The 115,343-nt window shown below is 70.8% G+C and carries 101 protein-coding genes and 2 tRNA genes (2 of these 103 cut by a window edge); 74 read left to right on the top strand and 29 right to left on the bottom strand.

Annotated features, from left to right (window positions below):
• The 25 genes from carB to ACFVS8_RS02565 all read left to right on the top strand — a co-directional run.
• On the top strand, positions 1-2,490 hold the 3' portion of the coding sequence (gene carB, locus ACFVS8_RS02685) for a carbamoyl-phosphate synthase large subunit (protein ID WP_387057308.1). It extends 798 nt beyond the left edge of the window; only the last 2,490 of its 3,288 coding nucleotides appear in the window; the start codon falls outside the window, past its left edge; it ends in the stop codon at positions 2,488-2,490.
• A complete protein-coding gene (gene pyrF / locus ACFVS8_RS02680) occupies positions 2,487-3,365 on the top strand; it encodes an orotidine-5'-phosphate decarboxylase (RefSeq protein ID WP_387057306.1) in 879 nt (292 codons plus the stop codon). Before carB ends, pyrF begins: the two co-directional genes overlap by 4 nt.
• Complete coding sequence (gmk, locus tag ACFVS8_RS02675) at positions 3,358-4,275, top strand: guanylate kinase (RefSeq protein WP_387057304.1); 918 nt, start codon at positions 3,358-3,360, stop codon at positions 4,273-4,275. Before pyrF ends, gmk begins: the two co-directional genes overlap by 8 nt.
• Positions 4,276-4,341: 66 nt before the next feature.
• A complete protein-coding gene (gene rpoZ, locus ACFVS8_RS02670) occupies positions 4,342-4,599 on the top strand; it encodes a DNA-directed RNA polymerase subunit omega (RefSeq protein ID WP_092965504.1) in 258 nt (85 codons plus the stop codon).
• Between the two features lie 11 nt (positions 4,600-4,610).
• On the top strand, positions 4,611-5,873 hold the full coding sequence (coaBC, locus tag ACFVS8_RS02665; RefSeq protein ID WP_387057302.1) for a bifunctional phosphopantothenoylcysteine decarboxylase/phosphopantothenate--cysteine ligase CoaBC: 1,263 nt from the start codon (positions 4,611-4,613) through the stop codon (positions 5,871-5,873).
• A gap of 62 nt (positions 5,874-5,935) precedes the next feature.
• Entirely contained in the window at positions 5,936-7,129 is a 1,194-nt protein-coding gene (metK, locus tag ACFVS8_RS02660; protein ID WP_387057300.1) for a methionine adenosyltransferase, read from the top strand.
• A gap of 1 nt (position 7,130) precedes the next feature.
• A complete protein-coding gene (locus tag ACFVS8_RS02655; RefSeq protein ID WP_387057298.1) occupies positions 7,131-9,086 on the top strand; it encodes a primosomal protein N' in 1,956 nt (651 codons plus the stop codon).
• A 285-nt stretch (positions 9,087-9,371) separates the two neighbouring features.
• On the top strand, positions 9,372-10,313 hold the full coding sequence (gene fmt, locus ACFVS8_RS02650) for a methionyl-tRNA formyltransferase (RefSeq protein ID WP_387057296.1): 942 nt from the start codon (positions 9,372-9,374) through the stop codon (positions 10,311-10,313).
• Between the two features lie 59 nt (positions 10,314-10,372).
• Positions 10,373-11,776 carry an RsmB/NOP family class I SAM-dependent RNA methyltransferase gene (locus ACFVS8_RS02645; RefSeq protein WP_387057294.1) on the top strand — a complete coding sequence of 468 codons (1,404 nt, stop codon included), beginning with the start codon at positions 10,373-10,375 and terminating at the stop codon, positions 11,774-11,776.
• A 34-nt stretch (positions 11,777-11,810) separates the two neighbouring features.
• Positions 11,811-12,506 (top strand): ribulose-phosphate 3-epimerase, encoded by a 696-nt coding sequence (gene rpe / locus ACFVS8_RS02640; protein WP_387057292.1) that lies wholly within the window; start codon positions 11,811-11,813, stop codon positions 12,504-12,506.
• Positions 12,503-12,766 carry a phosphoribosyl-ATP diphosphatase gene (locus ACFVS8_RS02635; RefSeq protein ID WP_387057290.1) on the top strand — a complete coding sequence of 88 codons (264 nt, stop codon included), beginning with the start codon at positions 12,503-12,505 and terminating at the stop codon, positions 12,764-12,766. The genes rpe and ACFVS8_RS02635 overlap by 4 nt, the downstream gene beginning before the upstream one ends.
• Positions 12,767-12,810: 44 nt before the next feature.
• Positions 12,811-13,653: an ATP phosphoribosyltransferase gene (gene hisG, locus ACFVS8_RS02630; protein WP_387057288.1), complete on the top strand. Its 843-nt coding sequence runs from the start codon at positions 12,811-12,813 to the stop codon at positions 13,651-13,653.
• 7 nt (positions 13,654-13,660) lie between these two features.
• Positions 13,661-14,422 carry an imidazole glycerol phosphate synthase subunit HisF gene (gene hisF, locus ACFVS8_RS02625; RefSeq protein ID WP_387057286.1) on the top strand — a complete coding sequence of 254 codons (762 nt, stop codon included), beginning with the start codon at positions 13,661-13,663 and terminating at the stop codon, positions 14,420-14,422.
• On the top strand, positions 14,419-14,796 hold the full coding sequence (gene hisI / locus ACFVS8_RS02620) for a phosphoribosyl-AMP cyclohydrolase (protein ID WP_387057284.1): 378 nt from the start codon (positions 14,419-14,421) through the stop codon (positions 14,794-14,796). The genes hisF and hisI overlap by 4 nt, the downstream gene beginning before the upstream one ends.
• A gap of 12 nt (positions 14,797-14,808) precedes the next feature.
• Complete coding sequence (locus tag ACFVS8_RS02615; protein WP_387057282.1) at positions 14,809-16,335, top strand: anthranilate synthase component I; 1,527 nt, start codon at positions 14,809-14,811, stop codon at positions 16,333-16,335.
• Positions 16,332-17,120 (top strand): Trp biosynthesis-associated membrane protein, encoded by a 789-nt coding sequence (locus ACFVS8_RS02610; RefSeq protein ID WP_387057280.1) that lies wholly within the window; start codon positions 16,332-16,334, stop codon positions 17,118-17,120. Before ACFVS8_RS02615 ends, ACFVS8_RS02610 begins: the two co-directional genes overlap by 4 nt.
• A 33-nt stretch (positions 17,121-17,153) precedes the next feature.
• The gene (locus tag ACFVS8_RS02605; protein ID WP_387057278.1) at positions 17,154-17,384 is read left to right on the top strand and encodes a DUF6704 family protein; all 231 of its coding nucleotides are present in this window, start codon (positions 17,154-17,156) and stop codon (positions 17,382-17,384) included.
• 3 nt (positions 17,385-17,387) lie between these two features.
• Entirely contained in the window at positions 17,388-18,158 is a 771-nt protein-coding gene (gene trpC / locus ACFVS8_RS02600; RefSeq protein ID WP_387057276.1) for an indole-3-glycerol phosphate synthase TrpC, read from the top strand.
• A gap of 1 nt (position 18,159) precedes the next feature.
• Complete coding sequence (gene trpB, locus ACFVS8_RS02595; protein ID WP_387057274.1) at positions 18,160-19,368, top strand: tryptophan synthase subunit beta; 1,209 nt, start codon at positions 18,160-18,162, stop codon at positions 19,366-19,368.
• Positions 19,365-20,150, top strand: coding sequence for a tryptophan synthase subunit alpha (gene trpA / locus ACFVS8_RS02590; protein ID WP_387057272.1), 786 nt, complete (start codon positions 19,365-19,367; stop codon positions 20,148-20,150). The genes trpB and trpA overlap by 4 nt, the downstream gene beginning before the upstream one ends.
• Positions 20,151-20,206: 56 nt before the next feature.
• Positions 20,207-21,202 (top strand): prolipoprotein diacylglyceryl transferase, encoded by a 996-nt coding sequence (gene lgt, locus ACFVS8_RS02585; protein ID WP_387057270.1) that lies wholly within the window; start codon positions 20,207-20,209, stop codon positions 21,200-21,202.
• A 160-nt stretch (positions 21,203-21,362) separates the two neighbouring features.
• The gene (gene gltB, locus ACFVS8_RS02580; RefSeq protein ID WP_387058155.1) at positions 21,363-25,889 is read left to right on the top strand and encodes a glutamate synthase large subunit; all 4,527 of its coding nucleotides are present in this window, start codon (positions 21,363-21,365) and stop codon (positions 25,887-25,889) included.
• Between the two features lie 53 nt (positions 25,890-25,942).
• Positions 25,943-27,400: a glutamate synthase subunit beta gene (locus ACFVS8_RS02575; protein ID WP_387057268.1), complete on the top strand. Its 1,458-nt coding sequence runs from the start codon at positions 25,943-25,945 to the stop codon at positions 27,398-27,400.
• 75 nt (positions 27,401-27,475) lie between these two features.
• On the top strand, positions 27,476-28,891 hold the full coding sequence (pyk, locus tag ACFVS8_RS02570) for a pyruvate kinase (RefSeq protein WP_387057266.1): 1,416 nt from the start codon (positions 27,476-27,478) through the stop codon (positions 28,889-28,891).
• 164 nt (positions 28,892-29,055) lie between these two features.
• On the top strand, positions 29,056-29,958 hold the full coding sequence (locus ACFVS8_RS02565) for an alpha/beta fold hydrolase (protein ID WP_387058152.1): 903 nt from the start codon (positions 29,056-29,058) through the stop codon (positions 29,956-29,958).
• A 19-nt stretch (positions 29,959-29,977) separates the two neighbouring features.
• Here ACFVS8_RS02565 and ACFVS8_RS02560 read toward each other — a convergent pair.
• Positions 29,978-30,063 (bottom strand) — tRNA-Leu (locus ACFVS8_RS02560).
• 36 nt (positions 30,064-30,099) lie between these two features.
• Here ACFVS8_RS02560 and ACFVS8_RS02555 point away from each other — a divergent pair.
• The 16 genes from ACFVS8_RS02555 to ACFVS8_RS02480 all read left to right on the top strand — a co-directional run bounded on the left by ACFVS8_RS02555 (position 30,100) and on the right by ACFVS8_RS02480 (position 51,221).
• Complete coding sequence (locus ACFVS8_RS02555) at positions 30,100-30,705, top strand: ANTAR domain-containing response regulator (protein WP_387057264.1); 606 nt, start codon at positions 30,100-30,102, stop codon at positions 30,703-30,705.
• A 143-nt stretch (positions 30,706-30,848) separates the two neighbouring features.
• Positions 30,849-33,536: a DNA polymerase I gene (polA, locus tag ACFVS8_RS02550; protein WP_387057262.1), complete on the top strand. Its 2,688-nt coding sequence runs from the start codon at positions 30,849-30,851 to the stop codon at positions 33,534-33,536.
• Positions 33,537-33,550: 14 nt separating this feature from the next.
• Positions 33,551-35,215: a DUF885 domain-containing protein gene (locus ACFVS8_RS02545; RefSeq protein WP_387057260.1), complete on the top strand. Its 1,665-nt coding sequence runs from the start codon at positions 33,551-33,553 to the stop codon at positions 35,213-35,215.
• 172 nt (positions 35,216-35,387) lie between these two features.
• On the top strand, positions 35,388-36,836 hold the full coding sequence (gene rpsA, locus ACFVS8_RS02540) for a 30S ribosomal protein S1 (RefSeq protein WP_092965554.1): 1,449 nt from the start codon (positions 35,388-35,390) through the stop codon (positions 36,834-36,836).
• Positions 36,837-36,935: 99 nt separating this feature from the next.
• Positions 36,936-37,550, top strand: a complete 615-nt coding sequence (coaE, locus tag ACFVS8_RS02535) for a dephospho-CoA kinase (RefSeq protein ID WP_387057258.1) — start codon at positions 36,936-36,938, stop codon at positions 37,548-37,550.
• A 57-nt stretch (positions 37,551-37,607) separates the two neighbouring features.
• Positions 37,608-39,674 (top strand): excinuclease ABC subunit UvrB, encoded by a 2,067-nt coding sequence (gene uvrB / locus ACFVS8_RS02530; protein ID WP_387057256.1) that lies wholly within the window; start codon positions 37,608-37,610, stop codon positions 39,672-39,674.
• 85 nt (positions 39,675-39,759) lie between these two features.
• Positions 39,760-42,657, top strand: coding sequence for an excinuclease ABC subunit UvrA (gene uvrA, locus ACFVS8_RS02525; RefSeq protein WP_387057254.1), 2,898 nt, complete (start codon positions 39,760-39,762; stop codon positions 42,655-42,657).
• Between the two features lie 2 nt (positions 42,658-42,659).
• The gene (gene uvrC, locus ACFVS8_RS02520; RefSeq protein ID WP_387057252.1) at positions 42,660-44,612 is read left to right on the top strand and encodes an excinuclease ABC subunit UvrC; all 1,953 of its coding nucleotides are present in this window, start codon (positions 42,660-42,662) and stop codon (positions 44,610-44,612) included.
• A gap of 38 nt (positions 44,613-44,650) precedes the next feature.
• A complete protein-coding gene (rapZ, locus tag ACFVS8_RS02515) occupies positions 44,651-45,523 on the top strand; it encodes an RNase adapter RapZ (RefSeq protein ID WP_387057251.1) in 873 nt (290 codons plus the stop codon).
• A gap of 64 nt (positions 45,524-45,587) precedes the next feature.
• On the top strand, positions 45,588-46,568 hold the full coding sequence (gene whiA / locus ACFVS8_RS02510; RefSeq protein WP_387057249.1) for a DNA-binding protein WhiA: 981 nt from the start codon (positions 45,588-45,590) through the stop codon (positions 46,566-46,568).
• 189 nt (positions 46,569-46,757) lie between these two features.
• The gene (locus ACFVS8_RS02505) at positions 46,758-47,384 is read left to right on the top strand and encodes a superoxide dismutase (protein WP_387057247.1); all 627 of its coding nucleotides are present in this window, start codon (positions 46,758-46,760) and stop codon (positions 47,382-47,384) included.
• 94 nt (positions 47,385-47,478) lie between these two features.
• On the top strand, positions 47,479-48,483 hold the full coding sequence (gene gap / locus ACFVS8_RS02500) for a type I glyceraldehyde-3-phosphate dehydrogenase (protein ID WP_387057245.1): 1,005 nt from the start codon (positions 47,479-47,481) through the stop codon (positions 48,481-48,483).
• 11 nt (positions 48,484-48,494) lie between these two features.
• Positions 48,495-49,709, top strand: a complete 1,215-nt coding sequence (locus tag ACFVS8_RS02495; RefSeq protein WP_387057243.1) for a phosphoglycerate kinase — start codon at positions 48,495-48,497, stop codon at positions 49,707-49,709.
• Positions 49,700-50,488 (top strand): triose-phosphate isomerase, encoded by a 789-nt coding sequence (gene tpiA / locus ACFVS8_RS02490; RefSeq protein WP_387057241.1) that lies wholly within the window; start codon positions 49,700-49,702, stop codon positions 50,486-50,488. Before ACFVS8_RS02495 ends, tpiA begins: the two co-directional genes overlap by 10 nt.
• Positions 50,489-50,602: 114 nt before the next feature.
• Positions 50,603-50,854, top strand: a complete 252-nt coding sequence (gene secG, locus ACFVS8_RS02485) for a preprotein translocase subunit SecG (RefSeq protein ID WP_387057239.1) — start codon at positions 50,603-50,605, stop codon at positions 50,852-50,854.
• A 1-nt stretch (position 50,855) separates the two neighbouring features.
• On the top strand, positions 50,856-51,221 hold the full coding sequence (locus ACFVS8_RS02480) for an RNA polymerase-binding protein RbpA (protein ID WP_387057237.1): 366 nt from the start codon (positions 50,856-50,858) through the stop codon (positions 51,219-51,221).
• An 84-nt stretch (positions 51,222-51,305) separates the two neighbouring features.
• Here ACFVS8_RS02480 and pgl read toward each other — a convergent pair whose 3' ends face one another.
• From pgl to tkt, 6 genes are read right to left on the bottom strand one after another with little or no spacing between them, the layout of a single operon-like run.
• Positions 51,306-52,076: a 6-phosphogluconolactonase gene (gene pgl / locus ACFVS8_RS02475; RefSeq protein WP_387057235.1), complete on the bottom strand. Its 771-nt coding sequence runs from the start codon at positions 52,074-52,076 to the stop codon at positions 51,306-51,308.
• The gene (locus tag ACFVS8_RS02470; RefSeq protein ID WP_387057233.1) at positions 52,073-53,032 is read right to left on the bottom strand and encodes a glucose-6-phosphate dehydrogenase assembly protein OpcA; all 960 of its coding nucleotides are present in this window, start codon (positions 53,030-53,032) and stop codon (positions 52,073-52,075) included. Before ACFVS8_RS02470 ends, pgl begins: the two co-directional genes overlap by 4 nt.
• Entirely contained in the window at positions 53,029-54,570 is a 1,542-nt protein-coding gene (gene zwf / locus ACFVS8_RS02465) for a glucose-6-phosphate dehydrogenase (RefSeq protein WP_387057231.1), read from the bottom strand. The genes ACFVS8_RS02470 and zwf overlap by 4 nt, the downstream gene beginning before the upstream one ends.
• Before the next feature lie 16 nt (positions 54,571-54,586).
• The gene (locus ACFVS8_RS02460; RefSeq protein WP_387057229.1) at positions 54,587-56,191 is read right to left on the bottom strand and encodes a glucose-6-phosphate isomerase; all 1,605 of its coding nucleotides are present in this window, start codon (positions 56,189-56,191) and stop codon (positions 54,587-54,589) included.
• On the bottom strand, positions 56,188-57,297 hold the full coding sequence (tal, locus tag ACFVS8_RS02455) for a transaldolase (protein WP_387057227.1): 1,110 nt from the start codon (positions 57,295-57,297) through the stop codon (positions 56,188-56,190). Before tal ends, ACFVS8_RS02460 begins: the two co-directional genes overlap by 4 nt.
• A 27-nt stretch (positions 57,298-57,324) precedes the next feature.
• Positions 57,325-59,418: a transketolase gene (tkt, locus tag ACFVS8_RS02450; protein WP_387057225.1), complete on the bottom strand. Its 2,094-nt coding sequence runs from the start codon at positions 59,416-59,418 to the stop codon at positions 57,325-57,327.
• A gap of 333 nt (positions 59,419-59,751) precedes the next feature.
• Between tkt and ACFVS8_RS02445 the strand changes: the two genes are divergently transcribed.
• Positions 59,752-60,672, top strand: coding sequence for a heme o synthase (locus ACFVS8_RS02445; RefSeq protein ID WP_387057223.1), 921 nt, complete (start codon positions 59,752-59,754; stop codon positions 60,670-60,672).
• A gap of 52 nt (positions 60,673-60,724) precedes the next feature.
• Here the strand turns inward: ACFVS8_RS02445 and ACFVS8_RS02440 are convergent, their stop codons facing one another.
• Positions 60,725-61,327 (bottom strand): gamma carbonic anhydrase family protein, encoded by a 603-nt coding sequence (locus ACFVS8_RS02440; protein WP_387057221.1) that lies wholly within the window; start codon positions 61,325-61,327, stop codon positions 60,725-60,727.
• Positions 61,327-62,265: a heme A synthase gene (locus ACFVS8_RS02435; RefSeq protein ID WP_387057219.1), complete on the bottom strand. Its 939-nt coding sequence runs from the start codon at positions 62,263-62,265 to the stop codon at positions 61,327-61,329. Before ACFVS8_RS02435 ends, ACFVS8_RS02440 begins: the two co-directional genes overlap by 1 nt.
• Positions 62,266-62,515: 250 nt before the next feature.
• Here ACFVS8_RS02435 and sufB point away from each other — a divergent pair, with 250 nt between their 5' ends.
• The 5 genes from sufB to ACFVS8_RS02410 are packed head-to-tail and all read left to right on the top strand — an operon-like array spanning position 62,516 to position 66,615.
• Positions 62,516-63,934 carry a Fe-S cluster assembly protein SufB gene (gene sufB / locus ACFVS8_RS02430; RefSeq protein ID WP_387057217.1) on the top strand — a complete coding sequence of 473 codons (1,419 nt, stop codon included), beginning with the start codon at positions 62,516-62,518 and terminating at the stop codon, positions 63,932-63,934.
• Between the two features lie 14 nt (positions 63,935-63,948).
• Positions 63,949-65,118 (top strand): Fe-S cluster assembly protein SufD, encoded by a 1,170-nt coding sequence (gene sufD / locus ACFVS8_RS02425; RefSeq protein WP_387057215.1) that lies wholly within the window; start codon positions 63,949-63,951, stop codon positions 65,116-65,118.
• A 1-nt stretch (position 65,119) separates the two neighbouring features.
• On the top strand, positions 65,120-65,446 hold the full coding sequence (locus tag ACFVS8_RS02420) for a non-heme iron oxygenase ferredoxin subunit (protein ID WP_092965595.1): 327 nt from the start codon (positions 65,120-65,122) through the stop codon (positions 65,444-65,446).
• Between the two features lie 51 nt (positions 65,447-65,497).
• Positions 65,498-66,265 (top strand): Fe-S cluster assembly ATPase SufC, encoded by a 768-nt coding sequence (gene sufC / locus ACFVS8_RS02415; protein ID WP_387057213.1) that lies wholly within the window; start codon positions 65,498-65,500, stop codon positions 66,263-66,265.
• A gap of 20 nt (positions 66,266-66,285) precedes the next feature.
• Positions 66,286-66,615 (top strand): metal-sulfur cluster assembly factor, encoded by a 330-nt coding sequence (locus tag ACFVS8_RS02410; RefSeq protein WP_387057211.1) that lies wholly within the window; start codon positions 66,286-66,288, stop codon positions 66,613-66,615.
• Between the two features lie 81 nt (positions 66,616-66,696).
• Here ACFVS8_RS02410 and ACFVS8_RS02405 read toward each other — a convergent pair whose 3' ends face one another.
• Entirely contained in the window at positions 66,697-68,757 is a 2,061-nt protein-coding gene (locus ACFVS8_RS02405) for a M3 family metallopeptidase (protein WP_387057209.1), read from the bottom strand.
• A 30-nt stretch (positions 68,758-68,787) separates the two neighbouring features.
• Here ACFVS8_RS02405 and ACFVS8_RS02400 point away from each other — a divergent pair, with 30 nt between their 5' ends.
• Complete coding sequence (locus ACFVS8_RS02400; protein ID WP_387057207.1) at positions 68,788-69,621, top strand: methyltransferase domain-containing protein; 834 nt, start codon at positions 68,788-68,790, stop codon at positions 69,619-69,621.
• A gap of 89 nt (positions 69,622-69,710) precedes the next feature.
• Here ACFVS8_RS02400 and ACFVS8_RS02395 read toward each other — a convergent pair whose 3' ends face one another.
• The 7 genes from ACFVS8_RS02395 to ACFVS8_RS02365 all read right to left on the bottom strand — a co-directional run bounded on the left by ACFVS8_RS02395 (position 69,711) and on the right by ACFVS8_RS02365 (position 78,213).
• Positions 69,711-69,947 carry a hypothetical protein gene (locus ACFVS8_RS02395; RefSeq protein ID WP_387057205.1) on the bottom strand — a complete coding sequence of 79 codons (237 nt, stop codon included), beginning with the start codon at positions 69,945-69,947 and terminating at the stop codon, positions 69,711-69,713.
• Positions 69,947-70,393, bottom strand: coding sequence for a GNAT family N-acetyltransferase (locus ACFVS8_RS02390; protein ID WP_387057203.1), 447 nt, complete (start codon positions 70,391-70,393; stop codon positions 69,947-69,949). Before ACFVS8_RS02390 ends, ACFVS8_RS02395 begins: the two co-directional genes overlap by 1 nt.
• Positions 70,394-70,401: 8 nt before the next feature.
• Positions 70,402-72,984, bottom strand: coding sequence for a valine--tRNA ligase (valS, locus tag ACFVS8_RS02385; RefSeq protein WP_387057201.1), 2,583 nt, complete (start codon positions 72,982-72,984; stop codon positions 70,402-70,404).
• A 67-nt stretch (positions 72,985-73,051) separates the two neighbouring features.
• A complete protein-coding gene (locus ACFVS8_RS02380; RefSeq protein ID WP_387057199.1) occupies positions 73,052-74,758 on the bottom strand; it encodes a dipeptide ABC transporter ATP-binding protein in 1,707 nt (568 codons plus the stop codon).
• Positions 74,755-75,609 (bottom strand): ABC transporter permease, encoded by an 855-nt coding sequence (locus ACFVS8_RS02375; protein ID WP_387057197.1) that lies wholly within the window; start codon positions 75,607-75,609, stop codon positions 74,755-74,757. Before ACFVS8_RS02375 ends, ACFVS8_RS02380 begins: the two co-directional genes overlap by 4 nt.
• A complete protein-coding gene (locus ACFVS8_RS02370; protein ID WP_387057195.1) occupies positions 75,606-76,556 on the bottom strand; it encodes an ABC transporter permease in 951 nt (316 codons plus the stop codon). Before ACFVS8_RS02370 ends, ACFVS8_RS02375 begins: the two co-directional genes overlap by 4 nt.
• 4 nt (positions 76,557-76,560) lie before the next feature.
• Positions 76,561-78,213, bottom strand: coding sequence for an ABC transporter substrate-binding protein (locus tag ACFVS8_RS02365; protein ID WP_387057193.1), 1,653 nt, complete (start codon positions 78,211-78,213; stop codon positions 76,561-76,563).
• A gap of 76 nt (positions 78,214-78,289) precedes the next feature.
• Between ACFVS8_RS02365 and ACFVS8_RS02360 the strand changes: the two genes are divergently transcribed.
• Positions 78,290-79,003 (top strand): TetR/AcrR family transcriptional regulator, encoded by a 714-nt coding sequence (locus tag ACFVS8_RS02360; protein WP_387057191.1) that lies wholly within the window; start codon positions 78,290-78,292, stop codon positions 79,001-79,003.
• 19 nt (positions 79,004-79,022) lie between these two features.
• Here the strand turns inward: ACFVS8_RS02360 and ACFVS8_RS02355 are convergent, their stop codons facing one another.
• Positions 79,023-80,513 (bottom strand): GH1 family beta-glucosidase, encoded by a 1,491-nt coding sequence (locus tag ACFVS8_RS02355; RefSeq protein WP_387057189.1) that lies wholly within the window; start codon positions 80,511-80,513, stop codon positions 79,023-79,025.
• A gap of 336 nt (positions 80,514-80,849) precedes the next feature.
• Between ACFVS8_RS02355 and ileS the strand changes: the two genes are divergently transcribed.
• From ileS to ndk, 4 genes are read left to right on the top strand one after another with little or no spacing between them, the layout of a single operon-like run.
• Positions 80,850-84,152 (top strand): isoleucine--tRNA ligase, encoded by a 3,303-nt coding sequence (gene ileS / locus ACFVS8_RS02350; RefSeq protein ID WP_387057187.1) that lies wholly within the window; start codon positions 80,850-80,852, stop codon positions 84,150-84,152.
• The gene (locus ACFVS8_RS02345) at positions 84,149-85,657 is read left to right on the top strand and encodes a bifunctional folylpolyglutamate synthase/dihydrofolate synthase (RefSeq protein ID WP_387057185.1); all 1,509 of its coding nucleotides are present in this window, start codon (positions 84,149-84,151) and stop codon (positions 85,655-85,657) included. The genes ileS and ACFVS8_RS02345 overlap by 4 nt, the downstream gene beginning before the upstream one ends.
• Entirely contained in the window at positions 85,654-86,118 is a 465-nt protein-coding gene (locus tag ACFVS8_RS02340; protein ID WP_387057183.1) for a DUF4233 domain-containing protein, read from the top strand. Before ACFVS8_RS02345 ends, ACFVS8_RS02340 begins: the two co-directional genes overlap by 4 nt.
• A complete protein-coding gene (ndk, locus tag ACFVS8_RS02335) occupies positions 86,115-86,537 on the top strand; it encodes a nucleoside-diphosphate kinase (RefSeq protein ID WP_387057181.1) in 423 nt (140 codons plus the stop codon). Before ACFVS8_RS02340 ends, ndk begins: the two co-directional genes overlap by 4 nt.
• A gap of 106 nt (positions 86,538-86,643) precedes the next feature.
• Here ndk and ACFVS8_RS02330 read toward each other — a convergent pair whose 3' ends face one another.
• Positions 86,644-87,270, bottom strand: coding sequence for a vitamin K epoxide reductase family protein (locus tag ACFVS8_RS02330; protein ID WP_387057179.1), 627 nt, complete (start codon positions 87,268-87,270; stop codon positions 86,644-86,646).
• Positions 87,271-87,544: 274 nt separating this feature from the next.
• On the opposite strand from ACFVS8_RS02330, the gene ACFVS8_RS02325 reads away from it, so the two are divergent.
• Entirely contained in the window at positions 87,545-90,307 is a 2,763-nt protein-coding gene (locus tag ACFVS8_RS02325) for an Rne/Rng family ribonuclease (protein ID WP_387057177.1), read from the top strand.
• Between the two features lie 30 nt (positions 90,308-90,337).
• Here ACFVS8_RS02325 and ACFVS8_RS02320 read toward each other — a convergent pair whose 3' ends face one another.
• Positions 90,338-90,637 carry a DUF4031 domain-containing protein gene (locus ACFVS8_RS02320; RefSeq protein ID WP_387057175.1) on the bottom strand — a complete coding sequence of 100 codons (300 nt, stop codon included), beginning with the start codon at positions 90,635-90,637 and terminating at the stop codon, positions 90,338-90,340.
• A 219-nt stretch (positions 90,638-90,856) separates the two neighbouring features.
• Between ACFVS8_RS02320 and rplU the strand changes: the two genes are divergently transcribed.
• From rplU to ACFVS8_RS02255, 13 genes are all read left to right on the top strand, one after another.
• Positions 90,857-91,165 (top strand): 50S ribosomal protein L21, encoded by a 309-nt coding sequence (rplU, locus tag ACFVS8_RS02315; RefSeq protein WP_074401007.1) that lies wholly within the window; start codon positions 90,857-90,859, stop codon positions 91,163-91,165.
• Positions 91,166-91,193: 28 nt separating this feature from the next.
• Positions 91,194-91,451 (top strand): 50S ribosomal protein L27, encoded by a 258-nt coding sequence (gene rpmA, locus ACFVS8_RS02310; RefSeq protein WP_055857715.1) that lies wholly within the window; start codon positions 91,194-91,196, stop codon positions 91,449-91,451.
• Between the two features lie 74 nt (positions 91,452-91,525).
• Entirely contained in the window at positions 91,526-93,082 is a 1,557-nt protein-coding gene (gene obgE, locus ACFVS8_RS02305) for a GTPase ObgE (RefSeq protein ID WP_387057172.1), read from the top strand.
• Positions 93,079-93,897: a glutamate 5-kinase gene (proB, locus tag ACFVS8_RS02300; protein WP_387057170.1), complete on the top strand. Its 819-nt coding sequence runs from the start codon at positions 93,079-93,081 to the stop codon at positions 93,895-93,897. Before obgE ends, proB begins: the two co-directional genes overlap by 4 nt.
• Before the next feature lie 9 nt (positions 93,898-93,906).
• Positions 93,907-95,175 (top strand): glutamate-5-semialdehyde dehydrogenase, encoded by a 1,269-nt coding sequence (locus tag ACFVS8_RS02295; protein ID WP_387057168.1) that lies wholly within the window; start codon positions 93,907-93,909, stop codon positions 95,173-95,175.
• 49 nt (positions 95,176-95,224) lie between these two features.
• Positions 95,225-95,446 carry a hypothetical protein gene (locus ACFVS8_RS02290; protein WP_387057166.1) on the top strand — a complete coding sequence of 74 codons (222 nt, stop codon included), beginning with the start codon at positions 95,225-95,227 and terminating at the stop codon, positions 95,444-95,446.
• A gap of 16 nt (positions 95,447-95,462) precedes the next feature.
• Entirely contained in the window at positions 95,463-96,065 is a 603-nt protein-coding gene (nadD, locus tag ACFVS8_RS02285; protein ID WP_387057164.1) for a nicotinate-nucleotide adenylyltransferase, read from the top strand.
• 353 nt (positions 96,066-96,418) lie between these two features.
• Positions 96,419-97,258 (top strand): hypothetical protein, encoded by an 840-nt coding sequence (locus ACFVS8_RS02280; protein ID WP_387057162.1) that lies wholly within the window; start codon positions 96,419-96,421, stop codon positions 97,256-97,258.
• 34 nt (positions 97,259-97,292) lie between these two features.
• A complete protein-coding gene (rsfS, locus tag ACFVS8_RS02275) occupies positions 97,293-97,661 on the top strand; it encodes a ribosome silencing factor (RefSeq protein ID WP_387057160.1) in 369 nt (122 codons plus the stop codon).
• Between the two features lie 111 nt (positions 97,662-97,772).
• Positions 97,773-97,848: transfer RNA gene (locus tag ACFVS8_RS02270), tRNA-Ala, on the top strand.
• A gap of 308 nt (positions 97,849-98,156) precedes the next feature.
• Entirely contained in the window at positions 98,157-99,791 is a 1,635-nt protein-coding gene (locus ACFVS8_RS02265) for an MFS transporter (RefSeq protein WP_387057158.1), read from the top strand.
• Positions 99,792-99,838: 47 nt separating this feature from the next.
• Entirely contained in the window at positions 99,839-100,480 is a 642-nt protein-coding gene (locus ACFVS8_RS02260; RefSeq protein WP_387057156.1) for a TMEM175 family protein, read from the top strand.
• Between the two features lie 117 nt (positions 100,481-100,597).
• Entirely contained in the window at positions 100,598-101,113 is a 516-nt protein-coding gene (locus ACFVS8_RS02255; protein WP_387057154.1) for a hypothetical protein, read from the top strand.
• Positions 101,114-101,155: 42 nt separating this feature from the next.
• Here the strand turns inward: ACFVS8_RS02255 and ACFVS8_RS02250 are convergent, their stop codons facing one another.
• From ACFVS8_RS02250 to ACFVS8_RS02240, 3 genes are read right to left on the bottom strand one after another with little or no spacing between them, the layout of a single operon-like run.
• Complete coding sequence (locus ACFVS8_RS02250) at positions 101,156-101,653, bottom strand: Lrp/AsnC family transcriptional regulator (RefSeq protein ID WP_387057152.1); 498 nt, start codon at positions 101,651-101,653, stop codon at positions 101,156-101,158.
• Positions 101,653-102,540, bottom strand: a complete 888-nt coding sequence (locus ACFVS8_RS02245) for an oxygenase MpaB family protein (protein WP_387057150.1) — start codon at positions 102,538-102,540, stop codon at positions 101,653-101,655. The genes ACFVS8_RS02250 and ACFVS8_RS02245 overlap by 1 nt, the downstream gene beginning before the upstream one ends.
• A 29-nt stretch (positions 102,541-102,569) precedes the next feature.
• Positions 102,570-103,712: a hypothetical protein gene (locus ACFVS8_RS02240; RefSeq protein WP_387057148.1), complete on the bottom strand. Its 1,143-nt coding sequence runs from the start codon at positions 103,710-103,712 to the stop codon at positions 102,570-102,572.
• A 79-nt stretch (positions 103,713-103,791) separates the two neighbouring features.
• On the opposite strand from ACFVS8_RS02240, the gene ACFVS8_RS02235 reads away from it, so the two are divergent.
• Together ACFVS8_RS02235 and ACFVS8_RS02230 are read left to right on the top strand one after the other, a co-directional pair.
• Entirely contained in the window at positions 103,792-104,973 is a 1,182-nt protein-coding gene (locus tag ACFVS8_RS02235; RefSeq protein WP_387057146.1) for a glycoside hydrolase family 3 N-terminal domain-containing protein, read from the top strand.
• Between the two features lie 85 nt (positions 104,974-105,058).
• On the top strand, positions 105,059-105,622 hold the full coding sequence (locus tag ACFVS8_RS02230) for a YceI family protein (protein ID WP_092965658.1): 564 nt from the start codon (positions 105,059-105,061) through the stop codon (positions 105,620-105,622).
• Positions 105,623-105,704: 82 nt separating this feature from the next.
• Here ACFVS8_RS02230 and ACFVS8_RS02225 read toward each other — a convergent pair whose 3' ends face one another.
• Positions 105,705-106,835, bottom strand: coding sequence for a winged helix DNA-binding domain-containing protein (locus ACFVS8_RS02225; RefSeq protein WP_387057144.1), 1,131 nt, complete (start codon positions 106,833-106,835; stop codon positions 105,705-105,707).
• Positions 106,836-106,962: 127 nt separating this feature from the next.
• On the opposite strand from ACFVS8_RS02225, the gene ACFVS8_RS02220 reads away from it, so the two are divergent.
• Complete coding sequence (locus ACFVS8_RS02220) at positions 106,963-108,561, top strand: ABC-F family ATP-binding cassette domain-containing protein (RefSeq protein WP_387057142.1); 1,599 nt, start codon at positions 106,963-106,965, stop codon at positions 108,559-108,561.
• Here ACFVS8_RS02220 and ACFVS8_RS02215 read toward each other — a convergent pair.
• Genes ACFVS8_RS02215 through ACFVS8_RS02205 form a run of 3 tightly spaced genes read right to left on the bottom strand, consistent with a single transcriptional unit; the run spans position 108,558 to position 110,061 of the window.
• On the bottom strand, positions 108,558-109,400 hold the full coding sequence (locus ACFVS8_RS02215) for an SURF1 family protein (RefSeq protein ID WP_387057140.1): 843 nt from the start codon (positions 109,398-109,400) through the stop codon (positions 108,558-108,560). The two genes, ACFVS8_RS02220 and ACFVS8_RS02215, sit on opposite strands and share 4 nt — an antisense overlap.
• Positions 109,397-109,636 carry a hypothetical protein gene (locus ACFVS8_RS02210; RefSeq protein ID WP_387057138.1) on the bottom strand — a complete coding sequence of 80 codons (240 nt, stop codon included), beginning with the start codon at positions 109,634-109,636 and terminating at the stop codon, positions 109,397-109,399. Before ACFVS8_RS02210 ends, ACFVS8_RS02215 begins: the two co-directional genes overlap by 4 nt.
• Complete coding sequence (locus ACFVS8_RS02205; RefSeq protein WP_387057136.1) at positions 109,633-110,061, bottom strand: DUF3099 domain-containing protein; 429 nt, start codon at positions 110,059-110,061, stop codon at positions 109,633-109,635. The genes ACFVS8_RS02210 and ACFVS8_RS02205 overlap by 4 nt, the downstream gene beginning before the upstream one ends.
• 215 nt (positions 110,062-110,276) lie before the next feature.
• Here ACFVS8_RS02205 and ACFVS8_RS02200 point away from each other — a divergent pair, with 215 nt between their 5' ends.
• Entirely contained in the window at positions 110,277-110,987 is a 711-nt protein-coding gene (locus ACFVS8_RS02200; RefSeq protein ID WP_387057134.1) for a beta-ketoacyl-ACP reductase, read from the top strand.
• A 115-nt stretch (positions 110,988-111,102) separates the two neighbouring features.
• Here the strand turns inward: ACFVS8_RS02200 and serB are convergent, their stop codons facing one another.
• Together serB and glgC are read right to left on the bottom strand one after the other, a co-directional pair.
• Complete coding sequence (gene serB / locus ACFVS8_RS02195; protein ID WP_387057132.1) at positions 111,103-111,771, bottom strand: phosphoserine phosphatase SerB; 669 nt, start codon at positions 111,769-111,771, stop codon at positions 111,103-111,105.
• Entirely contained in the window at positions 111,768-113,018 is a 1,251-nt protein-coding gene (gene glgC, locus ACFVS8_RS02190; protein WP_387057130.1) for a glucose-1-phosphate adenylyltransferase, read from the bottom strand. Before glgC ends, serB begins: the two co-directional genes overlap by 4 nt.
• Positions 113,019-113,100: 82 nt before the next feature.
• Between glgC and glgA the strand changes: the two genes are divergently transcribed.
• The 3 genes from glgA to ACFVS8_RS02175 all read left to right on the top strand — a co-directional run.
• Positions 113,101-114,288 carry a glycogen synthase gene (gene glgA, locus ACFVS8_RS02185; RefSeq protein ID WP_387057128.1) on the top strand — a complete coding sequence of 396 codons (1,188 nt, stop codon included), beginning with the start codon at positions 113,101-113,103 and terminating at the stop codon, positions 114,286-114,288.
• A 102-nt stretch (positions 114,289-114,390) separates the two neighbouring features.
• Positions 114,391-115,179 (top strand): ABC transporter ATP-binding protein, encoded by a 789-nt coding sequence (locus tag ACFVS8_RS02180; RefSeq protein ID WP_387057126.1) that lies wholly within the window; start codon positions 114,391-114,393, stop codon positions 115,177-115,179.
• Positions 115,180-115,306: 127 nt separating this feature from the next.
• Positions 115,307-115,343 carry the beginning of a type B 50S ribosomal protein L31 gene (locus ACFVS8_RS02175; RefSeq protein WP_387057124.1) on the top strand. 212 nt of this gene lie beyond the right edge of the window, so 37 of the gene's 249 nt are visible here — the first part of the coding sequence; the start codon lies at positions 115,307-115,309; the stop codon falls past the right edge of the window.

Raw genomic sequence — 115,343 nt, 5'->3', positions numbered from 1 at the left:
ATCGGCATCGAGATCATCCGCCGCGTCGGCGTCGACACCGGCGGCTGCAACATCCAGTTCGCGATCGACCCGACCGACGGCCGCGTGATCGTCATCGAGATGAACCCGCGCGTCTCGCGCTCGTCGGCGCTCGCCTCGAAGGCCACCGGCTTCCCGATCGCGAAGATCGCGGCGAAGCTCGCCATCGGCTACCGACTCGACGAGATCCCCAACGACATCACCAAGGTGACGCCCGCGAGCTTCGAGCCGACGCTCGACTACGTCGTCGTCAAGGTGCCCCGGTTCGCGTTCGAGAAGTTCCCGGCCGCCGACCCGACCCTCACGACCACCATGAAGTCGGTCGGCGAGGCCATGGCCATCGGGCGCAACTACGCGACCGCGCTCCAGAAGGCGCTCCGCTCGCTCGAGAAGCGCGGGTCGTCGTTCCACTGGGGCGACGAGGAGCGATCGGTCGAGGAGCTCCTCGAGATCGCGAAGGTGCCCACCGACGGCCGCATCGTCGTGGTGCAGCAGGCGCTCCGCAAGGGCGCGACCATCGAGCAGGCGTTCGAGGCCACGAAGATCGACCCGTGGTTCCTCGACCAGATCGCGCTCATCAACGAGGTCGCGGCCGAGGTCGCCGCGGCCGAGAACCTCGACACCGACCTGCTGCTGCTCGCGAAGGACCACGGGTTCTCCGACGCGCAGATCGGCCAGCTCCGCGGCTTCGGCGAGGCCGATGCGCGCGAGGTGCGCCACATCCTCGGCATCCGCCCGGTCTTCAAGACCGTCGACACGTGCGCCGGGGAGTTCCCCGCCCTCACGCCGTACCACTACTCGAGCTACGACTTCGAGACCGAGGTCGAGCCGAGCGACCGCCGCAAGGTGGTCATCCTCGGCTCGGGTCCGAACCGCATCGGCCAGGGCGTCGAGTTCGACTACTCGTGCGTGCACGCGTCGTTCGCGCTGTCGGATGCCGGCTTCGAGACCATCATGATCAACTGCAACCCCGAGACGGTCTCGACCGACTACGACACGAGCGACCGGCTCTACTTCGAGCCGCTGACCCTCGAGGACGTGCTCGAGGTCATCCACGCCGAGTCGCAGTCGGGCGAGCTCGTGGGCGTCGTCGTGCAGCTCGGCGGCCAGACCGCGCTCGGCCTCGCGAAGGGCCTCGAGGCGGCCGGCGTGCCGATCCTCGGCACGACGCCCGATGCGATCGACCTGGCCGAGGAGCGAGGCCTGTTCGCCGGCATCCTCGAGTCGGCGGGCCTGCTCGCGCCGCGCAACGGCACGGCGACCGAGCTCGCAGGCGCCGTGCAGGTCGCCGAGGAGATCGGCTACCCGGTGCTCGTGCGCCCGAGCTACGTGCTCGGCGGCCGCGGCATGGAGATCGTCTACGACACCCCGTCGCTCGCCGACTACTTCGCGCGCATCGAGGGCCAGGGCATCGTCGGGCCGACGCACCCCCTGCTCGTCGACCGCTTCCTCGACGACGCCATCGAGATCGACGTCGACGCGCTCTACGACGGCACCGACCTCTACATCGGCGGCGTCATGGAGCACCTCGAGGAGGCCGGCATCCACTCGGGCGACTCGAGCTGCACGCTCCCGCCCGTCACGCTCGGCCGCGCCGAGATCGACCGTGTTCGCGAGGCCACCCGCTCGATCGCCGAGGGCATCGGCGTGAAGGGCCTGCTCAACGTGCAGTTCGCGATCGGCGCGGGCGTGCTCTACGTGCTCGAGGCGAACCCGCGTGCGAGCCGCACGGTGCCGTTCGTGTCGAAGGCGCTCGGCATCCCGCTCGCCAAGGCCGCCTCGCGCATCATGGTGGGCGCCACCGTCGCCGAGCTCGTCGCCGAGGGCATGCTGCCCCCGGTCGACGGATCGCGCGTGCCGCTGGACGCCCCGGTCGCCGTCAAGGAGGCCGTGCTGCCGTTCCACCGGTTCCGCACCACCGAGGGCCTCATCGTCGACTCGGTGCTCGGCCCCGAGATGCGCTCGACGGGCGAGGTCATGGGCATCGACCGCGACTTCCCGCGGGCGTTCGCGAAGAGCCAGCTGGCCGCGTACGGCGGCATGCCGACCGGCGGAACGGTGTTCGTCTCGGTGTCCGACCGCGACAAGCGCTCGATCATCCTGCCGATCCTGCGTCTGCAGCAGCTCGGCTTCGCGATCGCCGCGACCGAGGGCACGGCCGAGGTGCTGCGCCGCAACGGCATCGCCGCGACCGAGGTGCTGAAGTACAGCGAGAAGGCCGACGCCGACGCCACCTCCGTCGTCGAGCTGATCCACCGCGGCGAGGTCGACGTGGTCGTGAACACCCCGAGCGGACGTTCGGCGCGTGCCGATGGCTACGAGATCCGCGCCGCGGCCGTCTCGGCCGACGTGCCGCTGTTCACGACGATCGCCGAGCTCTCGGCTGCGGTGGCGTCGATCGACGAGGGCGGCCAGGCCTTCGAGGTGACCAGCCTGCAGGAGTACGCTACCCGACGCGGGGCATCGGCATGAGCGAGCAGATCCCGTTCGGTGAGCGGCTCGCGGCCGTCTTCGCCGCCTACGGTCGCCTGTGCGTCGGCCTCGACCCGCACGCGGCGCTCCTCGACCGTTGGGGTCAGCCCGACTCCGCGGAGGGACTGCGCGAGTTCGGACTCCGGGTCATCGAGGCCGCGGCCGATCGCGTCGGCATCCTGAAGCCGCAGATCGCGTTCTTCGAGCGCCACGGGGCGGCGGGCTACGCCGTGCTCGAGCGGCTGCTGGCCGAGGCGCGCGAGGCCGGACTGCTCGTGATCGCCGACGTGAAGCGCGGCGACATCGGCACGACCGTCGACGCGTACGGCGAGGCGTGGCTGCGGCCCGGTTCGAGCCTCGAGGCCGATGCCATGACCATCAGCGCCTACCAGGGGCTCGGCTCGATCGAGCAGGTCATGGTCGCCGCAGAGGCTGCGGGCAAGGGCCTCTTCGTGCTCGCGGCGACGTCGAACCCCGAGGCCGCGGCCATCCAGCGCGCCGTGCTCCAGCAGTCGACGCGTGCGGGCCACACGGTCGCCGGCGCGATCACGCAGGGCGTCGTCGGCTGGAACGCCGGGCGAGCGGATGCCGGTGAGAACGCGTTCGGGTCGATCGGCGTCGTGTTCGGCGCGACCACCGACCTGCCCGCCGCGGGCATCCCGACCGACGTCGAACCGCCGCGTCCCGGCCTGCCCGTGCTCGCGCCCGGGTTCGGACACCAGGGCGCCGAGCCCGGCGACCTCCGCGTGCGATTCGGCGGCTACGCCGGGGGCGTCATCGCCAACGAGTCCCGTTCGCTGCTGTCGGCCGGCCCAGAAGGGCTCGCCGATGCGATCGCGCGCCGTGCCGACGAGTACGGAGCCGCCGGTGCCTGAGACGAACACCAGGTCGACGCCGCCCGAGGTCGATCGCGTCGCGGCGTCCCGTGCGGCGGTCGCGGCGCGGCGTGCGCGCGCGAGCGTGAAGGCCGACATCGCCGCGGGCTCGCGCAGCCCGCTCGACGTGCTCAGGGTCGCGTTCGCCGAGCCCGAGTCCGCCGAGGGACGGCTCCGCGTCACCGAGTACCTGACCTCGATCCCGGCGATCGGGGTGACGAAGTGCGCCAGGATCCTCGAGGAACTCGAGATCTCGACGGCCAAGCGCCTCGGCGGACTCGGCCGCCTGCAGCGGCGCCGACTGCGCGAGTTCGTGGCCGCGTGGATCGCCTCGCACGGCGGGACCGGTGACCGCCTCGTGGTGCTCGCCGGGCCGACGGCCGTCGGCAAGGGCACCGTCGCGTCGTACATCCGACGGCACCACCCCGACGTGAAGCTGTCGGTGTCGGCGACCACGCGTGCGCCGCGCCCCGGCGAGGTCGAGGGCGAGCACTACTTCTTCGTCGACGACGCCGAGTTCGACCGCATGGTCGAGGCGGGCGAGCTGCTCGAGTGGGCGACCGTGCACAACGCGTCCCGCTACGGCACGCCGCGCGGTCCGGTCGAGGCGGCCATCGCCGCCGGTGACAGCGTGCTGCTCGAGATCGACATCCAGGGCGCGCGTTCGGTGCGCCGGGCGATGCCGGAGGCCACGCTCGTGTTCCTCCTGCCGCCCACGTGGGACGAACTCGTGCGCAGGCTCGTCGGCCGCGGCACCGAGTCGCCCGCCGAGCAGCAGCGCCGTCTCGAGACCGCGAAGGTCGAGCTCGCGGCCGTCGACGAGTTCGACCACCAGGTGGTCAACCACGACGTGCCCGAGGCCGCGCAAAAGGTCGTAGACTTGATGAGGCCCCGTTCAGGGCGACGTTGAGTCGCCCGGGTCACGATCTTCCGGCGCACGCGAGGTGCGCATGTTCGTTTCGTAAGGAGTATCTCCATGGCTGAGAAGCTTTCCGGCATCATCGACCCGCCCATCGACGACCTGCTGTCGAAGGTCGACTCGAAGTACCAGCTCGTGATCTTCGCGTCCAAGCGCGCGCGTCAGATCAACGACTACTACGCCGACCTCCACGAGGGCAGCCTGTTCGACAACGTCGGCCCGCTGGTCGACTCCTCGATCGACGACAAGCCCCTGTCGGTGGCGATGCACGAGATCAACGAAGACAAGCTGGTGCTCCGCCCGATCGGCGAGTAAGCACGGCACGGATGTCGCGGCTCAACATCGTCGTCGGCATCACCGGCGGCATCGCGGCGTACAAGGCCGTCGGCGTCGTGCGGGCACTCGTGCTCGCCGGCCATGACGTGCACGTGGTGCCGACCGAGGGGGCGCTCCGCTTCGTGGGGCGCCCGACGCTCGAGGCGATCTCGCGCAACCCCGTGCACACAGACCTCTACGAAGGGGTCGCCGAGGTGCGCCACGTGGCGATCGGTCAGGCAGCCGACCTCATCGTCATCGCCCCGGCCACCGCGAACTCGATCGCGAAGCTGGCGGCGGGCCTGGCCGACGACCTGCTCGGCAACACGGTGCTCGCCAGCGAGGCGCCGATCGTGATCGCCCCCGCGATGCACACCGAGATGTGGCTGAACCCGGCGACGGTCGCCAACGTCGCGACGCTCCGCGAACGCGGCGTCACGGTCGTCGGCCCCGCGGTGGGCCAGCTGACGGGCACCGACAGCGGGCCCGGCCGCATGGAGGAACCCGACGTCATCGTCGAGGCCGCGCTCGCGCGCGCCGCGCACCGGGCACCGGCGGGCGACCTCGCCGGACGGCGTGTCGTCGTGACCGCCGGCGGCACTCGCGAGCCGCTCGACCCCGTGCGCTTCCTCGGCAACCGCTCGAGCGGCAAGCAGGGCGTCGCGATCGCCGAGGCGGCGCGCGCCAGGGGCGCGAACGTGACCCTGATCGCCGCGAACCTCGAGGTCGCCGCCCCCGGCGGATGCGACATCCGGCCCGTGTCGACCGCCCGCGAGCTGCAGGCGGCCGTGACCGAGGCGGCCGCCGGGGCCGACGTGGTCATCATGGCCGCGGCGGTCGCCGACTACCGGCCCGCCGAGGTCAGCGAGTCGAAGATCAAGAAGCAGCCGGGCGACGACGGGCTCACGCTCGAGCTCGTGCGCAATCCCGACATCCTCGCGGGGCTCGGACACGCTCCGCACGAGGGCACGCTGCTCGTCGGCTTCGCCGCCGAGACCGAACCCGACGACGAACGCCTCATCGCGCTCGGGGCTGCGAAGCTCGAGGCGAAGGGCGCCGACCTGCTCGTCGTGAACCGCGTCGGGTGGGCCGAGGGATTCGCGCGAGACGACAACCGCGTCGTCATACTCGGACGCGATGGGGTGCTCGCACGCGCCGACGGGAGCAAGATGTCGGTGGCGCACGAGATCCTCGAGCTCGCGGCGCAGCACCTCGGCGCGCCGGCCGCACCCGTGCACGACGGCCCGCGCGAGCGCACGGCCTCCTCCGGCTGAGCACCCGGCCAGAGCCGACGCCCGAGCCGCATTCGCACCACGACGAAAGTAGAACCGCGACCATGAGCCAGCTTCGACTGTTCACCTCCGAGTCGGTCACCGAGGGGCACCCCGACAAGATCTGCGACCAGGTCTCGGACTCCATCCTCGACGCGCTCCTCACCGTCGACCCGCACAGCAGGGTGGCGGTCGAGACGCTGGTGACGACCGGGCTCGTGCACGTCGCGGGCGAGGTCACGACCTCGGGCTACGTCGAGATCCCGGCCATCGTGCGCGAGCGCGTGACCTCGATCGGGTACAACTCCTCCGACGTGTGGTTCGACGGTCGTTCCTGCGGCGTGTCCGTCTCGATCGGCGGGCAGTCGCCCGACATCGCCCAGGGCGTCGACGACGCCTTCGAGTCCCGCGAGCGTTCGAGCGAAGACCTCCTCGACAAGCAGGGCGCGGGCGACCAGGGCATCATGTTCGGCTACGCCACCCGCGAGACCGCGCAGCTCATGCCCGTGCCGATCTGGATCGCGCATCGACTCGCCGAGCGGCTCACCGAGGTGCGCAAGGCCGGCGAGCTCGACTACCTGCGTCCCGACGGCAAGACGCAGGTGACGGTCGGCTACGACGGGCAGGTCCCGCGCACGATCGAGACCGTCGTGCTCTCGACCCAGCACTCGCCGCGGGTGTCGACCGACCAACTGCGCGCCGAGGTCGAGGAGCTGGTCATCAAGCCCGTGCTCGACACGGTCGAACTCGCGCGCCCCGAGCTCTCGGTGCTGATCAACCCGACCGGCCGCTTCGAGATCGGCGGCCCGCAGGGCGACGCCGGCCTCACCGGGCGCAAGATCATCATCGACACGTACGGCGGCGCGAGCCGGCACGGCGGCGGCGCATTCAGCGGCAAGGACCCCTCGAAGGTCGACCGGTCCGCGGCGTACGCGATGCGCTGGGTCGCGAAGAACGCCGTCGCGGCCGGCCTCGCCGACCGCCTCGAGGTGCAGGTCGCCTATGCGATCGGCAAGGCCGCTCCGGTGGGTCTCTACGTCGAGACGTTCGGCACCGCCCACGTTCCTGAGGAGCGCATCATCGCCGCGATCCGCGAGGTCTTCGACCTGCGCCCCGCCGCGATCATCCGCGACCTCGACCTGCTGCGCCCCATCTACGCGCAGACCGCCGCCTACGGGCACTTCGGCCGCGAGCTGCCCGATTTCACCTGGGAGCGGCTCGACCGCGTCGACGACCTGCGCGCCACTGCCGGGCTCTGAGATGCCGGGCGGCTCCGTCGCCAGGGTGCTGCTCGACTCCCCGCTGCCGCAGCTCGACCAGCTCTTCGACTACCGGGTGCCCGAGCGTCTGCGCGAGCAGGCCAGCCCGGGCGTCCGCGTGCGGGCGCCACTGCGCTCGGGTGGCCGCATCGCCAACGGCTGGCTCGTCGAGCTCGTCGAGACGAGCGAGTTCGACGGGCGGCTGAGCGACCTCGACGACGTCGTGTCCGAGGTGCCGCTGCTGACGCCCGAGGTCTGGTCGCTCGCCCGTGCGGCCGCCGATCGCGCCGCGGGCAATGCGAGCGACGTGCTGCGCCTCGCGGTGCCGTCGCGGTACGTCCGCGTCGAGCGCGCCTGGAAGGCCGCAGAGCCCGATCCGGGTGACCTGCCCGTCGCCCCCGACGCCGTGCACGGCGCGACCTCCGGCCGTGTCGAGGCGGGCATCGCGGCGGGGGAGCGGATGTCGCTGGCCGCCGACCCGCGCCCGGTGCGCCTGTCGACCGGAGTCTGGGTGGGCGGCTGGGCGCTCACGATGGCCCAGGCGGCCGCGCATGCGCTTGCCGCCGACCGCTCGAGCCTGCTCGTCGTGCCCGACTACCGCGACCAGGAGCAGCTCGAGGCGGCCCTGGCCGCGACGGTCGACCCGCGACGGGTGCTGCGCACCGACGCACGGCAGGCGGGCGGTGCCCGGTTCCGCGCCTTCCTCGAAGCGACCGGCGATGCGTCGCGGATCGTGATCGGCAATCGGTCGACGGTCTACGCCCCGGCGAGCCGGTTGGGGCTCATCGCGCTGTGGGACGACGGCGACGCGCTCATGAACGAACCGCTCTCGCCCGGGGTGCATCCGCGCGATGCCGCGCTCATCCGGCAGGAGCAGACCGGGGCGGCCCTGCTCGCGCTCTCGTACTCCCGAAGCCTCGAGATCGCGCGGCTGGTCGAGATCGGCTGGATGCACGAGGTCGGCGTCGCCGGGCAGGCGCGCCCGCGCGTCATCCCGACCGAGCACCAGCAGACGCCCGAGGCCGGGTCGGCCCGCATCCCGACCGCGGCGTGGCGGCAGGCGCAGGAGGCCGTGCGCACAGGACCGGTGCTCGTGCAGGTCGCCCGACCCGGGAACGCCCCGCTCCTCGCGTGCGATCGGTGCCGCGAGCCGGCTCGGTGCGCGTCGTGCGGCGGGTCGCTCGCGATCCCGCGCTCCGGGGGAGCCGCGCGGTGCACGCTCTGCGGCACGGTGGCGTCGGGCTGGTCGTGCCCGACGTGCGAGGGCACGCGCCTCCGGGCCGTCACGATCGGCGCGAGCCGCACCGCCGACGAACTGGGGCGGGCATTCCCGAACACGAGGGTCGTGCTCTCCGACGGTGAGAAGCCGGTGCTCCGCGTCGGCGCCGAGCCGGCCCTCGTGGTCGCGACTCGGGGCGCCGAGCCGATCGCCGACGGAGGGTACCGGGCCGTACTGCTGCTCGACGGGGAGCGCATGCTGCTGCGCGAATCGTTGCGGGTTGCCGAGGACTGCCTCCGCTGGTGGTCGAACGCCGCGGCACTCGTCGCGCCCGGCGCGCCGGTGTTCCTGGTCGGCGTCGGGGGTGCGCTCGCGACGGCGCTCACGACGTGGCGCCAGGCCGACTGGGCGTCGGCGGAGCTCGCCTCCCGGCGGGCCCTCAGGTTCCCGCCGGCCGTGCGGGTCGCGAGCGTGAGCGCCCTGCCGCCGCTCGTCGCGGCCGCGATCGCCGCCGCCGAACGCGCCGACGGCGTCGACGTGCTCGGTCCGGTGCCGGTCGACGACGGCCTCGAACGCGCACTCGTGCGATTCGAGTACGGTTCGGGTGCGCGGGTCGCCAAGGAGCTCCGGTCGGAGATGATCCGGGTCGCGACCGAGCGTCGCCGGCCCGTCGCCGGGCGACCCGTGCGCCGGCCGCCCGTGCTGAGGGTGCGGTTCGACGACCCCGAGGTGCCCTAGGGCGGCCGAACCCGACAGCGCCTGCGACGACCGGCTCCGACCTCGTGGTCGCGCACGGCAGCGCCTGCTTCGGTGCACCCGGATGCGTGTCCGGTCCCGATGAACGCCGCCCCGCCCATGCCTGGGCCGTTCGATCCATGCGCACGACGGTGCGCGCCGAGCCCACGGTCGTGTCCGTGCATCGCTTCGCCCTGGTTCGATGAGCGCATCGCATGCGTCGGCGCTGATCGATTCCACCGCTGCATCAATGCGGTGCCCGGGACGGCGGTTCGGCGACAATGGAGTGTGCAGAAGTTCCGTCTCGTCTTCGCCGGTACCCCGGCGGCCGCCGTCCCGTCGCTCGAACGTCTCGCCGCGAGCGGCCACGAGATCGTCGCAGTGGTCACGCGTCCCGCGGCCCCGCTCGGCCGCAAGCGGGTGCTCACGCCGTCGCCGGTCGCGCAGGCCGCCCAGCGGCTGGGGCTCGAGGTGATCGAGGCGGCGCGACTCGACGCGGAGGTCACGGCGCGCATCGCGGCATCCGCACCGGACCTGGGCGTCATCGTCGCCTACGGCGGGCTCGTGCGGGAGCCGTTGCTGTCGGCCCCGGCGCACGGCTGGATCAACCTGCACTTCTCGCTCCTGCCAGCCTGGCGCGGGGCGGCCCCGGTGCAGCACGCGCTCATCGCGGGCGAGGCGGAGACCGGTGCGGCCGTGTTCAAGCTCGTGCCCGAGCTCGACGCGGGCGACGTGTTCGCCGAGCTCCGGCGGCCGGTCGTCGAGACCGACACCGCCGGCACACTGCTCGACGAGCTCGCCGTGTCGGGTGCCGAGCTGCTCGCCGGCGTCGTCGACGACATCGCACGCGGCGAGGCGCGGGCCGTGCCGCAGTCCGGCGCACCCTCCTTCGCCCCGAAGCTCGGCATCGACGACGCCCGTCTCGAGTGGGCGCGACCCGCGGCCGAGGTCCTCGCGCGTTACCGCGGCGTCACGCCCGAACCCGGCGCGTGGACCACGGTCGACGGGCAGCGCCTGAAGGTGCTCGAGCTCGCCGCGATCGACGCGGCGCTCGGCGAGGGCAACCCGCGCCCCGGCCCCGGCGAGTTCGCCGTGCACGCCAAGCGGCTCCTCGTCGGCACGGCGGACGCGCCGATCGAGGTGCGTCGCGTGCAGCCGGCGGGGCGCACGGGCATGGCGGCCGCCGACTGGTGGCGCGGCCTCGGCCGCGACGGGGCGGTGGCAGAATGAGCGGGCGGCGCGATCGGGGGCCCGGTGCCGGCCGCCGGCCCGATGCGCGTTCTCCGCAGGTGTCGCCGGCGCGCCGGGTCGCCTTCGAGGTCCTCGAGGCCGTTCGCATCGACGAGGCGTACGCGAACCTGCTGCTCCCGGCGCGCATCCGCCGGGCCGGGCTCGCGCAGGCCGACGCCGCTCTCGCGACCGAGCTGACGTACGGCACCCTGCGTCGGCAGGGCTACTACGACCGCGTGATCGAGTTGGCCGCGGACCGGCCGGCCGGGGCGATCGACCCGGCCGTGCTCGACGTGCTGCGGCTCGGGGTGCACCAGCTGCTCGCGACCCGCGTGCCCACGCACGCCGCGGTCAACGAACAGGTCGACCTCGTGCGCACGGTCGTGCCGAAGGCCGCCGGGTTCGTGAACGCGGTGCTCCGAACGGTCTCGCGGACCGACGCCGAGGCGTGGCGCGAGCTCGTGGCCGAGGGTGCGCCGAACGACGACGAGCGGCTCGCGCGGCTCGAGAGCCACCCGGTGTGGGTCGTTCGCGCCCTGCGAGCGGCGCTCGAGCACGAGGGGCGCGGCGACGAGCTCGAGGCCCTCCTGCAGTCCGACAACTCGTCGCCGCGCGTGAACCTCGCGGTGCTCCCCGGTCTCGTCGACGGCTCGACCCCGATCGGCGACCTCGGCGAGCTGTCCGCCATCGACGGCTTCACGGCCGACCGGTACTCGCCGATCGGCGCCACGGCGACCGATCCGATCGCGGTCATCGAGGCGGCGGGCGGACGGATCCGGGTGCAGGACGAGGGCTCCCAGCTCGCGGCTCTCGCGCTCAGCCGGGTCGCTCCCGTGCGGGCGGGGGAGCGCTGGCTCGACCTCTGCTCCGGCCCGGGCGGCAAGACGGCCGTGCTCGCGGCCGAGGCGCTCGCGGGCGGTGCGGTGCTCGCGGCGAACGAGGTCGTGCCCGCCAGGGCCGAGCTGGTCCGTGCGGCCATCGCGGGGGTTCCCCTCGACGTCGACGTGCGCGTCGGCGACGGGCGCGAGCTCGATCCGGGCGCGTTCGGCGCTCCGGGCGGGTTCGACCGCATCCTGCTCGACGCGCCGTGCACCGGACTCGGCGCCCTCCGCCGGCGACCGGAGGCCCGGTGGCGCAAGCGGCCGGAGGACGTCGCGGAGCTCACGCGCCTCCAGGCCGAGCTGCTCGACGCGGCCTTCGCGGCACTCGCGCCCGGGGGAGTGCTCGCCTACGTCACGTGCTCCCCGCACTCGGCCGAAACCCACGGTTCGCTGCGCGCGGCGCTCGCACGCTGGGGCGCCGACGCCGAGCCGCTCGACACGCGCGCGGTCGTGCAGGGCGTGTCGAGGCATCCGCTCGACCTGGCCTCGGATGCCTCGACGGTGCAGCTCTGGCCGCACCGCCACGGCACGGATGCGATGTTCATCGCGCTCGTGCGCCGCACGTCCGCCGAGCAGGCCTGAACTGCAGGTCCGCTCGCTCGGTAGGGTTGAGCGCATGACGACGCGGATCAACCCGAGCATCCTCGCTGCCGACTTCGTGAACCTCGAGTCCGAGCTGGCGCGCATCGCGAGCGCCGACCTCGTGCACGTCGACGTCATGGACAACCACTTCGTGCCGAACCTCACGTTCGGCCCGCAGATGGTCGGTCGGCTGCAGGACGTCAGCCCGATCCCGCTCGACGTGCACCTCATGATCTCCGACGTCGACCGGTGGGCACCGGGCTACGCCGAGCTCGGCGCCTACTCGGTGACGTTCCACGTCGAGGCGTCCGACGGCCCGGTGCACCTGGCGCGCCGCCTTCGCTCGATCGGTGCTCGGGCCGGCATCGCCCTGAAGCCCGGCACCGACGTCGAGCCGTACCTCGACGTGCTGCACGAGTTCGACCAGGTGCTCGTGATGACCGTCGAGCCCGGATTCGGCGGCCAGTCCTTCATGCACGAGACCATGCCGAAGCTCCGGCGCGTCTCCGAGGCCGTGCGTGCCGCCGGCCTCGACGTGTGGCTGCAGGTCGACGGCGGCATCTCGCTCGACACCATCGGCATCGCCGCCGAGGCGGGCGCGGACACGTTCGTCGCGGGGTCGGCCGTCTTCGGCGCCGAGGTGCCCGCCGACCGCATCGCCGCCCTCCGCGACCTCGCGGCGACACATCGGCACGACGCGCGGCCGGGCACCGGTAGTCTGAATCCGTGAAGACATTCGACGAACTCTTCGTCGAGCTCAGCGAGAAGGCCAGCACCCGTCCCGAGGGTTCCGGCACCGTGCGCGAGCTCGATGCAGGCGTGCACGCCATCGGAAAGAAGATCGTCGAGGAAGCGGCCGAGGTCTGGATGGCCGCCGAGTTCCAGAGCGACGACGAGGCTGCCGAGGAGATCTCGCAGCTGCTCTACCACCTGCAGGTGCTGATGCTCGCGAAAGGCCTCACGCCCGCCGACGTGTACCGACATCTCTGATCGCGCTCCGATCCGTCAGACCCGTCGACACGAAAGACCCCGACATGCTCCGTATCGCCGTGCCCAACAAGGGCTCGCTGTCCGAGACCGCCGCGCAGATGCTCTGGGAGGCCGGGTACACCGGTCGCCGCGATCCCCGTGACCTGCACAGCGCCGACCCCCGAAACGGGGTCGAGTTCTTCTACCTCCGTCCGCGCGACATCGCCACCTACGTCGGCTCCGGCGCGCTCGACGTCGGCATCACCGGCCGAGACCTGCTGCTCGACTCCGGCTCCGACGCCGTCGAGATCGCGCCCCTCGGGTTCGGCGACTCGACCTTCCGTTTCGCCGGGCCGGCCGACGCCTTCTCCGACCTGTCCGACCTCGAGGGCGTCCGCGTGGCCACGAGCTATCCGGGCCTCGTCGGCGCGTTCCTCGCGGGCCGCGGCGTGACGCCGGCGAAGCTCGTGAAGCTCGACGGCGCCGTCGAGTCGGCCGTCCGCCTCGGCGTGGCCGACGCGGTCGCCGACGTCGTCTCGACCGGTGCCACGCTGCGGCAGGCCGGGCTCGGCATCTTCGGCCCGGTGATCCTCGAGTCCGAGGCCGTGCTCATCGGCTCGGGTGCCGAGAAGCCCGGTGCCGCGACGCTGCTGCGTCGCCTGCAGGGCGTGCTCGTGGCCCGGCAGTACGTGCTGCTCGACTACGACGTGCCCGCCGCGCTCCTCGACCGGGCGACCGCCGCCGCCCCCGGCTTCGAGTCGCCGACGGTCTCGCCACTGCACGATCCCGAGTGGGTCGCCGTGCGGGTGATGATCCCGCGCAACGACATGAACCACGTCATGGACGAGCTCTACGCCATCGGCGCGCGCGCGATCCTCGTGAGCGCGATCCACGCCGCCAGGTTGTGAGGCGCGGATGTCTCTGGCAACCCGTGTGATCCCGTGCCTCGACGTGGCCGGCGGCCGCGTCGTCAAGGGCGTCAACTTCGAGAACCTCCGCGATGCGGGCGACCCCGTCGAGCTGGCCGCGCGGTACGGCGAGCAGGGCGCCGACGAACTGACGTTCCTCGACGTGACCGCCACCGTCGACGACCGGTCGACCACCTACGACATGGTGCAGCGCGTCGCCGAGCAGGTGTTCATCCCGCTCACGGTGGGCGGCGGCATCCGCTCGAACGACGACGTCGCGCGCCTGCTCGGCCACGGCGCCGACAAGGTGGGCGTGAACAGCGCCGCCATCGCCCGCCCCGCGCTCATCGGCGAGATCGCCGACCGGTTCGGCGCCCAGGTGCTCGTGCTCTCGCTCGACGTGAAGCGCTCGTCCCGGACGGCATCGGGATTCGTCGTCACCACGCACGGCGGGCGCACCGAGACCGACCTCGACGCGCTCGACTGGGCGCGCACCGCCATCGAGCTCGGCGCGGGCGAACTGCTCGTGAACTCGATCGACGCCGACGGCACCAAGGCCGGGTTCGACCTCGAGCTCGTCGCGCTCATGCACGAGCTGTCGCGCGTCCCGGTGATCGCCTCGGGCGGGGCGGGTGCGGTCGAGCACTTCGCCCCCGCAGTGGCGGCCGGCGCCGACGCGGTGCTCGCGGCATCCGTGTTCCACAACGCCGAGCTCACGATCGGCGACGTCAAGGCCGCCCTCGCGGCAGACGGAAGGACGGTCCGATGACCGATGCGAACGACACCGCCGTGACCGCGGCCCTCGATCGGGCCGCCTTCAACGGCGACGGACTGCTGCCCGCCGTCATCCAGCAGGAGGGCACCGGCGAGGTGCTCATGCTCGGCTGGATGGACCGCGAGGCCATGCGCCGCACGCTGACCGAGGGGCGCGTCACGTTCTGGTCGCGTTCGCGGCAGGAGTACTGGCGCAAGGGCGACACCTCGGGGCACGCGCAGTACGTGCGCGCCGCGGCGCTCGACTGCGATGCCGACACCCTGCTCGTGACCGTCGAGCAGGTCGGCGCGGCCTGCCACACCGGCACCCGCACCTGTTTCGTGGGCGACCCGCTCGAGGTCGTCACGGGCTTCCCGCCCGCCGACTGACGAGGAGCCCGAGTGCCAGCCACCACCACGTTCGACGAGTTCCGAGCACTGCTGCCCGGGCGACGGGTCGTGCCAGTCGTGCGCGAGCTCTTCGCCGACGGCGAGACGCCGGTGGGCATCTACCGCAAGCTCGCACGCGACCGCCCGGGCACGTTCCTCCTCGAGTCGGCCGAACAGGGCGGCATCTGGTCGCGGTACTCCTTCGTCGGTGTCTCGTCGTACGGCGTGCTCCTCGAGCACGACGGCGGCGTGCTGTGGCAGGACCACGGGCTCGGCCTCGACGCCGACCGCGCCCTGGGCGATGCTGCACGGCTCGCACCGCTCGCGGCGCTGGAGTCCCTGTACGAGCGCTGGCGCTCCGACGACGTGCCCGGGGCCCCGCCGCTCACGGGCGGGCTCGTCGGGTTCATCGGGTGGGAGGCGATCCGTCAGATCGAGCACCTGCCGAACCGCCCGCCGGCCGACTACGCGTTCCCGGGCCAGGCGTTCTGCTTCGTGGCCGAGCTCGCGGTGATCGATCACCGCACCGGCACCGTGCAGCTCGTCGCCTCCGTGCTGAACGACGGGGCCGAGGAGGCCGACGCGATGTGGGTCGCGGCGCAGGAGCGGCTCGACCGCATGCAGCGCGAGCTCTCGCGGCCGAGCGAGGCGCACCTCGCCACGATCGACCTCGACGTGGCGTCCACCCCGACGCACCGCACCGAGCAGGCCGACTTCCTCGGCGCGGTCGAGCGGTCGCGCGAGTACATCCGCGAGGGCGACGTGTTCCAGGTCGTCATCTCGCAGCGCTTCGAGCAGGAGGCGACGGCCGACCCGCTCGACGTCTACCGCGTGCTGCGCACCCTCAACCCGAGCCCGTACATGTACTTCCTGCACGTCACGGATGCCGCGGGCGAGCCCGTGCACGTCGTCGGCTCGTCTCCCGAGGCGCTCGTGAAGGTGCAGCAGGGCCGCGTCTTCACGCATCCGATCGCCGGATCGAAGCCGCGCGGCGCGACCCCCGAGGCCGACGCCGAGTTCGAGTCGGAGCTCATCGCCGACCCGAAGGAGCAGGCCGAGCACCTCATGCTCGTCGACCTCGCCCGCAACGACCTGGCGAAGGTCTGCCTGGCCGGCTCGGTCGAGGTCACCGAGTTCATGCGCGTCGAGCGGTTCAGCCACATCATGCACCTCGTCTCCTCGGTCGAGGGCGACCTCGCGCCGAACGCGAACGCCGTCGACGTGTTCCGCGCGACGTTCCCGGCCGGCACGCTGTCGGGCGCGCCCAAGCCGCGTGCGCTCGAGATCATCGACGAGCTCGAGCCCGCCCAGCGGGGCCTCTACGGCGGAGTGGTCGGCTACTTCGGATTCGGCGGCGACGCAGACCTCGCGATCGCGATCCGGACCGCGACCATCGGCGGGGGAGTCGCACGCGTGCAGGCGGGCGCGGGGCTCGTCGCCGACTCGGTCGCCCTCTCCGAGTTCGAGGAGTCGCGCAACAAGGCCGCGGCGCCCCTGCGCGCGGTGGCCGTCGCGAACGCGCTGCGGAGCGTGCAGTGAACGGCGGGCGGCTGAAGTCGCTGACGCTGCTCACGGGCCTCGTCGGCGCCGGCCTCGCACTGCTCTCCTGGAGTCAGACCTGGTTCGACCTCCGCATCCTCGACGGCTCGACCCAGGGCGGCGGCGACCCCATCGCGGTCGGCGGCGGCGTGGCGTCGCCCGCACTCGCGGCGCTCGGCCTGGCCGGGCTCGCGCTCGTCGCGGCCCTCGCGATCGCCGGCCCGGTCATCCGCATCGTGCTCGCGCTCATCCAGGTGCTGCTCGGCGGGGCCGTCGTGCTGGCGAGCGCGCTCGCCCTCGGTGATCCCGTCGGGTCCGTCGCCCCGGCGGTGACGGATGCCACGGGCGTCGCCGGTGCCGATCCGACGGCGGCCCTCGTGGCATCCGTCAGCGCGACCGCATGGCCGTGGGTCGCCGTCGCCGGCGGCGTGCTCGTGGTGCTCGCCGGAGCGGCGGCCCTCGTGACGGGCTCGCACTGGCCCGGGTCCTCGCGCCGCTACTCGACCACCAGGCTCGTCGAGGCGGATGCCGCGTCCCGCGCCGCGAGTGGGCGGGAGCCCGAGCAGGCACTGCCCGAGACCGATGCCAGGCGCCGTGCGTCCGATCGCGCCGTCGACGCCTGGGACGAGCTCAGCCGCGGCGACGACCCGACCGACGGGCTCGCGGACGACGACCGCGGCGCCGTCGCCGGCGGCGTCGAGAGTGCCGCCGACGCCTCCGAGCACGGCGATGCAGATGACGCCGCACGCGACGGGCGTGAGAGCCCGACCGAACCCAGCCGCTAGACTTGCGGCGAACCCCCAGCACGAAGGAGCAACATGAGCACTGAGACCGCAGACCCCGGCCACGGACACTCGCCCGCGGCGTGGACCGCCGTCATCATCATGCTGCTCGGCTTCACCATCGGCACGTTCGCCTTCTGGTTCGAGATCGTGTGGCTCGTGTGGGCCTCGGCGGGCATCGTGCTCGTCGGCCTCCTCGTCGGCTGGCTGCTCGCCCGGTCGGGCTACGGTGTCGGCGGCGACAAGGTCGCCGCGAAGGCGCACTGACGCGTGCTCGCCGACCTGACGGCCAACTCGGTCGCCGACGCTCTCGCGCGCCGTGAGGTCCGCCCGCTCGACGTGGTCGAGCGAGCGGCACTCGATCGCGCTCCCGCGCTGGACGCGCTGGACGCGCTCCGTCCGGCCGAGCACGTGAAGGTCATCGCCGAGATCAAGCGGGCGAGCCCGTCGCGCGGCGCCCTCGCGAGCATCGTCGACCCCGCCGAGCTCGCGCGCACCTACGAACTGGGCGGGGCGAGCGCGGTCAGCGTGCTCACCGAGGGCCGCAAGTTCAAGGGCTCCCTCGACGACCTCGAGGCGGTGCGGGCGGCCGTGGCGATCCCGGTGCTGCGCAAGGACTTCATCGCGACGGCCTACCAGGTCTTCGAGGCTCGAGCCGCCGGTGCCGACCTGGTGCTGCTCATCGTCGCGGCCCTCGACGACGCGACCCTGCGCGAGCTGTTCGAGCTGATCGTGTCGCTCGGCATGACCCCGCTCGTCGAGACACACTCGGCCGACGAGCTCGAGCGCGCGAAGGCGGTCGGCGCCCGGCTCATCGGCGTGAACGCCCGCGATCTCTCGACGTTCGACCTCGATCGCGATCTCTTCGGCCGGCTCGCCGACCGATTCCCCTCAGATGCCATCCGCGTGGCCGAGTCCGCCGTGCTGTCCGCGGCGGACGTCGCGCACTACCGATCCGCGGGCGCCGACGTCGTGCTCGTGGGCGAGGCGCTCGTCACGGGCGACCCGATGGCCAACCTCTCAGCATTCCTGGCGGTGTGACATGGCGCTCAGAGCGCAGACCGGTCCGTACTTCGGCGATTTCGGTGGGCGCTTCGTGCCTGAATCCCTGATCGCAGCCCTCGACGAGCTCGGAGAGGCCTACGACCTCGCCAAGCTCGACCCGGCGTTCGTCGACGAGCTCGCCGAGCTCGGGCGCAGCTACACGGGGCGTCCCTCGATCATCACCGAGGTGCCCCGCTTCGCGAAGCACGCGGGCGGCGCCCGCATCATCCTGAAGCGCGAAGACCTGAACCACACGGGCTCGCACAAGATCAACAACGTGCTCGGCCAGGCGCTGCTCACGAAGCGCATCGGCAAGACCCGCGTCATCGCCGAGACCGGAGCAGGCCAGCACGGCGTCGCCACCGCGACCGCGGCCGCGCTCTTCGACCTCGACTGCACGATCTACATGGGCGAGGTCGACACCGAGCGCCAGGCGCTGAACGTGGCGCGCATGCGCCTGCTCGGTGCGGAGGTCATCGCGGTGAAGACCGGATCGCGCACCCTGAAAGACGCGATCAACGACGCCATGCGCGACTGGGTCACGAACGTCGAGACCACCAACTACATCTTCGGCACGGTGGCGGGCCCGCACCCGTTCCCCGAGATGGTGCGCGACTTCCAGAAGATCATCGGCGAGGAGGCCAGGCAGCAGGTGCTCGACCTCACCGGGTCGCTGCCGACCGCGATCGCGGCCTGCGTCGGCGGCGGCTCGAACGCGATCGGGCTCTTCCACGCGTTCCTCGACGACGCCGACGTCAAGATCTACGGCTTCGAGGCCGGCGGCGAGGGCATCGACACGCCCCGTCACGCCGCCACGATCAGCAAGGGTCGTCCTGGCGTGCTGCACGGCGCACGCAGCTACATGCTCCAAGACGAAGACGGCCAGACAATCGAGTCGCACTCCATCTCGGCCGGACTCGACTACCCGGGCGTCGGCCCGGAGCACTCGTGGCTCGCGGCCATCGGCCGTGCCGAGTACCGCGCGGTGACCGACGACGCGGCCATGCAGGCGCTGCGCCTGCTCACGCGCACCGAGGGCATCATCCCGGCCATCGAGTCAGCCCACGCCCTCGCCGGCGCGCTCGAGCTCGGTCGCGAGCTCGGCCCCGACGCGACGATCCTCGTGAACCTCTCGGGGCGCGGCGACAAAGACATGGACACGGCGGCGCAGTACTTCGAGCTCTACGACCAGGAGGACGCCAAGTGAGAACGGTCGCCCCCGTCATCCGGCGCCGCAACGACGAGGCGAACGGCGCGCTCATCGGCTACCTCCCCGTCGGCTTCCCGACCCTCGACGAGAGCGTCGAGGCCGCCGTCGCGCTCGTCGAGAACGGGGTCGACGTGCTCGAGCTCGGGCTGCCGTACTCCGATCCCGTCATGGACGGCCCAGTGATCCAGGCCGCGACGCAGCAAGCACTCGCGAACGGGTTCAAGCTCTCGCACGGCTTCGAGGCCGTGCGACGGGTCACCGAGCGGGTGGATGCCCCGGTGCTCCTCATGACCTACTGGAACCCCGTCGTGCAGTACGGCGTCGACCGGTTCGCCGACGACCTGGCCGCAGCCGGGGGAGCGGGCCTCATCACGCCCGACCTCATCCCCGACGAGGGCGCCGACTGGATCGCCGCCTCCGAGCGCACGGGCCTCGACCGGGTGTTCCTCGCCGCGCCGACCTCGACCGACGCGCGGCTCGCCCGCACCATCGAGGCGAGCCGGGGCTTCGTCTACGCCGTGTCGACCATGGGCATCACCGGTGCGCGCGCCGACGTCGATGCGGCCGCGCGCACGCTGGTCGGGCGTCTCGAAGCGGCGGGTTCCGAGGCCAGCTGCGTCGGCGTCGGCATTTCGACCGCGGCCCAGGTCGCCGAGGTGCTCGAGTACGCGCAGGGCGCGATCGTCGGCTCGGCGCTCGTGCGGGCGCTGGCCGAAGGCGGGGTCGCCGCCGCGGGTGCGCTGGCCGCCGACCTCGCGCGCGGCACTCGTTCCGAGTGAAGTACGCTGACTGAGGCCCGAGTGGCCGAAGCCCCAGACGAAAGGCAGCAGTCCGCGTGATCGCACCGCTGAGCATCCCGAGCCCGAGCCCCGAGTGGCAGTCCTTCCAAGTGGGCCCGTTCACGATCCACATGTACGCCCTCTGCATCCTGCTGGGTATCATCCTCGCGGTCATCATCACCTCGCGCCGGCTCACCAAGCGCGGTGCCGAACCGGGCGTCGTGCTCGACATCTCGCTCTGGGCGGTGCCGCTCGGCATCATCGGTGCGCGGTTCTACCACGTGTTCACGCACCCGGCCGACTACTTCTACGAGGGCGCCAACGTCTGGAACCCCTTCGAACCCGGCGCGATCTGGAACATCTGGGAGGGCGGCAACGCCATCTACGGCGCCCTCATCGGCGGCGCCGTCGGTGTGCTGATCGGCTGCAGGTTCACCGGCATCCGCTTCCTCTCCTTCGCGGATGCGCTCGCGCCCGGCCTGCTGCTCGCGCAGGCCGCCGGCCGTCTCGGCAACTGGTTCAACCACGAGCTGTTCGGCGCCCCGACCGACCTGCCGTGGGGCCTCGAGATCTCCTCCGACAACCCCGCCTTCCCGGCCGGACTCGCCGACGGCACGCTCTTCCACCCGACCTTCCTGTACGAGATCGCGTGGAACATCGCCGGCGTCGTCGTGATCCTGCTCCTCGAGCGCGCGTTCAACATGCGCTGGGGGCGCGCCTTCGCGGTGTACCTCATCTGGTACGGCCTCGGCCGGTCGTTCCTCGAGTCGATCCGCCTCGACCCGAGCGAGATGTTCCTCGGCATCCGCGTGAACGTGTGGGCGTCGTTCGCGGCGATCCTCGTGGGCATCGTGCTGCTCATCGTGCAGTACCGCCGCCACACCGGTTCCGAGGCCACCCCCTACGTGCCCGGCCGTGAGTGGAAGCGTCCTGACCCTGCGCTAGACTCGGACATTGAGTCCGACTCCGACTCTCTCGACGACGTGGTCGAGAGCGAGAACACCGAGGGCGAGACCGCGGCCACAAGCACGCACAGGTCCACCACCCCCTAGGCGCACCGCCCCCGTTCTCCGAAGCGACGCCGCACCTAGCGTCGCCCTTTCTCCGCTGGGCCGATGTCGTCCCCCGCTGCCACCTAGTAGATGAGGACGGTCACACGTGTCGCTCACTCCACCCTTCGCGAGGTTCGGAACGATCCCCGCCGCCCAGGGCATGTACGACCCTGCCGCCGAGAAAGACGCCTGCGGGCTCGCGATGGTCGCGACCCTTCGCGGCACCGCAGGGCACGACATCATCGAGACCGCGCTCGAGGCGCTGCGCCACCTCGAGCACCGCGGCGCCATCGGCTCCGACGCCGGCACCGGCGACGGCGCGGGCATCATCACGCAGATCCCCGACGCGTTCCTCCGCGCCGTGGTCGACGCCGAACTGCCCGCTGAGGGTTCGTACGCGGTCGGCAACGCCTTCCTGCCCGTCGACCCGAGCCACCGCTCCACGATCAAGCAGGCCCTCCGTGCGATCGCGGTCTCCGAAGGACTCGACATCATCGCGTGGCGCGAGGTACCCGTGCGTCCCGAGGAGCTCGGCACCCTCGCCCGTGCCGCCATGCCCGCCGTGCACCAGCTCTTCGTGCGCTCCGCGGCCGTCGACGACCAGGGCCGTCGCCTCTCGGGCATCGCGCTCGACCGCCTCGCCTTCCGGCTCCGCAAGCGGGCCGAGCGCGAGCTCGAGCTCTACTTCATGTCGCTGTCGAGCCGCACCATGGTCTACAAGGGCATGGTCACCACGCTCCAGCTCGAGCCGTTCTACCCCGACCTCTCCGACGAGCGCTTCGCCTCGAAGCTCGCGCTGGTGCACTCGCGCTACTCGACGAACACGTTCCCGTCGTGGCCGCTCGCCCAGCCCTTCCGAATGATCGCGCACAACGGCGAGATCAACACGATCCAGGGCAACCGCAACTGGATGCGGGCCAGGCAGTCGCAGCTCGAGTCCGAGCTCCTCGGCGACCTCGACCCGATCCTGCCCATCGTCACGCCCGGGGCGAGCGACTCGGCCTCGTTCGACGAGGTCGTCGAGCTCCTGACGCTCGCGGGCCGCAGCCTGCCGCACGCGATCATGATGATGGTGCCCGAGGCCTGGGAGAACCAGACCGAGATCTCGCCCGACCGGCGCGCGTTCTACGAGTACCACTCCATGCTCATGGAGCCGTGGGACGGCCCCGCCGCCATCGTCTTCACCGACGGCTCCCTCGTCGGCGCGACGCTCGACCGCAACGGACTCCGCCCGGGCCGCTACGTCGTCACCGACGACGGCCTCGTCGTGCTCGCGAGCGAGATCGGCGTGCTCGAGGTCGCCTCCTCGAAGGTCGTCCGCAAGGGGCGCCTGCAGCCCGGACGCATGTTCCTCGTCGACACCGAGGCCGGCCGGCTCATCGAGGACGACGAGATCAAGGCCGACCTCGCGGCATCCGCCCCATGGGGCGACTGGCTCGACGAGAGCCGCATCCGCCTCGCCGACCTGCCGGAGCGCGAGCACATCGTGCACCCGCCGGCATCCGTCAACCGTCGCCAGCGCACGTTCGGCTACACCGAGGAAGAGGTGAAGATCCTGCTCGCGCCCATGGCGCGAACGGGTGCCGAGCCGCTCGGCGCGATGGGCTCCGACACCCCCGTCGCCGTGCTCTCCCAGCGGCCCCGGTTGCTCTTCGACTACTTCACGCAACAGTTCGCGCAGGTCACGAACCCGCCGCTCGACTCCATCCGCGAGGCGGTCGTCACGTCGCTCGGCACGTCTCTCGGCCCCGAGCACAACCTGCTCGCGCAGGGCGCCGACCACGCGCGGCAGGTGTCGCTCGACTTCCCCGTCATCGACAACGACGAGCTGGCGAAGATCGTGCACATCGACCCGCGTTCCGGCGGTGCCCGCACCACCACGACGCTCAAGGGCCTCTACCGGGTCGACGACGGCCCCGAGGCCATGCGCGCGCGCCTCGACGAGCTCTGCGTCGAGGTCGACGAGGCCATCGCCGAGGGCGCACGCTTCGTCGTGCTGAGCGACCGCGACTCGACGGCCGACCTCGCGCCGATCCCGTCGCTGCTCATGCTCTCGGCCGTGCACCACCACCTCATCCGCTCCGAGACCCGCATGAAGGTCGGGCTCGTGGTCGAGGCGGGCGACGTGCGCGAGGTGCACCACGTCGCACTGCTCGTCGGCTTCGGCGCCTCGGCCGTGAACCCGTACCTCGCCATGGAGACGTGCGAGGACCTCGTGCGCGCCGGCGTCATCACCGGCATCACGCCCGAGAAGGCCGTGCGCAACGTGATCTACGCGCTCGGCAAGGGCGTGCTGAAGATCATGTCGAAGATGGGCATCTCGACGATCTCGTCGTATGCGGGTGCGCAGGCCTTCGAAGCCGTCGGCCTCTCGCAGGAGTTCATCTCCGAGTACTTCACCGGCACGGTCTCGAAGCTCGGCGGCGTCGGCATCGACGTCGTCGCGGCCGAGAACCTCTCGCGCCACCGCGCCGCCTACCCCGAAGATGCGGCCGTGCGTGCGCACGAGCGGCTCGCGACGGGCGGCGAGTACCAGTGGCGCCGCGACGGATCGCCGCACCTCTTCAACCCCGAGACGGTCTTCCGGCTGCAGCACTCGACCCGCAACCGCCGCTACGACATCTTCCGCGAGTACACCTCGCTCGTCGACTCGCAGGCCGAGGAGCTCATGACGCTGCGCGGACTGTTCGCGCTGCGCAACGGCACCCGGCCCTCCGTGCCGATCGATGAGGTCGAGTCGGTCGAGTCGATCGTGAAGCGGTTCTCGACCGGGGCGATGAGCTACGGCTCGATCTCGAAGGAGGCGCACGAGTCGCTCGCGATCGCGATGAACCGACTCGGCGCGAAGTCGAACACGGGCGAGGGCGGCGAAGACGTCGAGCGACTGCTCGACCCCGAGCGCCGCAGCTCGATCAAGCAGGTCGCCTCCGGGCGGTTCGGCGTGACGAGCATGTACCTCACGCACGCCGACGACATCCAGATCAAGCTCGCCCAGGGCGCGAAGCCCGGCGAGGGCGGTCAGCTGCCGCCGACGAAGGTCTACCCGTGGGTCGCCCGCACCCGGCACGCGACCGCGGGCGTCGGCCTCATCTCGCCGCCCCCGCACCACGACATCTACTCGATCGAAGACCTCAAGCAGCTCATCTTCGACCTCAAGCGCGCGAACCCCAAGGCCCGCGTGCACGTCAAGCTCGTGAGCCAGTCGGGCATCGGCGCGGTCGCGGCCGGCACCGCCAAGGCCCTGGCCGACGTCATCCTGGTCTCCGGCCACGACGGCGGCACCGGTGCGAGCCCGCTCAACTCGCTGAAGCACGCGGGCACCCCGTGGGAGCTCGGGCTCGCGGAGACGCAGCAGACCCTCATGCTGAACGCCATGCGCGACCGCGTGGTGGTGCAGGTCGACGGGCAGCTGAAGACCGGACGCGACGTCATCATCGGCGCGCTGCTCGGCGCCGAGGAGTTCGGCTTCGCCACCGCGCCGCTCGTCGTGCAGGGCTGCGTCATGATGCGCGTCTGCCACCTCGACACGTGTCCCGTGGGCGTCGCGACGCAGAACCCCGAGCTCCGCAAGCGGTTCACGGGCAAGCCCGAGTTCGTCGTGAACTTCTTCGAGTTCATCGCCCAGGAGGTGCGCGAGTACCTCGCCGAACTCGGCTACCGTTCGCTCGACGAGATCATCGGCCGTCGCGAGCTGCTCGACATCGACCGCGCGGTCGACCACTGGAAGGCGTCCGGGCTCGACCTGACGCCCGTGCTCGTCGGCCCCGACTTCTCGGACTCCGACCCGCGCCGCAACCTCCGCACGCAGGACCACGAGCTCGACGAGCACTTCGACAACGAGCTCATCCATCGCAGTGCGCTCGTGCTCGAGGCAGGCGGCTCCGTCGAGATCGAGCTGCCGGTGAAGAACACCGAGCGCGCGGTCGGCACCATGCTCGGCCACGAGGTGACCGTCCGCCACGGCGAGCACGGACTGCCCACCGGGTCGATCGACGTCACGCTGCACGGCTCCGCAGGCCAGAGCCTCGGCGCGTTCCTCCCGAGCGGCATCACGCTGCGCCTCGAGGGAGACTCGAACGACTACGTGGGCAAGGGGCTCTCGGGCGGGCAGATCGTCGTGCGTCCCGCTCGCGACAGCGGATTCGCCGCCGAGCGCAACGTCATCGCCGGCAACGTCATCGGCTACGGCGCCACGCGCGGCAGCATGTTCATCCGCGGCATCGTCGGCGAGCGCTTCCTGGTGCGCAACTCCGGGGCGACCGCGGTCGTCGAGGGCGTGGGCGACCACGCGCTCGAGTACATGACCGGCGGCCTCGCACTCATCCTCGGCGACACGGGGCGCAACCTCGGAGCCGGCATGTCGGGCGGAACGGCCTACGTGCTCGGCCTGCGCCCCGAGCGCGTGAACATCGAATCGCTGAAGACCGGCGAGCTCGAGCTGCTGCCGCTCGGCAGCGCCGACCACGAGATCGTGCGCGACCTGCTCGAGCAGCACGTGGCCAACACCGACTCGACGGTGGCGGCCGCTCTGCTCGCCGAGGGCGACGCCGCGTTCGAGCGCTTCACCAAGGTGCTGCCGCGCGACTACGCCGCAGTGCTCCGAACCCGCCAGAGCGCGGTCGACGAGGGGCTCGACCCCGACGGCGACGTGGTCTGGACCCGAATCCTGGAGGTGACGGGTGGCTGAGCAGACGATCGCGACGACCAGACCTGTACCGACGAACTGCATGGAGGTGACGGGTGGCTGACCCGAAGGGCTTTCTGAAGGTCACCGAGCGTGAGCTGCCCAAGCGGCGGCCCGTGCCGGTGCGCATCATGGACTTCAAAGAGGTCTACGAGCAGGGCGACCCCGCCCAGCTGCGCCGGCAGGCCGGCCGCTGCATGGACTGCGGCGTCCCGTTCTGCCACCAGGGCTGCCCGCTCGGCAACCTGATCCCCGAGTGGAACGACCTCATGTACCGGGGCGAGGGCCGTGCGGCCGTCGAGCGCCTGCACGCGACGAACAACTTCCCCGAGTTCACGGGTCGGCTCTGCCCGGCCCCGTGCGAGTCCGCCTGCGTGCTCGGCATCAACCAGCCCGCGGTCACGATCAAGCAGGTCGAGGTGTCGATCATCGACCAGGCGTTCGGCAGCGGCTGGGTGCAGCCCCAGCCCCCGGGGCGCCTGACCGGCAAGACCGTCGCCGTCGTCGGGTCGGGCCCCGCCGGCCTCGCCGCGGCGCAGCAGCTCACCCGAGCCGGCCACACGGTCGCCGTGTACGAGCGCGACGACCGCATCGGCGGCCTGCTGCGCTACGGCATCCCCGACTTCAAGATGGAGAAGAAGCACATCGACCTGCGCATCGCGCAGATGACGGCCGAGGGCACGCGCTTCCGCGCCGGTGTCGACATCGGCGTCGACCTGACGTGGGCGCAGCTCCGCGAACGGTTCGACGCGGTCGTCGTCGCGACGGGTGCGATGGTGCCGCGCGACCTCCCCATCCCCGGACGCGACCTGCCCGGTGTGCACTTCGCGATGGAGTACCTGACGCAGTCCAACCGCGCCGTGGCAGGAGACCAGGTCTTCGACCAGATCTCCGCAGAGGGCAAGCACGTCATCGTGCTCGGCGGCGGCGACACCGGTGCCGACTGCATCGGCACCGCGCACCGCCAGGGCGCGCTGTCGGTCACGAACCTCGCGATCGGCAAGCAGCCGGGCGAGGCGCGACCCGACCACCAGCCGTGGCCGATGCACCCGACCGTCTTCGAGGTGCAGAGCGCCCACGAGGAGGGCGGCGAGCGCCAGTACCTCGCGTCGACGGTCGAATTCCTCTCGAACGAGAGCGGCGAGCTCCGGGCGATCCGCATCGCCGAGACCGAGTTCGTCGACGGGCGGCGCGTGCCGAAGGCGGGCACGGAGCGCGAGCTCCCCGCCGACCTCGTGCTGCTCGCGCTCGGCTTCACCGGGCCCGAGACCGCGCTGACCGACGAGCAGCTCGAGCTGCCGTCCGACGCGCGCGGCAACTTCGCACGCGGCGCCGACTACGCGACGTCCCTGCCCGGCGTGTTCGTCGCCGGAGACGCGGGGCGCGGCCAGTCGCTCATCGTGTGGGCGATCGCCGAGGGCCGTGCTGCGGCATCCGCGGTCGACCGGTACCTTGAAGGAAAGACCGACCTGCCGAGTCCCGTGCCGGCGACCGCTCGCGCGTTCGCAATCTGACCCAGGCGCGCGATCCGCGCGTCACCGCCCACAACCCCCGACTTCCCGCGGGGAAACAGCTTGGAGCACAACCACATGAGACGAGCGAAGATCGTCGCCACCCTCGGGCCGGCGACATCGAGCTACGAGCAGATCCGCGCGATCGTCGATGCGGGCGTCGACGTCGCGCGCATGAACCTCAGCCACGGAAGCTACGACGTGCACGAGGGCGTCTACCAGAACGTTCGGAAGGCCGCGAACGACAGCGGCAAGGCCGTCGCGGTGCTGGTCGACCTGCAGGGCCCGAAGATCCGGCTCGGCAAGTTCGCCGACGGCCCCCACGAGCTCGCCGAGGGCGACATCTTCAAGATCACGACCGAAGAGGTCGTCGGCTCGAAGGAACTCGTCGGCACGACGTTCAAGGGCCTGCCCCAGGACGTGAAGCCCGGAGACTTCCTCCTCATCGACGACGGCAAGGTCCGCGTGGAGGTCGTCGAGACCGACGGCGTGGTCGTCACGACCAAGGTCGTCGTCGCCGGCCCCGTCTCGAACAACAAGGGCATCAACCTGCCCGGCGTCGCCGTCAACGTGCCGGCGCTCTCCGAGAAGGACGAGGCCGACCTGCGCTGGGGCCTCGAGCTCGGCGCCGACCTGATCGCGCTGTCGTTCGTCCGCAACGCGGCCGACATCGAGCGCGTGCACGAGATCATGGACGAGGTCGGACGACGCGTTCCGGTCGTCGCCAAGATCGAGAAGCCCCAGGCCGTCGACGCGCTCGAGGAGATCACCGAGGCGTTCGACGCCATCATGGTGGCGCGCGGCGACCTCGGCGTCGAGCTGCCACTCGAGGCCGTTCCGATCGTGCAGAAGCGCGCGGTCGAGATCGCGCGTCGTCTCGCGAAGCCCGTCATCGTCGCGACGCAGATGCTCGAGTCGATGATCCACAGCCCGGTGCCCACCCGCGCCGAGACCTCCGACGTCGCGAACGCGATCCTCGACGGCGCCGACGCGGTCATGCTGTCCGGCGAGACCAGCGTGGGGGAGTACCCCGTCATCACGGTGCAGACCATGGCCCGCATCGTCGAGTCCACCGAGAAGCACGGCCTCGAGCGCATCGCGCCGCTCGGCACCAAGCCGCGCACGCAGGCGGGCGCCATCACGCTCGCCGCCGTCGAGGTCGCCGACTTCGTCGAGGCGAAGTACCTCTGCGTGTTCACCGAGTCGGGCGAGACGGTGCGTCGCATGTCGCGCCTGCGTTCCGACATCCCGATCCTCGCGTTCACGCCCGACCCCGCGATCCGTCGCCGCATGGCGCTGAACTGGGGCGTCGAGTCGTTCGTGGTCGAGCGCGTCACCCACACCGATCAGATGGTCGGCCAGGTCGACGAGGCGCTCGGCCGCACCGGCCGTGCCGCGAAGGGCGAGAAGGTCGTCATCATCTCGGGTTCCCCTCCCGGAATCCCGGGCACCACGAACGACGTGCGCGTGCACGTCGTCGGCGAGGTGCTCTGAGCCGAACCGTCGACGGCCCGCCCGCTCCCTTCGAGCAGGCGGGCCGTCCGCGTCCCTGCCGTGCGATCGCGGGCCGACCCGGCGCATCCCGTGCTGGCGGCGCGTGGTCAGAAGTCGTGCGCGCATCCCGGCGCGCGTGGGAGACTGACGTCATGCGGGGCCGGATGCCGGTGCGTGCCGGTGGTGTCGAAGGTCGCCCTCGTCGCAGGCCGAGGCGTCCGACGACGACGCTCGCGGAGCGTTGGACCCGCGTCGACGGGGTGGACGTGTTCTACCGGGAGTCCCCGACCGTTCCCGACGGTGCGTCCGTGATGATGCACGTGCACGGATTCGGCCTGTCGGGCCGGTACCTGCTCCCGACGGCGGAACGGCTCGCAGACGACTTCCACACGCTCGTGCCCGATCTGCCGGGCTTCGGCCGGAGCGGCAAGTCCCCATCCTCGCTCGACGTGCCGGACCTCGCACACGCCGCGGCCCGGTTCCTCGACGATCGCGGCATCGACCGCGTGACGCTCGTCGGCAACTCGATGGGGTGCCCGGTGATCTGCGAGTTCGCGCACCACTACCCCGATCGGATCGAGCGCGCGGTGCTGGTGTCGCCGGCGGGCGGGGTGTTCAACCAGCCCCTGCGCCGGGCGATGGGGCAGATCAGCCGTGACGGGCCGCGGGAGCCCGTCGGGTTGATGCGGGTCGTCACGCCTGACTACCTGCGCTTCGGCGTGCCGAGCACCGTGCGCATGTTCAAGGCGCTCACCACGTACCCGTCGCTCGACCGCCTGCTCTCGCTGCACATCCCGACGCTCGCGGTGCTGGGGGACCGCGACCCCCTGATGCCGGGGCACGAGCGCGTCAAGGCGGTCGCCGAGCAGACCGACAACAGGCTGCTGCTGGTGCGGATCGAGGGCGCGGCGCACGCGATCAACTTCAGCCACTCCGGCGAACTCGCCCACCTGATCAGGCTGTTCATGGCCGATCGGCCGATCGTCGACGACCCGGATTCGCCGGGTCAGGCGAGGCTGTACGAGATCCATCGGGGATCGCAGCATCCGCCGGCGCGCGAAGGATGACGCCGGTACGGTCGCGAGGTGGTGCCGGTGGTGGGGGTCGAACCCACACGCCCTTTCGGGCAAAGCATTTTGAGTGCTCCGCGTCTGCCATTCCGCCACACCGGCCAGAGGCCTCGCCCAGAATACCGTAGGCTTTCCTCCGTGACAGACAGCGAACAGACCCAGTCGGCCCCGCGCCGCGTCGTCGTGGCAGAGGACGAGTCGCTGATCCGACTCGACATCGTCGAGATCCTCCGTGACAACGGCTTCGAGGTCGTCGGTGAGGCCGGTGACGGCGAGACTGCGGTCCAGCTCGCCACCGAGCTCCGCCCCGACCTCGTCATCATGGACGTCAAGATGCCCCAGCTCGACGGCATCTCGGCCGCAGAACGCCTCTCGAAGGGGCACATCGCCCCCGTGGTGCTGCTCACGGCGTTCAGCCAGAAGGAGCTCGTCGAGCGGGCGAGCGAGGCGGGAGCCCTCGCCTACGTGGTGAAGCCGTTCACGCCGAACGACCTGCTTCCCGCGATCGAGATCGCCCTGGCCCGCCACGCGCAGATCATCGCGCTCGAGGCCGAGGTCGGCGACCTCGTCGAGCGGTTCGAGACCCGCAAGCTCGTCGATCGCGCGAAGGGCCTGCTCAACGAGAAGATGGGCCTCACCGAGCCCGAGGCGTTCCGCTGGATCCAGAAGGCGTCGATGGACCGTCGCCTCACCATGAAGGACGTCTCGCAGGCCATCATCGAGCAGCTGGCGGCGAAGAAGTAGACCACCCCGAACAGACGACGGATGCCGCGGCGAGACCTCTCGCCGCGGCATCCGTCGTCTGCGCGGTCGGCGGCCGAGCACGCGCGCGCCGCCGGGTCGTTCACAGGCGCTCGGGTGTCGGCGGCCGCTTGTAGGCTTGGCGGGTGCCAGACGCAGACAAGCCCACCCTTCTCGTGATCGACGGCCACTCGTTGGCGTTCCGGGCGTTCTACGCCCTCCCGGTCGACAGCTTCACCACGCGTGACGGGCAGCACACGAACGCCATCCACGGCTTCCTCTCGATGCTGCTCCTGCTGCTCGCCAACGAGAACCCGACGCACCTCGCGGTCGCGTTCGACATGTCGCGCGCCTCGTTCCGAACGCGCGAGTACCCCGAGTACAAGGGCACGCGCGGCGAGACGCCGGTCGAGTTCAAGGGGCAGGTGCCGCTCCTCCAGGAGGCGCTGCGCGCCATGGGCATCACGACCCTCGAGAAGGAGGACTTCGAGGCCGACGACATCCTCGCGACGCTCGCCACCCGTGGCCGCGCCGACGGGTATCGGGTACTGCTGGTCTCGGGCGACCGCGACACCATCCAGCTCGTGAACGACGACGTCACGCTGCTCTATCCGAACACGCAGGGCGTATCGCAGCTGAAGCGCTACGACCCGGCCGCGGTCACCGAGCGCTACGGCATCCGACCCGAGCAGTACCCCGACGTGGCCGCGCTCGTCGGCGAGTCGAGCGACAACCTGATCGGCATCACCAAGGTGGGCGAGAAGACGGCCGTCAAGTGGCTCGGCCTGTACGGCGACCTCGACGGCATCCTCGAGCACGCCGACGAGATCAAGGGCGTCGTCGGGCAGAACCTCCGCGACCAGCGCGAGAACGCGATCCGCAACCGCCGCCTCAACCGGCTCGTGACCGACGTCGAGCTCGACGTGCAGCTCGGCGACCTCGAGGCCAGGCCGATCGTGCTCGACGACGTGCGGCCGCTCTTCGAGCGCCTCGAATTCCGAACGCTGCTCGAGCGGCTGGCGAAGCTCGTCGACGGCGCCTCCTCCGGATCGACCGCGTCGAGCGGCGCCGCGGCTCCCGAGGCTCCGGCCGTCGCGGCGCCGAAGGCGCCCGTCGCGCAGTCGCCGACCGGCGACGACCTCGCGGCCTGGCTGGAGCGTGCCGAAGAGGCGGAGCCCGCCGGCCTGGGGCTCAGCATCGACGTGCTCGAGGGCGAGGTCATCGGCGCCGGCATCTCGACCTCGGCCGAGAGCGTTCGCGTGCCCTGGCGCGCCGGAGAACCGGGCTTCGCACCCTTCGAGCGTTGGCTGGCGAGCACGTCTCCGAAGGTCATGACCGACGCGAAGACCCAGCTCAAGGCGGTCGCCCGCTCCGGGCTCGCCCTCGACGGCCTCGTGCTCGACACGCTCGTCGCGGCCTGGTTGCTGCGGCCGAACCTGACCGAGCGTTCGCTCGCCGATCTCGTCGACGCGCACCTCGGTGAGACCCTCCCGCAGGCCGACCCCGCCCTGCTCGTTCCCGAAGAGGGCTCCGACGCCGGCGCTCCGGAGTTCGCGTGGTACACGCTCCGCCTGGCGCCCGTCATCCTCCGTGCCCTGCCGGAGCGCACGCGCGAGCTCCTCGCCGACGTGGAGATGCCCCTCGTGCCGGTCCTCGCCGCGATGGAACTGCGGGGCGTGACCGTCGACCGCGGAGAACTCGGCGCACTGTCGGCGGAGCTCGGCGACCTTGCGGCGGCACTCGCCGCAGCGGCGTTCGCCGAGATCGGCCGCGAGGTGAACCTCGGGTCGCCCAAGCAGTTGCAGGAGGTGCTCTTCGATCAGCTCGCGATGCCGAAGACGCGCGCGACGAAGACCGGATACACGACCGATGCGAGCGCGCTGGCCGACCTGCAGGAGTCGAATCCCCACCCGTTCCTCGGCTACCTCCTCGAACACCGCGACGCGACGAAGCTGCGCCAGATCGTCGAATCGCTCGACAAGTCCGTCGCCGCCGACGGGCGCATCCACACCACGTACGGGCAGATCGGCGCCGCGACCGGCCGCATGTCGTCGAACGACCCGAACCTGCAGAACATCCCGACCCGCACCGAAGACGGCCGCCGCATCCGCAAGGCGTTCCGTCACGGCGACGGGTTCGTCGAGCTCATGACGGCCGACTACTCGCAGATCGAGATGCGCATCATGGCGCACCTCTCGGGCGACCCCGGGCTCATCGAGGCGTTCAACGCCGGCGAGGACCTCCACCGATTCGTCGGCGCACGTGTGTTCTCGGTCGACCCGTCCGACGTCACGCCCCTCATGCGCACCAAGGTCAAGGCCATGTCGTACGGACTCGCCTACGGGCTCAGCGCGTTCGGACTGTCGAAGCAGCTGCGCATCGACCGTGCTGAGGCGACCCAGCTCATGAAGGAGTACTTCGAGCGCTTCGGCGCCGTGCGCGACTACCTCCGCGGAGTCGTCGAGCAGGCTCGCATCGATGGCTACACCGAGACGATCTTCGGCCGTCGGCGCCCGTTCCCCGATCTCACGAGCCCCAACCGGGTGCACCGCGAGAACGCCGAGCGAGCAGCGCTCAACTCGCCGATCCAGGGTTCGGCCGCCGACATCATGAAGATCGCGATGACGACGGTCGAGGCCGAGCTCGCCGCGCGCGGCATGGCGAGCCGCATGCTGCTGACCGTGCACGACGAGCTCATCTTCGAGGTCGCCGAGGGCGAGTCGAAGGTGCTCGAGGCGGTCGTCCGCGAGCGCATGGCCACCGCGGCCGACCTGCTCGTGCCGCTCGACGTCTCGGTCGGTCGCGGCACCGACTGGGAGGACGCCGCCCACTGAGTAGGCTCGTGAGCATGTCATCGAGCGAGCGCGTCCCCACTGAAATCGATCGCATCGCGGAGGACTGGGTCGACACGATCGTCGACCTGAGCCCGACGCTCGGCACCTACATCGGCCGGAAGGAGTCCGACGCCCGATTCGGGGACCTCTCTCCCGAGGGCCTCGAGCAGGTGCTCTACGCCAAGCGACGCACGATCGCCCGCCTCGACGCTGCTGCGATCGTCGACGACGTCGATGCCGTCACCCTCGCCGACCTCCGTGCGGAACTCGCGCTCGATGTGGAGGCCCACGAGGCCGGTCTTCCGCTCCGGGACCTCAACGTGATCGCGAGCCCCGCGCAGGAGCTCCGCGAGGTCTTCGACCTCATGGCCACCGACGGCACCGACGACTGGGCCACGGTCTCCACGCGACTCGACGCGCTGCCCTCGGCGCTCGACGGGTACGTGCAGACGCTCCGGCTCGGCATCGAGCGGGGCACCGTGCCGGCGAAGCGCCAGGTGCGCGAGGTCGCCGCGCAGGCGCGCAAGCTCGAGCGCGCCGACGGCTTCTTCGCGGAGTTCGTGCAGGGGGCGCCCGACAGCCTGCCGGCGTCGCTCCGCGGGGAACTCGATTTGCGCGCCGGTGGTGCCGGCGCCGCGTACGGTCGCCTCGCCGAGTTCCTGGAGCAGGAGCTGCTGCCCGTCGCGGGTGAGGCCGACGCGGTCGGCCGGGAGATCTACGCGCTGCAGTCCCGCCACTTCCTCGGTTCCGCCATCGACCTCGACGAGACCTACGAATGGGGCGTCGAGGAGCTCGCGCGCATGGTCGCCGAGCAGGAGGCCATCGCGCAGGAGATCGTGCCCGGGGCATCCGTCGCAGAGGCGATCGCATTCCTCGACGGCGACGGCAGCCGCAAGCTGCACGGCACCGACGCGCTGCAGCGCTGGATGCAGGAGGTGAGCGACCGGGCGGTCGCCGAGCTGGGGGCGACCCAGTTCGACATCCCCGAGCAGATCCGCACCCTCGAGTGCATGATCGCGCCGACCCAGTCGGGCGGCATCTACTACACGGGGCCGACCGACGACTTCTCGCGCCCCGGTCGCATGTGGTGGTCGGTGCCCGAAGGCGTCACGGAGTTCGACACCTGGCGCGAACTCACGACGGTGTACCACGAGGGCGTACCGGGCCACCACCTGCAGATCGGCCAGGCGGTCGTGAACCGCGGCAAGCTGAACACCTGGCGGCGCCAGCTCGCCGGCACGTCGGGTCATGCCGAGGGCTGGGCCCTGTACGCCGAGCGGCTCATGGAGGAACTCGGCTACCTCGACGACCCCGCCGACCGGCTCGGCATGCTCGACGGCCAGCGCATGCGGGCCGCCCGCGTCGTGCTCGACATCGGTGTGCACCTCGGCAAGCAGCGCCCCGACGGCCAGGGCATCTGGACGGGCGAGTACGCCTTCGAGTTCCTCGGGCAGAACGTGAACATGGAGCAGGGCTTCATCGACTTCGAGGTCAACCGCTACCTCGGATGGCCCGGCCAGGCGCCGTCGTACAAGGTCGGACAGCGCATCTGGGAGCAGTTGCGCGACGATGCCCGGCGCCGCGAGGGTGCGGCCTTCGACATCAAGGAGTTCCACAGGAGGGCGCTCGATCTCGGGGGAGTGGGACTCGACACGCTCCGCTCGAGCCTGCTCGGCTGAACCGTGGCTGCGGTGACGCACGGCGACACGCCCGGCTTGCCGTGCTCGCTCCGAGTCCGCTAGGATTGAATGTCACTTCTGTGACGATCCTGTCCGCATGCCCATCGCGGAACCAACACAACGCTCTACCGCGCGATGGGCTCGATTCTGTCCTTTACGGAGCATTCACTACATGACAACCGCAACGACCAAGGCACCCAAGCAGGTCGCTATCAACGACATCGGATCTGCTGACGATTTCCTCGCCGCGGTCGAGAAGACTTTGAAGTTCTTCAACGACGGCGACCTCATCGAGGGCACCGTCGTGAAGATCGACCGCGACGAGGTCCTCCTCGACGTCGGCTACAAGACCGAGGGCGTCATCCCCTCGCGTGAGCTTTCCATCAAGCACGACGTCGACCCCAGCGAGGTCGTCGGCGTCGGCGACACCGTCGAGGCGCTCGTTCTCCAGAAGGAGGACAAGGAAGGCCGCCTCATCCTGTCGAAGAAGCGTGCGCAGTACGAGCGCGCGTGGGGCGACGTGGAGAAGATCAAGGAAGCCGACGGCGTCGTGACCGGTACGGTCATCGAGGTCGTCAAGGGCGGCCTGATCGTCGACATCGGCCTCCGCGGCTTCCTGCCGGCGTCGCTCATCGAGCTCCGCCGCGTGCGCGACCTCACGCCGTACCTCGGCCAGGAGATCGAGGCGAAGATCCTCGAGCTCGACAAGAACCGCAACAACGTCGTGCTCTCGCGCCGCGCGCTCCTCGAGCAGACGCAGTCCGAGTCGCGTTCGACCTTCCTCGCCAACCTGCACCCGGGCCAGATCCGCAAGGGTGTCATCTCGTCGATCGTCAACTTCGGTGCGTTCGTCGACCTCGGTGGCGTCGACGGTCTCGTGCACGTCTCCGAGCTCTCGTGGAAGCACATCGAGCACGCCAGCGAGGTCGTCGAGGTCGGCCAGGAGGTCACCGTCGAGGTGCTCTCCGTCGAGCTCGACCGCGAGCGCGTCTCCCTGTCGCTCAAGGCGACGCAGGAGGACCCGTGGCAGGTCTTCGCCCGTACCCACGCGATCGGCCAGGTCGCCCCGGGCAAGGTCACGAAGCTCGTCCCGTTCGGTGCGTTCGTCCGCGTCGCGGACGGCATCGAGGGCCTCGTCCACATCTCCGAGCTGTCGGGCAAGCACGTCGAGCTCGCAGAGCAGGTCGTGTCCGTGGGCGAAGAGGTCTTCGTCAAGGTCATCGACATCGACCTCGAGCGTCGCCGCATCAGCCTCTCGCTGAAGCAGGCGAACGAGGGTGTCGACCCCGAGGGCACCGAGTTCGACCCGGCGCTCTACGGCATGCTCACCGAGTACGACGAGCAGGGCAACTACAAGTACCCCGAGGGCTTCGACCCCGAGACCAACGAGTGGCGCGAGGGCTTCGAGGCTCAGCGCGAGAAGTGGGAGCAGGACTACGCTGCCGCTCAGGAGCGTTGGGAAGCGCACAAGAAGCAGGTCGCCTCGGCGAACGCTGCCGCTGCTGCCGACGACTCGTTCGGTTCGGGCTCCGCGTCGTACTCGAGCGAATCGGCCGGCGCGGGCACCCTCGCCGACGACGCCTCGCTCGCTGCGCTGCGCGAGAAGCTGTCGAGCAACTAGTACGGATCCGATCCGCACGCGGAAGGCCGGTCCCCTCGGGGGCCGGCCTTCCGGCGTTCCGCCCCTCGGGCCGACGGCGTACGTCGCTAGAGTGGAGTCGTGTATCTGATCGGCCTCACCGGCGGCATCGCCTCAGGGAAGTCCACCGTCGCGCGGCGACTCTACGAGCACGGTGCCGTGCACATCGACGCCGACCAGCTCGCCCGGCGAGTGGTCGAGCCCGGAACGCCGGCGCTCGCGGCGATCGCCGAGACCTTCGGCCCAGGGGTGCTGCACGCCGACGGCTCGCTCGACCGGGCGAAGCTCGGAGAGATCGTGTTCAACGACGACGAGGCTCGCGCGAGGCTCAACGCGATCGTGCATCCCGCGGTCCGCGAGCTCTCGTCGAAGCTCATCGCGAAGGCCGAGGAGGCCGACCCCGATGCCGTCGTGGTGTATGACGTGCCGCTGCTCGTCGAGGCATCCGTCGACCACCCCTTCGACCTGATCGTGGTCACGAGCGCGCCTCGCCGCACGCAGCTGAAGCGCCTCGTCGAGGAGCGCGGGCTCGATCCGCTGCAGGCCCAGGCCAGGGTCGATGCACAGGTCGCCAACACCGAACGGCTCGCGGTCGCCGACGTCGTCATCGACACCGACGGCACGCTCGGGCACACCATGAGCCAGGCGGATGCCCTCTGGCTGCGCGTCGTCCAGGAGCTGCGAAGCCGAGCGTAGGCCGCGAGTCCTGCTGCGCCGGACGTCGTGTCGGTGGCCGAACCTAGACTTGAGAGCATGCAGGCCACCCGTTCCGTCCGCCCCTTCGAGGTCGTCAGCGAGTACGTGCCGAGCGGCGACCAGCCGGCGGCGATCGCCGAGCTCGCCGGTCGCATCAACGCGGGCGAGACCGACGTCGTGCTGCTCGGAGCCACCGGTACCGGCAAGTCGGCGACGACCGCCTGGCTCATCGAGCAGGTGCAGCGCCCGACCCTCGTGCTCGCGCACAACAAGACCCTCGCGGCCCAGCTCGCGACCGAGTTCCGCGAGCTCATGCCGAACAACGCGGTCGAGTACTTCGTCTCGTACTACGACTACTACCAGCCAGAGGCCTACGTGCCGCAGACCGACACCTTCATCGAGAAGGACTCCTCGGTCAACGCCGAGGTCGAGCGACTGCGGCACTCGACCACGAACTCGTTGCTCAGCAGGCGCGATGTCGTGGTCGTGTCGACCGTCTCGTGCATCTACGGACTCGGCACGCCCGAGGAGTACCTGAAGGCCATGATGCCGCTGCAGGTCGGCCAGCAGGTCGACCGCGACTGGCTGATCCGCAAGTTCGTCTCGATGCAGTACCAGCGCAACGACGTCGAGTTCTCGCGGGGCACGTTCCGCGTGCGCGGCGACACGATCGAGATCATCCCCGTGTACGAAGAGCTCGCCATCCGCATCGAGATGTTCGGCGACGAGATCGAGGCGCTCTACACGCTGCATCCGCTCACGGGCCAGGTCGTCGCGAAGCACGATGCGGTGCCCGTGTTCCCGGGCTCGCACTACGTCGCGAGCACCGATGTCATGCAGCGCGCCATCGGCACCATCCGCACCGAGCTCGAGGAGCGTCTCGCCGAGCTCGAGCGCGAGGGGAAGCTGCTCGAGGCGCAGCGACTGCGCATGCGCACGACCTTCGACCTCGAGATGATGGAGCAGATCGGCTTCTGCTCCGGCATCGAGAACTACTCCCGGCACATCGACGGGCGCGCCCCCGGCGAGGCGCCGCACTGCCTGCTCGACTACTTCGCCGACGACTTCCTGGTCGTCATCGACGAGTCGCATGTCACGGTCCCGCAGATCGGCGCGATGTACGAGGGAGACTCCTCGCGCAAGCGCACGCTGGTCGAGCACGGGTTCCGTCTGCCGAGCGCACTCGACAACCGGCCGCTGAAGTGGAACGAGTTCAAGGACCGCATCGGACAGGCGGTCTACCTGTCGGCGACGCCGGGCCGATACGAGATGGGCATCGCCGACGGTGTCGTCGAGCAGATCATCCGCCCGACCGGTCTCGTCGACCCCAAGATCGTCGTGAAGCCGTCGAAGGGCCAGATCGACGATCTCCTCGAGGAGATCAGGGTGCGCGCCGAGCGCGACGAGCGGGTGCTCGTGACGACCCTCACGAAGCGCATGGCCGAAGAGCTCACCGACTACCTCACCGAGGCCGGCGTCCGCGTGCGCTACCTCCATTCGGATGTCGACACGCTCCGCCGTGTCGAGCTGCTGAGCGAGTTGCGGGCCGGCGTGTACGACGTCCTCGTGGGCATCAACCTGCTTCGCGAGGGGCTCGACCTGCCAGAGGTCTCGCTCGTGGCGATCCTCGACGCCGACAAGGAGGGCTTCCTCCGATCGTCGACGTCGCTCATCCAGACCATCGGCCGTGCGGCGCGCAACGTGTCGGGCGAGGTGCACATGTACGCCGACGTGCTCACCGACTCGATGAACGCCGCGATCGACGAGACCGAACGGCGACGCGAGCGGCAGATCGAGTACAACCGGGTGAACGGCATCGATCCGCAGCCGTTGCGCAAGCGCATCTCCGACATCACCGAGGTGCTCGCCCGCGAGGAGGCCGACACCGCCGCCCTGCTCGCGGGGCGCGACGCCCGGAAGAAGTCGCCGGTGCCGAATCTCCGCCGCGAGGGCATCGCGGCCGAGGGGGCCAACGATCTCGAAGAGCTCATCCGCGACCTCAACGACCAGATGCTCGTCGCCGCCGGCGAGCTCAAGTTCGAGCTCGCCGCCCGCCTGCGCGACGAGGTGTCCGAGCTCAAGCGCGAACTCCGGCAGATGGAGAAGGCCGGCCACCTCGGGTGACGTGAGCGGTTCGATCGAACATATGTTCGCTCAGAGCGCGTGCGCTCGAGGCGTCCGTGTCGGTGGGCCTGCCTAGACTCGAAGGGTGCCTGTTTCACGTCTCGATGCCCATTCGCACCTGAGTGTCCGCGGTGCCCGCGTGCACAACCTCCGCGACGTCGATGTCGAGATCCCACGCGACGCGATGGTGGTCTTCACCGGCCTGTCGGGGTCCGGCAAGTCGTCGCTCGCATTCGACACGATCTTCGCCGAGGGCCAGCGCCGGTACGTCGAGTCGCTCTCCGCGTACGCCCGCCAGTTCCTCGGTCAGGTCGACCGTCCCGACGTCGATTTCATCGAAGGGTTGAGCCCGGCGGTCTCGATCGACCAGAAGTCCACGAACCGCAACCCGCGTTCCACGGTCGGCACGATCACCGAGATCTACGACTACATGCGCCTGCTCTGGGCGCGCATCGGCGTGCCGCACTGCCCGGTGTGCGGCGAGCGCATCCAGCGTCAGACGGTTCAGCAGATCGCCGATCGACTCATGCAGCTCGAGGCCGGCACGCGCTTCCAGGTGCTGAGCCCGGTCGTCTCGCAGAAGAAGGGCGAGTTCGTCGACCTGTTCCGCGAGCTGGCGGGCGGCGGGTACTCGCGCGCCGTGGTCGACGGTGAGCTCATCCGCCTCGACGAGCCGCCGAAGCTGAAGAAGCAGGTGAAGCACGACATCTCGGTCGTCATCGACCGTCTCGTCGCGGGCCCCGATGTGCTGGGGCGCCTCACCGACTCGCTCGAGACGGCGCTGCGACTGACCGACGGCCTGGTGCAGATCAACTACGTCGACGAGTCCGGCCCCGACGCATGGGACACCTTCTCCGAGAAGCTCTCCTGCCCGAACCAGCACCCCATCCAGCTGACCGAGATCGAGCCGCGCACCTTCTCGTTCAACGCGCCGTTCGGTGCATGCCCCGAGTGCTCCGGGCTGGGCACGCGCATGGCCGTCGACGAGCAGCTGCTGCTCGGCGATCCGGCGCTGAGCATCGCCGAAGGCGTCATCATCCCCTGGACCTCGCAGGGCAAGAGCCTCTACAACTACTACGAGAAGTTGCTCGTGGGCCTCGCCCGCGATCTCGGGTTCTCGCTCGACACCCCGTGGGAGGAGCTCGACCAGGGTGCGCGCGATGCAGTGCTCCGCGGCGACAACTTCGAGGTGAAGGTCAAGTGGCGCAACCGCTACGGGCGCGAGATGAGCTACACCTCCGGCTTCGAGGGCGTCGTGCCGTACATCGAGCGGCAGTACCTCCAGGCCGAGACCGACGCGCAGCGCGTGCGCTGGTCGGAGTACCTGCGCGAGGTGCCGTGCCCGGTCTGCGACGGCAAGCGGCTGAAGCCCGAGGTGCTGTCGGTGCTCATCCACGACGCGAGCATCGCCGACGTCGGGCTGCTGAGCCTCACCGACGCGCGCGCGTTCATGGATCGCCTGCAGCTCACCGACCGCGAGCAGGCGATCGCCGCGCAGGTGCTGCGCGAGATCAAACTGCGGCTCGACTTCCTCATCCGCGTGGGGCTCAGCTACCTCGACCTGTCGCGCGCCGCCGCGACCCTCTCGGGCGGCGAGGCCCAGCGCATCCGCCTGGCCACCCAGATCGGCTCGGGCCTCACGGGCGTGCTGTACGTGCTCGACGAGCCCAGCATCGGCCTGCACCAGCGCGACAACCGTCGCCTGATCGACACGCTCGTGGCGTTGCGCGACCTCGGCAACACGCTGATCGTGGTCGAGCACGACGAAGACACGATCCGCACCGCCGACTGGATCGTCGACATCGGTCCCGGCGCGGGCGTCAACGGCGGCACGGTCGTGCACTCGGGCAGCTACGCCGACCTGGTGAAGAACACGCGATCCCTGACGGGCGACTACCTGTCGGGCCGCAAGGAGATCTCGATCCCCGCCCGTCGGCGCGCGATCGATCCCGAACGCATGATCTCGGTGTTCGGTGCCGAGGCCAACAACCTCCGCGGCGTCGACGTCGACTTCCCGCTCGGGGTGTTCACGGCCGTCACGGGCGTGAGCGGCTCGGGCAAGTCGTCGCTCGTGAACGACATCCTGTACCGCGTGCTGGCCAACAAACTGAACGGTGCGCGCAAGCTGCCCGGGCGGCACCGGCGGGTCACGGGCCTCGACCACCTCGACAAGGTGGTGCACGTCGACCAGGCGCCCATCGGTCGCACGCCCCGCTCGAACCCCGCGACCTACACGGGCGTGTTCGACCGCATCCGCACGTTGTTCTCCGAGACGACGGAGGCGAAGGCCCGCGGGTACCTGCCCGGGCGATTCAGCTTCAACGTCAAGGGCGGCCGGTGCGAGGCGTGCTCGGGCGATGGCACGATCAAGATCGAGATGAACTTCCTGCCCGACGTCTACGTCGCGTGCGAGGTCTGCGGCGGCCAGCGCTACAACCGCGAGACCCTGCAGGTGCACTACAAGGGCAAGAACATCGCCGAGGTGCTGCAGATGCCGATCAGCGAGGCGGCCGAGTTCTTCGAGCCCATCTCGGCGATCCACCGCTACCTCAAGACGCTCGTCGACGTCGGCCTCGGATACGTGCAGCTCGGGCAGAGCGCGACGACGCTCTCGGGCGGCGAGGCCCAGCGCGTCAAGCTGGCGACCGAACTGCAGCGGCGCTCGAACGGGCGCAGCGTCTACGTGCTCGACGAGCCGACCACCGGCCTGCACTTCGAAGACGTCCGCAAGTTGCTGAAGGTGCTCGGAAAGCTCGTCGACAAGGGCAACTCGGTCATCGTGATCGAGCACAGCCTCGACGTCATCAAGTCGGCCGACTGGATCATCGACCTCGGCCCCGAGGGCGGATCCGGCGGCGGGCAGGTCGTCGCGACCGGCACGCCCGAGCAGGTCGCCGAGGTGGCCGACAGCCACACGGGCTTCTTCCTGCGCGAGATCTTCGACGCCGCACGGGCGGCCGTCGACGTCGAAGTCGCCAGCTGACCATGAGTGATGCCCTGGCCTACCGTCCGAAGGCGGGGGAGATCCCGACCGCGCCGGGCGTCTACCGCTTCCGCGACGCAGACCGGCGGGTGCTCTACGTGGGCAAGGCCAAGAACCTCAGGGCCAGGCTCTCGAACTACTTCGCGCCGCTCAGAACCCTGCACGAGCGCACCCGACGCATGGTCACCACGGCGACGTCCGTCGAGTGGACCGTGGTCGGCAACGACGTCGAGGCGCTGCAGCTCGAGTACACGTGGATCAAGGAGTTCGATCCTCCGTTCAACGTGAAGTACCGCGATGACAAGTCGTATCCGTACCTCGCCGTCACGCTCGCCGACGAAGCGCCGCGCGCGATCGTCACGCGCCGGAGCGGTATCCCGGGGGCCCGGTACTTCGGTCCGTACCCGAAGGTCTGGGCGGTGAACGAGACCCTCGAGCTGCTGCTGAAGCTCTTCCCGATCCGCACCTGCAAGGACTCCGACTACCGTCGTGCGATGGCCACCGGGCGTCCGTGCTTCGCCGGGCAGATCGGGAGGTGCTTCGGTCCGTGCTCCGGCCACGTCGGCATCGAGGAGCACCGTGCGAACGTCGACCGATTCGTCTCGTTCATGACGAACCAGGACCGCCGCATCCTCGACGAGCTCTCCGGGCAGATGCTCGAGGCCTCGGCGGCCTTCGAGTACGAGACCGCGGCCCGTCGTCGCGACCAGCTGCAGGCGGCGACCGAGTTCTTCGAGAAGAGCGCCGTCGTGCTGCGCGACGACGTCGATGTCGACGTGTTCGGCATCGACCACGACGAGCTCGCCGCCGCCGTGCAGATCTTCGTCGTACGCGGCGGCCGGGTTCGAGGCGTGCACTCGTGGACCGTCGACAAAGAGCTCGACGTGCCGATCGGCGATCTCGTCGACTCGGTCGTGCAGAACGCGTACGGCGGTCAGCTGACGCCGCCGCGCGAGGTCGTCGTTCCCGAGCTGCCTGACGACGCGGCCGCGCTCGAGTCCTGGCTCGCCGGGCGTGCGGGGCGCAAGGTGCGGCTTCGCGCCGCGCAGCGCGGCGACAAGGCCGCGCTGCTCGCGACCGCCACGCAGAACGCCAAGCAGTCCCTGATGCTCTACAAGACCCGGCGCAGCGCCGACTTCACGACCCGCTCGCGCGCGCTCGAGGACATCCAGGAGGCGCTCGGCATGGCCGACGCCCCGTTGCGCATCGAGTGCTTCGACGTGTCGCACCTGAGCGGCACGAACATCGTGGCCTCGATGGTCGTCTTCGAAGACGGGCTGCCGCGCAAAGACGAGTACCGCAGGTTCACGATCCCCGAGTCGACCGATGACACCGACTCGATCCACCAGGTGCTCACGCGCCGTCTCGCGTATCTGGCGACACCCGACGGCCAGCGGGCACCCGACACGCACGCCGTGCCCGAATCGGCCGCAGCGGCCGACGCACTCGACACGGTCGCTGAGTCCGACGCCCCGGTCGAGGCCGCCCGCCGCTCGAAGTTCTCGTATCGCCCCAACCTGCTCGTGGTCGACGGCGGCGAGCCCCAGGTCGCCGCCGCTGCCCGGGCCCTCGCCGAGTCGGGCGTCGAGGGCATCTACCTCTGCGGCATCGCCAAGCGCCTCGAGGAGATCTGGACCCCCGGCTCCGACTACCCGGTGATCCTCCCGCGGAACAGCGACGCGCTCTTCCTCTTCCAGCGCGTGCGCGACGAGGCGCACCGTTTCGCCATCACCCACCAGCGCCAACGGCGCAAGCGCGACATCTCATCGGTGCTCGCCGAGATCCCAGGGCTCGGTCCCACTCGCATCAAGGTCCTCCTCCGGCACTTCGGCTCGGTGAAGCGGCTGCGCGCGGCATCCGTCGAGGAGATCTCGACCGTCGACGGCTTCGGGCCGACGCTCGCGGCGGTCGTGCACGGCGAGCTGCAGGCCGGTGCCGGGGCTCAACCCCGATAGGCTGGTTGCTCGACGTGGGGGAAGGGAACACCGGGGCGATGGCAACCGAGTTCGAGCAGGAGATGCTCATCGTCACCGGGATGTCGGGCGCCGGTCGCTCGACCGTCGGCAACGCCCTCGAAGACCTCGGGTGGTACGTCGTCGACAACCTCCCTCCGCAGATGCTGCGCCCCCTGGTCGAGCTGGTCGAGCGCGCCGGCGCATCCTTGCCGCGCATCGCCGCGGTCGTCGACATCCGGGGCCGCGACTTCTTCGCCGAACTGCGCGAGATCATCCAGGCGCTGCGAACCGGCGTGAACGTGCGGGTCGTGTTTCTCGACGCCACCGACGCAGTGCTGGTCCGGCGATTCGAGGCCGTGCGGCGCCCGCACCCGCTGCAGGGCAACGGCACCCTCCTCGACGGCATCGGCGCCGAGCGATCGCGTCTCGCCGAGCTCCGCGAGGCGGCCGACCTGGTCGTCGACACGTCGGAGCTCAACATCCACCAGCTCGCGACGCTCACCACAGAGACCTTCGCCGAGGCAGGCAGGGCCGGCGTGCGGGTCACGCTGCTCAGCTTCGGCTTCAAGTACGGGCTGCCCACCGACGCCGATCTCGTCGCCGATGCGAGGTTCCTCCCGAATCCGTTCTGGATCGGGGAGCTGCGCAACCTCACGGGCGAAGATCCGGCCGTGTCCGACTACGTGCTGCACCAGCAGGGGGCGCAGGAGTTCATCGGCGCGTACGTCACGGCGCTCCAGCCCGTGCTGAGCGGCTACCAGCGCGAGAACAAGGGCCACGCCACGATCGCGATCGGATGCACCGGCGGGAAGCATCGCTCGGTCGCCATCGTGCGAGAGCTCGCCACCCGACTCGAGGCGTTCCCCGACATCGCCGTCAGCGTCCGCCATCGCGACCTCGGACGCGAGTGAGCGTCCGCATCGTTCATGACGCGCGGGGCATCCCCGCGCTCCCACCCACAGGAAGGATCACGAGGTGGCTTTGACCGCGGATGTGAAAGAAGAACTGGCACGCGTCGAGGTTTCGAAGACGAGTGTCCGCGCGGCCGAGTTGGCTTCGGTGCTGCGGTTCGCGGGCGGGTTGCACATCATCTCGGGCCGTATCGCGATCGAGGCCGAACTCGACTCGCCGACCACGGCGAAGCGCGTCACGCGCGATCTCGGCGAGCTCTACGGCGTGCGCCCCGACGTCTCGGTCATCGCACCCTCCGGCATCCGCCGGTCGAACCAGTTCCTGCTCAGGGTGCTCGACGGCGGCGAGACGCTCGCGCGTCAGACCGGACTGCTCGATGCCCGCCGGCGCCCGGTGCGCGGGCTCCCGAACAAGCTCACCACCGGCTCGCGCGACGAGGTCGCTGCGGTCTGGCGAGGGGCGTTCCTCGCGCACGGCAGCCTCACCGACCCGGGGCGCTCGGCCGCCCTCGAGATCACCTGCCCGGGCAACGAGACCGCGATGGCCCTCGTCGGAGCGGCCGGCAGGCTCGGGATCTCGGCGAAGGCCCGCGAGGTGCGCGGCGTGCACCGGGTCGTCATCCGCGACGGCGAGGCGATCAGCGCGATGCTCTCGCTCATGGGCGCCAGCGGCACGGTGCGCAACTGGGAGGAGCTCCGCCAGCGCCGTGAGGTGCGGGCGACGGCGAACCGCCTCGTGAACTTCGACGACGCCAACCTCCGCCGATCGGCGCAGGCGGCGGTCGCCGCGTGCGCGCGCGTCGAGCGCGCGATGGAACTGCTCGGCGACGACATCCCGCAGCACCTGAAGTACGCGGGGGAGCTGCGCCTGGCCCACCGCGACGCGAGCCTCGACGAGCTCGGGCACCACGCCGACCCGCCCATGACGAAGGACGCCGTCGCGGGGCGCATCCGCCGCCTGCTCGCCATGGCCGACACCCGGGCCGCCGCGCTCGGCGTGCCGGGCACCGAGGCGAGCCTGCCGGCCGATCTCGACGACGTGTAAGACCTGCACGGTCGTGCGAGCGGATGCCGCGGCATCCGCTCGTCGTCGACCCCTCGAGCCGCCGCGCACGCCATGTCATCGGACGTCAACCCGGGGTCGCACCCACCGGCCGCGGGCATAGACTCGAAGGCGCAGCCGCGGAACACCGGGCAGAGGCCCGGAACGCCCGGCACCTGACAAGGAGAAGCAATGGCTGACTACACCCTGCCCGATCTCGCCTACGACTACTCGGCGCTCGAGCCGGCGATCAGCGGCACCATCATGGAGCTGCACCACTCGAAGCACCACCAGGCGTACGTGACGGGCGCGAACACGGCGCTCGCGCAGCTCGCGGAGGCGCGCGAGACGGGCAACCTCGCGAACGTGAACAAGCTCGAGAAGGACCTCGCGTTCAACCTCGGCGGTCACATCAACCACTCGATCTTCTGGACGAACCTCTCGCCGAACGGCGGCGACAAGCCCACCGGCGAGCTCGCGGCCGCCATCGACGACCAGTTCGGGTCGTTCGACGCCTTCCAGGCGCACTTCACCGCGACGGCCCTCGGCGTGCAGGGCTCCGGCTGGGCCGTGCTCGCGTGGGATGCGCTCGGCCAGCGCCTGATCATCGTGCAGTTCTTCGACCAGCAGGGCAACCTCCCGGCCGGCATCGTGCCCCTGCTCATGCTCGACGTGTGGGAGCACGCGTACTACCTCGACTACAAGAACGTGCGCGCCGACTACGTCAAGGCGTTCTGGTCGATCGCGGACTGGGACAACGTGCAGCAGCGCTTCGCTGCAGCAAACGAGAAGACCTCAGGGCTGCTGCTACTGTCGTAATCGCGGCGGTGTCCTCGGGCATCGTCCGAGGACACCGTTGTCCGAATCTTCCCAAACAACGCGCGCTCGCGCACCGTCACATCAGGAGAGATCCGTGTCTGTAAAGATCGGCATCAACGGCTTCGGCCGCATCGGCCGCAACTACTTCCGTGCAGCCCTCGCTCAGGGCGCAGACCTCGAGATCGTCGCGGTCAACGACCTCACCGACAACAAGACGCTCGCACACCTGCTGAAGTACGACTCGATCACGGGCCGCCTCGACGCGACGGTCGACTACGACGACGACAACATCATCGTCAACGGCACCGCGATCAAGGCGTTCGCCGAGCGCGACCCCGCCAACCTCCCGTGGGGCGAACTGGGCGTCGACATCGTCATCGAGTCGACCGGCTTCTTCACGAAGGCGGCCGACGCGCGCAAGCACATCGAGGCCGGCGCCAAGAAGGTACTCATCTCGGCTCCCGCGACCGACGAAGACGCGACGTTCGTCATCGGCGTCAACGAGCACGAGTACGACCCCGCGACGCACCACATCATCTCGAACGCCTCCTGCACGACGAACTGCCTCGCGCCGCTCGCCAAGGTGTTCAACGACGCGTTCGGCATCGAGCACGGCCTCATGACGACCGTGCACGCCTACACGGCCGACCAGAACCTGCAGGACGGTCCCCACAAGGATCTCCGCCGCGCGCGCGCCGCAGCCATCAACATCGTCCCGACGTCGACCGGCGCCGCCAAGGCGATCGGCCTCGTGCTGCCCGAGCTCGTCGGCAAGCTCGACGGCTTCGCGCTGCGCGTTCCCGTTCCCACCGGCTCGATCACCGACCTCACCGTCACCACCGCGAACCCGGTCACGGTCGACGAGATCAAGGCCGCCTACAAGGCCGCCGCCGAGGGCCCGATGAAGGGCATCCTCAAGTACACCGAAGACGACATCGTCTCGAGCGACATCGTCACCGACCCGCACTCGTCGATCTTCGACGCCGGCCTCGTGCGCGTCATCGGCAACCAGGTGAAGCTCTCGAGCTGGTACGACAACGAGTGGGGCTACTCCAACCGCCTCGTCGACCTCACCGAGTACGTCGCCGAACGACTCTGAAACGAGCAACCGTGACACTGCGAACGATCGAGAGCCTCGGTTCGCTCGCCGGTACGCGCATCGTCGTCCGTTGTGACCTCAACGTTCCGCTCAAGGACGGGGTCATCACGGACGACGGTCGTGTTCGGGCGTCGCTGCCGACACTCACCGCACTGACCGACCAGGGCGCACGCGTCGTCGTGGTCTCCCACCTCGGCCGGCCCGAGGGTGCTCCTGACGCGAAGTACAGCCTGGCGCCCGTCGCCGCCCGCCTCGGCGAGCTCGTCGGAGCGCCGGTGGCCTTCGCGACCGACACGGTCGGGGCGGATGCCGCGGCCAAGGTCGAGGCGCTGGCCGACGGCGAGATCCTCGTGCTCGAGAACCTCAGGTTCAACCCGGGCGAGACGGCCAAGGACGCCGGGGAGCGCACCGCGTTCGCCGAGCAGCTCGCAGCCTTCGCCGACTCCGTCGTCTCCGACGGCTTCGGCGTCGTGCACCGCAAGCAGGCGAGCGTCTTCGAGCTCGAGGAGCTGCGCCCGAGCGCGGCCGGCCTGCTCATCGCCTCCGAGCTCGACGTGCTCGACCGGCTGACCGAGAACCCCGAGCGCCCCTATGCCGTCGTGCTCGGAGGATCGAAGGTCTCCGACAAGCTCGGCGTCATCGCGCACCTGCTGCCGCGGGTCGACACCCTGCTCATCGGCGGTGGCATGCTGTTCACGTTCCTCGCCGCCCAGGGTCACAAGGTCGGCTCGAGCCTGCTCGAGGCCGACCAGATCGAGACCGTGCGGGGCTACCTCGCCGAGGCGGCCGAGCGCGGGGTCACGATCGTGCTCCCGACGGACGTCGTCGTGGCGGCGTCGTTCTCCGCTGAGGCCGAGCACGTGGTCGCCGCCGCGGACGCCATCGAGGAGACGCCGTTCGGCGCCTCGGGCCTCGGCCTCGACATCGGTCCCGAGACGGCGGCGGCGTTCGCGGAGCACATCCGCGGGTCGAAGACCGTGTTCTGGAACGGCCCGATGGGTGTGTTCGAGCTCGCGCCCTTCTCGGCAGGCACCCGCGCGGTCGCGCAGGCGCTCACCGAGGTCGACGGCCTGAGCGTCGTCGGCGGCGGCGACTCGGCCGCGGCCGTGCGTCAGCTCGGTTTCTCAGACGACCAGTTCGGTCACATCTCGACGGGCGGAGGCGCCAGCCTCGAGTTCCTCGAGGGCAAGAAGCTCCCCGGACTGGAGGTCCTCGGATGGCAGTGAAGCGCACCCCGTTCATCGCAGGCAACTGGAAGATGAACCTCGACCACCTGCAGGCGGTCGCATTCACGCAGAAGCTCGCGTGGTCGCTGAAGGACGCGAAGCACGATCCGGCCGACGCCGAGGTCGCGGTCTTCCCGCCCTTCACCGACATCCGCTCCGTGCAGACGCTCGTCTCGGCCGACAACCTGCCCATCGCCTACGGAGCCCAGGATGTCTCGGCGCACGACTCGGGCGCCTACACCGGCGAGATCTCGGGCGCGTTCCTCGCGAAGCTCGAGTGCGCCTACGTGATCGTCGGACACTCCGAGCGGCGCACGCTGCACGGCGAGACCGACGCCGACATCAACGCCAAGGTGCTCGCGGCGCACCGCCACGGCATCGTCCCCGTGCTCTGCGTGGGCGAGACGGCCGAAGACCTCGAGGAGCACGGCCCCAGCGCCGTGCCCGTCGCGCAGCTGCGTGCGGCGCTCGAGAACGTCGAGGGCGCGAAGGGACTCGTCATCGCGTACGAGCCCGTCTGGGCGATTGGCTCCGGCCAGGCGGCGACCCCGCAGCAGGCGGAGGTCGTCTGCGAGGCGCTTCGCGGCGTGCTGCGCGAGTTGTACGGCGAGGACGTCGCGGCGGCCACCCGCGTGCTCTACGGCGGTTCGGTGAAGGCGGCGAACATCGCCTCGTTCCTCCGCGAGCCGAACGTCGACGGCGCGCTCGTCGGCGGTGCGAGCCTCGACATCGACGAGTTCTCGAGCATCGTCCGGTTCAAGAAGCACGTCGGGGCCTGATCCCGAAACGCGTGCGTGCGGGGTCGGAGACGCGTGTCTCCGACCCCGCACGCACGCTCCCGCTATACTCGTATATCGGCACCGACCCCCTCGTCGTGCCCGGAAAGGTTCACCGTGGAGATTCTCCAGGTCGTGCTGCAGGTTCTGCTCGGTATCACGAGCCTCCTGCTGACGCTGCTCATCCTGCTGCACAAGGGCCGCGGTGGCGGTCTGTCCGACATGTTCGGCGGCGGCGTCACCTCCAGCCTCGGCGCCTCGGGCGTGGCCGAGCGAAACCTCAATCGCATCACCGTGATCCTCGGGCTGGTGTGGGTGACGTGCATCGTCGTCCTCGGCCTGATCACGAAGTTCGACTCGGGGATCTGAGATGGCTTCAGGCAACAGCGCCATCCGTGGCTCGCGCGTCGGCGCCGGGCCCATGGGCGAGCAGGACCGCGGCTTCCACGCCGACCGCGTCGCCGTGAGCTACTGGGACGCCCAGGGCAACGAGACCGTCCGCTACTTCGCGGCGAACCTGCCCGAGGAAGAGATCCCCGACGTCATCGACAGCCCGTCCACGGGTCTGCCGGCCGGCCGCGACAAGGAGAACCCGCCGTCGGTCTCCAAGCTCGAGCCGTACAAGACGCATCTCGCCTACGTGAAGGAGCGTCGCAGCGACGAAGAAGCTGCTGCGCTGCTCGAAGAGGCGCTCACGCAGCTCCGCACGCGTCGCGGACAGGCGCCCGCAGAGTAAGGCATCGGTCGCGAGCGACCGGATACGAAGAAGGGGCGAGCCGAACGGCTCGCCCCTTCTACGTGCGCGGTGCGCGGGTCGACGTCAGTAGTCGCGCGCGATGAGCTCCTCGGGAACCTCAGCCGCGGCATCCGAGTCCACGAAGAACACCGTGCGCCGGCGGCCCTTGATCCCGGCGACCGGCACTTCGTCGCGGCTCGCACCGGCCAGGGCCAGCCCCAGCGCCGAGGCCTTGTCGGCCCCGGCGAGCACGAACCAGACGCGCTGCGACGCGTTGAGCACCGGTCTGGTGAGGCTCAGGCGCTCGGGCGGCGGCTTGGGGGAGTTGCGCACCGCGATGACGGTGCGGTCGGCCACCTGGATGCCGGAGCGGTGCGGGAACAGCGAGGCGATGTGCCCGTCGGGCCCGACGCCGAGGAACGTGATGTCGAACGAGGGCGCGTCGCCGCCGTCGACGCCGTACTCCGAGAGCTCGGCCTCGAACGCCGTGGCGGCGTCGTCGAGCGAGAGTCCCGAGTCCGATGCGGGGAACCGGTGCACGTTCGCTTCGGGCAGGTCGAGGTCGTCGAGCAGCGACCGGTCGGCGATCCAGTCGTTGCGCTCCTCGCTGCCGGCCGGAACCCATCGTTCGTCGCCCCACCAGAAGTGCACGCGCGACCAGTCGATGCTCGTGCGGGCGGGGGAGGAGGCCACGGACTCGAGCACGGCGCCGGCCATCGAGCCCCCGGTGAGCACGACGTGCGCGATCGGCTGGTCATCGAGGATGTCGAGCATCTTCGTGATGAACCTGGCCGCCACCGAACTGGCCAGCGCCCCCTTGTCGGGGTGCACCAGGACTCGGCGTTCGTTCGTCATGCGGGGGCTCCCTCGGCCTCGGGCTCGCTGAGCAGCGCGAGGCCGCTCCTGATCACCTCACCGTACAGCTCATCGGGGTCGAGGCGCCGGAGCTCGTCGGCGAGGCAGTCGCGGAGGTTGCGGCGGGGGAGCGCGACGTCGTGCAGGGGCTGGCCCGGCTGACGCAGGGTGGCCACGCCGGGTTGGTCGCGCGTGAGCTCGATGACCCCGGTCTCGCGCTCGAGCGTCACCCCGTGGATGCCGTGCGAGCCCTCCGCGACGTCGGTCAGCACGTACCCGGTGGGCGCGTCGAGCTGCAGTCGCAGCCAGGCCGCGAGCAGGGTCGTCGACGGCGAGTCGACCGCACCCGTGACGTGCACGCCCGTCACCGCGGCGAACGGCGGCTGGTCGAGCACGGCGGCGAGCTGGGCGCGCCACAGCGTCAGCCGCGTCCACGCGAAGTCCGCGTCGCCGGGCGTGTAGCTGTCGACGAGCGCCCGGAGGGCGGCCTGCGGGTCGGGCTGACTCGAGGCATCCGTGATCCGTCGCTGCGCGATGCGGCCGAGCGGCGAGGTGCCGGGAACGGCGGGAGCCGCGCCGGGCCACCAGGTGACCACGGGGGCGTCGGGCAGCAGCAGCGCCATGACGAGGCTCTCCTCGTCGTGCGCGACCGGGCCGTGGGCGCGGAGCACGATGACCTCGCTCGCACCGGCGTCGCCGCCCACGCGGATCTCCGCGTCGAGGCGGGGCTCGACGCCATCGGCCTCGTCGGGGTCGGACGACACGACGATCACGCGCATGGGGTGCTCGCGCGAGGCGTCGTTGGCGGCCTCGATGGCCTCCTCCTCGACGCCGGGCGTGGTGGCGATCACGAGCGTCAGCACGCGACCGAGCGCGACCACGCCGTTCTCCTCGCGGATCTTGACGAGCGCCTTGGAGACCTTGCTGGTGGTGGTGTCGGGCAGGTCGACGATCACGGGCGCCTCCAGGTTCGGCCGTCGCGCGCGAGCAGGGCGTCGGCGGATGCCGGGCCCCACGTGCCGGGACGGTACTGTTCGGGCTGGCCCTGCGTGGACCAGAACTCCTCGATCGGGTCGAGGATCTTCCAGGAGAGCTCGACCTCCTCCTGACGGGGGAACAGCGGCGGGTCGCCGAGCAGCACGTCGAGGATGAGCCGTTCGTAGGCCTCGGGGCTCGCCTCGGTGAAGGCGTGGCCGTAGCCGAAGTCCATGGTGACGTCGCGCACCTGCATGCCGGCGCCGGGCACCTTCGAACCGAAGCGGATGGTGACGCCCTCGTCGGGCTGCACCCGGATCACGAGCGCGTTCTCGCCCAGCTGGGACGTCTGGCTGTCGGCGAAGAGCTGCTGCGGCGCGCGCTTGAAGACCACGGCGATCTCGGTCACGCGGCGCCCGAGGCGCTTGCCGGCACGGAGGTAGAACGGCACGCCGGCCCACCGGCGGGTGCCGATGGTCAGCTTCATGGCCGCGTACGTCTCGGTGAGGGACTCGGGGTTCATGCCGTCTTCGTCGAGGAAGCCGATGACCTCCTCGCCGCCCTGCCACCCGCCGGCGTACTGCCCGCGAGCGGTGCCCGTGGCGAGGTCGTCGGGCAGACGGACCGCTGCGAGGATCTTCTCCTTCTCGGCGCGCAGGTCCGCGGCGTCGAACGAGATCGGCTCCTCCATCGCCGTGAGGGCGAGCAGCTGCAGGAGATGGTTCTGGATGACGTCGCGCGCCGCGCCGATGCCGTCGTAGTACCCGGCACGACCGCCCACGCCGATGTCCTCGGCCATGGTGATCTGCACGTGGTCGACGTAGTTCGCGTTCCAGATGGGCTCGTAGAGCTGGTTCGCGAAGCGCAGCGCGAGGATGTTCTGGACGGTCTCCTTGCCCAGATAGTGGTCGATGCGGAACACCGAGTCGGGCGGGAAGACCGACGCGACGACGTCGTTCAGCTCGCGGGCCGTCTTCAGGTCGGACCCGAACGGCTTCTCGATGACGACGCGTCGCCACTGGCCGTCCTTCTGCTCGGTCAGGCCCGAGCGCTTGAGCTGCTCCGTCACGAGCGGGAACGACTTCGGCGGGATCGACAGGTAGAACGCGTGGTTGCCCATGGTGCCGCGTTCGGCGTCGAGGTCGGCCACGACCCCGCGGAGGCGGTCGAACGCGGCGTCGTCGTCGAAGTCGCCCTGCACGAAGCGGATGCCGCGCGCGAGCTGCTTCCAGACGTCCTCGCGGAACTCGGTGCGGGCGTACTGCCGCACCGAGTCGTGCACGACCTTCTCGAAGTCCTGGTCGGCCCAGTCGCGGCGGGCGAAGCCCACGAGTGCGAATCCGGGCGGCAGCAGGCCGCGATTGGCGAGATCGTACACTGCGGGCATCAGCTTCTTGCGCGACAGGTCGCCCGTCACGCCGAAGATGATGAGGCTCGAGGGACCGGCGATGCGATTGAGCCGGTAGTCCTTCGGGGATCGAAGCGGGTTGTGACCCGCGGAGATGGTTGCCGGAGGCATGTGGACCCTTCCTGGCTCAGCCGATGGCGTCGAAGAGCGTCGAGACGTTCGCCGACGGGTCGGTGAGCGTGAGCGTCAGCACCGGGCGCCCGTGGTCGGCGAGCACGCTCGAGTCGCCCGACGCCTGGGCGGCGATGAGCTGCCCGAAGGTGAACGGGCGTTCGGGGATCGACAGGTCTTCGGCCACGGCCTGGGTGATCTGCAGGAACACGCCGACGGCGGGGCCGCCCTTGTGGAACTGCCCGGTCGAGTGCAGGAACCGGGGGCCCCAGCCGAACGTCACGGGGCGGCCCGCGCGCGCCGCGAGACGCGCCCGGAGCTGCTCGAGCTCGGGGTGTGCGACGCGGTCGACGTAGGCCTGCACCGAGAGGTAGCCGTCTGCCGGCAGCTCTTCGAGGAGGACCTCGATCGCCGACTCGAGGTCGCTCGACGCACCGATGACCTCGGGCGTGCCGCGCACCTCGATGCCGTCGGCGACGAACGCCGCGGGCGTGGGCTCGGGCCGCGCGTCGAGCAGGCCGCGTGCGGCGACCTTGGCGGACTCCACATCGGGCTGGTCGAACGGGTTGATGCCGAGCAGCCGCCCGGCGATCGCGGTCGCGTACTCCCAGACGAGCAGCTGCGCGCCGAGCGTGCCCGAGACGCGGATCTCGTCGGTGCCGTCGTCGACGAGCTGCTGGTCGCCCGCGTCGCTCACAAGGCGCACGACCTGGACGTCGGCGAGGTCGCCGGCGAGCTCGGGCGCGTCGGACTCGAGCACGACGGGGAGGATGCCGGTGCCCTCCTTGCCCGTGGACTCGGCGATGAGCTGCTCGGCCCAGTCGGCGAAGCCGACGATGTGCGTTCCGTCGGCGACGATGGCGAGCTTGTCGCGGCGCGGGGACGTCGCGGCGATGGCGGCTCCGAGCACGAGTCCGGGGTTCTCGGGCGAGTCGATGGCGAGCGAGAGCTCGATCGTCTCGGCCTCGTCGAGGATCTCGGAGATGTCCACGCCCGCGAGGCCCGAGGGCACCAGGCCGAACGCGGTGAGCGCGGAGTAGCGCCCCCCGACGTTCGGATCGGCGTTGAACACCCGGTAGCCGGCGGCGCGCGCGGACTCGTCGAGCGGCGAGCCCGGGTCGGTCACGATCACGATGCGCGACACGGGGTCGATGCCGGCCTCGGTGAAGGCCTGCTCGTAGGCGCGTCGCTGGCTGTCGGTCTCGACGGTCGAGCCCGACTTCGACGAGACCACGAGTGCGGACACCGCGAGCCGGTCGGCGAGGGCGGCCCGCACCTGGCCGGGTTCGGTCGAGTCGAGCACGGTCAGGTCGACGCGCGCGGTGCGCGTGATCACCTCGGGCGCGAGCGACGAGCCGCCCATGCCCGCGAGCACGATGTGCTCCACGCCATCGGCGTGCAGCTGGGCGCGGAGCGCCTCGATCTCGGCGACGAGCGGTCGGGAGATCGCGACGGCCTCGGTCCAGCCGAGTCGCTTCGCGGACTCCTCCTCGGCCGCGGGGCCCCACAGCGCGGGGTCCTGGGCCGTGATGCCGCTCGCCACCAGGTCGGCGACGAGCCCGGGGACGGCCGAGCGCACGGCGTCGGCCGCCGCGCCGCTGACGGCGATGCGGAAGCTCATCGTGCGTTCTCCAGAGCGGTGGTGACGGTGTCGAGGAGCTCGTGCCACGAGACGATGAACTTCTCGACGCCCTCGCGCTCGAGGAGCGCCGTGACGTCGTCGTAGTCGACGCCCACCGAGGCGAGTGCGTCGAGCACGGCGCCCGCCGCGGCGTAGGCGCCCGTGACGGTGTCGCCCTCGATCACGCCGTGGTCGAAGGTGGCCTCGAGGGTCTTCTCGGGCATCGTGTTCACGACGCCCTGCGCGACCAGGCCGGTCACGTAGAGCGTGTCGGGCAGCGACGGGTCCTTGACGCCGGTCGAGGCCCACAGCGGACGCTGCTTGTTCGCTCCGGCGGCGAGGAGCGCCGCGGCGCGCTCTGCGCCGAACTCCTGCTCGAAGAGCTCGTACGCGAGCTGGGCGTTCGCGACGCCGGCCTTGCTCTTGAGCGCGAGCGCTTCGTCGGTGCCGATCGCCTCGAGTCGCTTGTCGATCTCGGTGTCGACGCGCGACACGAAGAACGAGGCGACCGAGTGGATGGTCGACAGGTCGATGCCGGCCTCCTTCGCGATCTCGAGGCCCGCGAGGTAGGCCGCGATGACGGCGCGGTATCGGTCGAGGCTGAAGATCAGCGTGACGTTGACGCTGATGCCGGCGCCGATCGCGGCGGTGATCGCGTCGAGGCCCTCGACGGTCGCGGGGATCTTGATCATCGCGTTCGGGCGGTCGACCTTGGCCCAGAGCGCCTTGGCCGACTCGATCGTGCCCGCGGTGTCGTGCGCGAGGTCGGGTGCGACCTCGATCGAGACGCGGCCGTCGTAGCCGTTGCTCGCGTCGTACACGGGGCGGAAGATGTCGGATGCCGCACGCACGTCGTCGGTGGTGATCTCGAACACGGCGGTGTCGACGTCGGCCCCTTCGGCCGCGAGTGCGGCGACCTGCTCCGCGTACGCGGCACCGTTGGTGAGGGCGCCCGCGAAGATGGTCGGGTTGGTGGTCACGCCGACGACGTTGCGCTCGGCGATGAGCTGCTGGAGGCCGCCCGAGGCGATGCGCTCGCGCGAGAGGTCGTCGAGCCAGATGCTCACGCCGGCGGCGGAGAGGTCTGCGGTGGGGGTGGTGGTCATGATTCTCGAATCTCCTTCGTGCTCTCGTCAGGCCGACGCGAGCGATTCCTTGGCGGCGGCGACGACGGCTTCGGTCGTGATGCCGAACTCGCGGAACAGGGTCTTGTAGTCGGCGGAGGCGCCGAAGTGCTCGATCGAGACCGAGCGACCGCGGTCGCCGACGATCTTCGCCCAGCTGAGCGCGACGCCGGCCTCGACCGACACGCGCGCGGTGACGGCCGCGGGCAGCACGGACTCGCGGTACGCGGCATCCTGCTCCTCGAACCAGTCGAGGCTGGGCGCCGAGACGACGCGGGCCTGGATGCCCTCTGCAGCGAGCTGCTCGCGGGCCGCGACGGCCAGTTGCACCTCGGAGCCCGTAGCGATGAGGATCACGTCGGGCGTGCCGGAGGCCGCGTCGACGAGCACGTACGCGCCCTTCGCGACGCCGGCGGTCGAGGCGAACGCGTCGCCGGACGCCTCGCCCTCGCCGCGCGGGAACACGGGGATGTTCTGGCGGGTGAGCGCGATGCCGACCGGGGCGTCGCGCCGGTTCAGGATCTCGAGCCAGGCGGCCGCGGTCTCGTTGGCGTCGGCCGGGCGCACCACCGAGAAGCCGGGGATCGCACGGAGCGTCGCGAGCTGCTCGATCGGCTGGTGGGTCGGGCCGTCTTCGCCGAGGGCGACGGAGTCGTGCGTCCAGACGAAGATCGAGGGCACCTTCATGAGCGCGGCCAGACGCACCGCGGGGCGCATGTAGTCGCTGAAGATCAGGAACGTGCCGCCGAACGGGCGCGTCTTGCCGTGCAGGACGATGCCGTTCAGGATCGCGCCCATGGCGTGCTCGCGGATGCCGAAGTGCAGCACGCGGCCGTACGGGTTGCCCGAGAACTCGTGGGTCGACCACTCGGCCGGGATGAACGACGCCGCACCGTTGATGGTCGTCAGGTTCGACTCCGCGAGGTCCGCCGAGCCGCCCCAGAACTCGGGGAGCTGCGGGGCGAGCGCGTTGATGACCTTGCCGCTCGCGGCGCGGGTCGACACCTCGGTGCCGGCCTCGAAGGCGGGCAGGACGCCTTCGAGGCCCTCGGGCAGCTCGCCGGCCTCGAGGCGGTCGAGGAGCTGCTTGCGCTCGGGGTTCGCGGCGGCCCAGGCGTCGAAGCCGACCTGCCACTCGGCCTTGAGGGCCGCACCGCGCTCGAGGGCGCCGCGCGTGTGCTCGATGACGTCTTCGGCGACGACGAAGGTCTGCTCTGGGTCGAAGCCGAGCACCTCCTTCGTGGCGGCGAGCTCGGAGGCGCCGAGGGCGGAACCGTGGATCTTGCCCGAGTTCTGCTTGCCGGGCGACGGCCAGCCGATGATGGTCTTCAGGATGATGATCGACGGCTTGGAGGTCTCGCCCTTCGCGGCCTCGATCGCCGCGTTCAGCTCGGCGACGTCTTCGACGTACTGGCCGGTCTTCTTCCAGTCGACGGTCTGCACGTGCCATCCGTAGGCCGCGTAGCGCTCGGCGACGTTCTCGGTGAAGGCGATGTTGGTGTCGTCTTCGATCGAGATCTGGTTGGAGTCGTAGATCACGACCAGGTTGCCGAGCTGCTGGTGGCCGGCGAGCGAGGACGCCTCGCTGGTCACGCCCTCCTGCAGGTCGCCGTCGCCGGCGATCACGTACACGTGGTGGTCGAACGGGCTCGTGCCAGCCGCAGCGTCGGGGTCGAAGAGGCCGCGCTCGAAGCGCGACGCGTACGCGAAGCCGACCGCGGAGGCGAGGCCCTGGCCGAGCGGGCCCGTGGTGATCTCGACGCCGTCGGTGTGGCCGTACTCGGGGTGGCCTGGGGTCTTCGAGCCCCACGTGCGCAGCGACTTCAGGTCGTCGAGCTCGAGGCCGTCGCCCGCGAGGTAGAGCTGCACGTACTGGGTGAGCGAGCTGTGGCCCGCCGAGAGGATGAAGCGGTCGCGTCCGAGCCACTGGTGGTCGGCCGGGTCGCGGCGCATGACCTTCTGGAACAGCAGGTACGCGGCGGGTGCGAGGCTCATCGCGGTGCCGGGGTGGCCGTTGCCGACCTTCTCGACGGCGTCCGCCGCGAGGATCCGGGCGGTGTCGACAGCGCGGTCGTCGATGGTCTCCCAGTTCAGGTGAGTCACGAGTGGAGTGTTCCTTCCGATGGTGAGCGGCCCCGAGAATCTCGGTCGGCCAGGGAAATCACTGCGGCGACGTTGCCAACTTGCGCGCACGAGCACATTCCGGGGGAGTGTGTGGGTCGTGAACAACGCGGGGTGGCCCGCATGCTCAAAGTATATGGAAAGGCTCAGTTTCGCGGACGTGACGACGGGTTCACGGCGCCGACACGTCGCTGTGAGGTCGGTCGCCGCGCCGGATACCGCGCCGCCGGGTCGCGAATGCCGATGACGCCGCATGACATAGAATGCCGTGTGGGGCGCGTCGTGTTCGGCGCGCTCGCGCGCGGAAGAGGAGCGATGCAGGCAGCAGTTGAGACGCGGCAAGCGACGGCCCGGCCGACCCTGAAGCGCAAGCTCGCGGCGTATCTCGCGCTGACGAAGCCGCGCGTCATCGAACTGCTGCTCGTGGTCACCGCGCCGACGATGATCCTGGCGCAGAACGGCCTCCCGAGCCTCTGGCTCATGATCGCGACCCTGATCGGCGGCGCGATGAGCGCCGGTTCGGCCGGCGCGTTCAACTGCTACATCGACCGCGACATCGATCGCGTCATGAAGCGCACCCAGGGCCGCCCGCTCGTGACCGGCGAGCTGACCGACCGCGAGGCGCTCGTGTTCGCCTACGGCCTCGGCCTCGCGTCGATCGTGTGGCTCGGCGTCTTCACCAACTGGGTCGCGGCTGCGCTCTCGCTCGCGGCGATCCTGCTCTACGTCGTCTTCTACAGCCTGATCCTCAAGCGCCGCACGGCCCAGAACATCGTGTGGGGCGGCATCGCCGGCTGCATGCCGGTGCTCATCGGCTGGGCCGCGGTGACCGGCGACCTCAGCTGGCCCCCGTTCATCCTGTTCCTCATCATCTTCCTCTGGACGCCGCCGCACTACTGGCCGCTCTCGATGAAGTACAAGGACGACTACGCAGCCGCCGGCGTGCCGATGCTCGCCGTCGTGCGCGGCCGGGCGCAGGTGGGCCTCCAGGTCATCCTCTACGCATGGGCGACCGTCGCGTGCTCGCTGCTGCTCGTGCCCATCGCCGGCATGGGGCTGCTCTACACGAGCGTCGCGCTCGTCTCGGGCGTGTGGTTCATCTACGAGACCCACCGCCTGTACGGCCTCGCGATCCGGCACGAGCAGGTCTCGCCGATGCGCGTGTTTCACGGCTCGATCGCCTACCTGACGCTGGTCTTCCTCGCGGTCGGCGTCGACCCGCTCCTGCCCTTCTGAGCCCGGCCGGCGCCGCCGTCGCGCGCACGCCCCGAAGGAGGCGGATGCCGCGTCAACGTGCCTCGTCGACGATCTCGTCGTCGTCGTGGGCGGCGTAGAAGGCCGACTGCCGCCGCATGATCTCGGCTGCCCCGTCGCTGCGAGCGACGCCGTAGACGGTGCCGGGGAAGTCGAGCGCCTGCTGCACGGCCCAGATCTCGTCGTGCCGGTCGGGGCTGAACAGCTGCGCCGGCGTGCCCACCGCCACCCAGGCGATCGGCACCACGGCGCCCGGCTCGAGCGTGGTGTTCACGTGCACGACCGCGTTGATGCGGACCTCGGCGCCCGCGCCGACGACCGCGCCCGGGAACACGGAGGCGCCCGTCGCGATGAACGCGCCGTCGGCGACGGACGCGCCGTTGACGTGGGCGTGGGGGCCGACCATGACGTGCGACCCGATGATCGCGGGGTGGCCCGCCCGACCGCGGATGAGGGCGTTCTCGAGCACGACGCTCTCGGCGCCGATCCTGACTTCGCCGTCTTCGGCCGTCAGGACCGCGCCGTGCATGATCCGCGCACCGGCCTCGACGACGACGTCGCCGGAGAGGATCGCACCGGGCGCCACCGTGGCCGAGGGGGAGACGAAGGGCTCCCGACCCCGGTGGCGCACGAGCATCAGCGCGCGGCCGCTTCGACGGGTGCGGCGGGTGCCGCGGCATCCGTCGTCACCGGGCGCTTCAGGTGCAGGATGACGACGGTCATCGTGGCCGCGGTCAGGGCCGCGAGCACCATGTGCACGCCGACGGCGAGCGGCGGCAGGCCGTTGCGGGCCTGGTAGAGCCCGACGCCGATCTGCACAAGCTCGACGGCGAGGAGCACGAGGGTCCAGCGCAGGGTCGGCAGCCGCTTCGACCACGCGCCGATCACGAGGGCGAGCGTGAGCGCGAACACCGCGTAGCCGGGCCAGGCGTGCACGTGCTCGAGCAGTTCGGCGTTGAAGCCGTTGCGGCCGGCTACGGCGTCGCCGGAGTGCGGGCCTGCGCCGGTGGTCAGGACGCCGAACACGATCGAGACGGCCAGGACGGCGCTCGTCGCGTGCGCGAGACCGAGGTACCAGGCGGGCACGGCGCGTTCGCGGGGGCCGGGCGCGGCATCCATGCGCGCCAGGAACGCGGCCATCACGCAGACGAGCGCGAGCGACGACAGGTAGTGGAAGCCCACGATGAATGGGTTGAGGCCCGTCCACACCGTGATGCCGCCGACGACGGCCTGCGCGACGATTCCCGCACCCACGATGAACGACAGCGTGAACAGGTCGCGGCGCTCGCGACGGATGCGCCAGACGAGGATGAACAGGATCAGCGCGACGATGCCGACCACACCCGTCATGAGCCGGTTGCCGAACTCGATGAGCGAGTGGTAGCTGAGCTCCTCGGTCGGCACGAGCGACCCGGGCGTGCAGGTCGGCCAGGTGGGGCATCCGAGCCCGGAACCGGTCAGACGCACCGCTCCGCCGGTGGCGATGATCGTCGTCTGCGCGACGAACGAGAGCCAGGCGAAGATGCGGATGCGGCGGTCGACGTGCTCGGGGAGCCACGCGGTGAAGCGGTTCACGCTGGACGGTCCTGCTCCGGGTCTGCTGTGCCGCCGCTGGGAGTACGGACCGAGCGGCGGCGCGACCCTATAGACTTGATGGGTTGGAGATTCCGCGAGGCGCGCGAGAACGCGCGATGCGGGTACCCAGCCATCTTAGGTTCGCATTGAAGCCACCCGCACATCATCACCAACTCGAAGAGCGCCTCGACTCACGGGAGGCGATGGGCCGGACTGATAGCCGGTTGCACGGGAGGAGAAGAGGGAGAGCATGACGGACGTACTGATCGACCGGCCGGAACTCGAAGGGCTCGGCACGTACGAGTTCGGGTGGGCCGACTCCGACGCAGCGGGGGCCTCGGCCCGACGCGGCATCTCGCCGGAGGTCGTCGCAGACATCTCCCGGCTGAAGGCCGAGCCCGAATGGATGCTGCAGCGCCGCCAGCGCGCCCTCCAGCTCTTCGAGCGCAAGCCGATGCCGACGTGGGGTGCGGATCTCAGCGAGATCGACTTCGACAACATCAAGTACTTCGTGCGCTCCACCGAGAAGCAGGCCCAGACCTGGGAGGACCTGCCCGACGACATCAAGAACACCTACGAGAAGCTCGGCATCCCCGAGGCCGAGCGCCAGCGCCTCGTCGCCGGCGTCGCCGCGCAGTACGAGTCCGAGGTGGTCTACCACCAGATCAACGAAGAGCTCGAGCGCCAGGGCGTGATCTTCATGGACACCGACACCGCGCTGAAGGAGCACCCCGAGTTCTTCGAGGAGTACTTCGGCACCGTGATCCCGGCCGGCGACAACAAGTTCGCCGCCCTGAACACGGCCGTGTGGTCGGGCGGGTCCTTCGTCTACGTGCCGCCCGGCGTGCACGTCGAGATCCCGCTCCAGGCCTACTTCCGCATCAACACCGAGAACATGGGCCAGTTCGAGCGCACGCTGATCATCGCCGACGAGGGCAGCTACGTGCACTACATCGAGGGCTGCACGGCACCGATCTACAAGTCCGACTCGCTGCACTCGGCCGTCGTCGAGATCATCGTGAAGAAGAACGCCCGCGTTCGCTACACGACGATCCAGAACTGGTCGAACAACGTCTACAACCTCGTGACCAAGCGCGCGACGGCCGCCGAGGGTGCGACCATGGAGTGGATCGACGGCAACATCGGTTCGAAGGTCACCATGAAGTACCCGTCGATCTTCCTGATGGGCGAGCACGCCAAGGGCGAGACCCTCTCGGTCGCCTTCGCGGGCCCCGGCCAGCACCAGGACGCCGGCGCCAAGATGATCCACATGGCGCCGCACACGCAGAGCTCGATCGTGTCGAAGTCGATCGCGCGCGGCGGCGGCCGAGCCGGCTACCGCGGCGAGGTCCGCGTCGACGCGAACGCCCACCACTCGGCGAACACCGTGCGCTGCGACGCCCTGCTCGTCGACACGATCTCGCGCTCCGACACGTACCCCGCGATCGACATCCGCGTCGACGACGTGGTGCTCGGACACGAGGCGACGGTCTCGAAGGTCAGCGAGGAGCAGCTCTTCTACCTGATGAGCCGTGGCATGCCCGAAGACGAGGCCATGGCGATGATCGTGCGCGGCTTCATCGAGCCGATCGCGCGCGAGCTGCCCATGGAATACGCGATGGAACTCAACAAGCTCATCGAGATGGGCATGGAAGGATCGGTGGGCTGAGCGTGACCGCCCAGATGACCAGCACCGCTATGCCCACCGCCGAGCAGCACGGCCTCGTCGCGCACTCCGACGGCGCGTTCGTGCCCGTGCAGACCCGTTCCGAGCGGTTCCGGTCGGTGAACGTCGAGGACTTCGAGCCCGTCAACGGACGTGAGCACGAGTGGAAGCTCTCACCCGTCGCCGCGTTCGCCGACCTCACCGCCGGCGAGCTCGACGGCGGCCGCCTCGAGCTGCGGACCGACGCGGTCGACGGCGTCGAACTCTCGTGGATCGCCCGCGACGACGAGCGCATCGGTCGCACGAACACGCCAGAGGAGCGCGCCTCCGCCAATGCGTGGTCGTCGTTCGACGAGGCGCTCCTGATCCGGGTCACCGGCGACGACGACAAGGTCGCGGTGATCACCCGCACCGGCCTCGGCTCCGCACCCCGCGCAGCGCACACCGTCATCGAGATCGCGCCGAACAGCCGAGGGCTCATCGTGTTCGGCGGCGAGGGCGACGCGCGCCTCACCGAGAACGTCGAGATCGTCGTCGGCGACGGCGCATCGCTCACCGTCGTCTCGCTCCAGGAGTGGAGCGACGACGCGGTGCACCTCGCCAGCCACTTCTCGCGCATCGGGCGCGACGCGTTCCTGAAGCACATCGTCGTCTCGCTCGGCGGCAAGGTGGTGCGCGTGAACCCCTCGACGCACCTCGCGGAGCAGGGCGCCGACATCGAGGCCCTCGGCCTCTACTTCGCCGACGCCGGCCAGCACCTCGAACAGCAGGTGTACGTGCACCACGATGCGCCGCACACCCGCAGCCGCGTCACCTACAAGGGCGCACTGCAGGGCGAGGGAGCGCGGAGCGTCTGGATCGGCGACGTGCTCATCGGCCAGAAGGCCACCGGCACCGACAGCTACGAGCAGAACCGCAACCTCGTGCTCACCGACGGCACGCGTGCCGACTCGGTGCCGAACCTCGAGATCGAGACGGGCGACATCGCGGGCGCGGGCCACGCCAGCGCGACGGGTCGCTTCGACGACGAGCAGCTGTTCTACCTCATGGCACGCGGCATCTCCGAGGAGGAGGCGCGTCGACTCGTCGTGCGCGGCTTCCTCACCGAGATCGTGCAGAAGATCGGCTCCACCGAACTCGAGGAGCGCCTCACGGCCGCACTCGAGGCCGAGCTCGAAGGGCGTTGACGTGACCTCCGTCCGAGTCTGCTCCGTCGCCGACCTCGCCGAGAACGAGGCGTCGCGCTTCGTGCTCGAGGGCGTGCCGATCGCCGTCGTCAAGGACTCCGCGGGTGAGGTGTTCGCCATCGGCGACACGTGCACCCACGGCGACATCTCGCTCGCCGAGGGCTTCGTCGAGGACGACACCCTGGAGTGCTGGGCGCACGGGTCGAAGTTCTCGCTGAAGACCGGCAAGCCCCTCACGCTCCCCGCCTACGAACCCGTGCCCGTCTACCAGGTGCAGATCACCGACGGCGACGTGCACATCGACCCCGCGGTCACGCTGACCGTCTGAATCAGTTTCCGGCCCACGCGGCCGATCTAACGAAAGAGAACCCCCATCACCATGTCCGTGCTCGAGATCAAGAACCTGCACGTCAACGTCGAGACCGACCAGGGAACCCGCGAGATCCTCCGCGGCGTCGACCTGGTCATCAACGAGGGCGAGATCCACGCCATCATGGGCCCCAACGGCTCCGGCAAGTCGACCCTGGCGTACACCATCGCCGGTCACCCCAAGTACACGGTCGTCGAGGGCGAGATCCTCCTCGACGGCGAGAACGTGCTCGAGATGAGCGTCGACGAGCGTGCGCGCGCCGGCATGTTCCTCGCGATGCAGTACCCCGTCGAGATCCCCGGCGTCACCGTCACCAACTTCCTCCGCACCGCGAAGACCGCGATCGACGGCGAGGCGCCCTCGGTCCGCACGTGGGTCAAGGACGTCCGCGAGTCGATGAAGAACCTCAAGATGGACAGCGCGTTCGCCGAGCGCAACGTCAACGAGGGCTTCTCGGGCGGCGAGAAGAAGCGCAACGAGATCCTCCAGCTCGAGCTGCTCAAGCCCAAGTTCGCGGTGCTCGACGAGACCGACTCCGGTCTCGACGTCGACGCGCTCAAGATCGTCTCCGAGGGCGTCAACCGCGCGAAGGCCAACACCGGCCTCGGCATCCTGCTCATCACGCACTACACGCGCATCCTCCGCTACATCAAGCCCGACTTCGTGCACGTGTTCGTGGCCGGCCGGATCGCGGAGCAGGGCGGCCCCGAGCTCGCCGACCGTCTCGAGGAAGAGGGCTACGACCGCTACCAGGTCGCCGAGTCGGCGGCCGAGTAGGCGCGAGTAGACTCCCGCTCATGGCCACCTCACTCGCCCCTGAGAAGTACGACGAGGTCACCGAGGCGCTGAAAGACGTCGTCGACCCCGAGCTCGGCGTCAACGTCGTCGACCTCGGACTCATCTACGACCTCGGCTGGGATGACGAGAACAACGCGCTCATCATCCACATGACGCTCACGAGCGCCGGGTGCCCGCTCACCGACGTGCTCGAGGAGCAGACCGCCGAGGCGCTCGACGGGGTCGTCGAGGCCTTCCGCATCAACTGGGTGTGGATGCCGCCGTGGGGCCCCGAGCGCATCACCGACGACGGGCGCGACATGATGCGCGCGCTCGGGTTCGCCATCTGAGGCGCACAGCCGAACCGAATCGCGGATGCCGCGTGCAGCACGACTGCACGCGGCATCCGTCGTTTCCGGGGGAGGGCGCCGTCAGGCGAGGCCGCGACGTGCGAGGAGCGGTCCGATCGACGCGTCCCGGCCGAGCAGCGCCCGGATCGACGCCCTCGGGTCGCGCGAGCCGCCCGGCGCGAGGATCTCGCGGCGGAACCGGTCGCCGTTCTCGCGCGTCGCACCGCCGTGCTCCTCGAACCACGCCATGATGTCGGCGCCGGGCACCTCGCTCCAGATGTAGGAGTAGTAGCCGGCGTCGTAGCCGCCCGCGAACACGTGCGCGAAGTACGTGCTCGCGTACCGGGGCGGCACGAGCGGGTGGGCGAGGCCGGCGGCTTCGAGCGACCCGCGCTCGAAGCCGGCCACGGCCGTGAGGTCGTCGGGGTCGGGCGACGATCCGACCGCGACGCGGTGCCACGCCTGGTCGAGCACGGCAGCGGCGAGGTACTCGGCGGTCGAGAACCCCGACTCGATGCCGGCCGTGGCCCGCAGCCGATCGAGCATCTGCTGCGGCATCCGCTCACCGGTCTCGTGGTGCACCGCGAAGTTCGCGAGGATCTCGGGCCGGATGAGCCACAGCTCGTTGACCTGGCTCGGCAGTTCGACGAAGTCGCGGAAGACCCGGGTGCCCGCCTGCGACGGATAGCGCACCCTCGCGAGGAGCCCGTGCAGCGCATGGCCGAACTCGTGGAAGAGCGTGCCGGCCTCGTCGAAGGTGAGGAGCGTCGGCTCGCCGGCGGCCGGCTTCGGGATGTTGAGGTTGTTGACCACGACGGGGAGCGCGCCGGTCAGGTCGGACTGCTCGACGAGCGAGCTCATCCACGCGCCGCCGCGCTTCGTGTCGCGCGTGTAGGCGTCGAGCAGGTAGAGCCCGACGGGCTCACCGTCGTGCTCGAACACCTCGTAGACGCGCGTGTCGGGGTGGTAGCCGATGAGGTCGGGGCGGGCGGTGAACGTGAGCCCGTACAGCAGGTGCGCCGCGTGGAAGACCCCGTCGACCAGCACGCGTTCGAACTCGAGGTGGCGCCGCACCTCGGCCGGATCGAGGGCGTCCTCCGCCGCCTCGACCAGCTCGGCGAGGTACGCCCAGTCGGATGCCTCGGGCCGGCGGGAGGCGATGGCCTCCGCCTGGTCGGCGAGCCTGCGCCGTTCGCGCTCCACGTTGCGCATCGCCGGCACGGTGAGCTCCGCGAGCAGGGCTGCGACCGCGTCGGGCGTTCCCGCAGTCTGTCCCGCGGTCACGGCGGCCGCGTGGGAGTCGAAGCCGAGCAGCACCGCGCGCTCGGCACGCAGGGCGACGATCTCGAGCAGCGCGGCGCGGGTGTCGTGCGCGCCGCCACGGGTGCCGCGGGCGCGCGATGCCTCGAGCAGCGCATCGCGCGTCGACGGGTTCGCGAGCGTGGCGAGCGCAGGTTGCCCGGTCGGCAGCACGAGCGTGAGGAGCCATCCGTCGAGGCCGCGTGCGGCGGCCGCCCCCCGTGCGGCCGATCGGGCGCCCGCGTCGAGCCCGACGAGGTCCGCCTTGTCGATCACGTGCAGCGCGAGGTCGTTCGTGTCGGCGAGCAGGTGCTGCTGGAACGCCGTGGTGAGCACCGAGAGCCGCTCGTTGAGGGATCGGAGCCGGTCGCGGCTGTCGTCGTCGAGCGCGGCACCGGCGAGCACGGCCTCATGATGCGTGCGCTCGACGAGGTACCGCTCGTCGGGATCGAGGTCGGACGCGAGCTCGTCGAGTCGCTCGAACAGCGACCGGATCCGCGCGAAGAGCCGTTGGTCGAGGCGGATCGCGTCGCGGTGGGCGGCCAGCAGGGGCGCGAAGCGCGCGTCCAGCGCTTCGATCTCCTCGTTCGTGTCGGCCGAGCTCGCGTTCTCGAACACGGCGAGCACCCGATCGAGTGCGAGAGCCGATCGTTCGAGCGGCAGCATCGTGTTCGCGAAGGTCGCCGGCTCGGGGTCCGCGGCGATCGCGGCGACCGCGTCGCGCTGCGCCGCCATGGCCGACTCGATCGCCTCGGCGAAGTGCTCGGGGCGGATGAGGGCGAACAGCGGCAGTCCGTACGGCAGCGGGCTGGGATCGAGCAGCGGGTTCGTCACATCGGCCATCCGCCGACCCTATCGGCATAGAGTCGGAACATGACGGCCCCCACCCCGACGAACGACACCGGCCCCCGCGACGCGTACACGCACGGCCACCACGAGAGCGTGCTGCGGTCGCACACGTGGCGGACCGTCGAGAACTCGGCCGCCTACCTGCTGCCGCACCTGCGGGAGGGCCTCGTGGTGCTCGACGTGGGCAGCGGGCCGGGCACGATCACGATCGACCTGGCCCGCCGGGTGCGCCCGGGTCGCGTCATCGGCGTCGACGCCTCGGCCGGGATCGTCGCCGATGCCACGGGCCTCGCAGCGAGCTCCGGCGTCGAGAACGTCGAGTTCCGCGTCGGTGACGCGTACGCGCTCGAGTTCGACGACGACTCCTTCGATGTCGTGCACGCGCACCAGGTGCTGCAGCACCTCGGGCATCCCATCGATGCGTTGAAGGAATTCCGACGGGTGCTGCGACCCGGTGGCGTGCTCGCCGTGCGCGACGTCGACTACGGCGGGGTGCTGACGTCGCCCGCGAGCGATGCGCTCACGCGATGGCTGGAGCTCTACCGTGCGGTGCACGCATGGAACGGCGGCGAACCCGATGCGGGCCGGCACCTGAAGGCCTGGGTGCGGGCGGCCGGCTTCGCCGACGTGACCGCGACCGGGTCGGTGTGGGTGTTCGCCTCCGACGCCGAGCGCGAGTGGTGGGGCGAGTCGTGGGCGCTGCGGGCGACCGAGTCCGCGTTCGCCGCGCACGCCATCGAGTCGGGGCATTCGGATGTCGCGGAGCTGCAGCGCGTCTCGAAGGGGTGGCTCGACTGGGCGGCCGACCCCGACGGCTGGATGCTCATGCCGCACGGCGAGATCATCGCGCGAGCCTGAGCGCGTACCGGTCTTCTCCGTGACGGCCGGCTGCGCGACGGCCTCGCGCTCAGGCGCAACCGCCCGTCGTCACGTCGGTCGAGCCGCGCTCACCACTCGTCGTCGGCGTCGGAGTCGTCCGCCGCGCGCGGCTCCTCGACTCCGGCGAGGGTGACCCGGGTGCCGTCGTCGAGCTCGGCGATCGGCCGCCCCTCGAGCCAGGTCAGGGTCCAGTGGCCCGCGGCATCCGCCCGCCGAGCCTCGACCGACGCGACCAGTTCGCGAAGCTCGCGGGGCACCGATGCGGGCGGCTCGGCGCCGACCGCCCACCGCGTGCCGAGCTGCATCAGGCCTGCATCTCGTAGGTCACCCAGCTCGTGCGCGTCGCGACCTCGTCGTAGATGCGCTGAGCCGGCTCGTTGTCGGAGGCCGTGATCCACGAGACGCCGCCCGTGCCGACCTCTGCCGCGCGTGCGTGCACGAACTCGATCAGGCTGCGGCCGAGACCCGAGCCCCGGGACTGCTCGTCGACGTACAGGTCGTCGAGGTACATGCCCTTCGTCGCCGACAGGCTGTCGGGCACGACCCGGAAGTGGGCGAGGCCGACCGGCCGGCCCTCGTCGTCGACCGCGAGCGCGGCGTTCAGGGGATCGTGCTCGTCGCGGATCCAGTTCCAGACGATGAGCGCCTTGGCGTCGTCGAGCTCGGTCTCGTAGAACCTGCAGTACGCCTCGAACAACGGCAGCCAGCCGAAGAAGTCCTCGTCGGCTGCGAGTCGGATCTCGTGTGTCATGTGGCCCCCTATGCCTCCGGCGTTTCGAGTTCGATGTCCCGGACCTCGAACTCGTCGGCTTCGACGAACTCGAGTGCTGCGATGCGCCCCACCGCACGCAGGTCCGAGGCCACGGCCGTGAGCAGTGCCACGGTCGCAGCGGGTGCGGCGATCACCGCACGGGTCACGGGCGTCTTCTGCGACGCCTTCGCCGCGGTCTTCGCACGACGGATGCCGGTGAGCGCGAGGCTCGAGATGGCGAGCAGCTCCGTGCCGGCCTCGCCGCGCGCGGCGAGCTCGTCGGCGGTGGGCCACGTGGCGAGGTGCACCGAGCCCTCGTTCGACCAGCTCCAGACCTCTTCGGTCGCGAACGGGATCACGGGCGCGAAGAGGCGGAGCAGCACCGCGAGCGCGGTCTTCAGCGCTGCGACGGCCGAGGCCTGCTCAGGGCTGGCCTCGCCGTAGGCGCGCTCCTTGACGAGCTCGAGGTAGTCGTCGCAGAAGGTCCAGAAAAAGGTCTCGGAGAGTTCCAGCGCACGCGCGTGGTCGTAGGCCTCGAGCGACTTCGTCGCCTTCGCCACGACCTCGGCGAGCTCGGCCAGCATGCTGCGGTCGACGGGCTCGGTGACCGCGGCATCGGCCGACCCCTCGAAGCCGAGGATGAACTTGGCGGCGTTCAGCACCTTGATGGCGAGACGGCGGCCGATCTTGACCTGCGTCGGATTCTGCGGGTCGAACGACGCGTCGGTGCCGAGGCGCGAGGAGGCCGCCCAGTAGCGCACCGCGTCGGAGCCGTGCTGCTCGAGCAGTCCGGCCGGGGTCACCACGTTGCCCTTCGACTTGGACATCTTCTTGCGGTCGGGGTCGACGATGAAGCCGGAGATCGCGGCGTTCGTCCACGGGGCGCTGCCGTGCTCGAGCTCGGCGCGCAGGGTGGAGCTGAACAACCAGGTTCGGATGATGTCCTGGCCCTGCGGGCGCAGCGAGTACGGGTAGACGAGGTCGAAGAGCTCGGGGTCGCGCTCCCAGCCGCCGGCGAGCTGCGGGGTGAGCGACGACGTCGCCCACGTGTCCATGACGTCGTGCTCGCCGATGAACCCGCCGGGTGCGCCGCGCTGGGCCTCGTCGAACCCGGGTGCGGGCGCCGACGACGGGTCGACGGGCAGGAGATCGCGGGTCGCGACGATGGGCTCGTCGAACACCGGGTTGCCCTCGGCGTCGAGCGGGTACCAGACGGGGATCGGCACACCGAAGAAGCGCTGGCGCGACACGAGCCAGTCGCCGGAGAGACCGCCGACCCAGTTCTCGTAGCGCACGCGCATGAAGTCGGGGTGCCAGTCGATGCCGCGGCCGTGCGCGAGCAGGCGCTCCTTGAGGCCGGCGTCGCGCGCGCCGTTGCTGATGTACCACTGGCGGGTCGAGACGATCTCGAGGGGGCGGTCGCCCTTCTCGAAGAACTTCACGGGGTGCGTGATCGCCTTCGGGTCGGCGAGCAGGTCGCCCGAGGCGCGAAGCAGTTCGACGACGGCCTGCTTGGCCGAGAACGTCGTCTTGCCGGCGATCTCGGCGTAGGCGGCGAGGCCGGCCTCGCTCGTGATCGCCTCGGGCGCCTCGGCGATGACCCGACCGTCGAAGCCGATGATCGCCCGGTTCGGCAGGCCGAGCTCGCGCCACCACACGACGTCGGTGACGTCGCCGAAGGTGCAGATCATGGCGATGCCGGTGCCCTTGTCCTTCTGGGCGAGGTGGTGGGCGACCACTGGCACCTCGACGCCGAACACGGGCGAGGTGACGGTGGTGCCGAACAGCGGCTGGTACCGCTCGTCGTCGGGGTGCGCCACGAGCGCCACGCACGCGGCGATCAGTTCGGGCCGGCTGGTCTCGATCTCGACGATGCCGCCGTCGGGGCGGTGGAACGCGACGCGGTGGTAGTGGCCGGGCTGCTCGCGGTCCTCGAGCTCGGCCTGGGCGACCGCCGTGCGGAACGTGACGTCCCACAGGGTGGGCGCGAGCGCCTGGTAGGCCTCGCCGCGCTCCACGTTGCGCACGAAGGCGAGCTGCGAGGTGAAGATCGCCTCGTCGGCGATCGTGCGGTAGCTCTGCTTCCAGTCGACCGAGAGGCCGAGCATGCGCCAGAGCGCCTCGAACTGCTTCTCGTCTTCGACGGTCAGGCGCTCGCACAGCTCGATGAAGTTGCGCCGGCTGATGGGCTTCTGGTCTGCGGCCTTGGTCGACTTGCCGTCGCCGCCCTCGAACGGCGGCACGAAGTCGGCCTCGTAGGGGAGCGTCGGGTCGCAGCGCACGCCGTAGTAGTTCTGCACGCGGCGCTCGGTCGGCAGGCCGTTGTCGTCCCAGCCCATGGGGTAGAAGACCTTCTTGCCGCGCATGCGCTGGAATCGCGCCATGACGTCGGTGTGCGTGTAGGAGAACACGTGGCCGATGTGCAGCGATCCGGAGGCGGTGGGCGGAGGCGTGTCGATCGAGTAGATCTGCTCGCGGGTGGCCTCGGCACGGGGGAAGGTGTACACCCCGTCGCGCTCCCATGCGTCGGCCCAGACCGTCTCGAGCCCTTCGAGGGCGGGCTTGTCGGGAATGCGCGACGTGTCGGTCATGATGCTCCGGTTCGATATCTGCGGCACCGTGTCCGTGGTGAGGTGCCTGAATGTGCGACGCTCAAGCCTAGCGGAACGACGCGGGGCCGTCGCCGCGCACGAGCCTCGGCGAGTCCCGGATGAGCGCGGCCGTCACCTCGTGGCGCGGCTCGGTGAAGACCCGTTCGGTCTCGCCATGCTCGACCACGCGACCGCTCCGCATGACCGCGACCGTGTCGCTTACGTGCCGGATCACGCCGAGGTCGTGCGAGACGAACAGCAGCGCGAGGCCCCGCTCGCGCTGGAGTTCGTCGAGGAGGTCGAGCACCCGCGCCTGCACGGTCGCGTCGAGCGCCGACACGGGTTCGTCGCACACGAGCACGTCGGGCGTTCCGGCCAGGGCCCGGGCGATCGCGACGCGCTGGCGCTGGCCTCCCGACAGGGCGAGCGGATGCCGCGATGCCACGTCGGCCGGAACGTGCACCTGGTCGAGCAGCTCGGCGACCACGGCATCCGTCGCCTCGTGCCGGGCGGCGACCAGGGCGTCGCGCAGGATGCGCCGCACGCTCCATCGGGGATCGAAGGAGCCGAACGGGTCCTGGTAGACGGCGCCGATGCGCGACCGGCGGGACCGTCGCTCGCGTTCGGCGAGGGGCGCCCAGGGCTCGCCGGCGAGCCGGACCTCGCCCGCATCGGGCATCGTGAGGCCGAGCACGAGACGCGCGAGCGTGGTCTTGCCCGAGCCCGATTCGCCGACGAGTCCGAGCGTGCGCCCGGCGTCGAGGCGGAACGAGACATCCTGCACGGCGTGCGTGGCGCCCGCGCCCGAGCGGAACGACTTCGACAGGCCGATGCCCTCGAGCGCAGGCTGCGGCACCGCGCCTGCGGGGGCGTCCGGCGCGAGCGCCGAGGGGGCCTCGTCGGGGCCGACAGCGCGATCCCGTGCGACGAGACGCACCCCCCGGGGCACCTCGGTCGGCACGGCGGCGATGAGCGCGCGCGTGACCGGATGCCGCGGCGCACCCAGGATCTCGGCGGTCGGGCCCTGCTCGACCACGACGCCGTGATCGAGCACGATCACGTGGTCGGCGATGCCCGAGACGACGGCGAGGTCGTGGCTGATAAGCAGCACGCCGGCGCCGCGCGAGCGGGCCTCGTCGAGCAGCCCGAGCACCCGGGCCTGCACGCCGACGTCGAGCGCGGTCGTGGGTTCGTCGGCGATGAGCAGGGGCGGGTCGAGCGCGAGGGCCGAGGCGATGAGCGCGCGCTGGCGCATGCCGCCCGAGAGCTCGCCCGAACGGCGGTCGACGGTCAGCGACGGATGCGGCATGCCCACGAGCTCGAGCAACTCGATCGCCCTGGCGCGGGCGGCCGCGTGCGACATCCGCCGGTGGATGCGCAGCGGATCGCCGATCTCGCGGCCGATCGTGCGCAGCGGATCGAGCGAGACGAGGGCGTCCTGCAGCACGAGCCCGGCGCCGACGCCGCGCGTGCGCCGCCACTCGCGGTCGCCCGCGCCGCGTCGATCGGCACCCGCGACGACGAGCCGGTCGGCGCGCACGAGGGCGTCGGCACCGGCGAGTCCGAGGAGTGCGCGTGCGGTGACGCTCTTGCCCGAGCCCGACTCGCCGACGATCGCGACGCAGCGGCCGGCCTCGACGGTGAGGTCGACGTCGCGCACGACCGCGCGACGCTCGCGTCGGCGTTCGCCCGGGAACGAGACCGTGAGCCCGCTGACCTCGAGCACGGTCGTTCGGTCCGCTCCGGCGACGGAGGCCGACTCGCGGGCCCTCATCGTCGTGCTCCGTCGCGTGCGGCGAGGGCTCGTCCGAGCACCGTCGTGGTGATGGTCGTGAGCACGATCATGAGGCCGGGGAACACCGTCAACCACCACGCGGTGGTGATGTACGTGCGGCCTGCCGAGAGCATGGCGCCCCACTCGGGTGCGGGCGGCTGGGCACCGAGCCCGAGGTAGCTGAGCGCGGAGGCCCAGACCACGGCCTGCCCGATGCCGAGCGTCGCGAGCACGACGATGGGTGCGAGCGCATTCGGGAGGATGTGGCGCACGAGGATGCGCGTGCGGCCGTGGCCGAGCACGCGCGCCGCCTCGACGTAGCCGGAAGAGCGCACGGTGACGAGCTCCCCGCGGATGATGCGCGCATACCCCGGCGCTGTCGAGAGCCCGACGGCGATCGTCGCGGTCACGGGCCCCGGACCCCAGAGCACGATGATGAGCAGCGCGAGCAGGATGCCGGGGAAGGCGAAGAGCACCTCGTTGGCCCGGCCGACCACGAAGTCGAGCACCCGCCCGCCGAGCCCTGCGAGAGCGCCGAGCACCAGACCGAGTGCCAGCCCGATCGCGGTGGCGCTGACCCCGATGAGGAGCGAGGTGGCGGTGCCCTCGACGACGCGGCTGTAGACGTCGCGTCCGGACTCGTCGGTGCCGAACCAGTGCGCGGCGGACGGCGGCTCGAACGCCTCGCGGGGCGCGATGGCGAGCGGGTCGGCGGTCTGCAGCAGGCTCGGTGCGACGGTGGCTACCGCGAGGTAGGCGACGAAGGCGAGCGCCACGACGGTGCCGGCGCGCGGCGGCCTCGGCAGCGCGCGCCCGGAGACGGCGCGGTTGGAGAGCTCGAGATCGCTCATGCGCGCTCCTCCAGGGCGATGCGCGGATCGACGACGCGCGAGACGAGGTCTGTCGCGACCGTCATGACGACGTAGACGAGCGCGACCACGAGCACCACGCCGATGACCACGGGCACGTCGCGCAGCTCGGTCGCGCGCAGGAGGGTGCGGCCGAGGCCGGGGCGCGCGAAGATCGTCTCGACGACGACCGCCCCCGAGATCAGGTAGCCGATCGCCCAACCCGAGAGGTTCACCGCGGGCAGCGCCGCATGCCGGAGGGCGTGGCGCAGTCGGATGCCGGCCGCGGACTCGCCCCTGGCCAGTGCCGAGGTCGTGAACGGCTGCTCGAGCGCGGCGAGCATCTGCTCGCGCATGAGCTGGGCGAGGAACCCGGCGAGCGGTACGGCGAGCGTCAGCACGGGCAGCACGAGCCCCGACGGTCGGTCGTTCGCGACCGGCGGGAGCCAGCCGAGCGAGGTCGAGAACACGGCGATGAGCACCGTCGCGAGCCAGAAGTGGGGCAGCGCGGCCGCGGTGAGCTCGAGGCTCGCGGCGATCGCACGGCCGATGCGGCCCGCAGAGGTCGACCAGAGCGCGAGCCCGATCGCGAGTACCCAGGCGACGACCAGGGCCAGGAGCGCGAGCGTCAGGGTGCCGAGCAGCTGCCCGGCGATGAGGCCTGCCACCGGAGTCTTCAGCGCGTAGGAGTCGCCGAGATCGCCCGTGGCGAGCCTGCCGAGCATGGCGAGGTACTGCACGACGAGCGGCTGGTCGAGTCCGTAGTCGGCGCGCACCTGGTCGATCGCCTCCTGCGAGGCCTGCGATCCGGGTCCGCCGAGGATCGCCTGCGCGGGGTCGCCGGGCACGAGGTGCACGGCGAAGAAGGTCAGGGTCGCGACGGCCCAGAGCACGAACAGCGCTCCGGCGAGTCGCAGTGCGACCCGCCGGAGCGTTCTGCTTCGTGGCATCCGCTCAGTCTGCCAGCCAGGCGTCGGCGAACGTGGGCGTCGACACGGTCGGCATCGCCCGGACACCCTCGAGCTCCGGCGAGTGGAGGAAGTGGTTCTGCTGGTCGTAGAGCGGCAGCGCGTAGAACCCGCCGAGGATGATCTGCTGCGCCTGCTCGTAGAGCGAGGCCCGCGCGTCGGGGTCGGACTCGGACGCCGCCTCGGTCAGCAGCGCGTCGAGCTCGGGGTCGTCGAGTTGCGCGAGGTTCGCGAAGTAGCCGCTCGGTGCGGGCGTGATGCTGTCGGAGTGGTAGAGGATGCGCAGCACGTCGGGGCCGACCTTCGTGTAGGGCGCGCTCACGGCCTCGTACTCGTGGGCGAACAGCGCGCCGTACCAGCCCGACAGGTCGAGCGGCTCGAGCTGCACGTCGAAGCCGGCCTCCTTGGCGGTGGCCTGGATCTGCTCGAACAGCGACTGCTCGGCCGGGATCGACTGGTTCGTCGAGACCGGGAAGCGCACCGTCAGGGTCGCGCCGTCCTTGGTGCGGATGCCGTCGGCGTCGCGCTCGGTCCAGCCGGCCTCGTCGAGCAGGGCGTTCGCCTCGTCGAGGTCGGTCGAGAAGAGGGAGTCGTCGGAGTAGGCGAGCGGCTCCACGCTCGAGAGCACCGAGTACGAGCGCTCGGCCGTGCCGAAGAACAGGGCGTCGATGCCGTCGTTCACGTCGGCCGCCCGGATGAAGGCCTCCCGCACGCGCACGTCGTCGAAGGGCGCCTGCCCGGAGTTCAGCTCGATGCGGTTCGAGGCGCCGGGTCGAGGCGCGTCGATCTCGACGAGCGTGCCCGACTTCGCAGCCTGGTCGAGCGTGTCGGGCTGGGCGTTGTCGATGATGTCGACCTCGCCGGCCTGCAGCGCTGCGTAGCGCGAGGCCGAGTCGGGGATGAACCGCCACTCGATGCCGTCGAGGTACGGGGCACCGTCGTGCGCACGATCGGCCGGGCCCGTCGCGTAGTCGTCGTTGCGCACGAGCGACACGTGGTCCTGCGGCACCCACTCGTCGACCACGAACGGACCGGTGCCGATGGGCGCGAGGCAGTTCTCCTCCATGCCGCGCGCGATGCCCGCGGGCGACTCGATCGCGGTCCACGGCTGCGTGAGTGACTCGAGCAGGGCACTGTCGGGCGTGCTGAGGTGGAAGCGGGCGACCGTGTCGCTCACGACCTCGACCGACGCGACCTTGCCGAGCGCGAGGTACCCGGTCGACGATTGGGTCGCCGGGTCCTGGAGGTGCTCGACGTTGACCTTGACGGCCTCGGCGTCGAGCGGGGTGCCATCGGTGAAGGTCACGCCCTCGCGGAGCGTGAAGTCCCAGGTGAGCCCGTCGTCGCTCGCCTGCCACTCGGTCGCGAGCCACGGGATCACCTCGCCGGACTCGTCGAGCGACACGAGCGACTCGAGGAACTGCCCGGCGATGAGCGCCTGCGGGTAGTTGCCGCCCACGTGCGGGTCGAGGCAGCTCGGCTCGGCGTCGCCCGAGGCGTAGACGAGCGTGCCGCCCGTGACCGGGTCGCCGGATGCCTCGGGCCCGTCGGCCGACGGCGTGCAGGCGGCGAGCACGAGCGCGCTCGCCGCGGCCAGGGCGGCGAGGGTCAGTGGGCGGATGCTTCGGCGCGAGGTCATGCGGGCGCGACTCCTCTGGGGTGGGCGACGTCGGGGAGCGGACGAGGGGTTTCGGTACTCAGTCCATAATGAGTCTATGACGGAATCGGAGTCGGTCGGCGCACGGGCGCGAACCGGTGCGGCCACGGCCCGCTCCACCGCGGCGGGCGCCCGCGGGGGTCGACCCCGCGCCTCGTCTCGTCGCACGCTCGAGGACGCGGCGACCGAGCTGTTCCTCGAGCAGGGCTATGCGCGCACCACCATCGATCAGATCGCCCAGCGCGCGGGCCTCGGTCGCAACACGTTCTTCAACTACTTCGGGGCGAAGTCGGACCTGCTCTGGCTCGACGCCGACGAGACGATCGCGGCGCTGCCCGCCATCCTCGACGAGACGCCCGCCGCGCTCGCGCCCTCCGACGCGCTCCGGCACGCGCTGACGGCGCTCGCGGCTCGGCACCCGCACGGCGCCGTGCCGATCGCCCTCAGCCAGCGCGAGCCCATGGCCACCTACGACGAGTTCCTCTCGGCCGGACTGGGCCGGTACCTCGCGGTGGCGCGCGCGCTCGCCGACTTCCTGCTCGCGCGGGTCGATGGGGCGGCCGAAGCGAAGGACGGCGCACGGGCCGTGGCGCACGTCGACGCGACGATCGTCCGCGCGGCGGCGAACGCGGCCACGTCGGCGGCCGCGACGGCCGCCGGGGCGTGGGCGTTCAAGGGGGTCGAGCGAGGCGAACTCGCGGCCGACGTCGAGCGTGCGGCCGCTCCGGTGTGCCGCGGGTTCGCGCCGCTGCTCGACGTCGTCGCCGCCTGATCCCTGGGCGGCCCTCGGATCAGTCCGGTGACACCGCGTTCGCGGCGATCACGTCGGAGAAGTACCCCGCGCTCGCTTTCGGCATGCGCTCCTGCGTGGCGAAGTCGACCGCGACGATGCCCCAGCGCTGCGAGTACCCCTCGGCCCACTCGAAGTTGTCGAGCAATGACCAGACGAAGTGCCCGATGAGCGGCACGCCCTCGTCGATCGCACGTGCGGCCTGCTGGAAGTGGGTGCGGAGGAAGTCGACGCGGTACGGGTCGTCGACGGTGACCGCCGGCAGCGGGTCGGGCATGCCGTTCTCGGTGATGAGGATCGGGATCGGCGGGTAGTCGTCGCGGAGGCGCGTGAGCAGGTCGTAGAGGCCCTCGGCGCGGATCTGCTGCCAGCTCGCCGCCGAGGTCGGCTCGATCGTCACGGTGTTGCCGCCGTCGTCGACGCCCGTGACGCCGTAGTACTGGATCGCGAGCAGGTCGCACGGCTCCGAGATGACGTCGAGGTCGCCCGGCTGCTGCAACGCCTCGAACGCCGTCGCGTCCGCCGGGAGCGAGCCCGGGTAGGGCCCGATCGCGTCGATCGGGTAGCTGCCGAGCAGCACTGGGTCGAGGAAGAGGCGGTTCTCGCTCGCATCGACGCGTTCGGCGCCGCCGGTGGCATCCGGATCGATCGGGTACACGGGCAGCAGGTTCAGCGCGATGCCGATGCGGCCCTTCGCGCCCGAGGCCCGGAACTCGCGCACGGCGAGCCCGTGCGCGAGCATCTGGTGGTGCACGGCGGCCGCCGCGGCGTCGGGATCGGTCAGGCCAGGCGCGTGCACCCCGTACCAGTGGCCGACGAACGCGTGCGTCTTGGGCTCGTTGATCGTGAGCCAGTCGATCTCGACGTCGCCGAAGGCGTCGAACAGCGTGCGCGCGTACTCGGCGAACCTCGCCGTCGTCTCACGGTCGCCCCACCCGCCCGCGTCCTGCAGCGCCTGGGGGAGGTCCCAGTGGAAGAGCGTGATCGCCGGCCTGATGCCGCGCGCCACGAGCGCGTCGACGACGGCCCGGTAGTGGTCGAGGCCGGCTTGGTTCACGGCCCCCGAGCCGGTCGGGAGGATGCGCGACCACGAGATCGAGAAGCGGTAGGCGCCGACGCCCAGGTCGCTCATGAGGTCGGCGTCGGCCTCGTAGCGGTGGTACTGGTCGGCGGCGGGGTCGCCGGTCGCGCCGCCCTTCACGTTGGACCTCGTCGCGGCGAAGGTGTCCCAGATCGACGGTCCGCGCCCGTCGAGCGCGGTCTCACCCTCGACCTGGTAGGCGCTCGTCGCCGTGCCCCAGAGGTAGTCGGCCGGGAAGGGCATCGGCTCAGCGGGCGGCGCCCACGGCGTCGGGGTGGGCGTCGCGGGCCCCGTCGGGGAGGACGATGCGGTGCACGCGGCGAGCGCGGCCGCCGCCGCGGCGGAGCCGCCGAGCGCGAGGAACCCGCGCCGTGCGATGGTCGCGGACGGGCGGGCGGGGGAGTCGGTCATGAGGGCTCCGGAGATCGTCGTCGATGTCGAGCAGCAGCGGGCGGTGGGATGGTCACTCGATGAGAGCGCTCTCACGGCCAACCGGGAGCCTATCGCGCCCTCGCGACGCGTACAATCGTCAGATCGACATCGATCCGGCCATCACCGGGGAGTCTTCGGAAGAACGCGAACGGATGCCTCGGCGGCCGCTCGCCAGTAGAGCCGAACGGGTCGGCCCGTCACAGCCGTCAGAGAGGTCGCACGGCGCAGGTCGGGCGACAAGCGAGGTGGTACCGCGGCGGCAGCTCGACGAGCAACCGGCGTCCTCGTGAAGCATCCGTCACCCAAGGAGCCCGCGTGTACCCGCGTACCCCCGACGAGCACGGCGTCGCCGCGTCGCCCGACTTCCCCGCAGGAGAGCGCGACGTGCTCGCGTACTGGAACGCCGACGGCACGTTCCAGGCTTCGATCGACCAGCGCGAGGGCTCGCCCGAGTGGGTCTTCTACGACGGCCCGCCGTTCGCCAACGGCCTGCCGCACTACGGGCACCTGCTCACCGGGTACGCGAAAGACGTCTTCCCGCGGTTCCAGACCATGCGCGGCAAGCAGGTGCACCGCCGCTTCGGCTGGGACACGCACGGCCTGCCCGCCGAACTCGAGGCCGAGCGCCAGCTCGGCATCACCGACAAGGTGCAGATCGAGGAGATGGGCATCGCCGCCTTCAACGAGGCCGCGCGCTCGTCGGTGCTCCGCTACACGAAGGAGTGGCAGGAGTACGTCACCCGTTCGGCACGCTGGGTCGACTTCGACAACGACTACAAGACGCTCGACACGACCTACATGGAATCCGTGATCTGGGCGTTCAAGCAGCTGCACGAGAAGGGCCTCGCCTACGAGGGCCACCGCGTGCTCCCGTACTGCTGGCGCGACCAGACCCCGCTGTCGAACCACGAGCTGCGCATGGACGACGACGTGTACAAGATGCGTCAGGACCAGACGGTCACCGTCACGTTCCCGCTCACCGGCGCGAAGGCCGAGGCGCTCGGCCTCACCGCCGTGCGCGCGCTCGCCTGGACGACGACCCCGTGGACCCTGCCCACCAACTTCGCGCTCGCGGTCGGCCCCGACATCGAGTACGCGGTGGTGCCGGCCGGCCCCAACGGCACGCCAGACGCGACCGTGAACCGCGAACACGCGGGCGCCACCGACACCGAGGTGCTCGGTGCCGAGTACCTCATCGCCGTCGACCTCGTCGGCAACTACGCGAAAGACCTGGGATACGAGTCGGTCGACGACGCGCGCGCCGCGGTCTCGCGCACCGTGCGCGGCGCCGAGCTCGAGGGCGTCACCTACGACCGGCTCTTCGACTACTACGCCGACGTCGAGGCCTACGGCCTGCAGAACGCCTGGCAGATCCTCGTCGCCGACTACGTCACCACCGAAGACGGCACCGGCATCGTGCACCAGGCCCCCGCCTACGGCGAGGAGGACCAGAAGGTCGGCGAAGCCGCAGGCATCCCGGTGATCCTCTCGCTCGACGAGGGCGGCCGCTTCAAGCCCGAGGTGACGGATGTCGCGGGCGAGCTGTGGAGCGACGCCAACAAGCCGCTCACCCAGCTGTTGAAGGCCGAGGGGCGGCTCCTCCGCCAGGCGAGCTACGAGCACTCGTACCCGCACTGCTGGCGCTGCCGCAACCCGCTCATCTACAAGGCGGTCTCGAGCTGGTTCATCCGCGTTCCCGAGTTCCGCGACCGCATGGGCGAGCTGAACCAGGAGATCAGCTGGGTGCCCGAGAACGTGAAGGACGGGCAGTTCGGCAAGTGGGTGGCCGGTGCGCGCGACTGGTCGATCAGCCGCAACCGCTACTTCGGCTCGCCGATCCCCGTGTGGAAGAGCGACGACCCCGAGCACCCCCGGGTCGACGTGTACGGCTCGCTCGTGGAACTCGAGCGCGACTTCGGTCGCCTGCCGCTGAACGCGGCCGGCGAACCCGACCTGCACCGGCCGTACATCGACGACCTCACCCGGCCGAACCCCGACGACCCCACCGGACGTTCGACCATGCGCCGCATCCCCGACGTGCTCGACGTGTGGTTCGACTCCGGCTCGATGCCGTTCGCGCAGGTGCACTACCCGTTCGAGAACCGGGAGTGGTTCGACACCCACCACCCGGCCGACTTCATCGTCGAGTACATCGGCCAGACGCGCGGCTGGTTCTACGTCATGCACGTGCTCTCGACGGCGCTGTTCGACCGCCCTGCGTACAAGAACGTCATCAGCCACGGCATCGTGCTCGGCAGCGACGGGCAGAAGATGTCGAAGTCGCTGCGCAACTACCCCGACGTCTCCGAGGTGTTCGACCGCGACGGCTCAGACGCCATGCGCTGGTTCCTGATGTCGAGCCCGGTGCTCCGCGGCGGCAACCTCATCGTCACCGAGGAGGGCATCCGCGAGGGCGTCAGGCAGGTCATGCTGCCGCTCTGGAGCACGTGGTACTTCTTCTCGCTCTACGCCAACACGGCACGCGAGGGCGGCTACGAGGCGTCGGCCCGCACCGACTCGACCGACGTGCTCGACCGGTACCTGTTCGCGAAGCTGCGCGACCTCGTCGAGGCCGTGACGACCGACCTCGAGAACCTCGACTCGACCCTCGCCTCGGCGAAGCTCCGCGACTTCGCCGACGTGCTGACGAACTGGTACGTGCGCCGGTCGCGCGACCGGTTCTGGGCCGGCGTCGACGACGGCGCGGCCTCGAGCGAGGCCTTCGACACGCTGCACACCGTGCTCGAGACGTTCACACGCCTCGCCGCCCCGCTGCTGCCGCTCACGACCGAGCAGGTCTGGCGCGGCCTCACCGGCGGTCGCAGCGTGCACCTGACCGACTGGCCCGACGCCGCCGACTACCCGGCCGACGACGCGCTCGTCGCCGCGATGGACGCCGTGCGCGAGATCAGCGGCTCGGTGCTCGCCCTGCGCAAGCAGGCGGGCCGCCGCGTGCGCCTGCCGCTCGCCTCGCTCACGGTCGTGACGGCGGATGCCGCGGCGCTGGCGCCCTTCGAGGCGATCCTACGCGACGAGCTCAACGTCAAGGCGGTCGAGCTCGTCGAACTCGACGCGTCGAGCGCCGAGGCGTACGGCGTCACCAAGCGGCTCAGCGTGAACGCGCGCGCCGCAGGGCCGCGCCTCGGCAAGACCGTGCAGCAGGCGATCCAGGCCGCGCGCTCCGGAGACTGGAGCCTCGAGGGCGACACCGTCGTCGCGGGAGGCATCGCGCTCGAGCCCGGCGAGTACGACCTCGTGCTCGAGGCCGGGGGAGCGGGCGAGGGCTCGCGGACGCTCGCGCTGCTCGCCGACGGCGGCTTCGCGATCCTCGACACCGCCACGACGCCCGAGCTCGAGGCCGAGGGCATCGCCCGCGATCTCGTGCGCGCCGTGCAGGACGCCCGCAAGGGCGCCGGCCTCGAGGTGGGCGACCGCATCGCCCTGTCCCTGACGCTCGACCCGGTCTCCCTCGCGGCGGCGAGCACGCACCGCGACCTCGTCACCGGCGAGACCCTCGCCGTGTCGCTCGACCTCCTCGCGATCGACGAGGCGGAGGCCTCCGACATCCAGCCGCTCGCGGGCGGCACCAAGGCGATCATCCGAGTGGAGCAGGCATGACCGACGCACCCGACCAGACGCCCGAGCCCGACGACGACCCGTTCGACGCGCGCGAGGCGCTCGACGCGCTCGGCATCACCGAGGGCGACGAGCCGGCTCGTGCGGCCGCCGGCGGCACCCAGGGCGACGATGCCGAGGAAGGCGACGACTTCGATCCCGAGGCGCGCGACGCGGCCGACGCGGTCTACGCGCACCTGCTCGCACGAGTCGGCGAGGGAGCCCCGCGCCCGCGGCTGGAGCCCACGCGTCGCGCCGTCGAGCTGCTCGGCGACCCGCATCGATCGGCCCCGGTCATCCACCTCACGGGCACGAACGGCAAGACGTCGACGAGCCGCATGATCGAGAGCCTGCTCCGGGCATCCGGCCTGCGCACGGGTCTCCTCACGAGCCCGCACCTCGAGCGGTTCACCGAGCGCATCCGCATCGACGGGGAGTCGATCCGCGACGAGGCGATCGCCCGGAACTGGGAGGAGATCGAGCCGTTCATCGCCATCGTCGACGCCGAACTCGAGGCGGCGGGCGATTCGCCGCTGACGTTCTTCGAGGCCTTCACGGTGCTCGCGTTCGCGTGCTTCGCCGACGCGCCCGTCGACGTCATGGTGCTCGAGGTCGGCATGGGCGGCGAGTGGGACTCCACGAACGTCGCCGACGGCCAGGTGGCCGTGATCACGCCCATCGACCTCGACCACCAGAGCCGGCTCGGCAAGGACGTCGTCGAGATCGCGCGCACCAAGTCGGGCATCATCAAGCCGTCGGCCTCGGTCGTCTCGGCGCAGCAGCGCGACGAGGTGCTCCAGGTGCTCGAGAACGCGGCCGACCTCACCGAGTCGACGCTCGCGGTCGAGGGCGACGCGTTCGCGGTCATCTCGACCACGGTCGCGGTGGGCGGGCAGCTCGTCTCGATCCGCGGGCTCGCAGGCTCCTACCACGACCTCGCGCTGCCGCTCTTCGGTGCGCACCAGGCCCAGAACGCGGCCGTCGCGGTCGCCGCCGTCGAGGCCTTCATCGGCGGCGGCAGCGTGCGGCTCGCCGACGAGGTGGTCGAGGTCGGCCTCGGCAGCGTCACCTCGCCCGGGCGGCTGCAGATCGTCGGATCCGGTCCGACCGTGATCGTCGACGCCGCCCACAATCCCCACGGAGCCAGGTCGCTCGTGGCGTCGCTTCGCGAGTCGTTCGACTTCGACGAGATCGCGATCGTGCTCGGCGTGCTCGGCGACAAGGACGCCGAGGGCATCGTCGACGTGCTCGTCGGCCTCGACGCGCAGTTCATCGTCACCGCGCCAGGGTCCGACCGAGCGACCGACGTCGACCGGCTCGCCGGCATCGTGGCCGCGAAGGCCGGGCCCGATCGCGTGAGCGTGATCGAACGGCTCGACGACGCCCTCGACGAGGCCCGCGACTGGGCGACCGAGGGCGAGAAGCGCGCGGTGGTCGTCACCGGCTCCGTCGTGCTCGTCGGCGATGCGATCGCGATCGCGAACGACCGAGGGTGGGGCGCGCGATGAGCGGCATCGCCGGCGAGCCGACCGACCTTCCGACGCCCGACGGCGAGTCCCGAGCCGAGGCGCAGGCCGCCGCATCGGCCCCCCGCTCGGTGCGCGCGAGCCTCGCGTCCATCGTGCTCGGGTTCGAGCTGCTCGTGGTGTTCCTCGCCTCGCTCGTCATCTGGGGCCTCACGCCCGACGACGGCGGCGCCTTCGGGCTGCCGCGCTGGTCGGCGCTCGTCGCCGGCGGCGTCGTGATCGTGCTCATGATCGCCACGATCGGCCTGCTCAAGCACCGCTGGGCGTACGCACTCGGATGGGCCGTGCAGGCGCTCATCCTCCTCGCCGGATTCCTCAACGCCGGGATGTTCTTCATCGGAGCGCTCTTCGGCGGCATCTGGGCGTACTGCATGATCGTCGGCGAACGCATCGACCGAGAGAAGGCGGCGGCCGTCGCCGCCTACCGAAAGGAACACGAATGACCACCGCAATCGAAGAGACCCTCGTGCTCGTCAAGCCCGACGGCGTCGCCCGCAACCTCACGGGCGAGATCCTGCGCCGCATCGAGGCCAAGGGCTACTCGCTCGTCGACATCCGCCTCGTGCAGGCCGACCGTTCGCTCCTCGCGCAGCACTACGCCGAGCACGAGGGCAAGCCGTTCTACGAGCCGCTCGTCGAGTTCATGGAGTCGGGTCCGGTCGTCGCGATCCGGGTCGCCGGCAACCGCGTGATCGAGGGCTTCCGCTCGCTCGCGGGCACCACCGACCCGACGACGGCCGCGCCGGGCACCATCCGCGGCGACTTCGGCCGCGACTGGGGCCTCAAGGTGCAGCAGAATCTCGTGCACGGCTCCGACTCGGTCGAGTCCGCCGAGCGCGAGCTCGCGCTCTGGTTCGCCTGATCCCGATCGCTCCGGCCGACCACGGCTGAACGACGGATGCCGGTCGAGCCACCGATCGAGCACTGGTCGCCGCGGCCGGGTCGCTCAGCCCCGGATCGTCGGGCGGTCAGCGCCAGGCGTTCTGGAGGTCGATCAGCACGCGCGGGATCGCGTTCATCTGCGCCTGGGCGAGCAGGATGACGACGGCGTAGCAGACCACCGTGATCACCGGGATCCAGCCGTACCACGCGGCGGCGAGGCGTCGCACGCGGGCCGACGCGGGCAGGTTGCCCGATCGCAGGTTGTGCAGCGTCACGAGCCAGAACGTCGGAATGGTCACGGCCCACGTGAGCATGCACCAAGGGCACAGCACGTCGAGCACGTAGATGCTCTGGTAGATGAGCCAGCCGACGAACACCAGGGCACCCGCGACGCCGACGTTGAACGCCGCCCAGAACCACCGCGAGAACGTCGCACCGGCGAGCAGCGCCATGCCGATCGTGATCACCACGGGCCAGGCCATCATGCCCACGAACGGGTTCGGGAACCCGAATACCGACCCCTGCCACGAAGCGAGGTTCGTGCTGCAGCCCACGAGCACGCCCACATTGCAGTTCGGGATGTGGTCGGGGTCCATCAGCACGAGCACCTTCTCGACCGAGAGCTCCCACGCCGCGAGCAGACCGAACGCCCCGAGGACGACGAGGCTGATGGCGAGGGCGACGGGCTTCGGGCGGGCGGGGGCATCCGACATGACTCGATTCTGACACGGCGAATCGGCGGGTTCGGTGCGGGTCGTGCGATAATCGAGGAAGCCGACCGGGCCGGGCCCGGAAACGGCGACAGACGAAACTTCCCGGATGCCGCGCATCCGACTGAGCGGTGAAACGCACCGCACGATGTGGCGACAGGGCAACCCTGCCGGTCGCGAGCTGAGAATTGGCGGTCCCGCGTACGACGCGGAACCGCACCTGAGAGTACGGAAGGAACGGCGCGGCCGTTCCGACCGGTGTAGGAGTGCACCAGAGATGGTGGAAGGCAACGAGCACCAGAACCGACCCGATCCGAAGGCGGCGCCCAAGCGGCGCGGTGGGCTCTTCGGCGGCCGACGCGGCCGCGGCCGTGCAGCGCAGGAGGCCCTCGAGGCCCAGGCGCCCGCACCCGAGGTCGAGGTCGCCGCACCGGTCGCCGAGGGCGCCCAGACCGAGGCGGGCGCGGCCGAGACGGTCGTCGAGACGCCGGCCCCCGTGTCGGCGTCGGCGCACCACGCCGGACGTCACGTCGCGGCCCCGGTCGACGGAGTCCCGTCGAGCGACGCCGAGTCCGACGAGGCACCGGTCGAGCCCGAGCAGCCCGACGCGGCCGAGGCACCCGTCTCGCCGATCCCGGCCAACCTCACGACCACCTCGCTGATCTTCCACGCACCGCCCGTGCTCGTGCAGCCCGACCGCCCCGAGCGCGGCGAGCGCCCCGAGCGCGGCGAGCGCCCCGAGCGCGGCGACTTCCCGGCCGAGCGCGACGAAGAGGGCTCGAGCGTCCGCCGCCGCACGCGCCGCCGGAGCGGCGAGGAGCCGCGCGCGACGGGCGACCAGCCCGCGAACACGGTCGTCAAGGTGCGCACGCCGCGCGAGCCCGAGCTCATCACCGAACCGCAGCGCGTCAAGGGCTCGACCCGCCTCGAGGCGAAGAAGCAGCGGCGCCGCGACGGTCGCGACGCCGGTCGCCGCCGCACGATCATCACCGAGTCCGAGTTCCTCGCACGCCGTGAGTCGGTCGACCGCTCGATGGTCGTCCGCGAGAAGAGCGGGCGCGTGCAGATCGGCGTGCTCGAAGACGGCGTGCTGGTCGAGCACTACGTGGCCCGCAACCAAGACGCCTCGCTCATCGGCAACGTCTACCTCGGTCGCGTGCAGAACGTGCTGCCGAGCATGGAGGCCGCGTTCGTCGACATCGGCCGCGGCCGCAACGCCGTGCTGTACTCGGGCGAGGTCGACTGGGACGCCGCGGCCGAGAACGGCGAGAAGAACCAGCCCCGCCGCATCGAGCTCGCGCTGAAGCCCGGCGATCGCGTGCTCGTGCAGGTCACCAAGGACCCGGTCGGCCACAAGGGCGCGCGCCTCACGAGCCAGATCTCGCTGCCGGGCCGCTACCTCGTGTACGTGCCGAACGGGTCGATGAACGGCATCAGCCGCAAGCTCCCCGACACCGAGCGCGCCCGCCTCAAGAAGATCCTCAAGGAGGTGCTTCCCGAGAACCAGGGCGTGATCGTGCGCACCGCCGCCGAGGGCGCCACCGAGGAGCAGCTGACGCTCGACGTGAACCGGCTGCTCGCGCAGTGGGCCGACATCTCGACGCAGCTCGAGAAGGCCCAGGCGCCCGCGCTGCTGCACTCCGAGCCCGACCTGCTCATCAAGATCGTCCGCGACGTCTTCAACGAGGACTTCCAGAAGATGATCATCGAGGGCGACGAGGCGCGCGCCACCATCGAGCGCTACCTGCGCGCCGTCGCACCCGACCTGCTCGAGCGCGTCGAGGCCTACGAGGGCGACCGCGACTCCTTCGACTCGTTCCGCATCAGCGAGCAGATCGAGAAGGCGCTCGACCGCAAGGTGTGGCTGCCCTCCGGCGGTTCGCTCGTCATCGACCGCACCGAGGCGATGACCGTGGTCGACGTCAACACCGGCAAGTTCGTCGGCTCCGGCGGCAACCTCGAAGAGACGGTCACGAAGAACAACCTCGAGGCCGCCGAAGAGATCGTGCGCCAGCTGAGGCTGCGCGACATCGGCGGCATCATCGTGGTCGACTTCATCGACATGGTGCTCGAGTCCAACCGCGACCTCGTGCTCCGCCGACTGATCGAGTGCCTGTCGCGCGACCGCACCAAGCACCAGGTGGCCGAGGTCACCTCGCTCGGCCTCGTGCAGATGACCCGCAAGAAGCTGGGCCTCGGCCTGCTCGAGACCTTCAGCGAGCCGTGCGAGGTCTGCGCGGGCCGCGGCATCGTCGTGCACCACGAGCCGGTGTTCAAGCACCGCAGCGCGCCCCAGCAGCCGCAGTCCGAACGACGTCGCGGCGCCCGCGGAAGCCAGGGCTCCGGCAACGGCGGAGGAAACTCCGGCGGCGGATCGCAGCACACGGCCCCCTCCGAGCCGAAGGCGCACACCGGCACGCACGCCATCACCGAAGACGTCAAGCACGCCCTCGCGCAGATCGCGGCATCGACGATCCCGCACTCCGAGCACCGCGAGGGCGATGCGGCGCCCGCCGAATCCGCTCCGGCAGCGGCACCGGCGCCCGAGGCGAAGTCCGACGACGAGGCAGCAGCGCCCCGTCAGGGCCGTCGTCGCGGTCGGGGCCGCCGTGCGTCGCGCGAGCAGGCCGGCGCCGCGGCATCCGACTCCAACGCCGAGCCGCGGGAGTCGTCGTCCGACGCGCAGCCCGAAGCGGCGCCCGACGCTGCTCCGAGTGCGCCGGCGAGCGAGCCCCGCACGCCGATCGCGGCAGAGGTGGCACCCGAGGCTCCGTCACCCGAGCCCGCGGTCGCGCCCCTCCTCGACCTGCCGGTCGTGGCCGCCCCGCGCACGCGTCCGGAGCCGTCCGCCGGCACCGCCGAGCTCCTCGACTCGGTGCTCGACGCCCTGCCCGCCCCGAAGAAGGCCGGCGAGGGCCGGTCGCGGAGCCGGCGCGTGTCGACCGCCGCGCTCTCGCCCGCGGGCGGTGCGCCCGTGATCACGCGCGCCGACGGCACCCCCGCCGAGTCCGGCGAGCCGTCGGGGTCCGACTCCGAATAGCTCGGCCAGCACGAGCGGGTCGAGTCGACTTCAGTCGGTGCCGGCCCGCTCGGCCCTCCGGCGGTGCGGACGGTCACGGGGGAGCACGCGCAATCCGCTCGCCGCGAGCCGCCGCACGAGTTCGCGCGGCGGCACCGGCACGGCCCCGGCCGCGACGAGTTCGTCGTACCGCTCGACGGGCACGTCGTAGTGGTCGAGGTCGAAGGCGCGGGCCGGCAGGCCCGCCGCATCTGCGAACGCCCTGAGCTCGGCGATCGACTCGTCGCTCACGAGGTGGGCCCAGACCGTGCCGTGCTTGGGCCAGAGCGGCGTGTCGATGAGCACGGTCATGCCCCGATCCTAGGCTCCGACGCGCGCGACGCGCCGGTGGCCGCTCGTTTGACCGAGTCGCCCTCATCCGGTAAACTCGACCGTTGGTGCCGCCGCTTATCACGGTGCGCCCACACAGTTTTCTGGCAGTCACCACCCTTCTTCCCGCTGGGGCGACCGCGCAGTGACATCCCATCAGACAGTCGGAACCCCCGGGTTCCCCAAAGATAGGTACGAGTAGTGGTTTACGCAGTAGTGCGCGCCGGCGGTCGGCAGGAGAAGGTCGAAGTCGGCACCATCGTGACGATGGACCGCATCAAGGCTGACAAGGACGGCAACGTCCAGCTCGCCGCGGTGCTCCTCGTCGACGGCGAGAACATCACCTCCGACGCCAAGTCGCTTGCAAAGGTCACGGTCACGGCCGAGGTCCTCAACGACCTCCGCGGCCCCAAGATCGTGATCCAGAAGTTCAAGAACAAGACCGGCTACAAGAAGCGCCAGGGCCACCGTCAGGAGCTCACGCGCGTCAAGGTCACCGGCATCAAGTAACAGCTGCGGCTCGCAAGGAGAATCAGACATGGCACACAAAAAGGGAGCGAGCTCCACTCGCAACGGTCGTGACTCGAACGCACAGCGCCTCGGCGTGAAGCGCTTCGGCGGCCAGGTCGTCAGCGCGGGCGAGATCCTCGTCCGCCAGCGCGGCACCCACTTCCACCCGGGTGCGGGTGTTGGTCGCGGTGGCGACGACACGCTGTTCGCGCTCGAGGCCGGCTCGGTGCAGTTCGGCACCAAGGGCGGCCGCAAGGTGGTCAACATCGTGGCGGCCGGCGAATAGTCGACCGACAGGTTTCATCGTGAGGGCGGGCTTCGGCTCGCCCTCACGTGTTTCGAGAGCAGAAAGGCACGTCGATGGTCAGCTTCGTCGATGAGGTGACGCTGTACCTGCGCGCCGGTCACGGTGGCAACGGGTGCGTCTCGGTGCGCCGAGAGAAGTTCAAGCCCCTCGCGGGTCCCGACGGCGGCAACGGCGGCAACGGCGGCGACATCGTGCTCGTCGCCGACCCGCAGGTCACGACCCTGCTCGCGTACCACGGGCGCCCGCACCGCTCGAGCGGCAACGGCCAGCCGGGCATGGGCGACAACCGCTCCGGCGCGCTCGGCGAGCCGCTGGAACTGCCGGTCCCGGTCGGCACGGTCGTGAAGGACCCCGACGGCACAGAGCTGGTCGACCTCTCCGAGCCCGGCATGCGGTTCGTCGCAGCCGCAGGCGGCCAGGGCGGCCTGGGCAACGCCTCGCTCGCGACGACCAAGCGCAAGGCGCCCGGGTTCGCACTCCTCGGCACCCTCGGCTACGAGGGCGAGATCAGGCTCGAGCTCAAGACCATCGCGGATGTCGCGCTCGTCGGCTATCCGTCGGCCGGCAAGTCCAGCCTGATCGCCGCCATGTCGGCCGCGCGCCCGAAGATCGCCGACTACCCGTTCACCACGCTGCACCCGAACCTCGGCGTCGTGCAGGCGGGCGACCACCGCTTCACCGTCGCCGACGTGCCCGGGCTCATCGAGGGCGCGAGCGAGGGCAAGGGGCTCGGGCTCGAGTTCCTCCGCCATGTCGAGCGCTGCTCCGCGCTGCTCCACGTCATCGATTGCGCCACGCTCGAACCGGGCCGCGATCCGATCAGCGACCTCGACGTCATCCTCGGCGAACTCGCCGCCTACCCGGTGCCCGAGGGGCAGACGCCGCTCCTCGAGCGTCCGCAGCTCGTCGCGCTCAACAAGGTCGACGTGCCCGAGGCCCGCGACCTCGCCGAGCTCGTCAAGCCCGAGTTCGAGGCCCGTGGGTTCACGGTGTTCGAGATCTCCACCGTCAGCCACGAAGGTCTCCGCCAGCTCGGATTCGCGCTCGGCGCCCTCGTCGACGAGGAGCGCAAAGCCGCGGCATCCGCCCCCGAGGGCCCTCGCATCGTCATGCGTCCGAAGGCCGTCGACGAGGTCGACTACGTCGTCAAGCCCGAGGGCGGCAGCTACGGCACGATCTACCGCGTGCTCGGCGGCAAGCCCGAGCGCTGGGTGCAGCAGACCGACTTCGCCAACGACGAGGCCGTCGGCTTCCTCGCCGACCGCCTGGCGCGTCTCGGTGTCGAGGACGCCCTCGTGCGCGCGGGAGCGGTCGCCGGATCGACGGTCGTGATCGGCCCCGGCCACGGCGTCGTCTTCGACTGGGAGCCCACGCTCACGTCGACCGCCGAGCTCATCACCGCCCCGCGCGGCACCGATGTGCGCCTCGATGAGAACCGACGCGCGACGCGCGCCGAGCGGCGCAGCGACTACCACGATCGCATGGACGCGAAGGCCGAGGCCCGGGCGGAGCTCGATCGCGAGCGCGAGGCCGGCCTCTGGGCCGACGACGACGAGCCTGCCGACGCCGCGACACCGACCGCCCCGGCGGAGGCCGAGGACGACCGATGACGCTGCGCACCCGCGCCGACATCCCGTCGGCGCAGCGCATCGTCGTGAAGGTCGGCTCCTCGTCGGTCAGCGGCGAGAACGCCGAGCAGATCGGCCCGCTGGTCGACGCGCTCGCGGCGGCGCACGCCCGCGGCACCGAGGTGGTGCTCGTCTCATCCGGGGCGATCGCGACCGCCATCCCGTTCCTCAGCCTCGACGGACGCCCGACCGACCTCGCGACGCAGCAGGCGGCGGCAGCCGTCGGCCAGAACGTGCTCATGTGGCGCTACCAGACGAGCCTCGATCGGTACGGCGTGCTCGCCGGGCAGGTGCTGCTGACCGCGGGCGACCTCGAGAACGCGACCCCCCGATCGAACGCCCAGCGCGCGATGGACCGGCTGCTCGCGCTTCGCATCCTGCCGATCGTGAACGAGAACGACACCGTGGCGACCCACGAGATCCGGTTCGGCGACAACGACCGGCTCGCGGCCCTCGTGGCCGAGCTCATCGGCGCCGACCTGCTCGTGCTGCTCTCCGACGTCGACGCGCTCTACACGAAGCCTCCGCATCTCGAGGGCGCAGAGCGCATCGAGCACGTGGCCTACGGCGACGAACTGGCCGGGGTCGAGATCGGGTCGATCGGCAGAGCCGGCGTCGGCACCGGGGGAGCCGAGACCAAGGTCTCCGCAGCTCGCATCGCCGCGAGTTCCGGCGCGGCCGTGCTCATCACGGCGACGCCCCTCGTCGCCGACGCGCTCTCGGGCTCGCACATCGGCACGTGGTTCGACGCCGCCCCCGAACGTCACACGGCCGACGAGGCGGTCCCGCTCGCCTAGGCTGATGCCATGGAGCAGCCCGACCTCGACACGACCGTGATCGACGCGCGGCTCGCCGCGGCGAAGGAGGCGTCCTACCGCCTCGCCCGCGCGACGACCGCCGAGAAGGACGCCGCGCTCGAGCGCATCGCGTCCGACCTTCGCGATCGCGCCGCCGACGTGATCGCGGCGAACGCGCTCGACCTCGAGGCGGGGCGCACGGCCGGGCTCGCGAGCGGCCTGCTCGACCGGCTCGCCCTCGATGCGACCCGCATCGACGCCCTCGCCGACGCGGTGCTCGACGTCATCGGGCTGACCGATCCGGTCGGCGAGACCCTGACCGGTCGCACCCTTCCGAGCGGCGTCCGCATCGACCAGGTGCGCGTGCCGCTCGGCGTGGTGGGCGCGATCTACGAGGCTCGACCGAACGTCACGGTCGACATCGCCGTGCTCGCGCTGAAGAGCGGGAACGCCGTGGTGCTGCGGGGCGGCACCGCGGCCGAGCACACCAACCGGGTGCTCGTCGACGTGCTCCGCGGCGCGCTCGACGCCGTCGGACTGCCCGCCGAGGCCGTGCAGACGGTCGACGACTTCGGGCGCGCCGGCGCTCGGCACCTCATGCAGGCGCGCGACTACGTCGACGTGCTGATCCCGCGGGGGAGTGCCGGGCTCATCCGCGCCGTCGTCGAGGAGGCGCGCGTGCCCGTCATCGAGACGGGCGCGGGCGTGGTGCACATGTTCCTCGACGCCTCGGCGCCCGAGCAGTGGGCCGTCGACCTCGTGCACAACGCGAAGGTGCAGCGACCGAGTGTCTGCAACGCGCTCGAGACCGTGCTCGTGCACCGAGACGCCGCAGAGCGCCTGCTGCCCGCAGTGCTCGACCGCCTCGCGGATGCGGGCGTCACGATCCACGCCGACGAGCGCGCTCGGGCGATCCGTCCGGGCCTCCTCCCGGTCACCGACGAGGACTTCGCCACCGAGCACATGAGCCTCGACATCTCGGTCGCCGTCGTCGATTCGCTCGACGACGCGCTCGAGCACATCCGACGCTTCTCGACGAAGCACACCGAGTCGATCGTGACGAACGACCTGGCCAACGCCGAGCGCTTCCTCAACGAGGTGGACTCCGCCGCCGTCATGGTCAACGCCTCGACCCGTTTCACCGACGGCGCCGAGTTCGGCTTCGGTGCCGAGGTGGGCATCTCGACACAGAAGCTGCACGCACGCGGCCCGATGGGCCTCCCGGAGCTCACGAGCACCAAGTGGATCGTGCGGGGCGCCGGGCACGTGCGGGCCTGATCTCGCTAGACTGTCACGAGCAACACAGCAGGCTTCGAAAGGAACACGAATGAGCTTCACGAGCACGGCACTGACCGGCATCCTCACGTCGGAGTCGGTGCACGCGGTCGAACTGCCGATGGCGACGTGGGCGTACGGGCTCGTCGCACTCATCATCTTCGCCGTGCTCGCATTCGTGACCGCGTCCTACCGCGACGTCGCCAACCGCCACCGTGCGAAGGCCGAGGCCTACGCCGCGCGCCACGGAGCCGACGAGCACGGCGGGCACTGAGCGAGGCCGTCGAACCGTGACCGAGGCTGAGCGGCGTCGACCGCGCGTCGGTGTGATGGGCGGCACGTTCGACCCCATCCACCACGGTCACCTCGTGGCGGCGAGCGAGGTCGCGCAGTCGCTCGATCTCGACGAGGTCGTGTTCGTGCCGACCGGTCAGCCCAGCTACAAGTCGAACGTCACGCAGGCCGAGCACCGCTACCTCATGACGGTGATCGCCACCGCATCGAACCCGAGGTTCACCGTGAGTCGCGTCGACATCGATCGCGCGAAGCCGACGTTCACGATCGACACCCTTCGAGACCTGCGGCGCGAGCGCTCCGAAGCGGATCTCTTCTTCATCACGGGTGCCGATGCCATCGCGCAGATCCTCTCGTGGAAAGACGTCGCGGAGCTGTGGGACCTCGCCCACTTCGTGGCTGTGAGTCGGCCGGGACATGTGCTGTCCGTTCGCGGATTGCCCGAGCAAGACGTAAGCTTGCTCGAAGTCCCGGCTCTGGCGATCTCGTCGACCGACTGCCGGGACAGGGTGCGCCGGGGTTTCCCGGTGTGGTACTTGGTGCCCGATGGGGTCGTCCAGTACATCTCCAAGCACCATCTCTATCGGAGTGTCGCATGACGTCGTCGCAGGAACCACAGCTGACGCGCCGCGAGATGCGCGAGCGCGAACGCCTGCAGGAGCAGGCCGCTTCGCCGACCCCAGCGCCCGAGCCGCAGCGACCGGCAGCGCCGCCTCAGCCGGCACCGGTCGCGGCCCCGGCACCAGTCCCGGCCACTGCGTCAACACCTGCGCCGACCACTCCGTCGCACGGGGGCCCGTACGGCAGTGCGCCTGCGCCGACCCCGGCGTTCCCGGTCTCGGCGCCGTACCCCGCGAACACCCCGTCGGCGTTCGCACCGGCACCGGTGAATCCGGTTCAGGCTCCGGCGGTTCCGCAGGCTCCGGCGGTCCCTCAGACTCCGTTCGGAGCCGTGCCCGCGCAGCCGTCGCAGAACACGGCCCCTGCAGCACCCGCGGCACAGCAGCCGACTCCGCAGCAGCAGGCTCCGACTCCGCGTCAGGCGCAGACGCCGGAGCGCACGCTGACGCGCCGCGAACTCCGCGCGATGCTCGACGTCGATGCTCCGTCCGACGGCGACGACCTCGACGAGGTCGACCACGAGATCGCCGGCGCCACGGCCATGGGTGCCCCGCGGCCGCCCGCGACGATGCACCCCGCTGCCCCGGCGGCGGGCGCAGCGGCGCAGAACGAGCCACCGCATCGGCAGGCCGCCCCGCACCAGGCCGAGTCCGCCGCATTCGCCGAGCAGCCCATCGCCGCACCGAAGCCGGTCGGACACTGGACCGCGCAGCTCGACGCGCCGGTTGAGCAGGCGCAGCCCTACGACCAGATGCTCTCGCGAGGCGGTGTCGGACGCGGTGTTCCGACGACGACGAACGCCCTCATCCTGCCGTCGCTGCCCGACCAGTCCGGTATTCCGGCGCCCCTCGCGAACAGCGGCAACGGCGAGGTCATCGTCACGGGTTCCATCGACCTGCCGCGTAGCTACGGCGCGACCGGGGTGCACCCCAGCCAGATCGACTCCTCCGACGTCGACCGCCTCTTCGACCAGGTCGAAGACGGGGCCGGGGTCGGCGCTCCGATCTCCGCCACTCGAGCGATCAGTACGCAGAGCGCCACGAAGGCCCTCGTCGCCCCGCCCTCCAAGGAGGGCATGAACGTGCCACTCGTGCTCGCCGTCACCGCGGGCGTCCTCGCGCTCGGTGTCGTCGCGACGCTCGTCGTCGGCGCACTGACCGGCCTCTTTTGATCTCTCCCTCCCACCGACGACCGGAAACGAGCGAATGACCGCATCCGACCAGGCTCTCGACGCCCTCGCCCGCGCGGCTCGCGCAGCGGACTCCAAGGGCGGTGACGACCTCGTCGCGCTCGATGTCTCGGGGCCACTGCCGTTCGCCGACGTGTTCCTGCTCGTGAGCGGCAATTCCGAGCGCAACGTCATCGCGATCGCCGACGCGATCGAGGACTCCCTCCGCGAGGCCGGCGTCCCGACGCTCCGTCGCGAGGGCCACGGCACCGGTCGTTGGATCCTGCTCGACTTCGGCGACCTGGTGGTGCACGTCTTCCACCCCGAGGACCGCCTGTACTACGGTCTCGAGCGGCTGTGGCTCGACTGCCCCGCTGTGCCCGTGGCTCCGCTCCTGGCGGGCTGACCGAGCGCCGCATCGGCCGAGCTTCCCTCAATTTCATTTGTGGCGGGAGGCTGGTGTAAGCTCAAACCATCGCCTGAAACACGGCGAGAACGAATCGGTGAGAACCGAAACGGGTCTGTGGCGCAGCTGGTAGCGCACCTGCATGGCATGCAGGGGGTCAGGGGTTCGAGTCCCCTCAGATCCACCAAGAACCCCCTGATGAATCGCAAGATTCATCAGGGGGTTTCTTCGTTCCCCGCCTGCGCGCGGTGCCGCGGCGGTGTCGCACCCGGTGCCCGAACATGCCCGTTTCGCTGGGTTCTGCATCGATCCCGAGATGCCTGCGAGCACGCGGCCGCTTCCCATGGCGCTCATCGAAGCACCCCGACCAACTGCCGCCGCTCGTCGGCATCGGAGGCCGGTCCGTGCGCGGAGGAAGTCAGGCGATTCCGTCCCGCGATTCCGGCCCGCGATTCCGTCCCGCGGTGCGCGCACCCGCAGCGGTAGGCTCCGGTCATGAAGAACGGGTTCGTCATCGTCATCCTGGCTGTGTCGCAGTTCGTCATGGTGCTCGACAGCACCGTCATGAACGTCTCCATCTCGCAGGTCGCGAGTGACCTCGGCACGACGATCACCGGCATGCAGGCGGCGATCACCTTCTACACGCTCACGATGGCGGCGTTCATGCTCACGGGCGGCAAGTTCGGCGACAAGTGGGGCCGGAGCCGGGCGTTCAAGATCGGCTCGGTGATCTACGGCCTCGGTTCGCTGCTGACCGCCCTGAGCCCGAACCTCACCGTGCTGCTCTTCGGCTGGTCGCTCATCGAGGGCCTGGGCGCGGTACTCGTGATCCCGGCCATCGCAGCCCTCGCCGCCATCAATTACCAGGGCAAGGCGCGCGTCGCGGCGTTCTCGATCCTCGGAGCGGTCACCGGCCTCGCAGCCGCAGCCGGGCCGCTGATCGGCGGGCTCGTGACGACGTACGGCTCGTGGCGCTACGTCTTCGTCGCCGAGACCGTCGTCATGATCGGCGTGCTCATCCTGTCGGGCAGGATCAAGGATGTCGCGGCCGACCAGAAGGTCAAGATCGACATCCTGAGCGTCGTGCTCTCCGCCGGGGGCATGGCGCTCGTCGTGTTCGGTGTGCTCCAGTCGAAGTCGTGGGGCTGGTTCGTACCGCTCAACTCGCCAGAGGTCAACGGGGTCGAGATCGCGCCTCTCGGTGTCTCGCTCGTGACCTACCTGATCCTCGTCGGCATCGTCGTGCTGTGGTGGTTCGTGCAGCGTCAGCGGTCGCTGCAGGCGCAGGGTCGGATGCCGCTCCTCAAGGTCGAGCTGTTCCGCATCGCGGCTCTGCGCAGCGGCCTCTCGGGCTTCCTCGTGCAGTACTTCGCGATCGCCGCGCTGTTCTTCGTCATCCCGGTCTACCTGCAGACGATGCAGGAGTACGACGCGCTCGAGACCGGACTCAAGATCCTGCCGCTGTCGACCGGCCTCATCCTCTTCTCCATCGTCGGCTCCTGGCTCACGTCGCGACGCTCGGCCCGGCGCATCGCGCAGCTCGGGCAGATCACGATGGCGGTCGGGCTCCTGTTCGTGCTGGTCGCCATCCAGCCCGCACTGCAGGGCGCCCCCTTCGCCATCGGCATGTTCATCGTCGGCGCGGGGTTCGGCCTGCTGGCTTCGCAGCTCGGCAATGTGAACATGTCGGCCGTCGAGAAGTCCGACACCTCCGAGGTCGGCGGCCTGCAGGGAACCTTCCAGAACCTCGGCTCGTCGTTCGGGACGGCGGTCGTCGGCTCCGTGTTCATCCTGCTGCTCGGAGGCGGCTTCGCGACCGCGGTCGGCGAGAACGCGACGATCACCCCCGAGGAGCGCACGCAGGTCGTCGCCTACCTCGACGCGGGCGTTCCGATCGTCTCGCAGTCCGAGGCCGAGCGGATCGTGCTCGATGCCGGCGGCTCCCAGGAGGCGGCGACGTCGATCGCGGAGGACTACGCGGCGTCGCAGATCGACGCCCTGAGGCAGGCGATCTTCATCGTGTTCGCGCTCATGTCGCTCTCGCTCCTGCTCTCGCGCCACCTCCCCGCCGAGATCGTCGCGCGCCCCGAAGAGGAGCCCGCGGCGGACGCATCCGCCCCGCGCGGCTGAGCCCGGTTCGGCGACGACCACGACGGACCTCGAACAAGGGAGCACGTGTGCAGCACGCCCGTACTGAGCGCGGCCTCGACCGCCTGGTCAACTTCTCCGACGCGACCGTGGCGATCGCGATCACCCTGCTGATCCTGCCGCTCGTCGACCTGGCCGGAGACCTCGAGGGCGCCCGCTTCGACGAGTTCGCGGCCGAGAACTTCGGCGCGTTCGTCGCGTTCGTCGTCACGTTCGCGGTCATCGGGCGGTTCTGGGTCATCCATCACCGTGTGTTCGAGTCGGTGCGCGACTACTCGTCGCGTCTGCTCTGGTTCAACATGCTGTGGCTTGCGAGCATCGTGTTCCTGCCGTTCGCGGCGAACTCGGTGTCGTCGATGGACACCGACAACGGCAGCTTCGACGCGGTCTACATCGGCACGATGTTCGTGACCACGAGCGCGATGCTGCTGATGGAGATCGAGTTGCTGCGGCATCCGGACCTCCTCGACGACGACGCGTCGTTCGACCTGGGTCGCACCGTCGCGGTGCTCGTCGTGCTCGTGATCGCCGGCGCGCTCGCGTACCTCGTGCCCTCGGTCGGCATGCTGTGGGTGCTGCTGCTGTTCGTCGCACCGCTCGTGACGAAGGTGCTGCACCGGGTGGCGCCCGCGCTGCGGCCGCGTCCGTCCGACGGGTCGGCGGGCGGGTGAACCGGTCGTCCCGGCCGCACGAGGGGCGGATGCCGCTGCACGGCGCGGTTCCTTGACCCCCCTCCGGGTGGGGCCCACAATTGGGTGTCGAACAACGCAGGGGAAGCAGGGGAGAGCATGAGCGACGCGAACACTCGTCCGATCTACGACCAGGAGGACCAGCTCGCCGATCCGGTTCCCGACGCGGTCGAGCAGGAGGAGACCGAAGCCGTCGCGACGGCGGCCCCCCTGCCCGAAGACCCCGAGCGCCGTTCCTGGAGCCGCGACCTGCGGTTCATGCTCGTCGTGCTGGCCGCCATCGCCGCCCTGTTCCTCGCGTTCGCCCTGCTCATCGCGTTCAGCCCCACAGGGGCGGCGATCAGCGCGCTCGCGGTCATCGCCGCGCCGATCGCGACCATGGTCGCCGCGTACTACGGCATCTCGCTCGCGCTGCGACAGGTGTCCGACGCGCGCAACGCCGCGGTGACGGCCGAGGCTCGCGCCCGTGCCGCCGAGGCGAGCGCCCACGAATCCGACGCCTGGGCCGCGCAGATGGAGTCGGGGCTCCGCGTCGCGGTCTCGAAGCTGAAGGGCGCCGGCATCGGCACGAGCGACGTCGAGCGCGCAGCCGGCACCCCCGACGAGTTCTTCTGAGCAGGCGGGGCGCTGATGCCGGCCGCGGTCGTCGTCAGCGCCTCACGCCCGCCAGATGTCGAGCGACTGCGCCGGGGGCCTGCCGTCGAACTCGGCGAGGATCTGGTGCGACCGGGTCGACACGACACCGGGCATCACGTGGATGTCGCGCAGGATCGCCTGGCTCAGCTGCTCGTGGTCGGGTGCGCTGACCGTCAGCATGAGGTCGATGTCGCCCGAGACCGCCTGCACCTTCTCGACGAACGGCAGCTGGGCGAGTCGCGCGGCGACCGCCTCCCAATCGGCACCCGGCGCCGTGCGCACGACGACGAGCGCCGAGATGCGCAGTCCGATCGAGGTGCGATCGATCCTCGCGCCGAACCCCGTGATGACGCCTCGGTCGACCAGGTGCTGCACGCGATTGTGGGCGGCGGTGCGCGAGATGTGCACGCGTTCGGCGAGCGTGCGCACCGAGAGCCGGCCGTCTCGGCTGAGCTCCGCGACGATCCGGCGATCGATGCTGTCGATCGCCTCGCCGTGGTGTTCCGCATGCTCGGTCATCATCGTCCTCGGTGCTCATCCTCAGCGTACCGGCGACGGGCCCGGTGCAGCGAGATCCGCATCGGGGCGTGGCGCACGGCCCGGGGGAGCCACGGCCAGATCGCGGCGACCCCCGCGAGCCAGGCGCGGGCCACGCGCGCGGCGCTCGGGGTCCACCTGAAGCCGTAGGCGGCGCGCAGCGCCGGCGGGAGCAGTTCGGCCGTGACGAGCCGCACGGGCGGCAGCAGCACGGCGAGACCCGGCAGGGCATCGGATGCCGAGAGCAGCGTCCGCGCGACCCGGCGCGCCTCGGCGCCCACCGTCAACGTCGCGAGCCGGGCGTTCCACCATGCGTCGAACTCCGCTCGCGACCCGGGCCAGCCCTCCCGCGTCGCCTGGAGCCGGAAGCCGAACGGCGCGTATCCCCGCACGATGGCGTCGGCCTCCTCGGTCGGGAGCCGGCCGTACACGCGTTCATGGATGTCGAGTGCGACGGCCAGCAGCGTCGAGGCGACCCAGCGCTGCGCGTCGGCGTCGAACGCACTGTATGCGGCATCCGATGCGTGCGCCGCATCCGATCCGTCGTCGCCCTCGGTGTGCTGCACGGCCCGATCGGCGGGAGTCCCGCCGCTCGCGCGCCCGCCGCGAACGGGCACGTGGCGGGCGTTGACCCTCCGCACGGCGGCGGCGGCGAGCTCGTCGTCGCCGAAGCCGACCGCGTAGACGTAGTCGAGGGTGCCGATCAGCCGGTCGAGCGGACGGCTCGCGAAGTCGCTGTGCCGCGCGACGCCGCGAGCGACCCGCGGATCGGCCAATTGCAGCAGGATCGCCGCCGCACCGCCGAGGAGCAGCACGGCCTCGGCCCCGTGGGCACGGAAGACGGCGCGGTCGTCGGGGGCGGGGTTCATGTCCTATCAGTACCAGTTCGGCAACGGGTTCAGTACCAGTTGACCGCCTCGGAATGCGCCCACGCGGCGCAGGGACTGCCGTAGCGCGAGGCGATGTACGACAGGCCCCACTCGATCTGGGTCGCCGCGTTCGTGCGCCAGTCCGCCCCAGCGGCCGCCATCTTGCTGCCCGGCAGCGACTGCGGGATCCCATACGCCCCGCTCGAGACGTTGTACGCGTCAGCCCGCCAGCTCGACTCGCGCATCCAGAGCGAGTACAGGCACTGGTACTGCCCGCCGTCCCAGCCGTAGCGGGCGACGGCCGCTGCCGCGTACGCCTGGGCGCCCGCGGTGTCGACGACGACGCCGGGCGGGGGAGCTGGCGTGAGGCCCGAGCCGCCTCCCGCTGCCGCCTCGGCCTCCGCCGCCGCAGCAGCGGCGGCCTCGCGGGCGGCGCGTTCGCGGGCCTCCTGCTCACCGATGCGGTACTGCCGCTCGACCTCGACCGACCGGTTGCGCAGGCTCGCCAGCTGGGCGTAGAGCGTGTCGAGGGCGGAGCGCTGCTCGGCCACTCGCGCCTGTGCGGCCTCGTGCGCGGCCTCGGCTGCGGCGGCCGCCTCGACGGCCTCCGCGGCCAGTCGAGTGCGCTCGGCCTCCGCGCGATCGGCTTGGTCGCGCACCGACGCGGCGGTCGCCTCGGCCGCTTCGGCCCTGGCGGCGACGCCGCCGATCACGGAGGTCAGCTGCGCAGCCCGGGACAACCCCATGAGCAGTCGCCCCGTCTCGTCGCCCTCGAGCAGCAGTCGCAGGCCGACGTCGGCCCCGCCCGACCGGGCGAGCACGGCACCCGTGCGGCCGAGCGCGGTGGTCGCCGCCTTCGCGTCGGCCTCGGTCCGCTCCGCCTGCGCGGCGAGCGTCGACGCTCTGGCCACGGCATCGGCCCTGGCCTGCTCCGCAGCGACGGACTCGGCTGCCGCGGCGACCGCGGCATCGCCCAGCCGGCCGGCCTCGGCCTCGAGCTCGTCGACGAACGCCGTGATGCGCTCGGCCTCGGCTTCGCTTGCGCCGACCTCGGCCTTCGCCGCCTCGACCTCGTCCCACGTGGGGTAGTCCTCGGCGTTCGCAGCGCCGACCGGCGCGAAGAGGGTCGCGACGACGATCGACACGACCGCCAAGAGCCTGATCACACGCACGAACACCCCCTTCGAGCCCGGCGAGTCTACCCAGCGGGCACGCGGTCGGCGGGGGGACACGCAGCGTAGACTCGTTCGAATGCGTACTCGGCTCGTCCTCGGCATCGCCGCGGTGCTCGCGATCACGCTGCTCTCCGGGTGCTCAGGGGCGGCCCCCGCCGCCGAGCGCACGCCGACCGCGAGCGACCCGGCTACGCCGTCGCCGACGCCAACCCCGACGCCGACCGATCCGGTCGCGGACTTCGTCGAGACCCGGATGTCGGAGCTGAGCCTCGAGCAGAAGGCCGCGGCGCTGCTCATGCTGCACGCGCCCGGGCTCGACCCGGCGCCCCTCCGGTCGCTCGTGGAGCAGGGCGCCTCCGGGCTCATCCTCATGGGCGACAACGTGCCCGGAACCCCCGAGGAGCTCGCCGCGCTCACCGCGGCGACGCAGGTCGACCCCGAACTGCCGCCCCTCGTCGCGATCGACGAGGAGGGCGGCGATGTGCAGCGCCTGCCGTGGGACACGGCGCCGGGCGCGGAGGCCCTGCGCGCCGAGCCGCCATCGGCCACGACCGACGCGTTCGCCGCCCGGGCGGCCACGCTCGCGGCATCCGGCGTGAACCTGAACTTCGGGATCGTCGCCGACGTCACCGACGATCCAGACTCGTTCATCTGGTCGCGCGTGCTCGGCACCGACCCGGCCTCGGCCGGCGAACGCGTCGCGGCCGCGGTCACCGGCGAGCACGGCACGGTCTTCAGCACGCTCAAGCACTTCCCGGGGCACGGCGCCGCGCCCGGCGACTCGCACTCGAGCGTGCCGAGCGCTCCGCTCGCGCTCGACGAGTGGAACGCGGGGCCCGCCCTCCCGTTCGCAGCGGGCATCGACGCCGGCAGCGAGTTCGTCATGACGGGGCATCTCGCCTACCCGGCGGTCGATCCGATTCCGGCTTCGCTGTCGCCGGAGTGGCACCGGATCCTCCGCGAGGAGCTCGGGTTCGACGGTGTCGTCGTCACCGACGACATGCTCATGCTGGGCGCCAACGGACTGCCCGAGTACGCCGACCCGAACGAGAACGCGATCCGCGCGGTGGCCTCGGGCGCAGATCTCCTGCTCTACGTGCTTCCCGCCGATCCGGCCGACGTCGGCATCTCCGTCGACGGCCTCGTCGGGGCGATCGCGGGCGCCGTGACCTCGGGCCGCATCCCGCAGGCCCGTCTCGACGATGCGGTCGAGCGCGTGCTGACCCTTCGACGCACGCTCGTCGAAGAAAGTTCGTGACTTCAGGAATATCTGCGAAATTCCATGCGTTCGCATTGATGTGGCATGCGCGCCACAACGACATCGAACACGGAGAACGCACACTATGACGAACACCGCCACCGGCATCGAGATCCCCGGCTACCGCACCGGCACCTGGATCATCGACCCCACCCACAGCGAGGTCGCCTTCAGCATCCGTCACATCATGATCAGCAAGGTCAAGGGCAAGTTCGAGCGCTTCGAGGCGACCTTCGTGACCGCCGAGAACCCCCTCGACTCGACCGTCACCGCCTCGGCCGAGGTCGCCTCGGTCAACACGAACGAGCCCAACCGCGACGGACACCTCCGCACCGGCGACTTCTTCGAGGCCGAGACCTACCCGACCATCGACTTCGTCTCGACCGGCGTGCGCGTCGAGGACGGCGACTTCAAGGTCGACGGCGACCTCACGATCCGCGGCATCACCAAGCCCGTCACCTTCGACTTCGAGTTCGGCGGCTTCGGCGGCGACCCCTACGGCAACTACAAGGGCGGCGCCACGGCCAAGGCCGTCGTCAACCGCGAGGACTTCGGCCTCACGTACAACGCGGCCCTCGAGACCGGCGGCGTGCTGCTCGGCGACAAGGTGACCATCACCCTCGAGCTGCAGGCGGCGCTGCAGCAGTAAGCGCTCCGCGCGATCGACGAAGGGCCGGATGCCTCGGGCGTCCGGCCCTTCGGCATGCGCTGCGCCGTACGCAGCGCCGCGCTCAGGGCCCGGCGACGGCGAGGTCTCCGAGCCCCGTCGACCAGAACCCGGCCCAGGCCTCGAACGACGGCCGGAACTCCTCGGGATCGAGACCGATCGCGAAGGGCGACACCTCGATCGCGGTCGTGCCGCGCCGTTCGGGGGAGCGCCGCCACGTGCCGACGACCTCGCCGTCGGAGACCAGGATCGGCAGGAAGAGTCCGTTCTTGCCCGGCACGACCCGGAGCGAGTCGTCGGGCGAGCAGTACGCCGAACGGTCGCCGTACCCGAGGTAGTACTCGTCGAACGGCGCCAGCACATGCCGTCGTCTCGACGCCCCCGACGCCCCCGACGCGCCGGCGTCGGTGCCGGACGCGGCCGCCGCGACGAACCGGTCGTCGTCGATGCCGACGACCGAGTCACCGGCAGCCCCGACCGCGGTTCTCGCCTGCGTGAGCGTGAGCCCGGTCCACCATGCGAAGTCGCGCACCGTCGCAGGACCGTGCCCGCGGAGGTAGCCGACGAACAATCGCGCCAGGGTCTCATCGGCGTCGTCGGGCTCGTCGGAGGCAGCGGGCGACCACTCGTCGAGCAGCACGAACCGCTGGCGGGCCCTGGTCTCGACCGGCCCGCAGCACAGCAGGCCCTCCACGGCGAGGCGCCAGATCAGGTGGTAGCCGCGCTGGCCCTCGGTCGAGATGCCGGCCGCCGTCCATGCGGCCTGCAGCTCATCGCGCGATGCAGACCCGCCGCCCTCCAGCTCGCGGATCGCCACAGCTCTGGCCGTGGCGTGCACCTCGACGTCGATGCCCTCATCCCGGTGGCGCTTCGCAGCGGCCTGCATGAGACGGGCGGAGGTCAGGCGCAGGATCGGGCGCAGCATGCCCGGCGCGACGAAGTGGAGCGTGCCGCGCATCGGCCAGGACCGCACGAACGAACGCGCCTCGATCGCCTCGTCGACCGCGGCCTCGACCGAGCCCGGGACCCGCGCGCCCAGCACCCACTTGGCCGCGGCGAGGTCTTGCGCCTGCACGCACACGAGGCGCTGCACGGCGTCTGCGGGCGCAGCGAATCCCTCGCCGAGGCCTTGCGCGGCGAGGCGGGCCGCACGAAGCGCCCGGAGCGAACGTTCGGCTGCCGCATCCGTCGTCATGCCGTGAGTCTGCCGCGCACCGCCGACATCGCGCGGCGCGCGCGGCAGCCATCCTCTGGATCGCGATAGACTGGGCGGCTGTGCCACGTCGGCACGATCCCACCACCACTTCCGCCGGAGGCTCCCTGTGCTCGCCGTTCACGATCTCGAGATCCGCGTCGGCGCACGCGTCCTGATGGAGCACGTGAACTTCCGCGTCTCCGACGGCGACAAGATCGGCCTCGTCGGCCGCAACGGCGCCGGCAAGACGACGCTCACCAAGACCCTCGCGGGCGAGACGCTGCCCACCGACGGCAGGATCGACCGTTCCGGCGAGATCGGGTACCTCCCGCAGGACCCCCGCTCGGGCGACCCCGAGATGCTCGCGCGCACCCGCATCCTCGACGCGCGCGGCCTCGGCACGCTCGCGCTCGGCATGCACGAGGCGTCGATGAACATGGGCAGCGACGACCCCGTGGTCGCCGAGAAGGCCATGAAGAAGTACGGCAACCTCACCGACCGGTTCAACGCGCTCGGCGGATACGCCGCCGAGGCCGAGGCCGCGTCGATCGCGTCGAACCTGAACCTCCCCGACCGGATCCTCGACCAGCCGCTGAAGACGCTCTCGGGCGGTCAGCGCCGCCGCATCGAGCTCGCGCGCATCCTCTTCTCCGACGCCGGCACGATGATCCTCGACGAGCCGACCAACCACCTCGACGCCGACTCGGTCGTCTGGCTCCGCGAGTTCCTGAAGAACTACAAGGGCGGCGTCATCGTGATCTCGCACGACGTCGTGCTCGTCGACGAGGTCGTGAACCGCGTCTTCTACCTCGATGCCAACCGCTCGGTCATCGACATCTACAACATGGGCTGGAAGCACTACCAGCGACAGCGCGCAGCCGACGAGGAGCGCCGCAAGAAGGAGCGCGCGAACGCCGAGAAGAAGGCCGACGTGCTGAAGCTCCAGGCCGCGAAGTTCGGCGCGAAGGCGTCGAAGGCCGCGGCAGCCCATCAGATGGTCGCGCGCGCCGAGAAGCTGCTCGCCGGCCTCGACGAGGTGCGCGCCGTCGACCGGGTGGCGAAGCTCCGGTTCCCGACGCCCGCGCCGTGCGGCCGCACGCCCATCACGGCGAGCGACCTGTCGAAGAGCTACGGCTCGCTCGAGATCTTCACGGCCGTCGACCTCGCGATCGACCGCGGCTCGAAGGTCGTCATCATCGGGTTCAACGGTGCGGGCAAGACCACCCTGCTCCGCATCCTCGCGGGCGTCGACCAGCCCGACACGGGCACGGTCGAGGCCGGGCACGGCCTGCGCGTCGGCTACTACGCGCAGGAGCACGAGACCATCGACGTCAAGCGCAGCGTGCTCGAGAACATGGTGAGCTCGTCGCCGAACCTCACCGAGACCGAGGCGCGCAAGGTGCTCGGGTCGTTCCTGTTCACCGGCGACGACGTGCACAAGCCCGCGGGCGTGCTCTCGGGCGGCGAGAAGACGCGTCTCGCCCTCGCGATGATCGTCGTGTCTGGTGCGAACGTGCTCCTGCTCGACGAGCCGACCAACAACCTCGACCCCGCGAGCCGCGCCGAGATCCTCGACGCGCTCGCGCACTACGAGGGCTCGGTCGTGCTCGTCTCGCACGACCCGGGCGCCGTCGAGGCGCTGAACCCCGAGCGCGTGCTCATCATGCCCGACGGCACCGAAGACCACTGGAGCGCCGAGTACCAGGAGCTCATCGAGCTGGCCTAGCGGCGATCGAGCAGGCCGTCCTCGAGGTCGGCGTCGGAGTCCCGGCGCTGCGTGCGGTTCACCTGGCGCTGCACCGGACGGCTGCGTTCGGGGCGGATGCCGGATGCCTCGGCGATCGACTTGCGCTCCCGGTTCGCCGCCCAGGCCAGGCCGACGAACCCCATGACGGCGAAGACGAACCACTGCAGGGCGTACGACAGGTGCGGGCCCTCGTCGCGCAGGGGCCTGGAGGCGGCGATCGGCGGTTCTGCGACCTCCGCCCCGGACTGCACGAGCAGGCCGTACGCCCCCGTGTAGGTGGGCGCGTCGAGGCGACCCGCGAGCTCGTCGAGGTCGATGGTCGCGAACTCGTCGCCCGCAGAGGTGCGCCCGTTGATCTGCCCCTCGCCCGCCTTCAGGCGCGCCTCGACCTCGACCTGGCCCGCCGGGGGAGCGGCGTACTCGCTCGGGCGTCCGTCGGAGCCCTGCGCGACCCATCCGCGATCGATGACGAACACGTCGCCGTCGTCGAGCAGCATGGGCGTGAGCACCTCGTAGCCGCTGCCGCCCTGACCGGGTCGGTTGCGCACGACGACCTCTTCGTCGGCGAGGTACTCGCCCGACAGGGCCACGACCTGCCAGCGCTGGTCGACCTCGAACCCGTCGAGGTCGGGCAGCGCATCCGAGACGGGGACGGCCTGCGCGTCGTAGTTCGCGTCGATGCGGGCGATCTCGGCGCGCGCCTCGGCGCGGCGCGCGAACTGCCACATGCCGAGCGCGCAGCAGACGATCGCGAACACCACGACGAGGGCGAGGTAGCCGGCCCACCGTCGTGAACGCAGGAACGACCAGTCGGTCACGAGTCGACCTCGGCGGCCTCGTCGAGCGCGCCGGTGAACTCCACCACGCGAACGGGGAACGAGCGCGCCTCGAGGAACCCGCGCAGGTAGTCGACGTGCTCGTCGCACGCGAGCCAGGTTTTCCACCGCTCACCCGTGTGGATGCGCGGGTTCTGCCAGTCGATGCGCCAGGCGGCGGCCTCGTGGCACGCCGCGCGCGAGCAGACCGCGCCGTCGGGCTGCATGCCGCCGATCACGCCGCGTGCCGATCGTCGTCGCCCCGCGGCATCCGCTCGGAGCCGCCCGAGCCGGGGCCGGGGTCGGGGGAGCCGCCATCGGGTTCGGGGGAGCCGCGGTCGGGGCCTGAGGAGCCGCCGTCGGGATCGCTCGGCTGCTGGGCGGACCCGGCCGAGGCCGAACCCGGGCCTGACACCGGCACGATGCCGCCGGGGCGTTCGACCGCGCCGCCGAGGCCCGACCCGCCGACGTTGGCGATCACGACCGCGATGTACGGCAGCACGATCGCCCCCACCGCGCACACCGCGAGCCACCAACCCTGCACGAACAGCATGGCGAAGATGCACAGCAGGCGCACCGACATGGCGATCGAGTACTTGATCATGCGCGAACGCCGCTCCGCCTCGGGCGAGGGCGGCAGACTCGTGATCGATTGCTGCTTCATGAACGTCGTCGCAGGTCGGTGCGGCGCTCCTCCGCCTCAAGCCTACGTCGCCGGGCGCCGTGCGACTGCACGGCGAAGACGCACGGCACACGGCCCGTTCGGCCATCGGATGCGGCACGGCGGGCGTGATCGCGGACCGGCTGGGGCATGCGCGCCTCACTATGCTGAGACAGGCTCGTCTCGAGACCGCAATCCCACGTGAATGGAGTCCCCGCATGACCACGCCCCGCACCGTCCTCGTCACCGGCGGAAACCGCGGCATCGGCTACGCCATCGCCCGCGAGTTCGTCGCACAGGGGCACCGCGTCGCCGTGACCGCACGGTCGGGCGAGGGCCCCGAGGGCACCCTCACCGTCCGCGCCGACGTCACCGACGCCGCATCCGTCGACCGCGCGTTCGACGAGATCGAGGCCGCGCTCGGCCCGGTCGAGGTCGTCGTCGCGAACGCGGGCATCACGCGCGACACGCTGCTGCTCCGCATGACCGAGGAGGACTTCACGAGCGTCGTCGACACCAACCTGACGGGTTCGTTCCGGGTGGTCAAGCGCGCGTCGAAGGGCATGCTGAAGGCACGGTTCGGCCGGGTCGTGTTCATCTCGAGCGTCGTCGGCCTCTACGGTTCGCCCGGGCAGGTCAACTACTCGGCCTCCAAGGCCGCGCTCGTCGGCATGGCTCGGTCGCTCACGCGCGAGCTCGGCGCCCGCAACATCACCGCGAACGTGGTGGCGCCGGGCTTCATCGAGACCGACATGACCGACGAGCTGCCCGAGGCCCAGCAGGCCGAGTACAAGAAGAACATCCCGCTCGGTCGGTTCGCCTCGCCCGACGAGGTCGCACGCGTCGTCGCCTGGCTCGCCGGAGACGACGCCGGCTACATCTCGGGCGCCGTGATCCCGGTCGACGGCGGTCTCGGCATGGGGCACTGATCCCGGCGCATCGCTGCTGAACGACGAAGGCCGCGCTCCCGCACGGGGCGCGGCCTTCGTCGTCAGCGGTCGTCGTCGGTCGTCGATGCGCCGGTCGTCGGTGCGTGCAGACCTGTCAGCCGCGCAGGCCGAGCAGCGGCAGCACCTGCGACAGGTCGGGCGTCGTGATCGCGACGTCGGCCTGGGCGCGCACCACGGGCTTCGCGCAGAACGCGACGCCGAGTCCGGCCGACGCGAGCATGCGCAGGTCGTTCGCGCCGTCGCCGACCGCGACCGTGAACCGCAGGGGAACGGATGCCTCGGCCGCCCACTCCTCGAGTGCGACGGCCTTGGCCTCGGCGTCGACGATCGGCCCGTCGACCGCGCCCGTGAGGCGGCCCGCCTCGTCGCGCTCGAGCCGGTTGGCCCGGCAGAAGTCGAGCCCGAGACGTTCCGCGAGCGGGTCGAGCAGCTCGTGGAAGCCCCCCGAGACGACGCCGACGACGCCGCCCGCAGCGTGCACGCCGTCGATGAGCTCCTGCACGCCGGGCGTCGGCGTCATGCGCGTGCGTGCGAGTGCGAGGTCGTCCTCGCCGAGCCCCGCGAGGGTCGCGACCCGCTCGCGAAGGCTCGCCGCGAAGTCGAGTTCGCCGCGCATGGCGCGCTCGGTCACCGCGGCCACGAGCGGCAGGCTGCCGGCGGCCTCGGCGAGGAGTTCGATGGCCTCCTCGCGGATGAGCGTGGAGTCGGCGTCGAGCACGACGAGCGGGCCGCCGGATCGGCGGCCGGGGGCAGCGGCGCTCACGCGCCGGCCGCCCGGACCCTGGAGCCCTTGCCGACGACCGTGATGCCGCTGTCGGTCACGATGAATCCGCGGGCGAGGTCTTCGGCGCGGTCGACGCCGATGCGGGCGCCCGCCTCGACCACGACCTCCTTGTCGAGGATCGCGCGCTGCACCGTGGCGCCGGCGTCGATGCGGGCGCGGTCGAAGAGGATCGAATCGGACACGTGCGCCCCCGACCCCACCATCGCCCACGGACCGAGCACGCTGCGCTCCACGTGCGCACCCGAGATCACCGAGCCGAGCGACACGATCGAGTCGATGACGGTACCGAGCGTGCCCCGCGCGTCGCGCGTGAACTTGGCGGGCGGGGAGTTCAGCTGCTGGCTGAAGATCGGCCACTCGCGGTTGTACAGGTTGAAGACCGGCATCACCGAGATGAGGTCCTGGTGGGCCTCGAAGAACGAGTCGATGGTTCCCACGTCGCGCCAGTAGTACCGGTCGCGGTCGGTGGAGCCCGGCACGTCGTTGCGATTGAGGTCGTACACCCCGGCCGCGCCCTGCGCCACGAAGGCGGGGATGATGTCGCCGCCCATGTCGTGGCTGGAATCGGTGAGCTCGCCGTCGCGGAGCACGGCGTCGATGAGCGCGTCGGCGTCGAACACGTAGTTGCCCATCGAGGCGAGCACCTCGCCGGGGGAGTCGGGCAGGCCGACCGGGTCGGACGGCTTCTCGAGGAAGCGGTGGATGCGCTCGGGGTTCTTCTGGTCGACCTCGATGACGCCGAACTGGTCGGCGAGCGAGATGGGCTGGCGGATGGCCGCGACCGTCGCGGCCGCGCCCGACGCGATGTGCGCGTCGATCATCTGGCTGAAGTCCATGCGGTAGACGTGGTCGGCACCGACCACGACGATGATGTCGGGCTGCTCGTCGTAGATCAGGTTGAGGCTCTGCAGGATCGCGTCGGCCGAGCCCGAGAACCACCGCTTGCCGAGCCGCTGCTGGGCGGGCACCGAGGCCACGTACGAGTTCAGGAGCCCGCTCATGCGCCACGTCTGCGAGACGTGCCGGTCGAGGCTGTGCGACTTGTACTGCGTCAGCACCACGATCTGGCGAAGGCCCGAGTTGAGCAGGTTGGACAGCGCGAAGTCGATGAGGCGGTACTGGCCGCCGAACGGCACGGCGGGCTTGGCCCGGTCCTCAGTGAGGGGCATGAGCCGCTTGCCCTCGCCGCCAGCGAGAACGATGCCGAAAACCTTGCGCGTGACCATGCCCCAAGCGTAGTCAGCCGCGGGGGTCTCGCGGGCGCGGAAGTCGACGCATGTCGGAGGCCGCTGCGCTAGCGTGTGCTGCATGCGCGTCGACCTGCTCACCCGTGAATACCCGCCCGAGATCTACGGAGGAGCGGGCGTGCACGTCGCCGAGCTGGTGCGCGCGCTGCGGCACGACATCGAGGTCGTCGTGCGCGCGTTCGGGGCGCCCCGAGACGAGACCGGAACGCACGGCTACGCCACGCCCGAGGCGTTCGACGGACGCAATGCGGCCGTCGGCACGATGGGCGTCGACCTGCTCATGGCGGCGGATGCCGAGGGCGCCGACCTCGTGCACTCGCACACCTGGTACGCGAACTTCGCCGGCTTCACGGCCAAGCGCCTGCACGGCATCCCCCACGTCGTCACGGCCCACAGCCTCGAGCCGCTCCGTCCGTGGAAGGCCGAGCAGCTGGGCGGCGGCTACCGGCTGTCGTCGTGGGTCGAGCGCACGGCCTTCGAGGACGCCGACGCGGTGATCGCCGTGAGCGAGGGCATGCGCCGCGACATCCTGCGCGCCTACCCGGCGATCGACCCGGCGAAGGTCGAGGTCGTGTACAACGGCATCGACCTCGACGACTGGAAGCCGAACCCCGACGCCGGCCTGGCGCGGAGCCTCGGCGTCGACCCCGACCGCCCCTCGATCATCTTCGTGGGGCGCATCACCAGGCAGAAGGGCCTGCCCTACCTGCTGCGGGCCGCGCGGCTCCTGCCGCCCGAGGTGCAGCTCGTGCTCTGCGCCGGCGCACCCGACACCGAGGAGATCATGGCCGAGGTCACCGGCCTCGTCGACGAACTGCGGGCGGAGCGCGACGGCGTGGTCTGGATCGACCGCCACCTGCCCCGGCCCGAGCTCACCGCCCTGCTGACGGCCGCGACCGCGTTCGTCTGCCCGTCGATCTACGAGCCGCTCGGCATCGTGAACCTCGAGGCCATGGCCTGCGGGGCGCCCGTGGTCGGCACGGCGACCGGCGGCATCCCCGAGGTGGTCGACGACGGCGTCACGGGCGTGCTCGTGCCCATCGACCAGGCCGACGACGGCACCGGCACCCCGACGGACCCCGAGCGGTACGTCGCCGACCTCGCCGCGGCACTCATCGGCGTCGTGTCCGATCCGACGCGCGCCGCCGAGATGGGGGCGGCCGGCCGGCTCCGTGCACAGGAGCACTTCGCGTGGGACGCGATCGCCGCGCGCACGCGCGAGGTCTACCACCGCGTGCTCGCGAGGTGATCGCGGAGGATCGCGCCGTCGACGCGCCACGACGCCGCCCGCGGGGCCTCCGCGAACGGCGGGTGCGCTTCGAGGGTCCGAGCGCCCGATAGCATGGTCGACATGGCGAGTACGGTGCTGCAGTTCCGGGATGTTTCGGTGGTTCGCGACGGGAATCCGATCCTCGATTCGGTGGACTGGAGCGTCGGATCCGACGAGCGCTGGGTCGTGCTCGGACCGAACGGCGCCGGCAAGACCACGCTGCTGCAGATCGCGGCCGCGGCGATGCACCCCACGAGCGGCGAGGCCGCCGTGCTCGAGGAGCAGCTCGGCAAGGCCGACGTCTTCGAACTGCGCCCGATGATCGGCTTCGCGTCGACCGCGATGGCCCGCAAGATCCCGCGCAACGAGACCGTCATCGACTCGGTGCTCACGGCGGCGTACTCGGTCACGGGGCGCTGGAACGAGGAGTACGAGGAGATCGACATCCGACGCGCGCAGCGCGTGCTCTCGGAGTGGGGCCTCGAGGGCTTCGCCGACCGTCGGTTCGGCAGCCTCTCCGACGGCGAGCAGAAGCGCGTGCAGATCGCGCGCTCCGTGATGACCGACCCCGAACTGCTGCTGCTCGACGAGCCCGCCGCGAGCCTCGACCTCGGTGCGCGCGAAGAGCTCGTGGGCCTGCTCGGCGGCTACGCGTCGTCGTCGGCCTCTCCCGCGATCGTGATGGTCACCCACCACGTCGAGGAGATCCCGAACGGCTTCACGCACGCACTCCTGCTCGCCAAGGGCAAGGTCGTCGCGGCGGGTCCGCTCGCCGAGGCGCTGACGGGTGAGACGCTCTCCGAGGCGTTCGGCATCCCGATCGAGCTCAGCGAGTCCGGCGGGCGCTACGCCGCGCGCGCGACCGCCTGACCGGCATCCGCTCTCGTTTCTGCTAGAATCGATAGCTGGCCCCCGGGCCATTCATGCTTTCCCGCCGTGCTGCACACGTCGCCGGCGGGATTCTGTAGAAATCCATCCGATCAGCAAGGAAGTCTCCATGAAGACCGACATCCACCCCGAGTACGCCGCCGTCG

It is taken from the genome of Agromyces sp. NPDC058110 (assembly GCF_042884735.1).
GTDB lineage: Bacteria > Actinomycetota > Actinomycetes > Actinomycetales > Microbacteriaceae > Agromyces.
Note: the sequence above shows the minus strand (reverse complement) of the source record. Positions and strands in the feature narration are given on the sequence as shown.

Excerpts from the sequence above, each read along its gene's own strand:
- pyrF (WP_387057306.1), top strand. The coding sequence starts at position 2,487 with ATGAGCGAGCAGATCCCGTTCGGTGAGCGGCTCGCGGCCGTCTTCGCC.
- rpoZ (WP_092965504.1), top strand. The coding sequence starts at position 4,342 with ATGGCTGAGAAGCTTTCCGGCATCATCGACCCGCCCATCGACGACCTG.
- coaBC (WP_387057302.1), top strand. The coding sequence starts at position 4,611 with ATGTCGCGGCTCAACATCGTCGTCGGCATCACCGGCGGCATCGCGGCG.
- metK (WP_387057300.1), top strand. The coding sequence starts at position 5,936 with ATGAGCCAGCTTCGACTGTTCACCTCCGAGTCGGTCACCGAGGGGCAC.
- ACFVS8_RS02655 (WP_387057298.1), top strand. The coding sequence starts at position 7,131 with ATGCCGGGCGGCTCCGTCGCCAGGGTGCTGCTCGACTCCCCGCTGCCG.
- rpe (WP_387057292.1), top strand. The coding sequence starts at position 11,811 with ATGACGACGCGGATCAACCCGAGCATCCTCGCTGCCGACTTCGTGAAC.
- hisG (WP_387057288.1), top strand. The coding sequence starts at position 12,811 with ATGCTCCGTATCGCCGTGCCCAACAAGGGCTCGCTGTCCGAGACCGCC.
- hisF (WP_387057286.1), top strand. The coding sequence starts at position 13,661 with ATGTCTCTGGCAACCCGTGTGATCCCGTGCCTCGACGTGGCCGGCGGC.
- hisI (WP_387057284.1), top strand. The coding sequence starts at position 14,419 with ATGACCGATGCGAACGACACCGCCGTGACCGCGGCCCTCGATCGGGCC.
- ACFVS8_RS02605 (WP_387057278.1), top strand. The coding sequence starts at position 17,154 with ATGAGCACTGAGACCGCAGACCCCGGCCACGGACACTCGCCCGCGGCG.
- trpB (WP_387057274.1), top strand. The coding sequence starts at position 18,160 with ATGGCGCTCAGAGCGCAGACCGGTCCGTACTTCGGCGATTTCGGTGGG.
- gltB (WP_387058155.1), top strand. The coding sequence starts at position 21,363 with ATGTACGACCCTGCCGCCGAGAAAGACGCCTGCGGGCTCGCGATGGTC.
- pyk (WP_387057266.1), top strand. The coding sequence starts at position 27,476 with ATGAGACGAGCGAAGATCGTCGCCACCCTCGGGCCGGCGACATCGAGC.
- ACFVS8_RS02565 (WP_387058152.1), top strand. The coding sequence starts at position 29,056 with ATGCCGGTGCGTGCCGGTGGTGTCGAAGGTCGCCCTCGTCGCAGGCCG.
- ACFVS8_RS02545 (WP_387057260.1), top strand. The coding sequence starts at position 33,551 with ATGTCATCGAGCGAGCGCGTCCCCACTGAAATCGATCGCATCGCGGAG.
- rpsA (WP_092965554.1), top strand. The coding sequence starts at position 35,388 with ATGACAACCGCAACGACCAAGGCACCCAAGCAGGTCGCTATCAACGAC.
- uvrB (WP_387057256.1), top strand. The coding sequence starts at position 37,608 with ATGCAGGCCACCCGTTCCGTCCGCCCCTTCGAGGTCGTCAGCGAGTAC.
- uvrC (WP_387057252.1), top strand. The coding sequence starts at position 42,660 with ATGAGTGATGCCCTGGCCTACCGTCCGAAGGCGGGGGAGATCCCGACC.
- rapZ (WP_387057251.1), top strand. The coding sequence starts at position 44,651 with ATGGCAACCGAGTTCGAGCAGGAGATGCTCATCGTCACCGGGATGTCG.
- ACFVS8_RS02505 (WP_387057247.1), top strand. The coding sequence starts at position 46,758 with ATGGCTGACTACACCCTGCCCGATCTCGCCTACGACTACTCGGCGCTC.
- tpiA (WP_387057241.1), top strand. The coding sequence starts at position 49,700 with ATGGCAGTGAAGCGCACCCCGTTCATCGCAGGCAACTGGAAGATGAAC.
- ACFVS8_RS02480 (WP_387057237.1), top strand. The coding sequence starts at position 50,856 with ATGGCTTCAGGCAACAGCGCCATCCGTGGCTCGCGCGTCGGCGCCGGG.
- pgl (WP_387057235.1), bottom strand. The coding sequence starts at position 52,076 with ATGACGAACGAACGCCGAGTCCTGGTGCACCCCGACAAGGGGGCGCTG.
- zwf (WP_387057231.1), bottom strand. The coding sequence starts at position 54,570 with ATGCCTCCGGCAACCATCTCCGCGGGTCACAACCCGCTTCGATCCCCG.
- ACFVS8_RS02460 (WP_387057229.1), bottom strand. The coding sequence starts at position 56,191 with ATGAGCTTCCGCATCGCCGTCAGCGGCGCGGCGGCCGACGCCGTGCGC.
- tal (WP_387057227.1), bottom strand. The coding sequence starts at position 57,297 with ATGACCACCACCCCCACCGCAGACCTCTCCGCCGCCGGCGTGAGCATC.
- ACFVS8_RS02445 (WP_387057223.1), top strand. The coding sequence starts at position 59,752 with ATGCAGGCAGCAGTTGAGACGCGGCAAGCGACGGCCCGGCCGACCCTG.
- ACFVS8_RS02440 (WP_387057221.1), bottom strand. The coding sequence starts at position 61,327 with ATGCTCGTGCGCCACCGGGGTCGGGAGCCCTTCGTCTCCCCCTCGGCC.
- sufB (WP_387057217.1), top strand. The coding sequence starts at position 62,516 with ATGACGGACGTACTGATCGACCGGCCGGAACTCGAAGGGCTCGGCACG.
- sufD (WP_387057215.1), top strand. The coding sequence starts at position 63,949 with ATGACCAGCACCGCTATGCCCACCGCCGAGCAGCACGGCCTCGTCGCG.
- sufC (WP_387057213.1), top strand. The coding sequence starts at position 65,498 with ATGTCCGTGCTCGAGATCAAGAACCTGCACGTCAACGTCGAGACCGAC.
- ACFVS8_RS02410 (WP_387057211.1), top strand. The coding sequence starts at position 66,286 with ATGGCCACCTCACTCGCCCCTGAGAAGTACGACGAGGTCACCGAGGCG.
- ACFVS8_RS02405 (WP_387057209.1), bottom strand. The coding sequence starts at position 68,757 with ATGGCCGATGTGACGAACCCGCTGCTCGATCCCAGCCCGCTGCCGTAC.
- ACFVS8_RS02400 (WP_387057207.1), top strand. The coding sequence starts at position 68,788 with ATGACGGCCCCCACCCCGACGAACGACACCGGCCCCCGCGACGCGTAC.
- ACFVS8_RS02395 (WP_387057205.1), bottom strand. The coding sequence starts at position 69,947 with ATGCAGCTCGGCACGCGGTGGGCGGTCGGCGCCGAGCCGCCCGCATCG.
- ACFVS8_RS02390 (WP_387057203.1), bottom strand. The coding sequence starts at position 70,393 with ATGACACACGAGATCCGACTCGCAGCCGACGAGGACTTCTTCGGCTGG.
- valS (WP_387057201.1), bottom strand. The coding sequence starts at position 72,984 with ATGACCGACACGTCGCGCATTCCCGACAAGCCCGCCCTCGAAGGGCTC.
- ACFVS8_RS02380 (WP_387057199.1), bottom strand. The coding sequence starts at position 74,758 with ATGAGGGCCCGCGAGTCGGCCTCCGTCGCCGGAGCGGACCGAACGACC.
- ACFVS8_RS02375 (WP_387057197.1), bottom strand. The coding sequence starts at position 75,609 with ATGAGCGATCTCGAGCTCTCCAACCGCGCCGTCTCCGGGCGCGCGCTG.
- ACFVS8_RS02370 (WP_387057195.1), bottom strand. The coding sequence starts at position 76,556 with ATGCCACGAAGCAGAACGCTCCGGCGGGTCGCACTGCGACTCGCCGGA.
- ACFVS8_RS02365 (WP_387057193.1), bottom strand. The coding sequence starts at position 78,213 with ATGACCTCGCGCCGAAGCATCCGCCCACTGACCCTCGCCGCCCTGGCC.
- ACFVS8_RS02360 (WP_387057191.1), top strand. The coding sequence starts at position 78,290 with ATGACGGAATCGGAGTCGGTCGGCGCACGGGCGCGAACCGGTGCGGCC.
- ACFVS8_RS02355 (WP_387057189.1), bottom strand. The coding sequence starts at position 80,513 with ATGACCGACTCCCCCGCCCGCCCGTCCGCGACCATCGCACGGCGCGGG.
- ACFVS8_RS02345 (WP_387057185.1), top strand. The coding sequence starts at position 84,149 with ATGACCGACGCACCCGACCAGACGCCCGAGCCCGACGACGACCCGTTC.
- ACFVS8_RS02340 (WP_387057183.1), top strand. The coding sequence starts at position 85,654 with ATGAGCGGCATCGCCGGCGAGCCGACCGACCTTCCGACGCCCGACGGC.
- ndk (WP_387057181.1), top strand. The coding sequence starts at position 86,115 with ATGACCACCGCAATCGAAGAGACCCTCGTGCTCGTCAAGCCCGACGGC.
- ACFVS8_RS02330 (WP_387057179.1), bottom strand. The coding sequence starts at position 87,270 with ATGTCGGATGCCCCCGCCCGCCCGAAGCCCGTCGCCCTCGCCATCAGC.
- ACFVS8_RS02325 (WP_387057177.1), top strand. The coding sequence starts at position 87,545 with ATGGTGGAAGGCAACGAGCACCAGAACCGACCCGATCCGAAGGCGGCG.
- ACFVS8_RS02320 (WP_387057175.1), bottom strand. The coding sequence starts at position 90,637 with ATGACCGTGCTCATCGACACGCCGCTCTGGCCCAAGCACGGCACGGTC.
- rpmA (WP_055857715.1), top strand. The coding sequence starts at position 91,194 with ATGGCACACAAAAAGGGAGCGAGCTCCACTCGCAACGGTCGTGACTCG.
- obgE (WP_387057172.1), top strand. The coding sequence starts at position 91,526 with ATGGTCAGCTTCGTCGATGAGGTGACGCTGTACCTGCGCGCCGGTCAC.
- proB (WP_387057170.1), top strand. The coding sequence starts at position 93,079 with ATGACGCTGCGCACCCGCGCCGACATCCCGTCGGCGCAGCGCATCGTC.
- ACFVS8_RS02295 (WP_387057168.1), top strand. The coding sequence starts at position 93,907 with ATGGAGCAGCCCGACCTCGACACGACCGTGATCGACGCGCGGCTCGCC.
- ACFVS8_RS02290 (WP_387057166.1), top strand. The coding sequence starts at position 95,225 with ATGAGCTTCACGAGCACGGCACTGACCGGCATCCTCACGTCGGAGTCG.
- rsfS (WP_387057160.1), top strand. The coding sequence starts at position 97,293 with ATGACCGCATCCGACCAGGCTCTCGACGCCCTCGCCCGCGCGGCTCGC.
- ACFVS8_RS02265 (WP_387057158.1), top strand. The coding sequence starts at position 98,157 with ATGAAGAACGGGTTCGTCATCGTCATCCTGGCTGTGTCGCAGTTCGTC.
- ACFVS8_RS02255 (WP_387057154.1), top strand. The coding sequence starts at position 100,598 with ATGAGCGACGCGAACACTCGTCCGATCTACGACCAGGAGGACCAGCTC.
- ACFVS8_RS02250 (WP_387057152.1), bottom strand. The coding sequence starts at position 101,653 with ATGACCGAGCATGCGGAACACCACGGCGAGGCGATCGACAGCATCGAT.
- ACFVS8_RS02245 (WP_387057150.1), bottom strand. The coding sequence starts at position 102,540 with ATGAACCCCGCCCCCGACGACCGCGCCGTCTTCCGTGCCCACGGGGCC.
- ACFVS8_RS02235 (WP_387057146.1), top strand. The coding sequence starts at position 103,792 with ATGCGTACTCGGCTCGTCCTCGGCATCGCCGCGGTGCTCGCGATCACG.
- ACFVS8_RS02230 (WP_092965658.1), top strand. The coding sequence starts at position 105,059 with ATGACGAACACCGCCACCGGCATCGAGATCCCCGGCTACCGCACCGGC.
- ACFVS8_RS02225 (WP_387057144.1), bottom strand. The coding sequence starts at position 106,835 with ATGACGACGGATGCGGCAGCCGAACGTTCGCTCCGGGCGCTTCGTGCG.
- ACFVS8_RS02205 (WP_387057136.1), bottom strand. The coding sequence starts at position 110,061 with ATGAAGCAGCAATCGATCACGAGTCTGCCGCCCTCGCCCGAGGCGGAG.
- ACFVS8_RS02200 (WP_387057134.1), top strand. The coding sequence starts at position 110,277 with ATGACCACGCCCCGCACCGTCCTCGTCACCGGCGGAAACCGCGGCATC.
- glgC (WP_387057130.1), bottom strand. The coding sequence starts at position 113,018 with ATGGTCACGCGCAAGGTTTTCGGCATCGTTCTCGCTGGCGGCGAGGGC.
- glgA (WP_387057128.1), top strand. The coding sequence starts at position 113,101 with ATGCGCGTCGACCTGCTCACCCGTGAATACCCGCCCGAGATCTACGGA.
- ACFVS8_RS02180 (WP_387057126.1), top strand. The coding sequence starts at position 114,391 with ATGGCGAGTACGGTGCTGCAGTTCCGGGATGTTTCGGTGGTTCGCGAC.